The 115343-nt window shown below is 34.9% G+C and carries 91 protein-coding genes and 1 tRNA gene (1 of these 92 running past the window's edge); 51 read left to right on the top strand and 41 right to left on the bottom strand.

Translation table 11 applies throughout. The features are described from left to right. The 3 genes from I5M07_RS06550 to I5M07_RS06540 form a co-directional block, all read left to right on the top strand. A protein-coding gene (locus I5M07_RS06550) for an aldose epimerase family protein (protein ID WP_200105417.1) crosses the window boundary here: on the top strand, window positions 1–810 show its 3' portion. Its footprint begins 372 nt before the window's first position; only the last 810 of its 1182 coding nucleotides appear in the window; its start codon lies off the left edge, out of view; the stop codon is at window positions 808–810. Window positions 811–991: 181 nt separating this feature from the next. Beyond that, window positions 992–4285, top strand: a complete 3294-nt coding sequence (locus tag I5M07_RS06545; protein ID WP_200105416.1) for a T9SS type B sorting domain-containing protein — start codon at window positions 992–994, stop codon at window positions 4283–4285. 85 nt (window positions 4286–4370) lie between these two features. Next, window positions 4371–4832 carry an OsmC family protein gene (locus tag I5M07_RS06540; RefSeq protein WP_200105415.1) on the top strand — a complete coding sequence of 154 codons (462 nt, stop codon included), beginning with the start codon at window positions 4371–4373 and terminating at the stop codon, window positions 4830–4832. A gap of 82 nt (window positions 4833–4914) precedes the next feature. Here the strand turns inward: I5M07_RS06540 and pyk are convergent, their stop codons facing one another. The 5 genes from pyk to I5M07_RS06515 all read right to left on the bottom strand — a co-directional run bounded on the left by pyk (window position 4915) and on the right by I5M07_RS06515 (window position 9377). After that, window positions 4915–6345: a pyruvate kinase gene (pyk, locus tag I5M07_RS06535; RefSeq protein WP_200105414.1), complete on the bottom strand. Its 1431-nt coding sequence runs from the start codon at window positions 6343–6345 to the stop codon at window positions 4915–4917. A 4-nt stretch (window positions 6346–6349) separates the two neighbouring features. Further along, window positions 6350–6838, bottom strand: coding sequence for an IPExxxVDY family protein (locus tag I5M07_RS06530; RefSeq protein ID WP_200105413.1), 489 nt, complete (start codon window positions 6836–6838; stop codon window positions 6350–6352). A 105-nt stretch (window positions 6839–6943) separates the two neighbouring features. Further along, on the bottom strand, window positions 6944–7693 hold the full coding sequence (gene rnc, locus I5M07_RS06525) for a ribonuclease III (RefSeq protein WP_200105412.1): 750 nt from the start codon (window positions 7691–7693) through the stop codon (window positions 6944–6946). Window positions 7694–7706: 13 nt separating this feature from the next. Beyond that, window positions 7707–8960 (bottom strand): beta-ketoacyl-ACP synthase II, encoded by a 1254-nt coding sequence (gene fabF / locus I5M07_RS06520; RefSeq protein ID WP_200105411.1) that lies wholly within the window; start codon window positions 8958–8960, stop codon window positions 7707–7709. 180 nt (window positions 8961–9140) lie between these two features. Further along, window positions 9141–9377: an acyl carrier protein gene (locus I5M07_RS06515; RefSeq protein ID WP_007137004.1), complete on the bottom strand. Its 237-nt coding sequence runs from the start codon at window positions 9375–9377 to the stop codon at window positions 9141–9143. A 176-nt stretch (window positions 9378–9553) separates the two neighbouring features. Here I5M07_RS06515 and purN point away from each other — a divergent pair, with 176 nt between their 5' ends. The 4 genes from purN to I5M07_RS06495 all read left to right on the top strand — a co-directional run bounded on the left by purN (window position 9554) and on the right by I5M07_RS06495 (window position 13666). Continuing rightward, window positions 9554–10114 carry a phosphoribosylglycinamide formyltransferase gene (purN, locus tag I5M07_RS06510; protein WP_200105410.1) on the top strand — a complete coding sequence of 187 codons (561 nt, stop codon included), beginning with the start codon at window positions 9554–9556 and terminating at the stop codon, window positions 10112–10114. A 20-nt stretch (window positions 10115–10134) separates the two neighbouring features. Next, the gene (gene rnhA, locus I5M07_RS06505) at window positions 10135–10608 is read left to right on the top strand and encodes a ribonuclease HI (RefSeq protein WP_200105409.1); all 474 of its coding nucleotides are present in this window, start codon (window positions 10135–10137) and stop codon (window positions 10606–10608) included. A 158-nt stretch (window positions 10609–10766) separates the two neighbouring features. Then, on the top strand, window positions 10767–11690 hold the full coding sequence (locus I5M07_RS06500) for a PfkB family carbohydrate kinase (RefSeq protein ID WP_200105408.1): 924 nt from the start codon (window positions 10767–10769) through the stop codon (window positions 11688–11690). A gap of 77 nt (window positions 11691–11767) precedes the next feature. Then, window positions 11768–13666 (top strand): amidophosphoribosyltransferase, encoded by a 1899-nt coding sequence (locus tag I5M07_RS06495; protein ID WP_200105407.1) that lies wholly within the window; start codon window positions 11768–11770, stop codon window positions 13664–13666. A gap of 636 nt (window positions 13667–14302) precedes the next feature. On the opposite strand, the gene I5M07_RS06490 is transcribed toward I5M07_RS06495, so the two are convergent. The 5 genes from I5M07_RS06490 to I5M07_RS06470 all read right to left on the bottom strand — a co-directional run bounded on the left by I5M07_RS06490 (window position 14303) and on the right by I5M07_RS06470 (window position 20710). Continuing rightward, entirely contained in the window at window positions 14303–14584 is a 282-nt protein-coding gene (locus I5M07_RS06490; RefSeq protein WP_200105406.1) for a F0F1 ATP synthase subunit epsilon, read from the bottom strand. 51 nt (window positions 14585–14635) lie between these two features. Then, on the bottom strand, window positions 14636–16147 hold the full coding sequence (atpD, locus tag I5M07_RS06485; protein ID WP_200105405.1) for a F0F1 ATP synthase subunit beta: 1512 nt from the start codon (window positions 16145–16147) through the stop codon (window positions 14636–14638). 262 nt (window positions 16148–16409) lie between these two features. Next, a complete protein-coding gene (gene glmS, locus I5M07_RS06480; protein ID WP_200105404.1) occupies window positions 16410–18257 on the bottom strand; it encodes a glutamine--fructose-6-phosphate transaminase (isomerizing) in 1848 nt (615 codons plus the stop codon). Window positions 18258–18268: 11 nt separating this feature from the next. Further along, the gene (locus I5M07_RS06475; protein WP_200105403.1) at window positions 18269–19882 is read right to left on the bottom strand and encodes a DUF4270 domain-containing protein; all 1614 of its coding nucleotides are present in this window, start codon (window positions 19880–19882) and stop codon (window positions 18269–18271) included. Window positions 19883–19903: 21 nt separating this feature from the next. Beyond that, the gene (locus I5M07_RS06470) at window positions 19904–20710 is read right to left on the bottom strand and encodes a glycogen/starch synthase (RefSeq protein ID WP_200105402.1); all 807 of its coding nucleotides are present in this window, start codon (window positions 20708–20710) and stop codon (window positions 19904–19906) included. 109 nt (window positions 20711–20819) lie between these two features. Between I5M07_RS06470 and panC the strand changes: the two genes are divergently transcribed. The 4 genes from panC (at window position 20820) to radA (ending at window position 24717) form a co-directional block, all read left to right on the top strand. Next, complete coding sequence (gene panC, locus I5M07_RS06465) at window positions 20820–21668, top strand: pantoate--beta-alanine ligase (RefSeq protein WP_200105401.1); 849 nt, start codon at window positions 20820–20822, stop codon at window positions 21666–21668. A gap of 14 nt (window positions 21669–21682) precedes the next feature. Beyond that, complete coding sequence (panD, locus tag I5M07_RS06460; RefSeq protein ID WP_200105400.1) at window positions 21683–22033, top strand: aspartate 1-decarboxylase; 351 nt, start codon at window positions 21683–21685, stop codon at window positions 22031–22033. 177 nt (window positions 22034–22210) lie between these two features. Next, complete coding sequence (locus I5M07_RS06455) at window positions 22211–23356, top strand: alpha/beta hydrolase (protein WP_200105399.1); 1146 nt, start codon at window positions 22211–22213, stop codon at window positions 23354–23356. Next, window positions 23356–24717 (top strand): DNA repair protein RadA, encoded by a 1362-nt coding sequence (gene radA / locus I5M07_RS06450; protein ID WP_200105398.1) that lies wholly within the window; start codon window positions 23356–23358, stop codon window positions 24715–24717. The genes I5M07_RS06455 and radA overlap by 1 nt, the downstream gene beginning before the upstream one ends. Window positions 24718–24782: 65 nt before the next feature. Here radA and I5M07_RS06445 read toward each other — a convergent pair whose 3' ends face one another. Further along, window positions 24783–25781 (bottom strand): pectinesterase family protein, encoded by a 999-nt coding sequence (locus I5M07_RS06445; RefSeq protein ID WP_200105397.1) that lies wholly within the window; start codon window positions 25779–25781, stop codon window positions 24783–24785. 134 nt (window positions 25782–25915) lie between these two features. Here I5M07_RS06445 and I5M07_RS06440 point away from each other — a divergent pair, with 134 nt between their 5' ends. Next, window positions 25916–27880 carry a transglycosylase domain-containing protein gene (locus I5M07_RS06440; protein WP_200105396.1) on the top strand — a complete coding sequence of 655 codons (1965 nt, stop codon included), beginning with the start codon at window positions 25916–25918 and terminating at the stop codon, window positions 27878–27880. A gap of 63 nt (window positions 27881–27943) precedes the next feature. Here I5M07_RS06440 and I5M07_RS06435 read toward each other — a convergent pair whose 3' ends face one another. The 3 genes from I5M07_RS06435 to I5M07_RS06425 all read right to left on the bottom strand — a co-directional run bounded on the left by I5M07_RS06435 (window position 27944) and on the right by I5M07_RS06425 (window position 30968). Next, window positions 27944–28981 carry an NADP(H)-dependent aldo-keto reductase gene (locus I5M07_RS06435; protein WP_200105395.1) on the bottom strand — a complete coding sequence of 346 codons (1038 nt, stop codon included), beginning with the start codon at window positions 28979–28981 and terminating at the stop codon, window positions 27944–27946. 217 nt (window positions 28982–29198) lie between these two features. Continuing rightward, window positions 29199–30140 carry an OmpA/MotB family protein gene (locus I5M07_RS06430; RefSeq protein WP_200105394.1) on the bottom strand — a complete coding sequence of 314 codons (942 nt, stop codon included), beginning with the start codon at window positions 30138–30140 and terminating at the stop codon, window positions 29199–29201. Window positions 30141–30203: 63 nt separating this feature from the next. Then, window positions 30204–30968 carry an exodeoxyribonuclease III gene (locus tag I5M07_RS06425; RefSeq protein ID WP_200105393.1) on the bottom strand — a complete coding sequence of 255 codons (765 nt, stop codon included), beginning with the start codon at window positions 30966–30968 and terminating at the stop codon, window positions 30204–30206. A 116-nt stretch (window positions 30969–31084) separates the two neighbouring features. On the opposite strand from I5M07_RS06425, the gene I5M07_RS06420 reads away from it, so the two are divergent. Beyond that, window positions 31085–32890, top strand: coding sequence for a GNAT family N-acyltransferase (locus I5M07_RS06420; protein WP_200105392.1), 1806 nt, complete (start codon window positions 31085–31087; stop codon window positions 32888–32890). Window positions 32891–32957: 67 nt separating this feature from the next. On the opposite strand, the gene I5M07_RS06415 is transcribed toward I5M07_RS06420, so the two are convergent. Together I5M07_RS06415 and I5M07_RS06410 are read right to left on the bottom strand one after the other, a co-directional pair. Then, on the bottom strand, window positions 32958–33239 hold the full coding sequence (locus tag I5M07_RS06415; RefSeq protein WP_200105391.1) for a TM2 domain-containing protein: 282 nt from the start codon (window positions 33237–33239) through the stop codon (window positions 32958–32960). 185 nt (window positions 33240–33424) lie between these two features. Then, window positions 33425–34372 carry a 2-hydroxyacid dehydrogenase gene (locus I5M07_RS06410; protein ID WP_200105390.1) on the bottom strand — a complete coding sequence of 316 codons (948 nt, stop codon included), beginning with the start codon at window positions 34370–34372 and terminating at the stop codon, window positions 33425–33427. A 196-nt stretch (window positions 34373–34568) separates the two neighbouring features. Between I5M07_RS06410 and nhaA the strand changes: the two genes are divergently transcribed. After that, entirely contained in the window at window positions 34569–35741 is a 1173-nt protein-coding gene (nhaA, locus tag I5M07_RS06405; protein ID WP_200105389.1) for a Na+/H+ antiporter NhaA, read from the top strand. Between the two features lie 60 nt (window positions 35742–35801). On the opposite strand, the gene I5M07_RS06400 is transcribed toward nhaA, so the two are convergent. From I5M07_RS06400 to I5M07_RS06355, 10 genes are all read right to left on the bottom strand, one after another. After that, window positions 35802–36761: a family 43 glycosylhydrolase gene (locus tag I5M07_RS06400; RefSeq protein WP_200105388.1), complete on the bottom strand. Its 960-nt coding sequence runs from the start codon at window positions 36759–36761 to the stop codon at window positions 35802–35804. A 10-nt stretch (window positions 36762–36771) separates the two neighbouring features. Then, entirely contained in the window at window positions 36772–37551 is a 780-nt protein-coding gene (gene proC / locus I5M07_RS06395; protein ID WP_200105387.1) for a pyrroline-5-carboxylate reductase, read from the bottom strand. A 45-nt stretch (window positions 37552–37596) separates the two neighbouring features. Then, a complete protein-coding gene (mgtE, locus tag I5M07_RS06390; protein WP_200105386.1) occupies window positions 37597–38946 on the bottom strand; it encodes a magnesium transporter in 1350 nt (449 codons plus the stop codon). Continuing rightward, entirely contained in the window at window positions 38936–39715 is a 780-nt protein-coding gene (gene rsmA, locus I5M07_RS06385) for a 16S rRNA (adenine(1518)-N(6)/adenine(1519)-N(6))-dimethyltransferase RsmA (protein ID WP_200105385.1), read from the bottom strand. The genes mgtE and rsmA overlap by 11 nt, the downstream gene beginning before the upstream one ends. A gap of 55 nt (window positions 39716–39770) precedes the next feature. Then, window positions 39771–40082, bottom strand: a complete 312-nt coding sequence (locus tag I5M07_RS06380) for a DUF4286 family protein (RefSeq protein WP_200105384.1) — start codon at window positions 40080–40082, stop codon at window positions 39771–39773. 49 nt (window positions 40083–40131) lie between these two features. Next, entirely contained in the window at window positions 40132–41910 is a 1779-nt protein-coding gene (locus I5M07_RS06375; protein WP_200105383.1) for a tetratricopeptide repeat protein, read from the bottom strand. 74 nt (window positions 41911–41984) lie between these two features. After that, window positions 41985–43256, bottom strand: a complete 1272-nt coding sequence (gene serS / locus I5M07_RS06370; RefSeq protein ID WP_200105382.1) for a serine--tRNA ligase — start codon at window positions 43254–43256, stop codon at window positions 41985–41987. Between the two features lie 151 nt (window positions 43257–43407). Further along, a complete protein-coding gene (locus I5M07_RS06365) occupies window positions 43408–43947 on the bottom strand; it encodes a DMP19 family protein (protein WP_200105381.1) in 540 nt (179 codons plus the stop codon). A 122-nt stretch (window positions 43948–44069) separates the two neighbouring features. Beyond that, a complete protein-coding gene (locus I5M07_RS06360) occupies window positions 44070–45641 on the bottom strand; it encodes a patatin-like phospholipase family protein (RefSeq protein WP_200105380.1) in 1572 nt (523 codons plus the stop codon). A 138-nt stretch (window positions 45642–45779) separates the two neighbouring features. After that, window positions 45780–46007 (bottom strand): CDGSH iron-sulfur domain-containing protein, encoded by a 228-nt coding sequence (locus I5M07_RS06355; RefSeq protein ID WP_200105379.1) that lies wholly within the window; start codon window positions 46005–46007, stop codon window positions 45780–45782. 318 nt (window positions 46008–46325) lie between these two features. On the opposite strand from I5M07_RS06355, the gene I5M07_RS06350 reads away from it, so the two are divergent. Beyond that, complete coding sequence (locus tag I5M07_RS06350; protein ID WP_200105378.1) at window positions 46326–46826, top strand: hypothetical protein; 501 nt, start codon at window positions 46326–46328, stop codon at window positions 46824–46826. A 283-nt stretch (window positions 46827–47109) separates the two neighbouring features. Here the strand turns inward: I5M07_RS06350 and I5M07_RS06345 are convergent, their stop codons facing one another. The 3 genes from I5M07_RS06345 to I5M07_RS06335 all read right to left on the bottom strand — a co-directional run bounded on the left by I5M07_RS06345 (window position 47110) and on the right by I5M07_RS06335 (window position 48962). Continuing rightward, window positions 47110–47904: a hypothetical protein gene (locus tag I5M07_RS06345; protein WP_200105377.1), complete on the bottom strand. Its 795-nt coding sequence runs from the start codon at window positions 47902–47904 to the stop codon at window positions 47110–47112. A 215-nt stretch (window positions 47905–48119) separates the two neighbouring features. Continuing rightward, window positions 48120–48308, bottom strand: coding sequence for a CDGSH iron-sulfur domain-containing protein (locus I5M07_RS06340; protein WP_394369043.1), 189 nt, complete (start codon window positions 48306–48308; stop codon window positions 48120–48122). Between the two features lie 465 nt (window positions 48309–48773). Further along, a complete protein-coding gene (locus tag I5M07_RS06335) occupies window positions 48774–48962 on the bottom strand; it encodes a hypothetical protein (RefSeq protein WP_200105376.1) in 189 nt (62 codons plus the stop codon). A gap of 317 nt (window positions 48963–49279) precedes the next feature. Between I5M07_RS06335 and metG the strand changes: the two genes are divergently transcribed. From metG to I5M07_RS06300, 7 genes are all read left to right on the top strand, one after another. Next, entirely contained in the window at window positions 49280–51343 is a 2064-nt protein-coding gene (gene metG, locus I5M07_RS06330; RefSeq protein ID WP_200105375.1) for a methionine--tRNA ligase, read from the top strand. Window positions 51344–51449: 106 nt separating this feature from the next. Next, window positions 51450–52922, top strand: coding sequence for a hypothetical protein (locus tag I5M07_RS06325; RefSeq protein ID WP_200105374.1), 1473 nt, complete (start codon window positions 51450–51452; stop codon window positions 52920–52922). Between the two features lie 43 nt (window positions 52923–52965). Further along, entirely contained in the window at window positions 52966–53832 is an 867-nt protein-coding gene (locus tag I5M07_RS06320) for a DMT family transporter (protein WP_200105373.1), read from the top strand. Window positions 53833–53889: 57 nt separating this feature from the next. After that, window positions 53890–54594 (top strand): HAD family hydrolase, encoded by a 705-nt coding sequence (locus I5M07_RS06315; protein WP_200105372.1) that lies wholly within the window; start codon window positions 53890–53892, stop codon window positions 54592–54594. 87 nt (window positions 54595–54681) lie between these two features. Further along, the gene (locus tag I5M07_RS06310) at window positions 54682–56169 is read left to right on the top strand and encodes a hypothetical protein (RefSeq protein WP_200105371.1); all 1488 of its coding nucleotides are present in this window, start codon (window positions 54682–54684) and stop codon (window positions 56167–56169) included. A gap of 98 nt (window positions 56170–56267) precedes the next feature. Continuing rightward, entirely contained in the window at window positions 56268–56867 is a 600-nt protein-coding gene (locus tag I5M07_RS06305) for a hypothetical protein (protein ID WP_233621975.1), read from the top strand. A 183-nt stretch (window positions 56868–57050) separates the two neighbouring features. Further along, a complete protein-coding gene (locus I5M07_RS06300) occupies window positions 57051–57248 on the top strand; it encodes a hypothetical protein (RefSeq protein WP_200105370.1) in 198 nt (65 codons plus the stop codon). Between the two features lie 99 nt (window positions 57249–57347). Here I5M07_RS06300 and I5M07_RS06295 read toward each other — a convergent pair. Then, window positions 57348–57427: transfer RNA gene (locus tag I5M07_RS06295), tRNA-Leu, on the bottom strand. A gap of 217 nt (window positions 57428–57644) precedes the next feature. Between I5M07_RS06295 and I5M07_RS06290 the strand changes: the two genes are divergently transcribed. The 8 genes from I5M07_RS06290 (at window position 57645) to I5M07_RS06255 (ending at window position 65536) form a co-directional block, all read left to right on the top strand. After that, complete coding sequence (locus I5M07_RS06290) at window positions 57645–58586, top strand: ribose-phosphate pyrophosphokinase (protein WP_200105369.1); 942 nt, start codon at window positions 57645–57647, stop codon at window positions 58584–58586. Between the two features lie 115 nt (window positions 58587–58701). Beyond that, the gene (locus I5M07_RS06285; RefSeq protein WP_200105368.1) at window positions 58702–59316 is read left to right on the top strand and encodes a 50S ribosomal protein L25/general stress protein Ctc; all 615 of its coding nucleotides are present in this window, start codon (window positions 58702–58704) and stop codon (window positions 59314–59316) included. A 422-nt stretch (window positions 59317–59738) separates the two neighbouring features. Next, the gene (gene pth / locus I5M07_RS06280) at window positions 59739–60359 is read left to right on the top strand and encodes an aminoacyl-tRNA hydrolase (protein WP_200105367.1); all 621 of its coding nucleotides are present in this window, start codon (window positions 59739–59741) and stop codon (window positions 60357–60359) included. 136 nt (window positions 60360–60495) lie between these two features. Then, window positions 60496–61104, top strand: a complete 609-nt coding sequence (locus I5M07_RS06275) for a superoxide dismutase (RefSeq protein ID WP_200105366.1) — start codon at window positions 60496–60498, stop codon at window positions 61102–61104. 92 nt (window positions 61105–61196) lie between these two features. After that, window positions 61197–62339 (top strand): aminotransferase class I/II-fold pyridoxal phosphate-dependent enzyme, encoded by a 1143-nt coding sequence (locus I5M07_RS06270; RefSeq protein ID WP_200105365.1) that lies wholly within the window; start codon window positions 61197–61199, stop codon window positions 62337–62339. A 59-nt stretch (window positions 62340–62398) separates the two neighbouring features. Beyond that, window positions 62399–63016, top strand: coding sequence for a dethiobiotin synthase (gene bioD, locus I5M07_RS06265; protein WP_200105364.1), 618 nt, complete (start codon window positions 62399–62401; stop codon window positions 63014–63016). 46 nt (window positions 63017–63062) lie between these two features. After that, a complete protein-coding gene (gene bioA, locus I5M07_RS06260; RefSeq protein WP_200105363.1) occupies window positions 63063–64334 on the top strand; it encodes an adenosylmethionine--8-amino-7-oxononanoate transaminase in 1272 nt (423 codons plus the stop codon). A 44-nt stretch (window positions 64335–64378) separates the two neighbouring features. Then, window positions 64379–65536, top strand: coding sequence for a beta-ketoacyl synthase N-terminal-like domain-containing protein (locus I5M07_RS06255; RefSeq protein ID WP_200105362.1), 1158 nt, complete (start codon window positions 64379–64381; stop codon window positions 65534–65536). A gap of 21 nt (window positions 65537–65557) precedes the next feature. On the opposite strand, the gene I5M07_RS06250 is transcribed toward I5M07_RS06255, so the two are convergent. Continuing rightward, entirely contained in the window at window positions 65558–66037 is a 480-nt protein-coding gene (locus I5M07_RS06250; RefSeq protein ID WP_200105361.1) for a regulatory protein RecX, read from the bottom strand. Between the two features lie 187 nt (window positions 66038–66224). On the opposite strand from I5M07_RS06250, the gene I5M07_RS06245 reads away from it, so the two are divergent. Beyond that, entirely contained in the window at window positions 66225–70061 is a 3837-nt protein-coding gene (locus tag I5M07_RS06245; protein WP_200105360.1) for a calcium-binding protein, read from the top strand. A gap of 37 nt (window positions 70062–70098) precedes the next feature. Here the strand turns inward: I5M07_RS06245 and bioB are convergent, their stop codons facing one another. The 3 genes from bioB to I5M07_RS06230 all read right to left on the bottom strand — a co-directional run bounded on the left by bioB (window position 70099) and on the right by I5M07_RS06230 (window position 72739). Further along, on the bottom strand, window positions 70099–71184 hold the full coding sequence (gene bioB, locus I5M07_RS06240) for a biotin synthase BioB (RefSeq protein ID WP_200105359.1): 1086 nt from the start codon (window positions 71182–71184) through the stop codon (window positions 70099–70101). 83 nt (window positions 71185–71267) lie between these two features. Further along, entirely contained in the window at window positions 71268–71705 is a 438-nt protein-coding gene (locus tag I5M07_RS06235; RefSeq protein WP_200105358.1) for a hypothetical protein, read from the bottom strand. Window positions 71706–71803: 98 nt separating this feature from the next. Continuing rightward, on the bottom strand, window positions 71804–72739 hold the full coding sequence (locus tag I5M07_RS06230) for a bifunctional riboflavin kinase/FAD synthetase (protein ID WP_200105357.1): 936 nt from the start codon (window positions 72737–72739) through the stop codon (window positions 71804–71806). 194 nt (window positions 72740–72933) lie between these two features. Between I5M07_RS06230 and I5M07_RS06225 the strand changes: the two genes are divergently transcribed. Further along, complete coding sequence (locus I5M07_RS06225) at window positions 72934–75609, top strand: reprolysin-like metallopeptidase (RefSeq protein WP_200105356.1); 2676 nt, start codon at window positions 72934–72936, stop codon at window positions 75607–75609. On the opposite strand, the gene I5M07_RS06220 is transcribed toward I5M07_RS06225, so the two are convergent. Beyond that, window positions 75602–76288, bottom strand: coding sequence for a ComF family protein (locus I5M07_RS06220; RefSeq protein WP_200105355.1), 687 nt, complete (start codon window positions 76286–76288; stop codon window positions 75602–75604). The genes I5M07_RS06225 and I5M07_RS06220 overlap by 8 nt on opposite strands. 98 nt (window positions 76289–76386) lie before the next feature. On the opposite strand from I5M07_RS06220, the gene I5M07_RS06215 reads away from it, so the two are divergent. After that, on the top strand, window positions 76387–77928 hold the full coding sequence (locus I5M07_RS06215; RefSeq protein WP_200105354.1) for a glycine--tRNA ligase: 1542 nt from the start codon (window positions 76387–76389) through the stop codon (window positions 77926–77928). A gap of 65 nt (window positions 77929–77993) precedes the next feature. Here I5M07_RS06215 and I5M07_RS06210 read toward each other — a convergent pair whose 3' ends face one another. Further along, complete coding sequence (locus I5M07_RS06210) at window positions 77994–78518, bottom strand: DUF3575 domain-containing protein (protein WP_200105353.1); 525 nt, start codon at window positions 78516–78518, stop codon at window positions 77994–77996. 146 nt (window positions 78519–78664) lie between these two features. On the opposite strand from I5M07_RS06210, the gene I5M07_RS06205 reads away from it, so the two are divergent. The 4 genes from I5M07_RS06205 to I5M07_RS06190 all read left to right on the top strand — a co-directional run bounded on the left by I5M07_RS06205 (window position 78665) and on the right by I5M07_RS06190 (window position 82722). Further along, window positions 78665–79477, top strand: coding sequence for a LytR/AlgR family response regulator transcription factor (locus I5M07_RS06205; protein ID WP_200105352.1), 813 nt, complete (start codon window positions 78665–78667; stop codon window positions 79475–79477). 175 nt (window positions 79478–79652) lie between these two features. After that, window positions 79653–79898, top strand: a complete 246-nt coding sequence (locus tag I5M07_RS06200; RefSeq protein WP_200105351.1) for a hypothetical protein — start codon at window positions 79653–79655, stop codon at window positions 79896–79898. A gap of 92 nt (window positions 79899–79990) precedes the next feature. After that, window positions 79991–82021 (top strand): tetratricopeptide repeat-containing sensor histidine kinase, encoded by a 2031-nt coding sequence (locus I5M07_RS06195; RefSeq protein ID WP_200105350.1) that lies wholly within the window; start codon window positions 79991–79993, stop codon window positions 82019–82021. Between the two features lie 14 nt (window positions 82022–82035). Continuing rightward, window positions 82036–82722 carry a response regulator gene (locus I5M07_RS06190; protein ID WP_200105349.1) on the top strand — a complete coding sequence of 229 codons (687 nt, stop codon included), beginning with the start codon at window positions 82036–82038 and terminating at the stop codon, window positions 82720–82722. A 40-nt stretch (window positions 82723–82762) separates the two neighbouring features. Here I5M07_RS06190 and thiL read toward each other — a convergent pair whose 3' ends face one another. The 4 genes from thiL to I5M07_RS06170 form a co-directional block, all read right to left on the bottom strand. Beyond that, the gene (gene thiL / locus I5M07_RS06185; RefSeq protein ID WP_200105348.1) at window positions 82763–83812 is read right to left on the bottom strand and encodes a thiamine-phosphate kinase; all 1050 of its coding nucleotides are present in this window, start codon (window positions 83810–83812) and stop codon (window positions 82763–82765) included. A gap of 119 nt (window positions 83813–83931) precedes the next feature. After that, window positions 83932–84549 carry an outer membrane beta-barrel protein gene (locus I5M07_RS06180; RefSeq protein ID WP_200105347.1) on the bottom strand — a complete coding sequence of 206 codons (618 nt, stop codon included), beginning with the start codon at window positions 84547–84549 and terminating at the stop codon, window positions 83932–83934. A 226-nt stretch (window positions 84550–84775) separates the two neighbouring features. After that, window positions 84776–86572 (bottom strand): translation elongation factor 4, encoded by a 1797-nt coding sequence (lepA, locus tag I5M07_RS06175; RefSeq protein WP_200105346.1) that lies wholly within the window; start codon window positions 86570–86572, stop codon window positions 84776–84778. 177 nt (window positions 86573–86749) lie between these two features. Beyond that, window positions 86750–87463, bottom strand: coding sequence for an NUDIX hydrolase (locus I5M07_RS06170; protein ID WP_200105345.1), 714 nt, complete (start codon window positions 87461–87463; stop codon window positions 86750–86752). A 517-nt stretch (window positions 87464–87980) separates the two neighbouring features. Between I5M07_RS06170 and I5M07_RS06165 the strand changes: the two genes are divergently transcribed. The 14 genes from I5M07_RS06165 to I5M07_RS06100 all read left to right on the top strand — a co-directional run bounded on the left by I5M07_RS06165 (window position 87981) and on the right by I5M07_RS06100 (window position 114139). Next, the gene (locus tag I5M07_RS06165) at window positions 87981–91112 is read left to right on the top strand and encodes a SusC/RagA family TonB-linked outer membrane protein (protein ID WP_200105344.1); all 3132 of its coding nucleotides are present in this window, start codon (window positions 87981–87983) and stop codon (window positions 91110–91112) included. 11 nt (window positions 91113–91123) lie between these two features. Further along, on the top strand, window positions 91124–92698 hold the full coding sequence (locus tag I5M07_RS06160) for a RagB/SusD family nutrient uptake outer membrane protein (protein ID WP_200105343.1): 1575 nt from the start codon (window positions 91124–91126) through the stop codon (window positions 92696–92698). Window positions 92699–92718: 20 nt separating this feature from the next. Further along, window positions 92719–94128 (top strand): hypothetical protein, encoded by a 1410-nt coding sequence (locus I5M07_RS06155; RefSeq protein WP_200105342.1) that lies wholly within the window; start codon window positions 92719–92721, stop codon window positions 94126–94128. Window positions 94129–94214: 86 nt separating this feature from the next. Next, window positions 94215–96716 carry a beta-galactosidase GalB gene (gene galB / locus I5M07_RS06150; protein WP_200105341.1) on the top strand — a complete coding sequence of 834 codons (2502 nt, stop codon included), beginning with the start codon at window positions 94215–94217 and terminating at the stop codon, window positions 96714–96716. 35 nt (window positions 96717–96751) lie between these two features. Continuing rightward, window positions 96752–99151: a glycoside hydrolase family 31 protein gene (locus tag I5M07_RS06145; RefSeq protein WP_200105340.1), complete on the top strand. Its 2400-nt coding sequence runs from the start codon at window positions 96752–96754 to the stop codon at window positions 99149–99151. Window positions 99152–99224: 73 nt separating this feature from the next. After that, window positions 99225–101225 (top strand): glycoside hydrolase family 97 protein, encoded by a 2001-nt coding sequence (locus I5M07_RS06140; protein WP_200105339.1) that lies wholly within the window; start codon window positions 99225–99227, stop codon window positions 101223–101225. 71 nt (window positions 101226–101296) lie between these two features. Further along, on the top strand, window positions 101297–102874 hold the full coding sequence (locus I5M07_RS06135) for a GH39 family glycosyl hydrolase (protein WP_200105338.1): 1578 nt from the start codon (window positions 101297–101299) through the stop codon (window positions 102872–102874). Between the two features lie 40 nt (window positions 102875–102914). Continuing rightward, window positions 102915–105146 (top strand): glycoside hydrolase family 3 C-terminal domain-containing protein, encoded by a 2232-nt coding sequence (locus I5M07_RS06130; protein ID WP_200105337.1) that lies wholly within the window; start codon window positions 102915–102917, stop codon window positions 105144–105146. A 16-nt stretch (window positions 105147–105162) separates the two neighbouring features. Beyond that, a complete protein-coding gene (locus tag I5M07_RS06125) occupies window positions 105163–106671 on the top strand; it encodes a cellulase family glycosylhydrolase (RefSeq protein ID WP_233621974.1) in 1509 nt (502 codons plus the stop codon). A 103-nt stretch (window positions 106672–106774) separates the two neighbouring features. After that, a complete protein-coding gene (locus tag I5M07_RS06120) occupies window positions 106775–108721 on the top strand; it encodes a sialate O-acetylesterase (protein WP_200105336.1) in 1947 nt (648 codons plus the stop codon). A 133-nt stretch (window positions 108722–108854) separates the two neighbouring features. Further along, on the top strand, window positions 108855–109370 hold the full coding sequence (locus tag I5M07_RS06115; protein ID WP_200105335.1) for a transposase: 516 nt from the start codon (window positions 108855–108857) through the stop codon (window positions 109368–109370). Between the two features lie 89 nt (window positions 109371–109459). Then, complete coding sequence (locus tag I5M07_RS06110; protein WP_200105334.1) at window positions 109460–111853, top strand: glycoside hydrolase family 95 protein; 2394 nt, start codon at window positions 109460–109462, stop codon at window positions 111851–111853. Between the two features lie 11 nt (window positions 111854–111864). Further along, the gene (locus tag I5M07_RS06105; protein ID WP_200105333.1) at window positions 111865–112851 is read left to right on the top strand and encodes a Gfo/Idh/MocA family protein; all 987 of its coding nucleotides are present in this window, start codon (window positions 111865–111867) and stop codon (window positions 112849–112851) included. A gap of 244 nt (window positions 112852–113095) precedes the next feature. Beyond that, the gene (locus tag I5M07_RS06100) at window positions 113096–114139 is read left to right on the top strand and encodes a serine hydrolase domain-containing protein (protein WP_200105332.1); all 1044 of its coding nucleotides are present in this window, start codon (window positions 113096–113098) and stop codon (window positions 114137–114139) included. Between the two features lie 238 nt (window positions 114140–114377). Here I5M07_RS06100 and I5M07_RS06095 read toward each other — a convergent pair whose 3' ends face one another. Continuing rightward, complete coding sequence (locus I5M07_RS06095; RefSeq protein ID WP_200105331.1) at window positions 114378–114905, bottom strand: hypothetical protein; 528 nt, start codon at window positions 114903–114905, stop codon at window positions 114378–114380. Window positions 114906–115343: the final 438 nt, after the last annotated feature.

The raw sequence follows: 115343 nt of genomic DNA, 5'->3' as shown, positions 1-115343 counted from the left end.
AAAGGCAAATTTACTTTAGACGGAAAAGAATACAAATTAGCAACTAATGACGGACCAAATCATTTGCACGGAGGGCCTGAAGGTTTTCATAGAGTGGTGTGGACTGCAGAAGAAGCAAAAGGTGGCGAAACAGCTACTTTGAAACTGAAATATGTTGCCAAAGATATGGAAGAAGGTTACCCTGGAAACCTAACTGTTTTTGTGACCTACACTTTAAACAAAGACAATGCTTTGGATGTAACCTATGAAGCTACTACTGATAAGAAAACGGTATTAAACTTAACACAACATTCTTATTTTAATTTATCTGGAGATTTTACTAAAAATGTCTTGAATCAAGAAGTAATGATCAATTCAGATAAAATCGTTCCTGTAGATGCGACTTTAATTCCAACTGGAAAATTAGACGATGTTGCGAATACTCCTTTTGATTTTAGAACACCTAAAACAATTGGTAAAGAAATTGAAGCTACAAACGAGCAATTACAAAGAGGTAAAGGGTACGATCACTGTTGGGTTTTAAACAATCCAGAGCCTGGAAAAACGGTTGTAGCATCTGTTTACGATCCTTCTAACGGAAGGTTTTTAGAAATTACTACAGATGAACCTGGAATTCAGTTTTATTCTGGTAATTTCTTAGATGGAACTTTACCAATGAGAAATGGCGGAACCTATGCACACAGAACTGGACTTTGTTTAGAAACGGAGCATTATCCAGATTCTCCAAATCAAAAAAACTTTCCAACGACTGTTTTAAGTCCTGGTGAAAATTATAAAACAAAAACTACCTTTAAGTTTTCGGTAAAATAATAGAAAATTTTAATTATTGGTTTTCAATTGTTTTAAAACCCTTGATAGTTATTCTGTCAAGGGTTTTTGTTTTACATAACAATTACATTATTATATTTGGGTCTTATTAATAAATGTAATCTGCAATTTTTGAGAATGATGATTTACGTATTAATTAAGTTAGCCCCAAAAATATAATAGTATGATAAAAACTTTAAAAAGTGTTTTTAAAAAAATATTTTTATTTTTTATTCCTCTATGTTTTCAATACAGCAATGCTCAAATAACCCTTACTAATAATGTTGGAACTACGTTAGTTAAGAATGATGTGCTTTCTTGTAATCAAGATCAAAGTTGGGCAAGAATATTTAAATTATCTGATTTTGGGATTAAACCCAATGAACAATTTATCATCAATTCAGGACAGATTGGAATTAGTAAATCTAATATTAAGGCAAATTTATATGTTACTGTTTATAGTATTCCTAGTAATTTTTCTGGATTACTGGGTTCAATTAATGGGTTAAAAACATTAGGAAGGGCGGCATTTGGAGTAACTCCAATTGTCAATGGCGTTCCTGAAATTGTTCAAACCGAATTTGAAACACCTATAGTTGTTCCTGCTGGAGTTGATAGAATTTTAGTAAATGTCAGTAGGATTAAATTTTCTGACTATACCATTTTGGAAGAAATTCTTGTTGCAGGTACTGTAGAAGATAAAGGTGAATCTTTAAGTGGTTGTGGATATTCGCACAATTTAGTTTCTACAAAAAATTTGGTTCCCCCAGTTCCTAATGCGAACTTCTATATCAATGTAACTGGCGAAGTATCGAGTATAAAAAGCGAAGGAAAAGTAACCAAACTCTCTCATAATGTATGTGATGATGTAAAAGACGCGGATATTTATTCTTGTGGCTCTACTTACATATATTGGGCAAAAGATTTTACATTAAAAGATTTTGGAATATCTGATAATGAAGAATTCGTAATTAGATCTGGTCAAGTTGGAATTAGCGAAACAGGTTCTTCCCACTCAGAGATTAGTTTTAATATTTACAAAATTGATGACAATTTTCCGGCTTCTTTTTCCGAAAGTGATTTAATTGGTAGTAGTCAAATTCAAAGCCTCCCAACTAGTATTGGCTATGATTTTTCATCCAATATAATACAAGTTGATTTTGATACACCTATAACAATTCCACGAGGTGTTAAAAAAATTTTAGTTGAAGTTTTTAAAGGAATTGGATGGGGAGATGGTCTAGCTTTTATAGCAGGATCTGGTCAAGATAATGGTACTTCCTGGCAAAGAGGATGTACTTATCAACCTGGAACTTATTACAATTTTGATAATAAGTACGTATCAACAGCTGATTTTGGTTTTCCCAACGCCAATTTCTACATCAACGTAACAGGAAATGTAAAAAATGTTACCAATCATTTTGAAATGAATTTTTCAAATATCTGCTCAGAATTCTTAAAAGAATTTAGTATTGATGACTCATCTAAAGTTGCTTCTGTACAATGGAATTTTGGAGATCCAACTTCGGGAACAGCAAATACATCAACCGATTTGTCACCATTTCATGATTTTTCTGTAGATGGAAATTACACAGTTACCGCTATAGTTACAGGAAAAGATGGAACTGTTGAAACGTTAACGGAAACAATTGATGCCAAAGAACCACCAAAAGCTTATGGGATTAATAATATATATGCATGCGAAAATAGTTTTAACACAGGTTTCTCAACTTCTTTTGACACTTCAACAATTACGCAACAAGTATTAGGAGGGCAGACGGATAAGGATGTTACTTTTATTGATGGTAAAGGAAACAAATATGAATCACTCCCTAATCCATTCACAAATACGATCAAAGATCGAGAGACGATAACAGTAAGAGTAAGTCATAAAGATAACCTTTGTTGCTATTCCGAAACTACTTTTGATTTAATAGTAAATCCGTTGCCAAACTTATCGGCTATTTCCAATTTAATTGTTTGTGATGATAATACAGATGGTTTTGGTCAATTTGATTTAAAGTCATTAGAAACATTAGTTATTGGAGGATCAACAGATATAAATGTTGAATTCTATCATCAAAATGGTCAAAAAATAGTAACTCCATTAAATACAGTTACCAATTTAGTGATCAAGGAAGAAACGATAAAAGTAAAAGCTATCAATACAAGTACAAATTGTTATAATGAATCGAAATTTAAGCTGATAGTAAGTCCAGTTCCTGTTGCAAATTCTTTGCAAGAATTAATAGGTTGTGATGACAATAATGATGGAATTTCGGAATATTTTGACACTTCGAAGATTGAGACTATTGTTTTAGGAAATCAGCAAGGATTGAAGGTTTCATATTTTGATACTAACGGAAATGCATTGACGAGTCCATTGCCTAATCCTTATACTAATACAACAAAAAATGGAGAAGTAATAACAGTTAGAGTGACAAATATTTCAAGCAATTGTTATCAAGAAACACCATTGGTTTTAAAAACGACTTCACAACCTCAAATTAATAAACCAATAAATAAATATGCTTGCGATGAAGGAAATGGTTATGCTACTTTTGATATGTCTACTATCGAAGCAGAGATTATAGGAAACCAGTCGGGCTTAAAAATAACCTATTTTGATAGCAATGGAAATCAATTACCAAGTCCTTTACCAACATTATTTAAAAATACTCAGCCAAAATCACAAATAATAAAAGTAAAAGTAGAAAACCAAGTAAATAGTCTTTGCAATTCTGAAACAAGTTTTAATCTAATCGTAAATGATCTACTAAATGTAAATATTGAAAAAACTTATTTTTTATGCGATTTAGAACCTTTTTTGCATTTAACTACAGATGCTAATTTTGATAGTTATACTTGGAAATTTGAAAATGGAGAAGTTATTTCAAACACCCACGAAGTAGACTTAAATAATTCGGGTAATTATACTTTAACTGTCGGAAAAATTCTAAATGACATTTATTGTGAAAATAGTTTTGAATTTGAATTAATTCGTTCTGTACTTCCTTCTATCAAAGAGATAAAATATAAAGAATTATCAGACAACAACTTTATTGAAATTATAGCAGGAGGTGATGGTGACTTTGAATATTCTATAGACGGTGTAAATTATCAAAGAGATAATATTTTTTATAATGTTCAAGGTGGAACTTATTTGGCTTATGTAAGAGATAAATTAGGATGCGGGGAAAATTCGAAAGAAGTCACAGTTATTGATTATCCAAAATTCTTTACTCCAAATAGTGATGGGTTTAATGATGTCTGGAATATAAGCGGTATAAATAAGTTTCCAAATGCTAAAGTATCAGTGTTTGATAGATATGGGAAATTATTAATAGTGTTATCTTCAAAAGACAGTGGCTGGAATGGTTTTTATAACGGAAAGGAAGTGCCATCTGCGGATTATTGGTTTAAGGCTAATCTTGATGATAAAACTTTTATTTCTGGGCATTTTGCACTAAAAAGATAGAATTTTTATCTGTATTTTTTTTATTTAAGGAACTTTGCCAATGCGTGATTTTATATTTTTACCCTGTTTTTAAAAAGAAACAAAAATGAGTTTAAAAGTAGAATTTAAAGTACAAGCTAACTGGAAAAAAGACTTACTTACGGATCGAAAAAATTATAAAAACCACACGGTTTCTATAACAGGAAAACCTGATCTAAAAGTTTCGGCTGCAAAAGAGTTTAAAGGAAATCCTGAATTTTACAATCCTGAAGATCTGTTGTTGAGCAGTTTGATTTCATGCCAGATGATGTCTTATTTTTACGTTTGCCAAAAACACAAAATAGATTTGTTAAGTTATTCAAGTACTGCAGAGGGTGTGGTGGAAGTAAATGAAACAGGAAGCGGCAAATTTATAGAAGTCGTGTTATTTCCGAAAGCAGTTATTCAGAATGAAAAACAAATTGCTCAAGCTATCAGTTTGCATCACGAAGCACATCAACTGTGTTTTATTGCCAATTCATGTAATTTTAAAATTATAATTTGTCCTACTTGTGAAGTTGAGCAGTAAAGACTTTATTTGATTTTAGATAAATAAAAAGCCCATAAAATTATTTTATGGACTTTAAGTTTTAAAAAGTTAGAGACTGAAACTATTCAATTTCGGTAACTCTCATCGTATTCACCATTCCTTTTTCTTTAATTGGCATGGCAGCTAAGTTGATTAAATAATCTCCTTTAGAAACATGGCCTTTTTCTTTGGCAATGTCATTTACATCGATAACGGTATCATCTGTACTTACATCTTTGTCATAAAAATAAGAGCGAACACCCCATAAAAGGTTTAATTGTGTTACAATTCTTTTGTTAGATGTGAATACTAAAATATGCGAATTAGGTCTCCAAGCCGAAATTTGGAATGCAGTATAACCACTGTTTGTTAATGTACAAATTGCTTTTGCGCCAATTGTGTTGGCCATTAAAGCAGCTTGGTGACAAATCGTTTTGGTAATAAAACGTTTGGTTTTAATTTGTGGTGTGTTTTGTGGTACTTGGATAAGCGGAGAATCTTCAACTGCTTCCAAGATTTGTGTCATTTTTTGAATTACTTGTACCGGATAATTTCCAGTAGCCGTTTCACCAGATAACATTACGGCATCTGCACCATCCATTACAGAATTGGCTACGTCGTTTACTTCGGCACGGGTTGGTGTCAAACTTGTAATCATGGTTTCCATCATCTGAGTTGCCACAATTACCGGAATACGAGCAGTTTTGGCTCTACGAATCAAATCTTTTTGAACCAATGGTACTTCGTGAGCTGGTAATTCAACACCTAAATCACCACGAGCAACCATTAATCCATCGCAATAGGCCACGATTTTATCCATGTTTTCTAATGCTTCTGGCATTTCGATTTTGGCTACAATTGGAATTTTATAATCAGAATGTTTGTCGATTAATTCTTGAAGATCTTGTAAGTCACGAGGCGTTTTTACAAAGGATAAGGCAATCCAATCTACTTTTTGTTCAATTGCAAAAATGGCATCGGCTATATCTTTTTCAGTTAAAGCAGGTAACGAAATTTTGGTATTAGGTAAGTTAACTCCTTTTTTCGATTTCAATTCGCCACCTTGAATCACTTTGGCGGTTACTTCGGTTTTTTTGTCTGTTGTAAGGATTTCGAAAATTAATTTCCCGTCATCTAACAAAATGCGCTCCCCTGGATTTACATCATTTGGAAAGTTTTGGTATTTCATAAATACTCTTTCCTTGGTGCCTAAAATGTCTTCGGCAGTAGTAAAAGTAATCACGTCACCGTCGTTTACAATTACACCTTCTTCCATAACGCCCACGCGTAATTTAGGTCCTTGTAAATCTCCTAAAATAGCAGTAGTATATCCAAATTCGTCGTTTAATCCGCGAATAATGTTTATTTTTTCTTTAACTCCTTCGTAATCTGCATGCGAAAAATTAATTCTAAACACATTCACACCTGCGTCGATCATGTCTTTAATGATCTCACGTGTACTGGTTGCAGGCCCAAGTGTGGCTACAATTTTTGTTTTTTTGTTTGTAAGCATTCTATTAAAAAATTAAATTGTTTTTTGATTTTATTTTACTAGTATCAACTTCGTAAACCGTTGATATGGAATCAATGGTGTTTAAAAGTTGCAGTATTTTTAATATATCGAAAGCTTCCTCACTCTTTTCAACTTTTAAAAAATAATCAACTTTTTTGAATTCCGGTAGCAAATATACTTTTGTTACTACTTCCGTAATTGTTTCTGAAAATAAATCGTGTTGTTCGGGATTTTTCAACACTTTTATTTCGATTTTATTCTGAATTAAATTCCAATCCATGGTATTTTCTTCATCATAAAAATAAAATCTTGAAAATTGACTGTTTTCCTCCTGAAAACTAATTTCGATTTCATTTTTACTTTTACTTAAATTGATTGGCAATTTTTGATTGATAAAATAAGCGAGTCTATAATCTTCTAAAGAAGTGTGAATTGCAATTAAATTATAATCAATTTCATCAAATTCGCCAAGATCCAATTTATGTACGGCCATTGTCTTGTCAATTTAAGCTGTAAATATAGCATTTCTATCGGAGCTTAAATAATATCGAATGGTTTGTTTTTGTTAAATTATAAACGATAACGTTATAGACTTAACTTATTTGGCTTTGCTTTTATTCATTTTTTCTTGAAAAGCAAAATAGGCTCTTTGCGAGGCTTTTTCTTCGGCTTTCTTTTTAGAAGTGGCTCTGGCTCTGGCTACAACTTTCTCGTCAATACTTAATTTTACGCCAAATAATCGCTCGCCTCCAATGCCGTTGTCTTCAAAAATATCATAATGAAAAACGTGCTTTTCTTTTTGGCACCACTCAATTACCAAACTTTTATAACTGATGACTTTTCCTTCTAACCTCGGAATGTCCACGTACGGTTCGATCACTTTTTTATGGATAAATTTTTCGCAAAAACCATATCCTTTGTCTAAATAAATGGCTCCAATTAACGATTCGAATATATTACCGTGGATGTTCTCGCCAAAATGTTGAACGGGAACTTTACTTTCTATAAACTGAATGAGATTTAAATCTTTTCCTAATTCATTTAAGTGCTCCCGGCTTACAATTTTAGAACGCATTTTGGTTAAATAACCTTCGTCGCCAGTAGGAACTTCATTAAAAAGGTGGGCTGCAATTACCGAGCTCAGCATAGCATCGCCTAAAAATTCTAATCGTTCATAATTGATAGGATGTCCTTTTTCGTCGAGTTTGTTAGAGGAACGATGTGTAAATGCTTTCTTATAGTTTTCGATGTTGGTTGGCTGAAAACCAAGAATTTTCTGAATAGAATCAAAAAAAATCCCGCCTTCTTGAGAACGGGATTTTGAAAATATTTTTTTGAAAATACTCATGATCACAGTGATATTATTCGGCTACTTTTTTAAACAAAACGCAAGCGTTATGTCCTCCAAATCCGAAAGTATTACTCATTGCTACATTGATTTCTCTCTTTTGAGCTTTATTTAGCGTTAAGTTTAATGACGGATCAATTTTTTCGTCAACTACACTGTGGTTAATCGTTGGTGGAACAATCCCGTGTTGCATGGCTAATATAGAAGCAATCGCTTCGATAGCACCTGCTGCACCTAATAAATGTCCAGTCATTGATTTAGTAGAATTGATGTTGATAGTTTTAGCATGATCTCCAAAAACATGGCTAATTGCTTTCAATTCGGCAACATCACCAAGGGGAGTCGAAGTTCCATGGGTATTGATATGATCAATGTCTTCAGGCTTCATTCCGGCATCACGCAAGGTGTTTTCCATAACTGCAATTACTCCAATTCCTTCAGGATGCGGAGCGGTTAAGTGGTAAGCATCAGATGACATTCCGCCACCGCCTATTTCGCAATATATTTTAGCACCTCTAGCTTTTGCGTGTTCGTATTCTTCCAGGACTAAAGCTCCAGCTCCTTCGCCTAAAACAAAACCATCGCGCATTGCATCAAAGGGTCTTGATGCTGTTTCAGGACTTTCGTTTCGGGTTGATAAGGCATGTAAAGCATTAAAACCACCCATACCAGCAATGGTAATGGCAGCTTCAGAACCACCAGAAATGATAACATCACACATACCCAAACGGATATAATTGAAAGCATCAATTAAAGCATTTGCCGAAGAGGCACAAGCCGATACAGTAGTATAATTGGGTCCCATGTATCCATTTCGCATCGAAATATGAGCAGGAGCAATATCGGCAATCATTTTAGGAATAAAAAACGGATTGAATTTAGGAGTTCCATCGCATTTCGTGTAATAAATTACCTCGTCTTGAAACGTTTCTAAGCCTCCAATTCCAGCTCCCCAAATAACACCTACACGGTTTTTTTGTACATTATCATCAGTAATACCGGCATCTTTTATCGCCTCGTCACTAGCTGCAATTGCGTATTGAGCAAATTTATCCAATCTACGAGCCTCTTTACGATCCATATAATCTTCTACATTGAAGTTTTTAACTTCACATGCAAATTTTGTTTTATGTTTTTCGGTATCATAATAGGTGATAGGGGCAGCACCACTAACTCCATTGATCAAGCCTTCCCAATATTCTTGGATATTATTACCAATAGGAGTAAGAGCACCTAATCCTGTTACAACCACTCGTTTTAATGTCATAAATTATGTCTTTTGTATGCTTAAACTAATAAAACCCATGCTTTCTTAATGATTTGGAATTTAAGAGCAATGGGTTACTATAGAAATGTTTTTGATTGAAATTCAACCCAAAATGGAATCTTGAAAAAATAACAACACCCGACTTTAGAATTTTCTAATAAAAATCGGGTGTTTGGTGTATTATTTTTTAGCTTCTTCGATGTAAGAAATAGCTTGACCTACAGTAGCGATGTTTTCTGCTTGATCGTCTGGAATTTGAATATCAAATTCTTTTTCGAATTCCATAATAAGCTCAACAGTGTCTAATGAGTCAGCTCCTAAATCATTAGTGAAGCTTGCTTCTGTTACAACTTCGTTTTCGTCAACACCTAATTTGTCTACGATAATCGCTTTTACTCTTGATGCAATGTCTGACATAATCTTTAATTTTAGAATTTAATTTGTTGGCAAAAATAAAAAACTTTATTTTAAAACAACACTTTAGTTAATAAATGTAACACTAATTTATAAAATTAATTTTAACAAAGCTTTTATAAAGCTATTTATTTTCGATTTTTATTCCGTTTTTTGCATAAATTTAATTGAGATTATTCATGAAAAAAATTATCGTTTTTGCCTCAGGATCAGGTAGTAATGCCGAAAATATTATTCGGTTTTTTCAAGATTCACCTTTGGCTAAAGTGGTTTTAGTGCTTACTAATAATGCAAATGCAAAGGTTATAGATAGGGCTAAAAATCTTCAAATTCCAGTCGAAATATTCACTAAAACCGACCTAAATGAAGGCAAAGTACTACAAATTATCAACCAAATCTGTCCTGATTTGATTGTTTTAGCCGGCTTTTTGTGGCAATTTCCTAAAAATATAATCGATGTTTACCCGAACGCTATAATTAACATTCACCCTGCGCTTTTACCTAATTATGGTGGTAAAGGAATGTATGGCATGCACATTCACAGGGCTATAGTCGAAAATAAAGAAGCTGAAACTGGAATTACAATTCATTATGTAAATGAAAATTACGATGAAGGCGCTATCATTTTTCAAGAAAAAGTAAGTGTAAGTGATTTGGATACTGCCGAAACGGTTGCCGAAAAAATTCACGGACTGGAACAAATGCATTTTCCAAAAGTGATAGCGGATTTGCTTACCTAATTCTCATATCAAATTTAGTAATGAAAAACTACGAAGTACATATATATACGGATGGAGCTGCAAAAGGCAATCCCGGTAACGGAGGCTACGGAGTAGTGATGGAATTGGTTGGAACAACGCACCGAAAAGAATTTTATGAAGGGTTTCGACTAACAACTAATAATAGGATGGAATTGCTAGCCGTAATTGTAGGGTTAGAAAAGTTAAAAAAACCAAACAGGAACGTTTTAATAATTTCCGATTCGAAATATGTAGTGGATTCTGTAGAAAAAAAATGGGTTTTTGGTTGGGAAAAAAAAGGTTTCGCTGGAAAAAAAAATCCCGATTTGTGGAAGCGATTTTTGATTGTTTATCGCAAACATCAAGTCGATTTTAAGTGGATAAAAGGGCACAATAATCATCCTCAAAATGAACGCTGTGATCAATTAGCGGTTATGGCTTCGTTAAAAAGCCAGTTGTCGGTTGATTTTTATTATGAAAATGAAGTTTCTTAATAGGTAGTTTTGTTTGTTGATCTGTGTTGTAATTTGTTGTCTTTTAGGTGTTTTTGATGTATAACACCTTTTTTTATTTATGAAAACTTTCAGACTTTCAAACTTTGCAACTTTGGTAGTTATAAAGTATCTTTGCACTTTAATTCCAAATTCAAAAAATGAATAAATTATTGATCGTTGGAACGGTAGCGTTCGACGCAATTGAAACACCTTTCGGAAAAACGGACAAAATTTTAGGTGGTGCAGCAACTTATATCGGTTTATCAGCATCATTTTTCAATCTGCAATCGGCTATAGTTTCTGTAGTGGGTGATGATTTTCCTCAAGAACATTTAGATCTTTTAACTTCCAAAAACATTGATATTTCGGGAATCGAAATTGTAAAAGGCGGTAAAACGTTTTTTTGGAGTGGTTTGTATCACAATGATTTAAATTCTCGTGATACTTTGGTAACTGAGTTGAATGTTTTAGCCGAATTTCAACCAAAAGTACCTCAAAATTATAAAGATGCAGATGTGGTAATGTTAGGAAACTTGCATCCACTAGTACAAAGTAGTGTTTTGGATCAAATGGAGGTAAAACCCAAATTGGTCGTTTTGGATACTATGAATTTTTGGATGGATTGTGCTTTGCCTGAATTATTAGACGTAATTAAACGTGTAGACGTAATTACAATTAATGATGAAGAAGCGCGCCAACTTTCAGGTGAATATTCATTAGTAAAATCGGCTGCCAAAATTCAGGAAATGGGGCCTCAATATGTGGTGATTAAAAAAGGAGAGCACGGAGCGCTTTTATTCCACAATAGAGAGGTGTTTTTTGCGCCCGCTTTACCGCTTGAAGAAGTTTTTGATCCAACCGGAGCAGGAGATACTTTTGCTGGTGGTTTCTCTGGATTTATTACGCAAAGCGAAAATATTTCTTTTGAAAACATGAAAAATGCTATTATTTACGGCTCTAATTTAGCTTCCTTTTGTGTAGAGAAATTTGGAACCGAAAGAATGGAAACGCTCAGTAAAGCAGAAGTTGCCAGTCGATTACAACAATTCAAGTCTTTAACTCAGTTTGATATAGAAATATAATGCCCGATAGCCTCGATAAAACGGGGCTTTTTTTATTACATTAAAACACAACTTACAACAACACAAATACAAATACCATGAGCGACGCTATAAAACATGAATGTGGAATTGCATTAGTAAGACTTCTAAAACCGCTTGAATACTATAAAGAAAAGTACGGAACTGCTTTTTACGGAATCCAAAAAATGTATCTGATGATGGAAAAACAGCACAATCGTGGTCAAGACGGTGCTGGTTTTGCTAGTATCAAATTCGATGTTGAACCAGGTCAGCGATATATTAGTAGAGTGCGTTCAAATCATTCGCAACCAATTCAAGATGTATTTGCTCAAATTAATGCTCGGATAAATGAAGAGCTGGAAAATCATCCTGAATATGTAGACGATGTGGCAGCACAAAAAGCCAATATACCTTACATAGGAGAATTGTTTTTAGGGCACGTGCGCTACGGAACGTTCGGTAAAAACAGTATCGAAAGTGTACATCCTTTTTTACGTCAAAGCAATTGGATGCATCGTAATTTAATTTTAGCGGGTAACTTTAATATGACTAATGTGAAGGAACTTTTCCAGAATTTAGTTGAATTAGGTCAGCATCCAAAAGAAATGGCAGATACGGTTACCGTGATGGAAAAAATCGGCCATTTTTTAGATAAAGAAGTAATGCAATTGTATCAAGATTGTAAAGCCGAAGGATATACCAAAAAAGAAGCTTCGCCTGTTATTGCAGAACGTTTGGATATTGGTAAAATCTTAACTCGATCAGCTAAAAACTTAGACGGTGGTTATGCTATGGCGGGACTTTTAGGTCATGGAGATGCATTTGTTTTTAGAGATCCTGCTGGAATTCGCCCAGCTTATTTTTATCAAGATGACGAAGTAATTGTGGTTGCTTCGGAGCGTCCGGTAATTCAAACTGTTTTTAACGTGGCTTTCGAAAATGTTCAAGAAATCGAACCAGGAAATGCTTTAATCATCAAAAAGAACGGAACACTTTCGATGGAGCAAATCTTAACACCAACTGTTAAAAAAGCGTGTTCGTTTGAGCGTATTTATTTTTCAAGAGGTAGTGATGCCGAAATATATCAAGAGCGTAAAAATTTAGGTAAATTGATTCTGCCCGCAGTTTTGAAATCAATTGATAGCGATACCGATAATACTGTTTTTTCGTATATTCCAAATACTGCCGAAACGTCTTTTTACGGAATGGTCGAGGCTGCACAAGATTTCTTGAATCAACGTAAAAATGATTACATTATTGCCAATCGAAATACGCTTACAGCCGATTCACTAAGGGAATTGTTGGCGGTGAAAATCCGTACTGAAAAAGTGGCGATTAAAGATGCCAAATTGCGAACTTTCATTACAGAAGACAGCAGTCGTGATGATTTAGTCGCACACGTTTATGATGTTACCTATGGCGTTATTAAACCGACAGATAATTTGGTAATTATTGATGACAGTATTGTTCGTGGTACTACTTTAAAAATGAGTATCATTAAAATGATGGATCGTTTACAGCCTAAACGCATCGTTATTGTGTCCTCTGCGCCTCAAATTCGTTTTCCTGATTGCTACGGAATTGATATGGCTAAGCTGGAAGGTTTGGTAGCTTTTAGAGCGGCACTAGCCTTGCTCAAAGAACGAAACCAATACCATATTGTCGATGAAGTGTATACAAAATGTAAGGCGCAAGAAAATTTTGAAGATAAAGCGGTTGTAAATTATGTTACGGCCATATACGAACCTTTTACAGACCAAGAAATATCAGATAAAATTGCAGAGATGTTAAGCTCGCCAGAAATAAAAGCAGAAGTTAAGATTATCTTCCAAACGGTTGAGGATTTGCATAAAGCGTGTCCTAAAAATTTAGGAGATTGGTACTTTACAGGAGACTATCCAACGCCAGGAGGTAACCGCGTTGTGAATCGTGCTTTTATGAATTTTTACGAAGGTAAAGATGCCCGAGCATATTAATAAAAAGTTAAATAATGCATTTCATCGGATTTATTTGCCGTTAATCCTGAATTTTTGGCAAACGAAGGAGTCTAAAGTACTTTTGATATACCATAACATTAGTAGGTTAAGTTTATGGTAGATTTGGGGCAAAAAGGGTGGATTTATTCCACCTTTTTTATTTTCTTCACTTTGCCCAGTCTGTTATTGTCAAATCTCAATTTTTTCTTTTTCTATTTTATAATTCCTCAAAATTTGCAGATAAACGATTTTTTAGGTTTTTTATCTGATTTGTGAGAAAAATAGGATTACTTATTGTATATTTACTACACTATAATATTAGTAGGTTAAGTTTATAGTAGATTTGGGGCAAAAAGGGTAGAAGTAATTCTACCCTTTTTTGTTATTATAAAATATCCAAAATATTGTAAATCAGTATTTTAACGATTTTATTTGTTTTTAATCAGATTTTATTTTGTTTTAAAGACATGCTTTTTACATTAGAGTAACCATTAACAATAGTAGGTTAAGTTTATGGTAGATTTGGGGCAAAAAAGGTGGAGCAATCCACCTTTTTTATTTTGTAAATTAATTGAAATGAAAAAGCCGTTGCATTTTAAATGCAACGGCTTTACTATTTAATCTTTAAGATATGTTTTAGTCAACTAAAACAATAACCTTGTTGTCTTTTAATTCGATGGTTCCCGATTCAATAGCTAAGGTGTAGTTTTGATCGTTAACTTTTTTGAACTTGTATGCAACCTCTTTGGCAAAATTAAAACTAGTAGCTGTAATTTTTACTTCACCCTTTCCTAAAATAGAAACAATAGGCGCGTGGTTGTTTAATATTTGAAAACTACCGTCAACTCCTGGTAAAGTAACTGAGGTTACTTCGGCAGAGAACAAGGTGGCTTCTGGTGATACTATTTCTAAAATCATAATTCTAATAATTGATAATTGATAATTGTCAATTGATAATTATCAATTGAATTACGCTTCAGCTAACATTTTCTCTCCAGCTTCGATTGCATCTTGAATAGAACCTTTCAAGTTGAATGCTGCCTCTGGAAGGTGGTCTAGCTCACCATCGATAATCATATTAAATCCTTTGATAGTATCTTTAATGTCTACTAAAACTCCTGGGATACCTGTAAATTGTTCTGCTACGTGGAACGGTTGAGACAAGAAACGTTGTACACGACGCGCTCTTGATACCGATAATTTATCTTCTTCAGAAAGCTCTTCCATACCTAAAATCGCGATGATATCTTGCAATTGTTTGTATTTTTGAAGAATTTCTTTAACTCTTTGTGCACAATTATAGTGATCATCACCTAAAATTTGTGGAGTCAAAATTCTTGAAGTAGAATCCAATGGATCAACTGCAGGATAAATACCTAACTCAGCAATTTTACGAGACAATACTGTTGTAGCATCTAAGTGTGCAAAAGTTGTTGCTGGCGCAGGGTCAGTTAAGTCATCCGCAGGAACGTAAACCGCTTGTACCGATGTAATAGATCCTTTGTTTGTAGATGTAATACGCTCTTGCATAGCACCCATCTCTGTTGCCAAAGTTGGTTGGTAACCCACTGCAGATGGCATACGACCTAAAAGTGCCGATACTTCAGAACCTGCTTGTGTAAAACGGAAGATATTATCTACAAAGAACAATACATCTTTACCTTGGTCAGATCCAGCTCCATCACGGAAATACTCAGCAATAGATAATCCTGAAAGTGCTACACGAGCACGAGCTCCAGGTGGCTCATTCATTTGTCCGAAAACAAAAGTAGCTTTAGACTCTCTCATTCCTGGCATATCAACTTTAGACAAATCCCATCCTCCATTTTCCATAGAGTGCATGAAATCTTCTCCGTATTTAATAATTCCTGACTCTAACATCTCACGAAGCAAGTCATTTCCTTCACGTGTTCTTTCTCCTACTCCTGCGAATACTGAAAGACCACCGTGACCTTTTGCGATATTATTAATCAACTCTTGAATTAATACTGTTTTACCAACACCTGCACCACCGAACAATCCAATTTTACCTCCTTTTGCATAAGGCTCAATCAAATCGATTACTTTAATACCTGTAAATAAAACTTCAGTAGAAGTTGACAATTCATCAAATTTTGGAGCTTGTCTGTGGATTGGTAATCCATTTTCTCCTGTTTTTGGTAAATCTCCTAAACCATCAATTGCATCTCCCACTACATTAAATAGTCTTCCGTATACGTCTGGACCAATTGGCATTTGTATAGGTGTTCCCATTCCAACTACTTCGTATCCTCTACTTAATCCATCTGTAGAATCCATAGAGATGGTACGAACGGTGTTTTCTCCGATGTGTGATTGCACTTCAAGTACTAATTTTGTACCATCTTTTTTAGTGATTTCTAATGAATCATAAATTTTTGGAAGTTCAACATCTTTTCCGTTGAAAACAACATCTACTACTGGTCCAATGATTTGGGCAACTTTTCCTATTACTTTTGACATTACTTATGTGTTTATTAAATAGCTATTTAGGTTTAACGAAAATACCTCTTTTTTCAGAGCGCAAAGATAATTTTTTAAAATCTAAAATCAATATTTTTTATATAAAAAAAGGTGTTTTTTTGAGATTGTTTTTTATTGTTTTATTTTGGTAATTCTGATGTCTTTTATAATATTGCTTAATTCGAAGATTTGAATGTATATAGCAACGAATAAAAAGGCATAAAAAAAGAGGCCGTTTTAGAGACCTCTTTCATGATTTAGTTTATTCAACCGTTACGGATTTTGCTAAATTTCGTGGCTGGTCGACATTGCAACCTCTTAAAACAGCAATATGGTAGGATAAGAGTTGTAAAGGAATAGTTGTAATTAAAGGTGATAAGGCATCAGAAGTTTCTGGAATCTCAATTACATAATCAGATAATTCTCTAACCTGAGTGTCTCCTTTGGTTACTACTGCAATTATTTTTCCACTTCTCGATTTTATTTCCTGAATGTTACTTACAATTTTGTCGTAATGCCCTTGTTTAGGAGCAATTACAATTACAGGCATTTGCTCATCAATTAAAGCAATTGGACCGTGTTTCATTTCGGCAGCAGGATAACCTTCGGCATGAATATAAGAAATCTCTTTAAGTTTTAAAGCGCCTTCTAGTGCAACAGGAAAGTTATACCCTCTTCCTAAATACAAGCAATTAGTTGAATCTTTGAATTTTAAAGCAATTTCTTTCGTGATGTCGTTAGTAGATAAAACTTCTTTAACTTTTTCGGGAATAATTTCCAATTCCATCAAATACCTGTGGTAATCCGAGTTGGATAAAGTACCTTTTGCTTTAGCCAAACGAAGTGCCAGCATAGTCAATACCGTGATTTGGGTAGTGAAAGCTTTGGTAGAGGCAACTCCAATTTCGGGTCCGGCATGTGTATAAGCTCCAGCATGACTTTCTCTAGAAATTGAGGAACCTACCACGTTACAAACGCCAAATACAAAAGCACCGTTTTCTTTAGCTAATTTTATTGCGGCCATAGTATCGGCAGTTTCACCTGATTGTGAAATAGCGATGACCACATCTTTTTTGTTAATGATGGGATTACGGTATCTGAATTCGGAAGCATATTCAACTTCAACCGGAATACGTGCAAATTCTTCAATAACATATTCCGCTACTAAACCAGCATGCCATGAGGTTCCGCAAGCCACAATTAAAATGCGTTCTGCGTTTAAGAATTTCTCGATATTGTCTTCAATACCGGCCATTTGTACGATTCCTTTGTTGGCGTTTAAACGGCCTCTGTAGGTATCTTTAATTACATTAGGTTGTTCGTAAATTTCTTTCATCATAAAATGATCGTAACCACCTTTTTCAATTTGTTCTAAATTGAGTTGTAATTCTTGAACAGTAGGAGTAACTAAAGAATCATCTTTAATTTTTCTGATTTTGATAGGTTTGTGCAAGCGAATATTAGCCATTTCGCCATCTTCTAAATATACGGCATTCGAAGTGTATTCAATAAATGGCGTAGCATCTGAAGCAATAAAATATTCATTTTCTCCAATCCCGATAGCTAATGGACTTCCTAATCGAGCCGCGACTATTTCTTCTGGATTTTTTATATCAAATACAGCAATTGCATACGCACCAACTACTTGATTAAGTGCTATCTGAACCGCCTTGCCTAATTTTGTTTTTTCAGTTTTTTGAATTTCTTCAATCAAATTTACTAAAACTTCGGTATCGGTATCCGATTTAAAAGTATACCCTCTGTTTTTTAATTCTTCTTTTAGAGGTGCATAATTTTCGATGATTCCGTTGTGGATGATGGCTAAATTTCCGGAATTGGATAAATGTGGATGCGAATTAACATCATTAGGTACACCATGAGTGGCCCAACGTGTATGACCAATTCCGATGGTTCCTTTAGTGTCGAGTTCTGCTTTGGCTTTTTTTTCTAAATCAGAAACTTTTCCTTTTGTTTTGCAAAGGTTGATACCTTTTTCATTGTATAGCATTACTCCGGCGCTATCGTAGCCTCTGTACTCCAATCGTCTTAATCCTTTTGTTACGATAGGATAGGCTTCACGATGACCAATATATCCAACGATTCCGCACATAGTATTTTATTTTAATTATTTGGTTTTGTATAATAAATTTGAAGCTTCAATTTTTTGTCTTCAGGAACATTGTTAGTACTTCCGTATAAAACAGTTCCTCGCGCGCTCATAACAGAACTCTTTGGGACTTGGCTAATTAGAGAATTGGCTGTTTTAAGTGGATTAAAGCCTAAAATTGCTTGACTTTCCGAAACGACTAAACCTAATGTTACATTTTGACTATCGGTGTTTTTAATCAAATTTCGTATATATTCCGTAATACGAATTTTGTATGAGATTCCTTTTTTAGTAGTCGTGTCTGTGGTGATATATCCGCCGTATAAACTGGGTGTAAGGAAATCAACCAAGGCTTGGTCGTTGGTTAAATCGTAAAGATAAATGTTATTCGGCTCGTTGCTGTTTGCCATTTTATCCGTATCGATATAAAAAATCAAATTGGCTTCATTAATTAATAATTGATTTTTTTTGTAACGCAAACGCAAATCGTCCAATTCATCCGAAACTCCATTTGGTCCTGTGGTATTGCCGTTTTCGTCATAACCTAATACATCGCTTTTGTCAAAAAGATCAATTATCGACATGGCTCCTTGACCGCCTCGGATGTATAACCTTTCATCACCAACGGTAGTGTTAGCTGAAGTAGTAGCGGTTGTGTAATTGGTATTTGAGTTACTTTCTTCTAATAACGAAATGGTATTGCCTTTTAAATTAAGGACAATTGTTTTTTCTTCTGTTTCGGTATCGTCATCGGTAGTGCTTTCGGTTTTAGCTTTATATGTAATCGTAATTTGACCTTCTGCAAAATTCATCAAAGCTAAATTACTTGGGCTGGAACCTGATTTTTCTACTTTAAAATACAACCCTCTGAAATAATTGGTAAAAACGTCTGCTGAAGCCAAGTTAGAAGCGCTTGTATTTAGTATTTTAGATTGAAAATAATCTTTATTTAAATTAAGCTGCATTTCTGGTGCACGGTATGAAGTGGTTTCTTTTTCCGTTTCGGGATCGGTAGTTTTAATTACGATTTGAGATTTATCAAAAAAGAATTCATCATTTTCTGTTTTGTCTTCCGAATCGTTTAAACGAGTTCCTTTTTTTTGTGAATCAATAGTCGCATTTTGATCAGTATAATACAATTGTTGATTTTGAAAATCAGACGATGGGTCTAAATTTCGAAGGTAATAACCCGATTCGTAAACGCTTAATTTTAATTTTCCATCAGCAGCGCCCGAAATCGAATCTAATGCATATTGACTAGAACCGTCTTCATTAACAGTAGTAACATGGCTGAAATATGGAATTGTTAAAACCACACTTTCAATTTCTGGATTTTCGCCAATAACAGGAGCGTAACTGCTAAGTTGAACTTGAGTAACAAAATTAGCGGTTTGCGTGCCAAAAGCAGGGTCATCGTATATTCCTAATGAATTGGATGCTAAGTTATTGGATGCTACTGCTGGCACTTTTTCATTGTAAGCAAGCAGGTTAGAACTGTATATTTCAAAGTCAAAATCATTATCCCCGATAATATCAGATCCAACAACATTGTAGTCTTTATCACAAGAACAAAATAAAATAACACTTGCAGCAAAAGCAATTTTCTTAAAAAAAGAAGTGTTTAACATTGGTAAGTAAAAAGTTTTAGATTATAGAACCTCATTTTTATAAAAGTTGGTATATGCTTCTGCAAAACCTTCTTTGGCGGTGAAAGGTAAAAAAGGTTTTCCTGAAGATTCTATAAATTTTGTTAAACTTGAGGAAACGTTTGGCGAAGCAATAATCACACCATCCGAATGCAGGATACTGGTTTTCATAATGTTTTCGTAATTAGGTGTTTCTAAATCAGCAATCGCTTCGTGCGGAACATCATCAAATTTAACTTTGTTAATCATTTCAATATCTAACGTATTGTCAAAAGATTGTCCGTAAACCGATGTTACAATTTTAGTGTCCGAAAATAAGGCTTCGTTTTTGTAATAATGTTTCATGTAAACCGGTAACATGGCGGCCATCCAGCCGTGAACATGTATAATATCGGGAACCCAGTTTAGTTTTTTTACTGTTTCAACTACTCCTTTTGCAAAAAATATAGAACGTTCGTCGTTATCGGGGTACATTACGCCTTCTTCGTCGGCAAAAGTGGCTTTTCTTTTAAAATATTCGTCATTATCAATAAAATAAACCTGAATTCGTTCTTTGGGTATAGAGGCAACTTTTATGATTAAAGGCATATCTAAATCATTGACAACCAAATTCATACCCGAAAGACGGATAACTTCGTGTAATTGGTGTCTTCTTTCGTTAATATTTCCATATCTTGGCATGAAAATTCTTATCTGTCCTCCTTGATCATTAATCATTTTGGGTACATCGTAAGACATTAAAGAAACCTCGTTTTCAGCTAAATAAGGCACCACTTCAGATGATACATATAATATCCTCTTTTCTTTCATAATTGTAATTTACTTAATTCATTGGAAATAAAAACGATGCAAAATTACAAAATTTTATGCAGTTATTAACTAAAATATTAATTTTGCACCTAATTTTAAAAATACCACCATGCACGTTTTTAATGGTAAAGCCGATTTGATAGCGCATTTAAATTCTATTAAAACCGCACATTCTACGATTGGATTTGTTCCCACAATGGGGGCCTTACATGAAGGGCATTTGGCCCTGATGAAACGTTCTTTACAAGATACAGATTTTACTGTGGTGAGTATTTTTGTAAATCCTACACAGTTTAATAATCCTGATGATTTGGTTAAATATCCACGTACTTTAGAGGCTGATGTGGCTAAAATGAACCAATTGAATCCGGATATTATCGTGTATGCACCAACTGTAGACGATATTTACGAAGGCAATACCGTTTCGCAACATTTTGATTTTGATGGATTAGAATTTCAGATGGAAGGTAAATTTAGACCTGGGCATTTTGATGGAGTGGGCACCGTGGTTAAACGTCTTTTTGAAATTGTAAAGCCCGATTTGGCCTACTTTGGAGAAAAAGATTTTCAACAATTGCAAATCATCAAAAAATTAGTTTCGAAGTACAAATTGGGAATCAAAATTGTCGGTTGTCCGATTTTTAGAGAATCCAATCAATTGGCCATGAGTTCGCGTAACGAACGGTTAACTCCCGAAGAACGAAGTGAAGCTTCTTTGATTTATGACACATTAAACGAAGTAAAAAATCGCTTTCAAACCGAGTCTATTGCCGAAATTTCAGCATGGGTAAGTAGTGTTTTTGATGCTCATGAACGATTTGATTTGGAGTACTTTGTAATTGCCGATGCAAACACTTTGGAAACCCAAACCGAAAAAGAGTCTAACAAGAATTACCGTGCATTTATTGCTGTTTTTGTTAATAATGTGCGTTTAATTGACACCATTTCATTAAATTAATTTACTTTTGTGCCATGCAAATTCAAGTAGTAAAATCTAAAATACATCGTGTAAAAGTAACGGGTGCCGATTTAAATTATATTGGTAGTATTACGGTCGATGAAACCTTAATGGACGCTTCTAATATTATTGAAGGCGAAAAAGTTTCCATTGTAAATATTAATAACGGCGAACGTTTTGAAACTTACGTCATTAAAGGCGAACGCAACTCCGGCGAGATTACACTTAATGGACCCGCAGCTCGAAAAGTACAAAAAGACGATATCATTATCATTATTTCGTATGCCACTTTAGAGTTTGAAGAAGCTAAAACTTTCAAACCGTGGATTATTTTTCCTAATGAAACCAATAATTCTTTAACCTAAAAGAATATAAAATAACTTCTAAATGCGTTTTTTAAGCGCATTTTTTTTTGAAATAAATTCACGATTTTATTAAAATTTTCCTTTTCCAGGCAAAGCATTTGCCAATTGAAAAAGCAAATAAAAATGCTATATTGCTGCTTTATTTTAGAAATTTTTAATTTTAGTAATGTCCCCATCATGAAAAAAATTTACCTACTTATTTTATTAGTAAGCTTTTCGGCTTTTTCGCAAAAAAAAATAATCGAAATCAATTCGGTTAAACTCCATGAAAAAAGAACTCTATCTATTGTATTGCCGCCTTCTTACGAAACCAACCCGGATAAAAAATATCCTGTTTTGTACCTTTTAGATGGCGATTATTTACTAGAACCTTTTCAAGGGGCGCTTAATTATGGAATGTATTGGGATGATTTGCCCGAAGTAATATTGGTTGGAATTCATCAAGACCAAACCCGTTATGACGACTGTACGGTAGATGAAATACAAGGGATTCCATTTGAAAAAGGGGCTCAATTTTTTGAATTTATTGGAACGGAAGTGGTAAATCATGTAGATGAAAAGTTTCGAACTTCTTCCTTCCGGATTATTGCAGGGCATGATACCACAGCAGGGTTCCTGAATTTTTATTTATATAAAGAAAACCCACTTTTTAACGCATACATTTCGTTAAGTCCCGAATTAGCTCCAAAAATGGAAATGCGCATACCCGAGCAATTTTCAAAAATTAAATCGCCTATTTTTTATTACCAGTCTTCGGCCGATGGCGATATAAAAAATATTAAAGAACCAGTTGAAAAACTCGATCAAAACATTAAAATTACCGAGAATAAACTCATCAATTATAAATACAATTTTTTTAAAAATAGTACCCATTATTCGTTAGTCTTATATTCTATTCCGAATGCTTTGTATCAGATTTTCGAGGCTTATAAACCCATTAATTCGGCCGAATTTAACGATAAAATCATGACTTTAGAAACCGGTTTTGCCGATTATTTAAGTCAGAAATACGAGTATATGGACAAAACATTGGGAATCAAAATCCCGATGCGAATGAACGATTTTAAAGCGATTGAAACCGCTATTATGAAAAAGCAGGCCTATGATGAATTAGAGCCTTTAGCTGTGATTGCAAATACCGATTATCCGCAAGCTATGTTGGGCGAATATTTAATGGGAGTGATGTATGAAAAAAGAAGTGATTTTAAACGTGCTGGGAAACGCTATCAAGTAGCTTCTCAAATGGAACCCATCGATAATTTAAATAAAGATGTCATGTACGAGAAAATGGAAGAAATGAATACGCTAAGTGCTAAAAAATAATGTCAAAAGTTAAAACCTCCTTTTTTTGCCAAAAATGTGGCGCACAATATGCCAAATGGCAAGGACAATGCAATTCTTGTAAAGAATGGAATACTATTGCCGAAGAAATTATTCAAAAGCAAGAAAAAGTAGCCTGGAAAACAGAATCAAGTCCAGTGACCAAAGCACCCAAACCTTTGCGGATTAACGAAATTGATTCGACTCAGGAAATTCGGCTTGACACGACCGATGCCGAATTAAATCGCGTGTTGGGTGGTGGTCTTGTTCCAGGTTCATTAACGCTTTTAGGAGGTGAACCGGGTATCGGAAAAAGTACGTTGTTGCTGCAAATATCATTACACCTGCCCTATAAAACGCTGTATGTTTCTGGAGAAGAAAGTCAAAAACAAATAAAAATGCGTGCCGAACGCATTACCTCTAAAAGCGACAATTGCTTTATTTTGACCGAAACCAAAACGCAAAATATTTTCAAGCAAATTGAAGCTATAGAGCCCGAAATTGTCATTATCGATTCGATACAAACGCTTCATACCGATTATATCGAATCAACCGCTGGAAGCATTTCTCAAATTCGAGAAACTACCGCCGAATTGATAAAATTTGCAAAAGAAAGTAATATTCCGGTAATTTTAATCGGACATATAACTAAAGACGGTACTATCGCAGGACCGAAAATTTTGGAGCACATGGTTGATACGGTTTTGCAATTTGAAGGCGATCGGAATCATGTATATCGTATTTTAAGGTCTTTGAAAAATAGGTTTGGTTCTACTTCCGAATTGGGCATTTACGAAATGCTGGGCAGCGGTTTACGCGAAGTAAATAATCCTTCCGAAATTTTGATTTCACACAAAGACGAAGAACTTTCCGGTACTGCCATTGCCACTACTTTGGAAGGGATGCGCCCTTTAATGATCGAAATTCAGTCCTTAGTAAGTACCGCTGTTTATGGAACTCCCCAACGCAGTACAACGGGTTATAATGCCAAACGATTGAATATGATTTTGGCTGTGCTCGAAAAAAGAGCCGGATTTAGATTGGGTGCAAAAGATGTTTTTTTGAATGTTACTGGCGGAATTTCGGTTGATGATCCAGCCATTGATTTGGCTGTGGTTGCCGCAATTTTATCTTCAAATGAAGATATTGCGGTGCCAAAAGGATTTTGTTTTGCTGGCGAAGTTGGTTTATCGGGTGAAATCCGACCGGTGAATCGCGTGGATCAACGTATACAAGAAGCCGAAAAATTAGGTTTTTCTACCATTTTCGTTTCCAAATACAATAAAATCGCCTTAAAAAATACCGGAATCAAAATTGAATTGGTGACCAAAATTGAAGATGTTGCGGCTTATCTTTTTGGTTGATTTTTTTGGTTTTAAAAAAGAATAAAAAAAACAGTAACTTTTTTGGTTACTGTTTTTTTATGAGTTTACTTTTGTTTTTTCGGATTCCAATCGTTTAAAACGTTATCCAAATCGTATTTTTTTAAATCTTCTTTTTTAAGTTGATGCGACCACGAAACACGCTTTGAAATTTCTTTCGCACCCTCACCCGAGCTACCATATTCAGCATAATAAGCTGTTTTGTCTTTGTCGGGAAAGCGTTTGTCAATCCAAGGATTCCATCCTGCTGGAATAATATGTTTTCCCATTTTTGTGTTAATAAAAACGGTTTGTGCAAACGGTCTCCAAGGACGACCTAAGTATACTTTTTTTACCGAATCACTAGCGGCAATCAATTGGCAATCCACAAAAACAAAACCGTATTTTTCTCCTTCTACGGTAGATGCTGCTGTAATGTACGAATCTTGCAAACTCTCAATAGTGCATTTTTTGAAATAGGCGGTAGTGGCACCAAAAATAAAATCGGTCGTTCCGCTGATGTAGCAATTTTCTAAATAATTACGAACTCCATCACGATCTAAATAAACAGTATCTTGATTGCCTAACAAACGGCAATTTTTTACAATTAATTTATCGCATTTGGTATGTAAAGCTACTGCTTGCCCAACGCGTCCAGCTGTATTTTCGATGGTTAAATTTTCTAAAACGCAGTTATCGGCTCTAATTAATAAAGTATACGAAGTTGACGTGCTATAGGTCGTTTTACCTTCTTTTGAATCTTCAGGACGTAATGGTTTTCCCGAAAAATCATTGTACGAAATAATCGTTTTTTCTTTGTTTTCGCCTATTAATTGGATGTTTTTTTTAGAAGATGGAATTTCTAATTTTTCAAAATACATTCCGTTTTTTATCGAAATAATAGTGGTTCTTTCAGAGTCTTTTGGTACATTGTTTAAGGCTTCCTGAATGGTTTTGTATTCTCCAGAACCATCTTGTGCAACGGTTATTTTGAGGGGTTTTTCAGGGTCAAAGGCAAACGAAAAGGAGGTGGTTAGTAGCAATAAAAATACTAAAAATGGTTTCATAGTTAATTGGGTTAAATTTTGTGCAATGAGGTCAAATATATTATTTTAAATTTTACATTTGAAGAAATAACCCGAAATCTATAAAACAGATTGCTTTAAATTTGGGAATCGGTAATGTAATTGTATTGTTTTTCATGAAAATTCAAAAATCAACCCTAATTCTGTCGCTTAAAATTTTTGCGGTGCTTTTGCTAGTTGTTTTATGCGGCGCCTATTTTTTTAGAGCGACCCTTTTGCAACAAGCCCTTGCTAAAATCACGAGCAAAATGAATACCGATTACAACTGTTTTTTTTCGGTGAAAGAAAGTGCTTTTGAAGGAATTTCGAATGTAAAATTAAGTCAGGTCATTTTAGCACCAAAAAATTCCGATACGTTACTGAATATTCAGCATATTGAAACTGAAATTGCCTTGTTGCCTTTGTTGGTAGGCGATATTCAACTAGGAAAATTGCAGTTAAGTAATGGCTATATTCAATTGACTAAAAAGGGTAAAATTAGAAATTTTGATGCTTTTTTGAAGAAGGATTCTGATGATATTCACAAAGATGATAAACGGGATTATGCGGATTTTGCCTATCGACTTATTTCAAAAATGTTGAATTTGGTTCCTGTGGATATGAAAGTTGAAAATGTGACTTTCAAACTTAACGATAACGAAAAAAAAGCAACCTTAAAAATCAATCAATTGATTTTGGCTAACGAGCAACTCAATACCCAATTGGCTATTAAAACCAACACTTTTGAGCAGCGTTGGCGCATTAACGGTTTTGCCGATCCCCGAAATAAACAAGCCGACATCCGGTTTTTTAACTTAGACACCGGAGCCATTAAAGTGCCCTATTTAGACGAAAGGTATCAATTGATTGCTAGTTTCGATTCCATTCGATTGAATATTGATAACATTCAAAAATCAAGAGGCAAACTGCATATAGATGGTTTTTCTTCGATCGTAAATTTAAAAATCAATTACCCTAAAATTGCCAGCAAAGACGTATTGATTAAAAATGCCCTTTTTGATTACCGTTTTTTATTAGGTGAAGATTTCATCTCGGTTGATAGTACTTCTACCATGCAACTCAATCAAATCAAATTGCATCCGTATGCATCGTATCAAACGGCCAACGATACCATTTATACACTAAAAATTGCTATTCCTAAAATGCAGGCGCAACATTTCATCAACTCCTTGCCAAATGGATTGTTTACACATTTTGAAGGCATGAAAGCGACAGGTAATTTTGACTATAAATTGGATTTTAAATTCAACAAAAACAAACCCAATACGTTGGTTTTTGACAGTAAGTTGAATAAAGAAAACTTCAAAATTCTACAATATGGCGAGGCTAATTTGAATAAATTAAATGGTGAATTTACCTATCGTGCTATTATCAATAATGTTCCGCAACGGCCTATTTTGGTAGGAGTGGCCAATCCAAATTATACTCCTTTGACCGACATTTCGCCTTATTTACAAAAATGCGTTTTAACATCTGAAGACCCTTCTTTTTTTCATCATCGAGGTTTTATCAACGAAGCGTTTAAACAATCTATTTTAAAAAACATCCGAACCAAAAAATTTGCAAGAGGCGCTTCGACCATTAGCATGCAATTGGTGAAAAATGTGTTTTTGACCAGAGAAAAAACGCTTTCACGAAAATTAGAAGAAATTTTGTTGGTTTACCTACTCGAAAACAATCGAATTGTAAGCAAATCTCGAATGTTAGAAGTCTATTTTAATGTAATCGAATGGGGACCCAATGTGTACGGAATTGGCGAGGCAAGTCGTTTTTATTTTCAAAAAGCACCATCCGATTTAAATTTGAATGAATGTTTGTTTTTAGCGTCGGTTATTCCGAGTCCGAAAAAATTCATGTATAAATTCAATAATCAAGGGAATTTAAAAGAATTTGCCATCAAAAATGAAAAATTCATGCGTAATTTAATGTTGCGAAGAGGTGTTTTGGTGACCGAAGATACCGTTGCTCAAAAACCAATTCAGGTTTCCGGAAATGCTCGATCGTATTTGCATATTACAGTCCCCGATTCTTTAACGATTGCCAACGATTCGATTAAAGAGTTAGACGAATTCGATTTTTAAAAACAAAAAAAGCACCTTTTCAATTTTAAAAAAAGGTGCTTTTTTCTGAACTAAATCAAGTGCTTAAGGAGCTGGATTTGGACTAATTTTATGTACTGCTTCAATTTCTTCTAAAACCGTTTCTGAAAGCGTTAAGTTAATAGATTCGATGTTTTCTTTTAATTGCGATAAGGAAGTGGCTCCAATAATATTGCTAGTTACAAAAGGCTGTTGCGTTACAAAAGATAATGCCATTTGCGCCATATTCAAGTTGTGTTTTTGAGCAATTTCGGAGTACAGTTTAGTAGCTTGCGTACTTTGTTCGCTGTTGTAGCGCGAAAATTGTGGAAATTTATTGATGCGCGCATTGGGTAATTTTTCGCCAGTTAAAAACTTTCCAGACAACACGCCAAACGCCATTGGTGAATACGCCAAAAGGCCTACATTTTCTCTGTAACTTATTTCGGCATTACCAATTTCGTAGGTTCTATTTAATAACGAATAGGGATTTTGAACCGTTTTAATTCGAGGTAAATGATGTGTTTTGCTTTCTTCTAAAAAACGGCTAATCCCCCAGGGCGTTTCATTTGATAAGCCAATGTGCTTGATTTTTCCTTCTTTAACAAAACGATCCAAAGCGGTTAGCACTTCGTGAATGTTGTCTTGCCAAGCATCTTCTTCTAATTTAAATCCGAGTTTGCCAAAAAAATTGGTTTTGCGTTCCGGCCAATGCAGTTGGTACAAATCAAGGTAATCGGTTTGTAAACGCTGTAAACTTTTTTCTAATGCATATTGAATGCTGGCGGCCGAAAAATCGTTTTTTTCGCGCATGTAACCAAAATTAGGATTGGGGCCGGCAATTTTAGAGGCTAATACAATTTTATCTCTATTACCTGTTTTTTTGAGCCAAGTACCAATAATTTTTTCGGTGCTACCGTAAGTGGCTTCACGAGCCGGAACAGCGTACATTTCGGCTGTGTCAAAAAAATTCACGCCTTGTTCTAACGCATAATCCATTTGTTGGTGTCCTTCGGCTTCGGTATTTTGTTCGCCAAAAGTCATGGTGCCCAAACATATTTTACTGACTTTAATATCGGTGTTGGGTAAAGTGGTGTATTTCATTTTTTTCTTTAAGGTTCAAAAGTTGCAAAGAAACAAAGGTACAAAGTGATTTTTCAAATCGAAATGTCTCAAAGGTTAAAAAAAGTACAAGATTTTTTGGTTGATTCTGCATGGGCTACAAAATTGGGATGGAAACAAAAAAGGCTCAAAGATTTTTCTTTGAGCCTTTGCACCTTTGTTCCATTAAACCTTAAAATGCAGTTTGGAATTGCTTTTTTTAATCAATTTCGTTCAACATGTCGGCAATTTCATCCAAACGAGGCGTTAAGATAATTTCGATACGACGGTTTTTTGCTTTGCCTTCATTGGTAGCATTGCTCGCTAGAGGCGAATATTCGCTACGTCCCGCAGCAGTTAATTTTTGCTTGTTGATTTTAGGATTTTCTGTCAAAATGTTCACTATGGCAGTGGCTCTTTTGGTTGATAAATCCCAGTTGTTGGCAATTGGTCCCGAACCCGCGTATGGGTCGTTGTCTGTATGACCTTCAATTAAAACATTTAAATCAGGGTTATCGCCTAAAACTTTTCCTAATTCAACTACCGCTTTTCTACCTTCGGTTCCTACGGCCCAACTTCCCGAATTGAATAACAATTTGTTTTCCATCGAAACATATACTTTTCCGTTTTTTTGCTCAACGGTAAGTCCTTTGCCTTCAAAACCATTTAAGGCTTTCGATAACGTTTCTTTCAAGGTGCGCATGGCAGCTTCTTTTGCGGCAATCATGGCTTCTAGTTCTTTTAATCGGTTGGCTGTTTTGTCCAAACGTTCTTGTTCGGCTGCTAAGGCTTTGCTTTTGGCTTCGAGTTGTTCGAGCAACTCGCGGTTTTTATTCATGTTACTTTGCAAAGCAGCATTGCTATTTTTTTCGAGAGCATCATACGAATCTTGCAATACTTTTAATTTTTGTTGTGAAGCAGCGTAATCGGCTTTTTGTTTTTCGAGTTCGGCTTTGGTGTTGTTTAAATCTTTATTTAAGTTATCCTTATCTAACTCTAATTGGTTTTTTTCTTTTTGCAACGCTTCGTTGGCATCGGCCATTTCGCGGTTTTCTTTTTTCAGGTCTGCGTATTTAGACTCTAAATCGGTATATATTTTTTTAGAAACACACGAAGTGCTCAAAGCTAAAAGGAGTAATCCGAAAGCGGCTTTTTTAATCATAATTTTTAGATGTAAAAGGATTAACGTTTTTTTGTTTTTGAAATTGCTACAAGAATAATACCATTAATCGTCAATTTCGACTAAAATTGGGCAATGGTCCGAGTGCATGGCATCTGGAAGGATAACGGCTCTTTTGAGTTTGTGTTCTAAGTTTTCGCTAACCAAATTATAGTCAATGCGCCATCCCTTATTATTTCCTCTGGCTCCAGCTCGGTAGCTCCACCACGAATAATGGTGAGGTTCTTTGTTAAAATGCCTAAAACTGTCTATAAAACCCGATTTCATAAAACCATCGAGCCAAGCGCGTTCTTCGGGCAAAAATCCCGAAACCGTTTTGTTGCGAACCGGATCGTGAATATCAATGGCTTCGTGGCAAATATTATAATCGCCACAAATAATCAAATTCGGAATAGTGTTTTTCAGTACGTTGATATAAACCTGAAAATCATCCATATATTTAAACTTATGATCCAATCGGGCAATGTTGGTTCCCGATGGCAAATACAAACTCATTACCGCACACGAATCAAAATCGGCGCGAAGGTTGCGGCCTTCAAAATCCATGTGTTCAATTCCGGTTCCAAAAACAACATTATTGGGTTTTATTTTCGATAAAATGGCCACGCCACTATAGCCTTTTTTGGTAGCAGGATAATAATATTGGTACGGATAACCCGCTTCGGTTATAGCTTGAGTCGGAATTTGTTCTTCGGTGGCTTTAATTTCTTGTAAACAAATAACATCGGGATTGGCTTGTTGCATCCAATTTATAAATCCCTTAGAAATTGCGGCTCGAATACCGTTAACATTATACGAAATAATCTTCATTTGAATTTTTTTTTGAGTTTCAAATGTAATAAAAATGACTAAAGTTTGAATTATAAACCCAAGAAACTACCGTTTTTTGTTATCTTTGCTCACTGCTTTAAAAAATAAACAATTACATGGGTTTAGTTACCGCAAAAGAAGTTGCCAATGCAATAAATGTTAGTAAGTACGGCGTGTTAGGCACGTTTTCTGGCTGGGTACTTATGAAGGTGCTAAAAATTTCTACACTAAATAAAATATACGATCGCAACAAACATTTAGAAGATGTTACTTTTTTGAATGCGATTTTAGACGATTTACAAATAAAATTTGAAATCCCGGAGGAAGATTTAAAACGATTGCCAAAAGACGGCGCATACATTACCATTTCCAATCATCCGTTGGGTGGTGTTGATGGCATTTTATTGTTGAAATTAATGCTCGAAAGAGAACCTAATTTTAAAATTGTAGCTAACTTTTTGTTACATCGAATTGAACCTCTTAAAAAATACATCATGCCGGTAAATCCTTTTGAAAATCATAAGGATGCCAAATCGAGTGTGGTGGGACTCAAGGATACTTTACGTCATTTAAAAGAAGGTAAACCGTTAGGGATTTTTCCTGCCGGAGAAGTTTCTACCTATGTTGATGGGCAATTGGTGGTTGATAAACCTTGGGAAGAAGGCGCAATTAAATTAATTCGGAAAGCAAATGTTCCGGTGGTTCCTATTTATTTTCATGCCAAAAACAGCAAGTTGTTTTATTGGCTCTCTAAAATAGACGACACCTTGCGTACCGCCAAACTGCCTTCGGAGTTGTTGACGCAAAAAGACCGCATTATTAAAGTTCGTATCGGAAAACCCATTTCGGTTGCCGAACAAAATGAAATAGAATCATTTGATGAATATTCGGATTTTTTACGCCGAAAAACGTACATGTTGGCCAATCCGTTTGAAAAAGAACACAAACTGTTGCAAACACCTTCTTTAAAATTGCCTAAAAGTCCAAAGGAAATTGTTACGGCAACGGATCAAACCAAAATAGAAGCAGAGGTTAAAAAGTTACGCGACAATGACTGTCGGTTGTTACAAAGTAAAAATTACGAAGTCTTTTTTGCCGATGCGAAAGCCATTCCAAATATTTTGCACGAAATTGGTCGTTTGCGCGAAATTACCTTTAGAGAAGTAGGCGAAGGCACTAACGAATCGATAGACATCGATAAATTTGATCAATACTACCACCACATGTTTTTGTGGGATGAAGAAACCAAGAAAATTTCGGGCGCTTACCGAATGGGACTGGGATCTGAAATTTATCCAAAATACGGAATTGAAGGTTTTTATTTGAATGATTTGTTTCGATTTGAGCCTGAGTTAAACGATTTGATGTTGAATTCGATTGAAATGGGACGCGCCTTTATTATCAAAGAATACCAACAAAAGCCAATGCCGTTGTTTTTGCTTTGGAAAGGAATTATTCATACCACTTTACGTTATCCGGAGCATAAATATTTAATTGGTGGTGTGAGTATTAGCAATCAATTTTCGGATTTTTCGAAATCATTGATGATTGAGTTTATGAAATCGAATTATTACGACCCGTATATTGCGCAATACATTCATCCTAAAAAGGCCTATAAAGTCAAATTGAAAGATGCCGATAAAGATTTTATTTTTGATGAAGCCGAATCGGATTTGAATAAATTTGATAAAATAATCGACGAATTAGAACCGGGTAATTTACGTTTACCAGTTTTGATTAAAAAATACATCAAACAAAATGCACGTGTAATTGCTTTTAATGTTGATCCGTTATTTAACAATGCCATTGATGGTTTGATGTATATCAGAATTGCCGATATTCCGGATAGTACCATGAAGCCTGTTATTGAGGAATTTCAATTGGAATTAGAACGAAAATTAGCAGAAAAAGACGAAGAATAAATACAGTCTTCTGTAAAAATAAAAAATCCCACTAGTTAATAAAGTGGGATTTTCATTTTATAAAGTTTTAAAACCAAGGTTTTTTATTCACTTGATAGGTTTGGTAAAAATCTTCATCTGTTTTTGTTAGATAAATAATGCCTTCAATAAAAGCAATTATTCCAGCTAAACCACAGGTTATAACTCCAATCGCCAATTGAATTATGCCTTCTTTAGTATATCCTAAAACAAATTTATGCACACCTAGAGTGCCAAAAAGCAAGGCTAATATTCCGGCTACAATTTTTTTGTTTTCTTGTCTTGGCGCTTGGGGTTGGTTCCATTCTTCAAAAGGGGTTGCGTTTTCCATTTTTATAGTAATTAGGATTATTAAAATGCTTCAACATTTCCAATATAATTCATTTTATCTAAATTATCTTCAGAGTTGTTTTTGTTAAATTTTGAAAACAATAATAAAAAAAATAATCATACTTAAAACATCAAAGTATGATTATTTTTACATAATCGATTGCGAATCAATAGCGGTTTTGGTATTTAGTCCTTGTAAATGGCTATAATTTTATCCACAATTACTTGCGCTAAGCGTTCGTGACTTTCAAAAGTCCAACCGGCCACATGAGGCGATAAGAGCACATTATCGGCTTCTAATAAATATTGAAAAGCTTCGGGAGTATTTTTATCTTGAAACAAGGTTTCAAAGGATAGTTTTTCGTATTCCAAGACATCTAATCCAGCTCCTAAAATTTTTTTTGATTGTAAAGCAGTGACCAAATCAGCCGTTACAATGTTTTTGCCTCGTGAGGTATTGAATATCCAAAAGGGTTTTGAAAAGGCATTAATAAACGAGGAGTTGACCATTTTATCGGTTTCGGGTGTCCAAGGTAAATGCAAACTGAGTACCTCTGTTTTTTCTTGAAATTCGGCCAACGAAACCTGGCGAGCATTGTCATCGCCCACGTTTTCTTTAATGTCGTAGCAAAGAACTTCTACGGCAAACCCGCGTAATTTTTTAGCAAACCATTTTCCCATGTTGCCGTAACCAATTATACCGACCACCTTTCCGTCTAGTTCATGACCACGGTTGCTTTCTCGATTCCATTGTCCAGAACGAATTTCTTTATCTGCACGATTCAAGTTGTTAAAAAGAGATAAAATCATTCCCAAAGTATGCTCGGCTACAGCATTCCGGTTGCCTTCGGGAGCAGCAATAAGCTGAATCCCTTTCTTTTCGGCATAGTCACAATCAATGCTTTCTAATCCGGCACCCACTCGGGCTATAAATTGCAATTGCGGTGCAGCATCAATAAAAACCGAATCAATTTTAAATCGACTGCGAATAACGATGCCATGATAATCTTTAATTTTAGCTTCGATTTCTTCTTTTGAAGAAGTAAAATCGGCGTAATTTTCAAATCCAGCGGCTTCGAGTTCGTTCCAAAGTACTGGATGATTGCTGTCTATATGTAGGATTTTTTGTTTCATAATACAAAGTTATCAAAAAAAGGGTGCTATTTATTTTGAAAAGTATTTCGGATGTTGCTATAAAAATTGAAAATGCAATTCCATTTTGTTTTTTTCGAAAAGGGAGCGGTTTCATTTTTTATTGGTGATATTTTTTTAACTTTGAAAATTATGCAATTTTTCGCCTAATATCATACCAAAACAAGCCTATTTTATAATGAAATTAACTAAAACATTCAAAGTCTTTTTTGAAAACGAAAAATCGGGAGGTGTACTCTTGATATTTGTAACCTTACTATCTCTTTTTCTGGCCAACTCAAGTGTATCTGCCGATTATATTGGTTTTTGGAACACGCATATCGGCCATCATACAGTAACCGATTGGATTAATGATGGTTTGATGACCATTTTCTTTTTGTTAATCGGACTCGAATTAGAACGCGAAATTTACAAAGGAGAATTGTCGAGTATTAAAAATGCGGCTTTGCCTATTTTTGGTGCTTTAGGTGGTATGTTGGTTCCGGCGGGTTTGTATTTGTTGTTGAATTATGGAACGGCAACTCAAAGCGGAGCTGGAATCCCGATGGCGACCGATATTGCTTTTGCTATCGGAATATTGTCGCTGTTAGGAAATAGAGTGCCAAGCTCTTTAAAAGTATTTTTAACGGCTTTGGCTGTAATTGATGATTTGGGCGCTATTTTGGTCATTGCCATTTTTTATACCAAAAGTATTGCGTTTTTAAATTTGGCAATTGCTGGCGGCATTATGGGATTTTTGTTCATCTTAAACCGAATGAAAGTTCAAAATTTAATTCCGTATTTAATCGGAGGTGCTATTATGTGGTACTACATGTTAACCTCGGGTGTTCATGCTACTATTACCGGAGTTTTATTGGCATTTGTAATTCCGTTTTCGGGCGGGGGACCAAGAACGAGCTCGTATAAATTACAGCATTTTTTACACAAACCCGTTTCCTTTTTTATTTTGCCCTTATTTGCTTTGGCCAATACTTGTATTGCAATTGGCTCCGATTGGCACGAAGGTTTAACGCACTTAAATGCATTCGGAATCATCTTAGGATTGGTTGTAGGAAAACCGGTTGGAATTTTATTATTTGCTTTTTTAAGTGTAACAGTGGGCGTTTGTGCATTGCCAGTTGATCTTAAATGGAAGCATATTTTAGGAGCCGGAATGTTGGGCGGTATAGGTTTTACCATGTCTATTTTTGTAACCATTTTGGCTTTTTCAGATCCCGAAATTATTACCTATTCCAAAATAGCCATTTTAATTGCCTCCTTAACTTCTGGATTTTTCGGATTCGTTTATTTGAATTCTATTCTAAAATCGAAAACCAAAAAAACACGAGTGGTACATCAGCATCAAAATTAATTTTAGAGTTTAGTTAAAAAAAAAGGACTTTCATTGTGTTTGAAAGTCCTTTTTTGATTTTTATTTGAAGGTATTGCCCACGCCTTTATCGGTTCTGACTATTTTTTGAATAGTGCCATCTTCATTAAAATAAAGATTTTCGGCGCAAGTAACGCGTTGCTTCTTATTACAATCGGAGGTTTTGTCTTCAATCCATTTGTGGTAAAACAAAACCCATTTTCCTTTAAATTCTACGATAGAGTGATGGTTGTTGCTGTCGTTTTCTTCATCCATAATCACACCTTGGTATTTCCAAGGGCCTTTTGGAGATTGTGCTGTATAATACGTCAAAATCTGATTGTCTTCTGGCATCGTATAATAATAAATCCCCTTGCGTTTAAAAACCCAAGGACCTTCTCTTTTGGGTTTGTAACCGCCCATATCCATGGTGTACAAATCGCCTTTTACACTTAATAAATCAGCTGCCATTTCCGCAACCAAATAATCGCCTCCACCATTAAAGTAGATATAACCTTTGCCATCATCATCAATAAATAAGCAAGGGTCATTGGCGTAAGGTTTGGTCCAAAGCGGTTTTCCTATAGCGTCTTTAAAAGGACCAGTAGGCGAATCGCTAACCGCAATGCCTATTCCCATCCATTTGGTACTGTTTTTTGGATTAACACGGTCTTTGAAACCATTCCCGGCCGGAAAACAAAAATAATATTTGCCGTTTTTGTAAGCACAATCGGGAGCCCAAGCAAAATTATCGGCCCAAGTTAAATCGTCTACTGTCATACAAGCGCCGTGATCGGTCCAGTTTACCAAATCGCTCGAGGAAAAAACATGCCAGTCTTTCATAAAAAAATCGGGTTGGCATTCGATATCATGGGAAGTATAAAGGTACATTTTACCATCTTTCCAAACGTGAGCAGAGGGATCGGCTGTTTTGATGTTACTGCCAAAATTTAACGGATTTTGAGCCAAAGTTGCTAAAGTGGATATGAGTAAAATACCAAGTAAAAAGCGTTTGTAGATCATAATTTGGATTTTAATTTCCTTTAATTTGATTTAACGATGTTTTGATTCCTTTGATTAACGAAGAACTAAACCCGTTGTGTTCCATTTCGTTTAATCCTACGATGGTACAACCTTGAGGCGTTGTTACGCGGTCAATCAATTGTTCGGGATGTACTTTTTCTTCTAATAACATTTGTGCAGCTCCTTTTACGGTTTGTGCAGCAATAGCTAATGCGGTTTGCGAATCAAAACCGATTTCGATTCCGGCTTGCATAGAGGCACGAACATAACGTAAAGCATAAGCCGTTCCGCAGGCGCCTAAAACGGTTGCAGCATCCATTAATTTTTCGTCAATAACAGGGGCGGTTCCTAAATTCTGAAATAAATCAACCAACGGTAAAGCAGCTTCTTTGTATTTTTCTGGATACGAAATACAGGTGGCCGATTCGCCAAATTGTGCCGCAATATTTGGCATGATACGAACTACTGGCAAAGTATTGTTTGTTTTGGTTTGCAACATTTCTAACGACAACCCACTCACAGCCGAGGCAATTGTTTTGTTCTGAATGACGGGTAAAATTTCGGCTAAAACGGTGTCTACCTGATAGGGTTTGATGGTTAAAATAACCACATCGGCCTCTTGAATTTGATGTTTATTATCGGATGAAACCGTAATTCCTAATTCTTTTAAATGCAAAATACTGGCGGTATTTCGGCGTGTTACGGTTACTTGGTTGTTTTTTGAAAATTTGGCAATTCCAACGGCAATAGAAACACCTAAGTTTCCTCCGCCTATAATGTGTACTTTCATTGTTGTTTTTTATTATATGTTTTGGTTAGTTAATTTTTAAAGGGATTAAAAGCCGAGAATTAATTTGGCGACCCAAAAATACAGCATAATGCCAAAAACATCGTTGCTGGTAGTAATAAACGGACCTGTAGCAATAGCGGGGTCTATTTTGTTTTTGTGTAAAAATAAAGGCACTAATGTCCCCAACGTGGCGGCAAATAAAATAACCACAATCATCGAGATTGAAATGGCAAATCCCACTAAATATTGTTGGTACATAAGGGAATGATACACCAATAACAATAGCGAAATTATAGTTCCCGAAACCATAGAAACGGTTATTTCTTTACTAAAATAATTGCTGCTAAATTCTTTTAAAGTTCCGTTAGCCAAACCTTGTACCACTATTGCGGAGGCCTGTACGCCAATATTTCCGGCTGTGGCCGAAAGCAAAGGCACAAAAATGATAAGGGTAGTGTATTTTTCAAAAGCACGTTCGTTGTCTTTAAGTACAAACGAAGCAATAATTTCAATAACAAACCCAATTAAAAGCCAAGGTAAGCGCGCTCTAATTAATTCTACAATGCTATCGTTGGTTTCAATATCTTGTGTAATACCCGCCGCCATTTGGTAATCTTTATCGGCTTCCTCCTTGATTACATCTACGATATCGTCAATGGTAATACGGCCAACCAAGCGACCTAATTCGTCTACTACCGGTATAGCCTCCAAATCGTATTTTTGCATGATACGCGCTACTTCTACATCGTCGGTATCTACATTTACAAAGTTTAATTTCCGGATGTAAATGTCCGAAATTTGCGTTTTAGTTGAGGTTGTAAGTAAATCTTTTAACGAAAGTCTGCCTTTTAATCGGTTTTCATCATCTACCACATAGATAGAATGTACTCGCGAAACGTTTTCGGCCTGAATACGCATTTCTTTTACACAAGTTAGCACATTCCAGTTTTCATTGACTTTTACAAGCTCTTTCCCCATTAATCCTCCGGCCGAATTCTCGTCGTAACGCAACAAGTCAACAATGTCTTTGGCGTGTTCTACGTCCATCAACTCGTTGATAACTTCCGCTTTTATTTCTTGCGATAATTCGGCAATAATATCGGCAGCGTCATTGGTATCTAATTCATCCAGCTCTTCGGCGATTTCTTTAGGCGAAAGGCGACTTAAAATATTTTCACGTAAATCGTCTTCTAATTCTAATAAAATTTCGGCGGTTTGATCGCTATCTAAAACCTTAAAAATATAAGTGGCATCTTCAAAATCTAATTCATCCAGAATTTCGGCGATATCAGCATGGTGCATATCGTTCATTAAAACGGCCAATTCTTTGTCGTTTTTTTCGGCGATATGTTTTTCTAATTCGGCAATTAATTCTTTACTAACTTTAAATTCCATCGGCTTCTATTTTTTGAGTTAGTGCAATAAATTCTTCCACGCTCAATTGTTCTGGGCGTTTGTCAAAGATAGTATCTTCTCTCAAATTGTCGGATAGTTGCAATGTTTTCAAACTGTTACGTAATGTTTTTCGGCGTTGCTGAAAGGCTGTTTTTACTACTGTAAAAAATAATTTTTCGCTGCAAGGCAAACTAAAATCTTCTTTACGTTTCATAATCATGACACCCGATTTTACTTTTGGAGGTGGATTAAACACATTTTCATCAACCGTAAATAAATATTGCGTATCATAAAAAGCTTGGGCTAAAACCGATAAAATGCCGTAGGTTTTGGAACCTTTTTTCTCGCAAATTCTCTCGGCAACTTCTTTTTGAAACATCCCCGAAAATTCCGGAATTTGGTTTCGCAATTCCAAAGCTCTAAAAACAATTTGACTCGAAATATTATAAGGGAAATTTCCAATTATGGCAAATTGTTCGCCTTTAAAAATTTCGTTTACATCGTATCTTAAAAAATCTTTCGAAATAATTTTATCATGCAATTTGGGATAATTGGCTTCTAAATAGGTTACTGATTCGGTGTCTATTTCAATGACATAGGTCGTAATGGGTTTTTCGAGCAAATATTTGGTGAGCACGCCCATTCCAGGTCCAATTTCTAAGACCGAATTGTAGCCTTGAAGGCTTAATGAGTCGGCAATGTCTTTGGCAATGCTTTCATCTTTTAAGAAATGTTGTCCTAGGTGTTTTTTAGCTTTAACTTTTTCCATTTTGCTGCATTTTTATGAGCCTAGTTTGTAGTCTCAACGATTTCATTTTTAGATATTAATGCTCTGAAACTACTTCCAATTCGGTACGAAAGGAAAGCATTTTGTCGGCAAATAATTGTAAGGCTTCTTGATCCAATTGCGCTTGGTGTTTTTGATAAAATTCTTCTAAAGAAGCTTTACTGTCGGTTACATATTGGGTCGAGTAGGTAATACCGCCCATTTCTTCTTCAACTAAAACTTTTACCATACGCGCCGAGCTGAATATTTTGGTATTCAAAACGGCAGGAATGTGCGTTTTTTGCATCCAGTTTAACCATTGGTCATGCACGCTTTCGTGTATATTGGTTGTTACGTTGTATATAATCATGAGTATATTTTTTATAACGTTTGGATTAAAACGTTAACTTCTTTCTGTTTTATAAATTGCTGTCGCCGCGAAGGGCGCGGTATTTTTTTCGTGCTTCAACAAAGTAAATGCTGTCTTGATGGTTGAAAATGATTTTTTCGTACAAGGGCTTTGCTTTATCGGGATTGTGTAATTTTTCGTTATAAATTTCGGCCGAAAAAAATAAGGCTTCGTCGCTGTAAATGCTTTCTTTGTGTTGGTCAATAATAGTTTGATACTGAGCCAAAGCCAAATCATATTGCTGTAATTTTTCGTAGGTTTGACCCAAACGAAGCAGCGTAACACTTTCAATTTCGTTGCCTTTAAATGCTTTTAAAACCAATTGAAACTGCGCTACAGCTTCGTCTTGGCGGTTTTGATAAACCAAATAATCGCCTTTTGCAAAAGCCTTTAAGGCCACTTGTGTTGAGTCGGCAATGGTGTTGTCGTTTATCAATAAAAAATATTCTAGCGCATCGTTGGCAATAAGTTGTGTGCTGGCCGATTTTAAAGTCTTAAATTGTTTTAAAGCCCAAACAAAATCGGTTTTAAAATAGCTTGTTTTAGCGGCTTTTAAACTGGCTTCGTGCGCCAAAACATCATTTTTTAAATCAAGTTCTATTTGCGAATAATACAATAAAGCTTGATTGAATTTTTCTTCAAAGAGCAAAATATCAGCCAATTCCATTTTAGCATCGGCAATTTGATAATTGTTCAGCGGTAATTCGAGGGCGTTTTGCACCATTTTTCTCGCTTCTTCCGGTTTCTTTAAATTAAAAGCCGTAAAATGCGCTTGAATAAGCTGCAAAGATAAGGTATTCGGGTTAATTTCGAATTGTTGCAATAAGGCTTCCAATTCGGTTTTGAGTTGTGGATAATCCTTCTCCGTAGCTTGCTCAATTTTAATGGTCATCAAATCGGCATTGGCCGGAATGAGAATATCTGGATTGGTTGTGTTTTCGGTTACAAAAGTCAAAATTTCTTGTGCGGCCGTTTCATCGTCTTCGTCTAAAGCAAATTGAGCTAAATTGAGAATACTCGCCAACGATTCTGGATTGCGTTTGTAAATGGCTTTTTCTTGTACAAATGCTTTTCCAAATTCTTTTTGTTGCACATAAAACCAACTCAAATAGTGGTTCCAAAAAATATCTTGGTTTTTTTGCGTGCGAAGAATTAAGGCTTTACGCAAGGCATCGCTAAAACCACTTTCCAATGCTTCGCTCATATAGCGTGACAATTGCATTTGAATCAAATTGCTGTTTTCTTGGTTTTGAAAAGATTCGTCGAGCAACGTATCAATCATCAAATCGGTTTTGCCTAATTGCCCGTAGAGCAATCCAATTTGAAAATTAAAATTGTATTGTGGTTGTGCTTTTGTAGCGGTTTGATAGGCTTTTAAAGCATATTCGAGCAGTACTTTTTTTTCGAAAGAATTGGCAATGCCGTAAACTTCATTTGGGTTTTGTGCAATTTTTTCGATAGCCTGATTGTAATATTGATTGGCTTTGGAATCGTTTTTTTGCAATTGGTAATTGTAACCCAATTCGACTAAATAAGCACCTTGTTTGTATTTGTTAAAACGGGACTCAATTGTTTTTTCAGCCAAATCGTATTGTTGTAATTGCTGGTAACAATCAATAGTGCGAAGAAAATATTGGGTGTTAGAAGGCGAGGCTTTTAACAGTTCTTCGTAGCTAATTTTAGCTTTTTCAAAGTCGCCTCTTTCGTAGTAATATTGGGCGAGTTGTTCGTTTTGAGCGAGTGCCAAAGTAGACCACAACAAAACGATATAGATCAAAAGATTTTTCATATTCGGTTTTTAAATGTTGTAGTCTCAGTTTGCAGTCTCGGCATTGGAAACCGAGACTATAAACCGAACACTGATTAATCTATAATGTCAAACCCACAATAAGGACGTAATACTTCTGGAATTACAATACCTTCGGGTGTTTGGTAATTTTCTAAAATTCCGGCTAAAACGCGTGGCAATGCCAAAGAGCTTCCGTTTAAAGTGTGTGCCAATTGGTTTTTGCCTTCTTTGTCTTTGAAACGCAATTTTAAACGATTGGCTTGAAAAGTTTCAAAATTAGAAACCGAACTAATTTCTAACCAACGGTCTTGTGCCGTTGAAAATACTTCAAAATCATAAGTCAAAGCCGAGGTAAATCCCATATCGCCGCCACACAAACGTAAAATTCGGTACGGTAATTTCAATTCTTGTAAAATATGTTGCACGTGTTCTACCATTCCGTCTAATGCTTTGTATGAATTATCAGGGTGTTCAATGCGTACAATTTCAACTTTATCAAATTGGTGCAAACGATTTAGACCACGAACGTGAGCACCATAAGAACCCGCTTCGCGACGGAAACAAGGCGTGTATGCTGTGTGTAAAACTGGCAAATCGTTTTCGTTTAAAATGACATCTCGGTACAAATTGGTTACCGGAACTTCTGCTGTCGGAATCAAATACAAATCATCTACGGTAACGTGGTACATTTGCCCTTCTTTGTCGGGTAATTGACCAGTTCCGTATCCCGATGCTTCGTTTACCAAATGCGGCACTTGCACTTCGTTGTAACCTGCGGCGGTGTTTTTATCTAAAAAATAATTAATTAAAGCACGTTGCAATCGAGCTCCTTTACCTTTGTAAACTGGAAAACCGGCACCAGTAATTTTGGTTCCCAATTCAAAATCAATAATGTCATATTTTTTTACCAATTCCCAGTGCGGTAAAGCACCTTCGTGTAAGGTTGGAATTTCACCTTGTTGGTAAACGTTCAGGTTGTCTTCGGCCGTTTTTCCTTCTGGAACAATATCCGCAGGAAGGTTGGGCAATGTATACATTTTTTGAGTTAGTGCAAAAGCCAATGCTTCGGCTTTGTCTGATAAATCTTTGCTTTTTTCTTTTAAGGCAACCGTTTTTTCTTTTAAAATAGCTGCTTTGGCTTTTTCGCCCGCTTTCATCAATTCGCCAATGTCTTTGGATAATTTATTAGATTCGGACAAAACAGTATCTAATTCTACTTGAGTAGCACGGCGTTTTTCATCCAATAAAACTACTTCTTCAACAACACTTTTGGCATCAAAATTTCTTTTTGCCAAGGCCTTGATTACTTTTTCCTGGTTTTCTCTAATAAATGTAATTTGTAACATAGTTGAATTTTTTAACTATTAAATTTCGTATAAGCGAAGCAAATTTAAGGAAATGTTCGAGACTTAAAGGTAAAGTTTCATGCTATTGCACCCTTTTTTACTACTTTAGGTCCTAATTTACTTTTGAAGCAATTAATTTAAAAGAAGAAAATTACATGCGTTTGATTTCGTGTCCGACTATTTCTTCTAAAGTGGTAAAAATAGTTTCTATCGGAAGGGCTTGTAAATCAGGGTGTGATTTTAAAAAGGCAGCATTGAGTTCCGTTAGATTTTCTTCTATTTTAGCAAAAGAATTTTCGTTGATTGCATCTCGAATGGCATTTACGCCTTCTAATTTTCCTTTAAAAAACTTATCACGTTTTACAGTACTCATCAAACTTACTTTTTTGACTTGCTGCTGAAAAAACACCAAATGATCGTTGGCACCAATTAGCTGTAAGCCCTCTTCAAGCAACAAATTCAATTCGGCATCCCAACCCGAATGATAAACAAATTGAGCAAATTCGCCTTGTGTGCATTGTGCCACGTAATAATCTAGGTAATAACTTAACAAAGCATCGTCGTGAATAAGTTCGTCGTCAAGTCCTTCTTCTCGCATCAAATTGATAATCGAGATATTAGAATGGATGATGTCTTGTGGATTAGGACTATTAAAGGCATTTTCAGATACAATAATGGGTAAGTTTTCCATGGTATTTACTTTTAAAAGAAATGCAAATTTCGGATAAATATTTGAGGGATAGAAATGTGTTTTATTTTTGAAAATTCAATGAAATAAGATTTTTAAAAGGTAAATTATTTGTAATCAGTAATTTAATGTTCTTCGAGGAATTCGAGTAATTTTTTTGATTTTATAAAAGTGGCAAATCTACCTGCCAAAAGGAGCATTTGTTCTTCTTCGTCAGTGATTTTTAGTTTGGTTTGAATTTGTGAAGCGTATTCGTATAAGAGTAAAATTTGGGTTGAAGAAAGAGCTGGAAATTTATTATTTTCTAAACTAGCAAGCATAACTTGATTGTTGCGGTTTGTTCTAAAACTTTTTAAGCCAAAATCGTTGATTAATCTTAATTTAAAACTTTCATAAAGCTTTTGCCAATTACTCTCTGTGTTAGGGGTGTTTCTTAATTGCGTTACAAATTGATTGTACTCTTCGTTTTTATTTAAACTATTCAAATAATCCCGAATGGTTCCAAAGCCTATAGTGGTGTAATTTGAAGTCGGAATTCCCGATTTTTCGAGTTCTAATTCTACATCCTTATCAAATGTGATGTATTTGGTTAATACGGTGTAAAGCGTTGCGGTTTCTAGTAAATTAAATAAATTGATTTTTTGGTCGGCTATAAAAGCGCTTTTTTTTCCTTCTCCCAAACAATCTATAAATATGGCTCTTTTATTATGGTTGTTAACCTGCAAATCGCATGAAAGAAGTTCAATTAAAGTTTTGTAACCCATGTTTTCAGCAGCGCCTCCATCAATAAGACAAAGTATTTTTTCTTGATCTTTAATTCCAAATTTTACTTTTGGCAGCACTCCTGGGAATGCCGAACTAGCTGTAATGGCATAGGTGAGGGGAAAAAGATAACCATCGTTATAACCTTCTTCTGTTAACGGAATTGCGGCAACATTGGGAGCTAAAGAAGCGTTGATCCACATTGATTTTAAAATATGAGGCATAAAAGGAAATCTTTCGCCATTGTTGTACGCTGCCGCATTCGCTACTAAGATTGGTAAAGTTTGGTTTTTTGGACTGTTTTTTGGAATAAAAAAATCCGATAAAAGCATTTGCGAATTGAATTTTGAGCTGTTTTCGGGATTGGTAATGTCGTATTGCAGAACCTCTAAATCCAAACGTTGGGTCATTGAAATTTTTTCTCCCTTTTCATTTTTTTTATTGTTTAACAGAGAAAAAGCATTAGCGGTTTTGTTTACCTCAGATTTGTAAATATTGGATTGAGAGAAGTAAAAATCATAAAAAGAAGATTCATCTGGTAAAAGTTTGTTTTTAAGAAGCGTTAAATAATAACCTGCCGAAAAACAACCCCCAGATACGGTTGAAAAATAATCAATTTCGGTTAGTACATTGTGTTTGGTTTTTTGAGATTTTAGGTTTTCTAATTCTAAAAGAACGCCTAAACTAAAAAATTCTGCTCGTGATCCGCCGCCAGAAATGCCAATTCCTAAAGCAATTTTTGGGTTTTGTATGTTTGTATTTCTGGTTTGAACAGATTTGTATTCCGTTAACGCAACAGGAGGAATTGCTTGATAATGAATCTCGGAGAAAAGCTCAATTTTATCGCCTGAAAAAATATTGATTTTACTTTGAGCTCTAAGAGTACTGCATAGTAAGTTTAGAAAAATTAGCGTAAAAATTCCTTTTTTTATCATGTCTTCAAAGCATTATAACGTATAATTCTAATTTAAATATAAAAGTAGTTATTTTGGGAATGAAACGGTTAAATGTTTGAATATTAACTAAAATAAGCCGCATTTATCATGCAGCTTATTGTACTTTTTAATCTTTAATTATTTGGTTTTCATCGGAGGTAAATCGAAAGCTTTGGCTTCGTGTTTGAAGTTGGCTCGATGTGTTCCATCGCAAAAAGGTTTGTTGGCCGATTGTCCACAACGGCAAAGTCCTAAAGCCGTGCGTCCTTCTAAACCATAAATTTTTCCGTCTTGATCCATAATTTCAAAATCGCCATCAATGCGTATCGATCCGTTGTCGTTAATGATAAGTTTGGTTTTGCTCATGTCGCTACTTTTTATTTTTTTAAAAGCAAAGTTTGCAAAAATTATTCTGAAGATACTATATCGTACTTTAGTTTAAATTGGTTCTATTTTATTAGTCAATACCGATAAAATCTTCTTTTATCTAATTAATATTGAATTCCAGTCTTAATGATTTCTAATTCATAATGTGGTTATTAGGACGACGTAAACATAAGAAGACGAAATTTATTCGGTATAAAAAACACTTATTTTTTTTAAAGTGTTTTCTTATAGAAGTTTGTTTTTTTAGTAAATTAGTTTAGTTTTTGAAAGAAGTTCAATTTAAAATCAGCAAGTTATATGAGAAAATTATTAATTGCGAGTTTCTTGCTATTGTCCGCTATAACATGGGGTCAAGAAATAGAAGAAGAGGAAGTGGATGCCAGCAACCCGCTTTCTAAAGGTTGGAATATATATCAAATTTTCCGTATAAAACCGAACTTGTTGGATATGCAAAACATTGTAAATTTTACTACCGATAAATGGTTTTATAGAGGTGCAATTGATTATAATAAAGCACATCCTGGCGACTTGAATTATGGATCTACTTCTTTTTTAGTTGCCAAACTTTTTAAATTATCTCCAAACAATCAATCTTGGAAATCTCAATTAGGAGTGGGGGTTGTTATCTCCGATTCTAAATTAAATGGATTTAGCGGTGGTGTAAATTTAGTAGGGATTCAATCTAATAAAAAATGGAAATTCGTTGAGCTATTTACGTATCAAGTAAACAATACTATTGAAGCGCAATATGGAATTTATTATAAATTCACAAAAGATGGCCTTTGGGAAGTTCGATAGCATCCCCGAATGTTGTTTAATTTAGATACTGGAAAAAATGAAATACCGGCAGGAGTAGGTTTGGGACGAACCATAAGAGCTAAGAATTTTATTGTTTACCTTTATTGTGAGCCTGAATATGATTTTTATGCAGAAGATTATTTAATTTATACTGGGGTTAAAGTTATTTTGTAAATTTTTAATATAAGATTTTAATATAGAAAATGGATTTTAGATTTTATATTATAAAAGAGCCGTTAAAAAAATATTTAACGGCTTTGTCTTTCTATAGTATTAGGGGATTTTAACGTTTAAAAATGGGTGATCTTTTGGCTAAATAACCCAATGTAATTTTATAGGCATCTTCGGTTTGCCAAAAAGAGTTATGATCTTGCGTATAAATATTTTCTCCTTGGTCGGTATATACGTTCATGGTTATGGTGGTAGAATAGTTTTGCGTAGCATAATTGTAAGTACTGGAGTTAGCTGTTGTTTTGTTTTTAGAATTTTCTTTTACATCTACTGATCCGTAAGAAGAGTTGGTGACCGATGTTTTTACTATAGATACCAAACCGTTTACAATATAGGCTACTCCTAAAATATTGGCTATTTCATCAATAGTATGCGCTTGTAAATTGCTTTCGTTTATGCCGGCTTTTGCCAATAAAGCATTGGTTGTCATCGGGTCTTGAAATTGAATTTGAACCGCATTTTGCTTGAAATATTTATAAGTTTCGAGCTGAATTTTTTGTGTCATTAAAGTATTAGAAGTTTCTTGATCTTTAATATATCCAAAAGGCAAAATTGCCGCCTTGTTTTGATGGTTTTCAGTATTTAAAGCCGTAGTGCTAGGTGCGGTATTAAAATTCTGAACACGACCCGATGCAAAAGTAATTTTGATAATATCCGAAAATTTAACAGGATATTCAACGGTTTCGTTTTTGTAAACAAAAATCAAATCGTCTTGATTCATTTTCATTACTTTTCCTTGCATTTCTTCTCCATTTTTCTTCAAGATCACATCGTTTTGAGCAAATGCAATGGCCGAAAAAAGCAACATTAGAAATAAAAAAAGTGTTTTGGAGGTTTTAGCTAACATAACGATTGTTTTTACTGAGTTGATAACAATCAAAATTAACTCAAAAATTTCAGACTTACAGTGTTGGTTTGCTGTTTTTTATGAAAAAAAAGTAAGAATTGTATGTTTTTTTATTGGTTACAGAAATCCTTTTTGATAGGTTTAAAAAGAGTTTCCTGTTTTTTGCAGCTAAAAAGGAACAAATAAGAACTCAAAACCTAACATTCAAGCTTTGGCTACGTGTTTGAAGTTAGCTCGATGTGTTCCATCTCCAAAAGGTTTTTGACCGAATGTCCACAACGGCAAAGTCCTAAAGCCGTGCGTCCTTCTAAACCATAAATTTTTCCTTCATGATCCATAATTTCAAAATCGCCATCAATGCGTATCGATCCTCTGTCGTTAATGATAAGTTTGGTTTTGCTCATGTCGCTACTTTTTATTTTAAAAGCAAAATTTGTAAAATAATTTGGTGTGGTTTGCATGCTAAAAACAGTTTAAAACAAATCTTTTTAAGATAATTTGAAACCTATTTCTCTTTTTTCGAGATAATAAAATGAAATTCCACTCAAGAAATACAGTCCAACATCAATCCAATCGGCAGTATATCTCGAATTGACTTTTGGCAAATAATATTCAAAGAAAAGGGAATAGTAGCAAGCTAGAATTAAAATAATATAAAGGGGAAGCCGAAAGATTTTGTCATTTTTAATCAAACGAATTAAAAAGGTAATAAAGCCTAACACTAACGGTAAACACAGAAAATCAGTAATATAATTGCTGATTAATAAAGGTAATGAGAAATGAGATTTTTGCAAACCATAAATAGTTAAAGCTATTAACAACGCCATAAAATACAGTATTTTTCTCCACATAATTTTGATCCATTATTCTTATCCGGCAGCTGCAGCAATTATTGCCGCAATAAGACCACCCAAAATGACGGCAAAGAAATACCATATTGCATAAGAAACTTTAAAAAAACCTCTAATTAATATATTTGAATGTTCTTCGCCACGCTTTAAAAATGCGCCCAATTTACTTGGTTTTTCTGCGCTTTGTTTTTCAATTCGTGTCTTCATTGTTTTTTCACGAGCTAGCTTTCGCTTCAAAACTACATTCAAAATTGTCCCACAATTACTACAGTAATCATTGTTGATGTTTTCTGTTGCACAATTTGGGCATTTTATGTACGTCTTGCTCATGTCTTATTTTTAATTGTTAATTTAAGAAAAAGGGATGGATATTTTCTTTTTAGAATTTAATTAATTCAATAAAAATCGCTTTTTTTTTGCCTTTTATTTCATTTTACATTCGGCTTATAGTACTAATTGTCATTCAAAAAAACCATAAAACTGTCAATTGTATTGCTTATTTTTGCAGCCAATAAATTTGAATTATGTTACAAAATCCAGAACGATATACCATTACAGCGGCATTGCCTTATACTAACGGCCCTATTCACATTGGCCATTTGGCGGGAGTTTATGTGCCTGCTGATATTTATTCGCGCTATTTGCGTTTGCAAGGAAGAGATGTTTTGTTTGTGTGCGGAAGTGATGAACACGGCGTTGCTATTTCGATGAAAGCTAAAAAAGAAGGGATTACGCCTCAGGAAGTTATCGATAAATACGACGGCATTATTCGCAAATCGTTTTCGAATTTTGGAATTGCATTCGATAATTATTCGCGTACTTCCTTGCCAATTCATCATAAAACGGCATCAGAATTCTTTAAAAAGCTATATGATAATGGCGATTTTATCGAAGAAGTTACCGAGCAATTGTACGATGCTAAAGCCAATCAATTTTTGGCCGATCGTTTTGTAACAGGAACTTGTCCTAAATGTGGCAACGAAGAAGCATACGGTGATCAATGCGAAAAATGTGGATCGACTTTAAACGCGACCGATTTGATTAACCCTAAGTCGACCATTACCGGAGAAACTCCTGTTTTAAAAGCAACCAAACATTGGTTTTTGCCTTTGGATCGATACGATGCTTTTTTGAGAGAATGGATTTTGGAAGGTCATAAAAACGATTGGAAACCAAATGTGTATGGACAAGTAAAATCCTGGATTGATGGTGGTTTAGAACCTCGTGCCGTAACTCGCGATTTAGATTGGGGAATTGATGTTCCGGTAGAAGGAGCCGAAGGCAAAAAACTATACGTTTGGTTTGATGCGCCAATTGGATACATTTCCTCAACCAAAGAATGGGCAGAACGCGAAGGAAAAGATTGGGAACCGTATTGGAAAAATGAAAAAACCAAGTTGGTTCACTTTATCGGAAAAGACAATATTGTATTTCACTGCGTGATTTTCCCCGCAATGTTGAAGGCAGAAGGCAGTTACATTTTACCAGATAACGTGCCGGCAAATGAGTTCTTAAATTTAGAAGGAAATAAATTATCGACTTCTAAAAACTGGGCGGTTTGGTTGCACGAATATTTAGAAGAATTCCCTAACCAACAAGATGTTTTGCGCTATGCTTTGACATCGAATGCGCCCGAAACAAAAGACAACGATTTTACTTGGAAAGATTTTCAAGCCAGAAATAACAATGAATTGGTGGCTATTTTCGGAAATTTCATTAATCGAGTGGTGGTGTTAACCAATAAATATTATAACGGAATGGTGCCCGCTCCCAACGAGTTTTCGGAAGTAGACGAACAAACTTTGGCCGAATTACAAGCTTATCCAGAAGTGATTTCGAGTTCAATTGAGAGATACCGTTTTAGAGAAGCATTAGGCGAAATGATGAACGCAGCCCGTTTAGGAAACAAATATTTAGCCGATGAAGAGCCTTGGAAAGTAATAAAAGACAATCCTGAGCGTGTGCAATCCCAAATGTATGTAGCCTTGCAGATTGCTGCAGCATTGAGTTCGCTTTGTGAGCCTTTCTTGCCTTTTACTGCGTCTAAATTAAAACGCATTTTAAATGTTGATACGCTAAATATTGATTGGAAAGTCATTACGGAATCGGCTGATTTATTGCCAGCAGGTCATCAAATCGGGCAAGCCGAATTATTATTTAGTAAAATTGAAGACGAAGAAATTCAGAAACAAATCGATAAATTAGAAGCCACTAAAACGGCTAATTTGGCCGAAAACAAAAAAGCCGAACCTCAAAAAGAGCTCATTCAGTTTGACGATTTTGCTAAAATGGATTTGCGAGTAGGAACTATCCTCGAAGCCGAAAAAATGCCAAAAGCCAACAAATTGTTGGTTTTAAAAGTAGATACCGGAATCGACGTTCGTACCATTGTTTCAGGAATTGCCGAAAGCTTTAAACCCGAAGATATAATTGGTAAAAAAGTTACCGTTTTGGTAAACTTAGCACCAAGAGCACTTCGAGGAGTAGAAAGTCAAGGTATGATTTTAATGACCAACAATGCCGAAGGTAAATTGGTTTTTGTAAATCCAGATGCTGATGGTGTTAGTAATGGCGAAACAATAAATTAAAAATTATAAAAATTAACTCAAAAGTCAGAATTTACAGTATTGTAGATTCTGACTTTTTGTTTATTATTGATTCATCAATTATTAACCCCTTAATACTTAACCTAAAATGATAAAAACATTATGCTCCTTGCTCGTTTTCTCAACGAGTATTTCAGCATTGGCACAAGAAATTGTTAACGAAACTCCAGTGAAATTGGATAAAAATCGTTCGGTATTTCAAATTGTAAACAATAGTAAAAAAGAAACAACCCTTTTTGTCAGTGATGATAAAAAAGTAAATGCAATTTTGTTAAATAATCAAATTCAAATTACCGATAGTTTGTCAACAGCGAGGCCCGATTCCAAAAAATTTCCTTCGATGGTTGGTTACAATTGTAGTACTGATAATGCTCAAATTTTTTGGTCGTCTAAAGATTATTCCGAAATCAAAACACAATTATTTGATTTTGCAAACAAAAAAATTGATGTTAAATCATTGACACTTTCTTTTAAAGACGAAACTATTCTTGAAAAAATTAGTACAGCAGATGCCTTTTTTATTGTAACCATTCAAAAAAACTCAAGCATTTTAAAAATTCATAATATTGATAATTTAGGGAATTACAGTTCTAATATTGTGGATGCAAGTAGTTTTAGATTTTTTGATAGTAATTATAAGCAAGCTACTTTGTACAATGTTTTTAAACAAAGTTTTCTTCCATCAGAAGCACCTTTTTCGCTAGAATTTATAAATGCTGAAACACCAACTTCATTAGATATTAGCTCAAAAAAAAGAAAATGTTATATTGATAACGGTCAGCTTTTTATAACGCTGGACACCAATAAAAATCTTACTCAGCTTTTAACGATTAATCTTAATACGTACACGTTAACAGAAAAAACTATAAAAAAACCATTTATAGTTGTTGATAATAATGCAACTAATTTATCAACGGATTCTAACTCTTTTTTATTTAATCAAAAATTATATCAGATGAAAAGCAGTGCAACTGAATTTGTTTTTGAAATTAAAGATTTAGATGGAAATTCTTTGAAAGAATACAGAGTGAACGAAAATGATGTTATAGATTTTAAAAATTCAGAAATTTCTCAAGAAGGGAGTGGGATAAGTGGAAATTCTAAAAAAACGTTAGAAAAAACTTCTCAATTTATACGAAAATTAAATAATTTGAATCCTGGAATTTCCTGCTATTTACAAGGAGAAAATACCTTAGTTACTTTAGGAAGTATTTCTGAGGTTAAAGGGATGAGTACTGCACAAGCAATTGGAGGTCAATTTGGTTTGATAGGTGCCTTAGCAGCTTCAATGATAGATTACTATAACCCAACCATGGCTAGTTTTAATGCGTATGCCAACCGAAAAGTAGTGAAGGTAGATTGTTTGTTTGATCAGCAAAATAATCATGTAAAGAGTGATTTAAAACCCTTGGCTTTTGATAAAATCAGAACTTTTTTTGAGGACAATGATGATGTGAAAAAAGTATCAATGGAAACCCTTTTTAAGATGAATGATTTTTATTATTTAGGTTATTATCTGGACAAAGAAAAAAAATATGTTATCAGGAAATTTGCTGATTAAAATATGCTTTTCTAAACGTATTTTTGTGTTTTAAAATAAACAAATGAAAAACACCAAACCGAGATTAGCGCTTGCAGCAGGTATTATTTGTATATCCATTTTTCCTATTTTGGTACGCTTGCAGTTATCGCCGGCGCTAATTTCGGCTTTTTACAGAATGTTTTTTTCGGCAGCAGTTTTGGTTCCCTTTGTATTAATCACCGGGAAATTTAAAAAACCTGCTGTAAAAAACATTTTTTTATCTCTTCTGTGTGGACTTATTTTTGCCTCAGATGTTGCAGTTTGGAATATTGCTATTCAAGAATCCTCGGCAACACAAGCTACTTTATTAACCAATTTATCACCAGTTTGGGTGGGAATTGGTTCATTTTTGTTTTTACCCCAAAAACCCAAACGCAATTTTTGGATTGGAACTGTAGTAGCTTTAATTGGAATGGTGCTGTTTGTGGGAGTTGATTTTTTTGCTGAACTTCGTTTTAATCGGGCTTTCTTTTTTGCCATTTTATCAGGGGTTCTCTATGCTTTTTATATGTTAATCAGTAAAACAATTCTGAGAAACACCGCTGTTTTGTCTTTCATGACTTTGAGTTTAATCGCTTCGTCTTTGTTTTTAGGGGTTGTTTGTTTTATTTTAAATGAGCCTTTTACCGGATTTTCACAAATAGGCTGGATTAGTTTGGCAGTACAAGCTTTAGTTTGTCAACTTTCGGCATGGTTGCTCATTAGTTTTGCTACACAAAACATGCGGGCCACTCGTGTTTCGCTTAGTTTATTAGGGCAGGCAGTTTTAACCACAATCATAGCCTGGGTTTTCTTAAATGAACAAATTACAATTGAAATGATTGTAGGAGGACTGGTTTTGTTATTAGGAATCCGAATTACTTTTATAGAAAAACCTATTTCGCTCTAGGTTTGGTTGAATTAGTTAAGAATTCTGTATCTTTAAAATTGAACTAAAACATTATCTATGCTACCGCAACTCTCTCAATTAAAAGTAATCGCTTTTGATGCCGATGATACCTTATTTGTAAATGAACCGTATTTTCAGGAAACAGAACATAAATTCTGTGCTTTAATGGAAGATTATTTGTCGCACCAAAGTATTTCGCAAGAATTGTTTAAAATTGAAATTGGAAATTTACCGCTATATGGCTACGGAATTAAAGGCTACATTTTATCTATGATTGAAGCCGCTATGAAAATTTCCAATAATACCATCCCAATTGAAGTGGTTGAAAAAATTGTAGAATACGGCAAGGATTTACTCGAAAAACCCATAGAATTATTAGATGGTGTCGAAGATACATTAGAAAAACTCTACGGAAAATACAAATTGGTCGTGGCTACAAAAGGCGATTTATTGGACCAACGAAGAAAATTACACAATTCGGGTTTGGGAAAATATTTCCACCACATCGAAGTAATGTCGGATAAACAAGTAAAGGATTATAGCGATTTGTTGAAACGTTTGGAAATTGAACCACACGAATTTTTAATGATTGGAAACTCGTTAAAATCGGATGTATTGCCGGTTCTAGAGGTGGGAGGCTCGGCTATTCATATTCCGTTTCACACCACTTGGGAACACGAAAAAATTCATCATAAAGTGGTGCATCCTCATTTTACGACTATCGAACAAATTTCGGAAGTGCTGGGTTTTTTCGCTTTCTAGCCAAATCGACATTCCGAAAAGCAATTCGAAAAGAATCTTTAAAAAAAAGTATTTTTTTTGGAATAATTTTTGGTGCAATGTAAGAATATGGCCAAAACAATACATTTGTTTCTTCTGTTTTGCACTTCGATCGTATGCGGTCAAACGACGTTGAGTACGTATGCTATCGATTTAAAAACTTCTAAAAATGAGGTGCAAATCATTAATGCGGTTAATTCACGAACTCAAGAACTATTTGTTTTTATTGCTGAGCCCACAAAAGTGACCCTTTTAAAATACAATAAAGCCTTGTTTTTAAAAGACCAATTTACCTCTTCAAGATTGCGGTATTCGTCAGAAAATTCATTATTGGGTTATAGTTTTAACGAAGACGGAAATCCGACTTTATTTTGGAAATTAAATAATACCAATATTATCTTGATTTCTAATTATTCTTTTGAAAATAAAACCTGCCAAAATAAAATTTTCAAAGTGCCTTTAAACGAGCAAAATTGGCTGGTTACGTTTCAAAATAACGATTTGTTTCATCTGCTAACGAAACACAAAAGTGAATCTAATTTTATTTTATATGTTTTTAAAAACGGAATTTGTGAAGCCAAAAAAATTGATTTTTCGTCTTATGCGTTTCAAGAAAACAATTCGATACCCGTTTCTCTAAATTACATTTTGAAAAAATACCCCATTCAAAAAATGGATACCGAATCGCCAAATTCCTTGTTTGACACTTCCTTGAAAAGCAAGTTGTATGCGTTGAAAGACCATTTGATATTGACTTTTGATCATCATTTGCAGTACACTCTTTTTTTTGACATCAACTTAATTTCGAATACGGTTGCCGACAAAAAAATAAAACATTCTGATTTGTTGGACACGAAAAGATTGTCGAATTCCTTTTTTTCGGGGGATAAGTTATTTCAGTATTGTGCTAATTCCGATGCGTTTTCTTTTAGCATCACCGATTCGCGTTCGGATCAACTTCTAAAACAAATTAAAATAGCTAAAACCGACTCCGTGTTTTTTAAAAATTCACCTTTCTTTTATCAAAAAAACGATGGTAAACCAAGAAAAATAAAGAATACGAAAAAATTCCTGCAAGAACTACTTGTGCAGGATATTGGACTTTCGGTTTATCAAAATAGAGACGAAAACTATGTTACTTTTGGAGGTACTTCGGTTACGGAAAGTTTTATTAGTACGATGGCAACTCCCGATTTAATGCAGGATAATACATTTGATTTTTATAACAATGGTTATTTTGTGACCAATTCAGAAATGGTTTATTTTGAAAGTTTGTTAGACGATAAATTAGAATTCGTTACCCAAGAACGATTGTATCCGTTGGCTTTTGAAAACCTGATGCTGTTTTTAAATGAACACAAAGAAATTGAACTCGAAAATATCTTTAGATATGAAGATTATTACGTTTTGGGGTATTATGATGGCTTTTCTAAACAATTTGTAATGCGCAAATTTACCGATGGCTTTTATTTTGAAGAAAAAAATCCAGTCATTACAAGATCCTATTTTTCTCAGCCTGTTCGATTTAAAAGCATTAAACCCAATCGAAATCCGTAATGTTTTTTGACGACAGTTTTCGGGTATTTATAAGGCGTTTTCCTTGTCAAATTTGTAACTTTAGCTTCTTTATCATTAAAGATTAAAATAATATTGAAATGAAACTGCAACCCATGATGCCGATTAGAGTTTATCCAAATGAAGAGTTTAGGGAAATAACGCTTGAAGACAAATTAAAATTTCGATACGCAATTTCCAACAAAGGAAGGTTAATTAGTTTTGTAAACGACATAAAAATTGGTAGAGAATTAAAAGGTGCCAAAACCGACGGCTACAAAGTATTTAAGTATAAAATCTTTAAAAACGGAAAAATAACGAACAAACATTTGTTTTTCTCTAAACTTATTGCTGAATATTTTATACCAAAAACCTCAGAAGACCAAACGTATGTGTTGCATTTAGATAGAAAACGCGATAATGACGATTATAGAAATCTTAAATGGGCAACTCGGGAAGAAATGCTAGCGTTTTGGAATAAAAGCCCAAAGGTTATGAATGCAAGAAAAAAATTAGTAGAACACAATTTGAATTCCGATGGAAGGAAATTAACAGTGACCAAAGTGATGCTCATCAAAAAGCTTTTAGCCAAACCGGAGCAAAAAACCAGATTAAAAATGATTGCAAAACAATTTGGGGTAAGTGAAATGCAAATAAGAAGAATAAAAAGTGGCGAAAATTGGAGCCAAATAAAAATTTAAAACCTAGTACCGCTATCGATTTTAAAGAATTTGGTTTTCAAAATGAGAATATGCCACAATCTTTTTATTTTAGATATGATGCTAAATAATATACTGAAATAAAAAGTTAAATTTTATTTAGAATGTATAAAAATAATATTTTTTAATATCTTTGTCACGCAATCATTTCTAAACGAGAGAGCTTTGGGTAAGAAAGAAAAAGATAAAGAGAAGAAAGACAAGAAAAAAGAAAAAAAGAAAGCCAAAAAAGCGGCACTTCTTGTCGATTTGAAAAAAGCAGACAAATGCAAAGCAACTTGCTGTGAGAAATTCAAAAAAAGCGAGAAAAAACGTTGTTCGCGTTGCCCAATGTTTGATTTGATTTCAAAAAAAGTAGCCTAAGAATATACATTATAAACACAGCCTTCCTTGAAAAAGTGAAGGCTTTTTTTATGGAACGACTGAAAATAAAAAAACCTCTTCGGTTAAGAAGAGGTTTTGTACCCGGAGCCGGAGTCGAACCGGCACGGTTTCCCACAGGTGTTTGAGACCAGCGCGTCTACCAATTCCGCCATCCGGGCTTAGCAGACCGAGATAACAACAGTTATCCCAACGCAATAAAGAAAATTTAGGTGTTAGACCAAATATCTTTTCTTTAACACGGTGCAAATGTAAAAAATAATTTTAAACCACACACAAAAAATTAAGTATTTTTTCCTTTCAGACTCCAATAAATTTTATAAATTTGCACCTCGTTAAAACAACACACACTAAGTTACTACTAAACAACTAATTATAATGTCGCAACAAGAGCCAGAAGCAAAGGTATTTTCCTGTTCCAATAGCGTTTATCTTGCAGAGAAAATCGCAAAGCAATACGGAATTCCATTAGGAAAGGTTACTATGTCAACCTATAGTGATGGCGAATTTCAGCCTTCATACGAAGAATCAATAAGAGGTTTGCGTGTGTTTATCGTATGTTCAACATTTCCAACTTCCGATAATTTAATGGAGTTGTTGTTAATGATTGATGCGGCTAAACGTGCTTCGGCAAGACATATTACGGCGGTTATGCCTTATTTTGGTTGGGCTAGGCAAGATCGTAAAGACAAACCAAGGGTGCCAATTGGAGCGAAATTAGTAGCAAAACTATTGGAAGCCGCAGGCGCAACCCGAATCATGACTATGGATTTACACGCCGATCAGATTCAAGGGTTCTTTGAAAAACCAGTTGATCATCTTTTTGGTTCTACTATTTTCTTGCCTTACATTAAAAGCTTGAATTTAGATAATCTGACCATAGCATCGCCTGATATGGGAGGTTCAAAAAGAGCTTATGCCTATTCGAAATTTTTAGAATCGGACGTGGTAATTTGTTACAAACAACGAAAACAAGCCAATGTAATTGATACAATGGAATTGATTGGTGAGGTAAAAGGGCGTAACGTTATTTTGGTTGACGATATGATTGATACCGGTGGTACGTTGGCAAAAGCAGCCGATTTAATGATGGAAAAAGGAGCTTTAAGTGTGCGAGCAATTTGTACGCATCCTATTTTATCAGGAGGAGCTTATGAAAAAATAGAAAATTCAAAATTACTTGAATTGATTGTTACCGATTCTATTCCGTTAAAAAGAGAATCAAATAAAATTAGAGTTTTAAGTTGTGATTCGCTTTTTGCAGAAGTAATGCACATGGTTCACCACAACAACTCAATAAGCGGAAAATTTATAATGTAATAGCAAAACGCTTTAGGTTATAATTCTTAAAGTATTTTACTATTGCAAAAAAGCGTAACGCCTCGTGCCTAAAGCTTAAAACAATTTATATTATTAATAACTATATATTTTTACAATGAAATCGATTACAATTAAAGGATCAGAAAGAGAAAGCGTGGGCAAAGTTGCTACTAAAGCCTTACGTAATGCTGGAGCGGTTCCTTGCGTATTATACGGAGGAGATCAACCAGTTCATTTCTCTGCAGAAGTTGCTGCATTTAAAAACTTGGTTTACACTCCAAACGCTCACACAGTTGTGATCGAACTAGGAAACGGAAAATCATTCAACGCAATTTTACAAGATATCCAAGTACACCCAGTTACGGATAAAATTTTACACATTGACTTCTTCCAATTGTTTGACAACAAAGAAATTACTATGGAAGTTCCTGTGAAAATTGTTGGTACATCTAAAGGTGTTCTTGCTGGTGGTGTGTTGCGTTTGAACACTCGTAAATTAAAAGTAAAAGCAATTCCAGCTAACCTTCCTGATTTTGTTGAGGCTGATATTACACCTCTAGAAATGGGTAACAAATTATATGTTACTAAAGTTGGTAAGCCAGAATACAAAATTATGCACCCAGACAACACTGTTGTTTGTCAAGTGAGAATTTCTCGTGCGGCTATGAAAGCGGCTCAAGAAGCTGCAAAAGCTGCAAAAGGAGCTCCTGCAAAAGGAAAGAAAAAATAATTTTTTTCAAAATCCATTCAAAAGCATCAATCGAAAGGTTGGTGCTTTTTTTTGCAAAGATTCAAAGATTCAAAGTTGCAAAGATTCATAGTGACCAAGCGCATTAAAATCAATTTAAATCTGAGTTAGCAGTATGCCTTTCGTATCGAACTTTGGGCTCTTCAAACTTCGCTCCGAAAGAAAAAACGAGAAAAAAAATCCATTTAATTCTGTTTAAATTTGTGACATTGCTTGCCACTCCTAGCGCACTTCGCGTAAAACATTGCGACCATTGCGGTTAAAACTCCACATCAACCCCGTAACCCCTCCTTACACAAAGATTTCAGCACTCAATCCCAATTATCTAATTTTCTATTTATTACATTCTCTAATTATCGCCATAACCAATTGCCACATTTCCTAATTAAGTTTATTTTTGCAACATGATAAAATGGATTGCAAAACTGTTTTCATCAAAAGAAGAGAACACAGAGAATATGAAAAAATATTTAATCGTTGGTTTAGGAAATATTGGCGCCGAATATGTTAATACGCGTCATAATATAGGATTTAAAGTGCTTGATTTTTTGGCTCGAAAAGAAGGCCTTGATTTTCAAACAGTAAAATTGGGAGCCTTGGCCGAATACAAATTTAAAGGAAAAACTTTTTTATTGTTGAAACCCAATACCTATATGAATTTAAGTGGAAAGGCAGTAAAATATTGGATGGATAAAGAAAATATTCCGCTAGAAAATATTTTAGTCATAACCGACGATTTAAATTTGGCTTTTGGTACGATTCGAATTAAACCGAAAGGCAGTGATGGCGGACACAACGGTTTGAAGAATATCAATTTGGTTTTGAATACCCAAAATTATACCCGATTTCGATTTGGAATAAGTGATCAATTTAAAAAAGGACAACAAGTTGATTATGTTTTAGGAGAGTGGAATGAAGAAGAAAATGCAAAATTACCCGAACGACTTGAAACTTCTTCCGAAATTATAAAATCCTTTGGGACAGCAGGTCTCGAAAACACGATGACTTCCTTTAACGGGAAATAAACCGGCAATTTGTAACATTATTTAGAATAAGTTAGTAAGATTTAATCTTATTATAACAAAATACTATTTTAAATTCCGAACATAAATACTTAAATTTGGGAGTTAATTAATTTATAAATCAAATAAAAACTATATCATGGCTTTTGAATTACCACAATTACCTTATGCATATGATGCATTAGAACCACATATTGATGCAAGAACAATGGAAATCCACCATAGTAAACATCATAATGCGTATACAACCAACTTAAATGCTGCTATTGCAGGAACAGATTTAGAAGGTAAAACAATCGAGAACATTTTAATCAACTTAGACAAATCAAATGCTGCTGTTCGTAACAACGGTGGCGGATTTTACAATCACAATTTGTTTTGGACAGTTATGGCACCAAACGGTGGTGGTTTGCCAACAGGTGAATTAGCTGCTGCTATTGATGCTTCTTTTGGAAGTTTTGAAGAGTTTAAAGCTAAATTCGCTAAAGCGGGTGCAACACAATTTGGTTCAGGATGGGCTTGGTTATGTGTTAAGGAAGGCGGAAAATTAGACGTTTGTGGAACACCAAACCAAGATAATCCATTAATGCCAGAAGTAGGTTGTGGTGGAACTCCAATCTTAGGAATGGATGTTTGGGAACACGCTTACTACTTAAATTACCAAAACAGAAGACCCGATTATATCGAGGCTTTCTTTAACGTAATTAATTGGACAGAAGTGGCAAGAAGATTTGCTTCTGAAAAATAAGAATACGATTTTATTCCTAAAAACCCGATACAATTAAAAAGGTATCGGGTTTTTTGTTTTGGCTATTTTACTTTTAATGTACCTTTGCCTTTATGAAAATTCCCGAAAATCTGAATCAAAAATTGTTACAACGTCAAGAATCCCAAGCCTTGCGGTCGTTGCCAAAAGTAAATTCTGGAATTGATTTTGCTTCAAACGATTATCTTGGTTTTTCTCAAAACGAAACTATTTTTGATAATACACACGAGTTTTTAAAACAATCGAATTGCAAACAAAACGGAGCAACAGGTTCAAGATTGCTTTCGGGAAATCATTTTTTATACGAGTTAACCGAGCAAAAAATAGCTGAATTTCATCAAGTAGAATCGGCTTTGTTATTTAATTCGGGTTACGACGCCAACGTGGGTTTTTTTAGCGCAGTGCCACAACGAAATGAAATCATTTTGTTTGACGAATTGGTACATGCCTCAATCCGTGATGGCATTTCGCTTTCTAAAGCCAGATCCTATAAATTTTCGCACAATGATTTGGAAGATTTGGAACGCTTGTTTTTAAAGTTTTCCGTTCAAAAAACCGCAATATTTGTAGCTACCGAAAGTGTTTTTTCTATGGATGGCGATTCGCCGAATTTAGAAGAATTGGTTTTGTTGTGCGAAAAGTACCAAGCTTATTTAATAGTAGATGAAGCGCATGCTTTGGGGGTTTTTGGCAATAAGGGTGATGGTTTGGTGCAAATGTTAGGGTTGCAAAATCGCGTGTTTGCACAAATTATGACCTTTGGAAAAGGCTTGGGTTGTCACGGAGCTGCCGTGCTTGGAAGTTCGGAATTGAGTACTTTTTTAGTCAATTTTGCTCGAAGTTTTATTTATACCACGGGATTGTCACCACATGCTGTTGCAACCATTTTGATGGCTTACCAGCAATTGGAATCCGAAAAAGAGGCACTTCAACAATTGCGCGAAAACATTCTTTATTTTAATCAGCAAAAAAAAATATTGGGTTTGCAGCCTTTGGTTGTCCGCAGTAAATCGGCCATTCAATCCGCTATTATTCCTGGGAATTCGAAAGTGAAAGCAGTAGCGAAACAATTGCAAAATGCCGGTTTTGATGTAAAAGCAATTTTATCACCAACTGTTCCCGAAGGTCAAGAAAGACTCCGATTTTGTTTACACGCTTACAATTCAAAAGCGGAAATCGAGACCGTTTTAATGCTTTTGCAAAGTTGTATTTACTAATTTAGTTTTCTATCGATAAGAAAAAATAGTATTGAAGAATTTTTAAATAATCTAAAAAAATGAAACTTTTTATAACTGGAATTTCTACAGATGTGGGAAAAACGATTACTTCGGCCATTTTGGTGGAAGCACTCGAAGCAGATTATTGGAAACCTATTCAGTCGGGCGATTTGGATTTTGACGATACACAAAAAGTAAAATCCAGAATATCGAATACCAAGTCGATATTTCATCCAAATAGTTATGCCTTACAAACGCCAGCTAGTCCGCATTTAGCAGCCGAAATAGATGGAGTTGCAATCGATATAAATCAAATTCAACCTCCCAAAACCGAAAATCATTTGGTAATTGAAGGAGCAGGTGGTTTGTTTGTGCCGCTTAATAATTCGGAATTTATTATTGATTTAATTCAGCCCGATTATAAAGTGATTGTGGTTTCGCGGCATTATTTAGGAAGTATCAATCATACTATTTTGACAGTAAAAGCACTTCAAAGCAGAGGTTTGGATGTGGCCGGAATTGTTTTTAGTGGCGACGAAAATAAATCGACCGAATCGTTTATTTTAAATTCTACCCAAATCAAATGCATTGGTCGGATTGACGAAGAGCCTTATTTTGATCAAAATGTAATAAAAGAATATGCTGATTTATTTAGAGATTCATTATTGAATTTATAAGAAAATAGAATATAAACCTAAGTAACAGGATTTTTATCTTTGCCAAATGACTTCAACAGAAAAAGACCGCCAATACCTTTGGCATCCGTACACACAGCATAAAACGGCACAACCGCCCATTACCATTATTCGTGGAGAAGGCGCTATGTTATGGGATGAAAATAACAAACCTTATATAGATGCCATTGCTTCTTGGTGGGTTAATCCGTTTGGGCATTCCAATCGTTTTATTGCCGATGCCATTTACAAGCAATTAACCACTTTAGAACATGTTTTATTTGGCGGATTCACACATGAGCCTGCTATTGAAGTGGCGGAAAAGTTGATAGAAATTTTGCCCAATAACCAACAAAAAATCTTTTTTTCGGACAATGGTTCTACGGCTGTTGAAGTGGCTATAAAAGTGGCTCTGCAATATTTTTTTAATAAGGGCGAAAAACGAACGACCATTATTGCCTTTGAAGATGCTTTTCACGGAGACACTTTTGCGGCTATGGCAGCAAGCGGAATTTCCTTTTATACACAAGCTTTTCAAGGCATGTTTATCGACGTGGTGCGTATTCCGGTTCCTATAAAAGGAAAAGAGCTAGAAAGTTTTAATGCATTGAAAAATGTTATTGAGAATAATATTTGTGCGGGTTTTATTTTTGAACCTTTAGTGCAAGGAGCGGCCGGAATGGTAATGTATGCTCCTGATGCATTGTCGACTTTAATCGAGATTTGCCACAAAAATGGAGTGTTGACTATTGCTGATGAAGTGATGACTGGATTTGGTAAAACCGGAAAAAACTTTGCCATGGATTATGTAAAGGCCCAACCAGATATGATGTGTTTATCCAAAGCATTAACGGGAGGAACCATTCCGATGGCTATCACGACATTTACGCAAACTTTATTTGATGCTTTTTATAGCGATGATATTAACAAAGCCTTGTTTCATGGGCATACTTTTACTGCTAATCCTACAGGTTGCGCAGCCGCATTGGCGAGTATAGAATTGTTGCAAAAACCCGAAATGCAAGCGAATATCGAACGTGTAAATCAAATGCATTTACAATTTCAGCAAAAGGTAAAACAACATCCAAAAGTAAAAACGACTCGAGTATTGGGTGTTATTTTTGCTTTAGAAATTCAGTCCAATTCTGCCGAAAGTTACTACGGATCAATGCGTACCAAATTGTATGATTTTTTTATTGAAAAAGGCGTGATTTTGCGTCCGGTTGGTAATATTGTGTACATTTTGCCCCCTTATATCATCACTAACGAACAATTACAAGAAGTTTATACTATTATAGAAGAAGCCATCGAAATGGTTTAGCTTTTCATTTTACTTGATTAACTTTGCCAAAAAATAACCAAAACGTGTCTAAAATTGCTATTACTTCCTTTGCTTCTATTTCTCCATTAGGAAATTCGGCTTCTCAAATTTGGGAAAATTATAAAAAAGAAGAGCCTTGTTTTTCGGAACAATTTTTAGATGGAAGTCCAACTATTGTGGGATCTTTAGATGAAAATTCCGTTAATTTAATTGAAGAAATCAGACAGAGTGATTCGAATTATAAAGAGGTAGACCCGTCGGTTTTGTATGCGTTGTATGTGTCTCGGTTGGCGGTAAAAAAAGCAGGATGGCATTCAGGCCATGATTTCGGAATTAATATTGGATCTTCAAGAGGGGCAACTTTTTTATTCGAAAAATATTTTAAAAGTTATTTAGAAAGCGGAAAAGCGCAAACATTAGCCTCGCCAACCACCACTTTAGGTAATATTTCTTCGTGGATAGCACACGATTTACAAACCAATGGGCCGGAAATTTCACATTCTATTACCTGTTCAACTGCTTTACATGCTTTATTAAATGGTGTGGCGTGGTTGCGATCCAGGATGGCAAATCGATTTTTGGTTGGGGGAAGTGAAGCACCTCTTACCGATTTTACTATTGCCCAAATGCGTGCTTTGAAAATTTATTCACGAGCCAGTTTGCAGGAGAAGTTTCCAAATCAGGCACTCGATTTAAATAAAAACGTAAATACGATGATATTGGGAGAAGGTGCTGCAGTTTGTTGTTTAGAATCGGGAACTCCCGAAAATGCTATTGCTTATATTGAGGAGGTGGGCTATGCAACAGAAATTTTAGAGCACAACATTTCCATTTCTGCAGAGGCAACTTGTTTTCAAAAATCAATGAAAATGGCACTTAAAAATACACCAATCGAAGCAGTGGATGTTGTGGTGATGCATGCTCCTGGAACTATTAAAGGCGATTTAACCGAGTACAAGGCCATTCAAAAAATATTTGGTTCTTCTTTACCTTTATTGACTTCTAACAAATGGAAAATAGGCCATACTTTTGGTGCTTCGGGCTTGTTGAGTTTAGAATTCGCTTTACTCATGTTGCAGAATAACGAGTTTATAGGTGTTCCTTTTTTAGAACAAATACAAACCAAACCAATACAAACTATTTTAGTAAATGCCGTTGGTTTTGGAGGAAATGCCGTCAGTGTTTTATTGACAAAAGCATAACTTTAAACTGAATTTTGAAAATTATTTTTCGTCTTGACTTTCCAAAAAGCGTGCTTTTTCATAAATAAGGTCGCTTTCGTATCCTTTTCGCAGTAAAGCATCGCAAAACTTTTTTCGTTTTTTTATTTTGTTTTTTTCTTGAATGCTCTCCCAAGTTTTTAGCGAAACAGCTTCAAAAGTCGCTTCATAATCGTCGGCTGTAATTTCTTTTAAAGCTTGTGTAATGTTGTAGCTGGAAATATGGCGCAACTTCAATTCGTTTACAATTCGCACTTTACCCCATTGTTTTATGCGGTGTTTTCCTCTGGCAAAGCTACAAGCAAAGCGCGTTTCATTCAAAAAATTGTCGGCAATGAGTTTTACCATAACATCATCAATTTCTTCAGTTGTAAGTTTAAAGGTTCTTAATTTTTGAATTACCTCGTCGTGACAACGATCTTGATACGCACAAAAATGCTCAATTTTTTGTTGTACTTCTTTAATGCTGTAAGGTATATTCATTTTAAAAGGTTTGAAAATTTAAAAGTAAGCATTGTTTTTAAAAGTATAAAGCGATATTTTTTTGTAAGAAAAATCACTAAATCACGGTATTGTGATAATTGTAGTCCTCATTTATTTTTGAGTCGATTTTTAACTGGCTTATTGTCAGTTTTTTAGTCTTTTTTGAAATTAAATTAAACATCTGCTATTGAAAAACAATTACTTTTTATTCGTTTTACTTTTTTCGTTGAGTATAATCTATGCGCAACAAGGTAAGTTAGATATTCGTTTTAACACCAAAGACGACGGACTTTTAGGAGATGGTTTTGATGGAACCGTAAACGCCATATCGTTATATTCCGATAACAAATTGTTGGTGGGAGGAAATTTCAACAATTTTAATGGTACACCAGCCGCTAAAATTTGTCGTTTGGATAGCGAAGGTCAAATTGATGCCTCTTTTTTATCGGGTTCTGGTTTTAATGAAAATGTTTATTGTATGTTGCCTTTATCGAATGGACATACCCTAATTGGAGGCAATTTCACGACTTACAATGGGAAAACGGTTTCGAAATTGGTTAAAATTGATGCCAACGGAAATTTAGATGAATCGTTTTCAACTAAATTAGGTGACATTGTTAAAGGAATTATCTATTCTCTAGCTGAAGATAACGAGGGAAAAATTATTATTGTAGGAAGTTTCGATAAAATTAACACAACCTCGATTAACAGAGTTGCCCGATTACTGCCCGATGGAACTTTGGATACCTCTTTTTTGATAGGGAAGGGCGCATCTCTTCTAACTAAAGCAATAGCAATTCAGCCAGATAATAAAATTTTATTAGGCGGCAATTTTGATACTTTTTCAGGGGAAAGCAAGAGTAAATTGGTTCGATTACATTCTGATGGAACCATTGATAACAGTTTTACTATAGGAACAGGTTTTAATGAGGAAGTTGAAGATTTAGTGATACAGCCCGATGGGAAAATCTTGGTAGGCGGTAATTTTACGACATATAACAATATTGCTGCAAATAAGATAATCCGATTAAATATCGATGGAACTATTGATAACAGTTTTGCATCAGGATCGGGTTTTGATAAAGGAATTGTTTATAAAATAGCTTTGGATGGAAATGGTAATATTCTGGTTGGCGGTAGTTTTAACGGCAATTATGATGGCATCAAAGTAAATAGATTGCTGATGCTTCAAGACAATGGTAAAATAAAATCAGAATTTGACATTGCCGATGGGCCTAGCGCTGCTCTTAGTGATATTGCACATGATCAAAATGGGTTTTGGTATTTAGGAGGTAATTTTACAACTTATGACGGTTTAAACCAAGGCAGGGTCACCAAAATAAACGAATTTGGCGCACTTGAAGATGGTTATTTAACGCCGAATGTAGGTTTTAATTTGCCCGTTTACAGAGTTCTTCCTTTACCTGATAAAAAGGTTTTGGTAGGAGGGAGTTTTAAGAAATTTAATGGCACTTCGACTACTTCTTTGGTTTGTTTAGAGGAAGATGGTACAATGGATTCAAATTTCAATGCAAAAACTTCAGGTGTAGATAATGTGGTTCGCGCTATGTTGCAATTGCCGGATGAAAAAATACTAGTGGGAGGGGCTTTTAAAACGTATAACGGAGTCAATGTCGGAAGAATAGTAGCCATTAACGCAGATGGAACTCTTGATAATTCGATACATTTTGGGACAGGTTTTAATAATCACGTTTATTGCATCGCCCGACAAAGTGACGGTAAATTTATAATTGGCGGTAATTTTACTTCTTTTAATAATGAAGCAGCTAATCACATAATTCGGTTAAATAGCGATGGAAGCAGGGATACTTCATTTAATTGTTTAGGCACAGATAAAATTATTGAAGAAATCCTGATACAACCTGATGGTAAAATAATTGTTGTGGGCAGATTTGGAACCTTTAACGACGCTACGAGTTCTAGAATGGTGCGCTTAAACGAAAACGGTTCAACCGATACTTCCTTTAATGTGGGGACTGGTTTTGGTAATAATATTTATGCTGCTGCTTTACAACCCGATGGCAAAATAATTGTGGGCGGTTCTTTTACAACATATATGGGTTTTAACCAAAAAAAAATAGCCCGTTTGAATTCCGATGGTTCGCTGGATGCATCCTTTAGTATTGGTGCTGGTTTTAGTAAAGGTGATTTACGTTCAATAATACTTCAAAAAGATGGGAAAATAGTAGTAGGAGGTACTTTTACCGGAACTTACAGTAGTAAAGAAGTTTCTCGGTTACTACGTCTAAAAAGCGATGGAAAGATAGATGAATCGTTTTCGGCAAATTTGAATGGAACTTTGTACACAATGGCCTTTACAGCAGATAATAAACTTATGATTGGCGGTAATTTTAATTCGGTTTCCGGAAAAGCCAAACATCGAATTGCACGATTGCGATTGTGTATAAACAGTTCTGAATATAATGGAAATTGGTCCAACCAAACAGCTACGGATGGCATGGAATTAACTTTTAATCAAGATTTTCAAATATCGCAAAATCTCAACGCTTGCTCTTGTAAAATTGCTGAAGGAAAAAAAATTACCATAGCCGAAGAAAAAACACTGTCGCTGGATTTTGATTTATCAGGTTTGGGAACTTTAATTTTGCAAAACAAAGCTAGTTTGTACCAAGACGATAATGAAGTGGTTAATTCGGGTAAAATTATAGCCGAAAAAAAATCGACACCGATGAAAAATTTCGATTATACGTATTGGTCTTCTCCAGTTGCTAATCAAAATTTTAAAGCGCTTTCACCAAATACATATCCTACCAATTATTACTATTGGAATAACGGTTGGATTTTTTGGACAGGAATTATGAAGCCTGGTAAAGGATATATTTGTACCGTTCCAAGACCCGGAAATTATACAAATGGCGAAAAAGCTTTTGAAGCCAATTCGCTAACCTATGAACAACCGGTAAAGTTTGAAGGAATTCCGAATAACGGAATTATTCTCGGAGAAACTACAGTTGCCAATCGATTTCATTTGGTTGGGAATCCGTATCCTTCGGCTATCAGTGCCAATGAATTTCTCGATAAAAATCCGTTTTTATTTGGTACAATTTATTTATGGACTCACGATACGCCATTACAACTCAAGCAAAATGTTAAGGTTTATAATGCTGCCGATTATGCTCTCTACAACAGAACAGGCTCGACTATTACAGGGCCAAAGGGAGTTGTGCCAACGGGTAAAATTGCTTCGGGACAAGGCTTTTTTGTTTCGGCAAAAGCACCCGGAACCGTATTTTTTTCGAATGAAATGCGAGTTAAAAATCAGAATAACTTGTTTTTTAAAAGAACGGAAATTACTTCAAAAACAACAAATAATACGGTAAAGTTATGGCTTGATTTAACCAATAGTCAAGGTGCTTTTAAACAACTTTTGATAGGTTACGTTCCTGGGGCTACCAACGAATTTGACGATGATTATGACGGGATAAGTTTTAACGGTAACACCTTTATCAATTTTTTCTCTATTGCCAACGAAAAAAAATATACCATTCAAGGGAGGCAGCATCCTTTTACTCTTTCCGACGAAATTGAACTGGGTTATACTTCGGAAATTGAAGGAGCTTTTAGTATAACTATTCATGATTTAGAAGGATTTTCGAACCAAGATGCGGTTTTTTTAGAAGATAAACTATTGCATCGGGAACACAATCTTCAAAAGGGGAGTTATAATTTTGAAACCAGTAAAGGAACTTTTACAGATCGATTTGTATTGCGATTTCAGTCTAATTTGAATTTAAATGAGATTGAAAAAAAGGAAAGTATTGTAGTATATAGCAAAGAAAAATCAATCTGGTTTTCTTCTGAAAAGGAAGCAATTAAGGAGGTTTTTATTTATGATTTGAGTGGTAAACTATTGTTTTGTAAAAAAGAAATTTATACAAACGAATACAATTGGAATTTTAAAACCAAACTTCCTGCAGTTGTGCTAAGTAAAATGAAATTAGAAACCAATAAAGTAGTTACACAAAAAGTGATACTGAATTAAAAAAATAATCCGATTGAAAACAACCGGATTAGTAAACTTATTTTGATTTTACAGAAGCTTCTAAATTTCGTTCAATAGTATGCCCTGGTCTTGACCATTTTGGTTTTTCGCCCAATGGAACAAATTGTGATTGCTCGGCTTCAACTGTTTTTGGTTGCGAAACTTTTGTAAATGGTTTTTGTGGAATTAAACCTAACATTTCAAACATTTTCATGTCTTCATTTACATCAGGATTTGGCGTGGTTAACAACTTGTCTCCTGCGAAAATAGAATTGGCGCCTGCAAAAAAGCACATGGCTTGACCTTCTCTACTCATTTGCGTTCTTCCAGCCGATAAGCGAACTTGTGTTTCGGGCATTACAATTCGAGTGGTAGCGACCATACGAATCATTTCCCAAATTTCAACTGGTTTCTCATCTTCCATTGGAGTTCCTTCTACCGCTACCAAAGCATTAATTGGCACCGATTCAGGTTGAGGATTCAAAGTAGATAATGCAACTAACATTCCGGCACGGTCTTCAATGCTTTCTCCCATTCCGATAATTCCGCCACTGCAAACGGTTACATTGGTTTTGCGAACGTTGTCAATTGTTTGCAAACGGTCTTCAAAACCACGCGTCGAAATCACTTCTTTATAGTATTCTTCTGAAGTATCTAAATTATGATTGTAAGCGTATAATCCGGCCTCGGCCAAGCGTTGTGCTTGGTTTTCGGTTAACATTCCAAGTGTGCAACAAACTTCCATATCGAGTTTGTTAATGGTGCGAACCATTTCTAAAACTTGGTCAAATTCAGGCCCATCTTTTACATTTCTCCAAGCAGCTCCCATACAAACTCGTGATGAACCGCTAGATTTTGCACGAAGTGCTTGTGCTTTCACTTGGCTCACGGTCATCAAATCATTTCCTTCTACACCAGTATGATAACGGGCAGCTTGTGGACAATAACCGCAATCTTCCGGGCATCCTCCAGTTTTAATAGATAACAAAGTTGAAACTTGAACCACATTCGGGTCGTGATTAACACGGTGGATGGTGGCAGCTTCGTAAAGCAAATCCATTAAGGGTTTGTTGTAAATGGCTATAATTTCTTCTTTTGTCCAATTATGTTTAGTGCTAGTCATGGATGCTTATTTTTGATGCCCCAAAAGTAGTTAATTACTTCTAATGTACCAATGGACTAAATCTTAAATGTCAGTTCAAATTTTTAATCAGCTACGTATTTGTTATTCGTATAGAGCATCAGCATCATGGTCACAATTACCGAAGAGGCAATTCCTTCAAATAATAAACAAATACAATAGGTAGGTACCGATGGGTTGCCTCCAAACAAAAATGTTTCCGAAAGCGAAGCCACATAAGCATCGCCTCCTTTGGCATAACTATATATAAGTAAGCCCAAAACACTTAACGAAACACCGACTACCGAGGTGGCCATGGCCGAGACAGCGTTTGAAATAAAACTTGTTTCGCCTTCTTTTAAATTCATCTGTATGGTTTTGTTTACGCCATAAAAAATGAATAAAACGTTCAATAAACGAAGGTAAAATAAATGTGAAAGACCTAAAACGGCCATTAGCAAAAAATACACGGCTATACCCAGAAATATTAAAATTCCGTTGTATAATTCTTTTGGTAATTTCATAATGCTTTTTTTAATGGTTATAGTTAAATAAAGAAATAATGATAACTATAAATTTACAAAAAAAATAATTATAAACTACTGAAAAATAACCGATTAAGTTATTTGTTTGAAATTATGAAATTTCGTGTTGCCTCTAAATCTTTTTGAAGTTGTGCTTTTAAATGGTCAACCGAATCAAATTTTTCTTCGGCTCGTAGGTAGTGTAAAATTTCAATTTTTAACTCTTTATGGTATAAATCTCCGTTGAAATCAAGAAAATGAACTTCTATTTTTTGAGTGTTTTCATTGTCTATGGTAGGGTTCGTACCTATGTTCATCATCCCATAAACCGTTTTTTCATTCAGAATAGATTTTACAATATAAGCTCCATTTTTAGGAATAAGTTTGTAATCTTCTTTAATTTCGATGTTGGCTGTCGGAAAACCAATCGTGCGTCCCAATTGTTTTCCTTTGGCAACTGTTCCGGTGATAAAATAGGAATAGCCCAAATAATCGTTGGCTAATTCCATATCGCCTTCAAACAAAGCGTTCCTAATTTTGGTAGAACTAACGGAAACATCTTGAATTTCTTGTGCCGAAATTTGCGCTACTTCAAACCCGTATTCGGCTCCAAAAACAATCAAATTGTCAATGTTAGCCGTACGATTGCGTCCAAAACGATGGTCGTAACCAATTATTATTTTATGAATTTGAAATTGATCGACTAAAATGGTTTTTACAAAGTCTTCGGCGGTAAGTCTTGAAAAAGTTTCATCAAACGGATGAATTATTAAATTTTCAATGCCCGACGCTTCCAAAAGAGCTGTTTTTTCATCGATTGTATTAAGCAATCTGATTTCGGATTTTTCTTGTAAAACCATTCGCGGATGCGGAAAGAAAGTCAAAACCAAACTTTCATATTTTCCGTTTTCGGTACTCTGAGTAAGCTTTTCTAAAATCTTTCGATGTCCAACATGTACACCATCAAAAGTGCCTAATGTTAGAATGGTTTTTTTGGCCGATTGAAAATCGTTGATAGAATGAAAGAGCTTCAAAGCATTAATTTTAAGATGTTGCAAATTTAAGATATCTGATCCAAATCAGGTCATTTCGGCTGCTTAATTTTTATCAAAATGCCGTATAATTTGGTTATAAAATTAGGGTTGGTCGATTTAATTAGAACGTTGGTTCATTTTAAAGTAGCACCTTTGCTTAAAATGATTTAATTTTGATATTAAAATTTATTCGGATGTATCAAAAATTACTTTTGTTTTTTGCCGTTTTCTGTGCGTGTCAAATTGCTGCTCAAGAAGATTTAATTTGGAAAAAAGTAAATCAAATTGCGCTTACCAATAAGTCGATTAATTCGCAAGTTTCAGACGAATTATGGTATGAATTCAATGCTAATGCATTAGAAACAAAATTAAAAGCACTAACCGAAACTAGCGCTACAGCAAAGAAAACAATTGTACTTTCTTTTCCGAACACCGAAGGCGAATTCGAGTCTTTTTTGGTAACTAAAACATCCAATTTCGATGAAGCCTTACAAGCTAAATATCCGCAAATTCAATCTTTTTACGGAATAGGAACGACCGATAAAAACAGTCAAATTTATTTTAGTGTTTCACCGATTGGTATTCAAACCATGACTTTAAAAAATTCGGGTAACGCTACTTTTATTGAAGCAATTGCCCAAGGCGAAAAAATATACCGCGTTTTTGGTAGTAACACACAAAACAATGGATTGGTTTGTACTACAGATCAAGGAAAAACGAACAACTTATCCAATCAAACAGCCAAGGTAAGTTCGAGTGCCAAACAGTTTAAAACCGTTCGTTTGGCTTTGTCTTGTACCGGAGAATATGCGGCTTATTTTGGCGGAACGAAAGCAGGAGCTTTGGCAGGAATGAATGCAACTTTAACCCGAGTTAACGGAATTTATAATAGGGATTTGGCAGTTCAACTGATCCTGATTGCTAATAATGATGCGTTATTGTATACCGATGCATCAAACGATCCCTACTCTAACGCCAATCAAGGAGTTAATGGGGCGTGGCATTTGGAATTACAACAAACTTTAACCCAAACTATTGGTAACGATAATTATGATATGGGGCATTTGTTTGGTGCTTCGGGAGGAGGAGGAGATGCCGGTTGTATAGGATGTATTTGTATAAATCCGACTTCAAGTTCGGATGGAAATGCAAAAGGAAGTGCCTTTACTTCGCCAGCCGATGACAAACCGGAAGGAGATACATTTGATATTGATTTCGTTGCACATGAAATGGGGCATCAATTGGGTGCCAATCACACCTATTCGTATGATATTGAAGGTTTGGGTGTTAGCGTTGAGCCAGGAAGTGGTTCGACAATTATGGGTTATGCCGGAATTACCGGCGATTATGATGTGCAAGACAATGCCGATGATTATTTTGCCTTCAAAAGTATCGAACAAATTCAAAACAATCTGGCAACCAAAACTTGTTTGGGCAATGTGAATATTACTTCTAATCTGCCTGCAGTAAACGCAGGTGAAGATTATGTGATTCCGAAAGGAACTGCTTTTGTGTTAAAAGGGATTTCAAACGGCTCCGAAAATCCAGCGGTAACGTATGTTTGGGAGCAAAATGATTCGGCGGTAACCACTTCAAAAGCGCAAAGTACGGCCATTTCGACTAAAGTAGATGGGCCTTTGTTTCGTTCGGTGCTTCCTTCTGCAACGCCAATTCGATACATGCCAAACGCAGCGAATGTGTTAGCAGGAAAATTAACTTCTACGTGGGAATCGGTTGCGACTGTAGCCAGAACGCTTCATTTTACCTTAACTGCTCGCGATAATGGTTCGCAAGGAAATGCACAAACCAATACCGATGAAATGGTGGTTACCGTAAATGCCAATATGGGTCCCTTTGAGGTTACCTCTCAAAATGGTGATAACGAAAATTGGATTAACGGAAGTCAACAAACCATAACATGGAATGTAAATAATACGAATACTTTAGCAGGTTCATCTAATGTCAATATTAAAATTTCTACCGATGGAGGGCAAAATTTCGATACGCTTTTGGTTTCAAATACCCCTAATGATGGCTCACAAACCATTACGGTACCAGCCGGTATTAAAGGTGTAGATTGCCGACTTTTAATCGAACCCACCCAAAATATTTTTTATGCTGTAAATAGCAAATCGTTTGCTATTGGCTATGATGTGACTACGCAAACGCAGACTTATGCTTTTGCAGCTCCTAAAGAAATTCCCGATGGCGTTGCAAATTATACCGTACTTACTTTTGATGTTCCAAAGTCAGATAAAGAAGAATTAATTGTAGATGTAGCAGTAAACATGAATTTAACACATACTTTTTTATCGGATGTAGATTCGTATATCGAAAATCCGCAAAAAAGTCGCCTTGCCTTGTTTGAAAGAAGTTGTGAAAACGTGAACAACACCTTAGATGTAAGCTATAATGATTCGGGAACTTCTTTAAATTGTAATTTAAAAACAAAGCAAACCGTTAAACCTTCGGCTACATTTGCAGCATTTAAAAATCAAGAGCCACAAGGAACTTGGTCATTTGGGATTCGCGATCAATTTGTAACAGATGTAGGTGTTCTAAACTCGGCTTCGTTAGTGTTGACTACCAAAGTTTTCACTTTGGCCAACCCCGAATTTTCTAAAGATAAATTTCTTATTTATTCCAATCCCAATAATGGAAGTTTTATGATCGAATTCTCAAGCGATTCCATTCATGAAATTCAAGTTTTGGTTTATAACGAGTCGGGTTCAAAAGTATACGAACAAAAATTTGAGCCCACCCTCAATTTTGTTCAAAACATTCAATTAGTTGGGGCTTCTTCGGGTATTTATTTTGTTACCGTTTTTGATGGAAATCGTAAGAAAACTAAAAAAATGATTGTCAATTAGTCGTGGCCATTGCCATACAAACTACGCTAATTTTGGCTCCGGGAATTTTAAGTAACGAGCGCGCACACGCTTCGAGTGTAGCACCTGTGGTTAAAACATCATCTACAAGGATAAAATGTTTGTTTTGGTTTTCAACGCGTAGGTAAACATCAAAAGCATCCTTTATGCCTTTTTGTCGATCCAAACGGTTTTTTTTCGATTGGGTTTTGGCATAGGTTTTTCGATATAAAATTTGGTCGTTGTATTCCAATTGCAAACTTTCAGCCAATGCTTTTCCAAAACGTGCAACTTGGTTGTAACCTCTTTCTTTTAATTTTTTTGGATGAAGCGGCACCGGAATCACCGTATCGAAAGGAATATCGGGTGTTACTTTTTTTAAATCTTCGGCATACCAAAAACCTAAAACTTGGCCAATTTCCTCTTGTTTTTTATATTTCAGTTGGTGAATGAGTTCTTGTACAATGCCTTTTTTATGGAAGGACAGAAAAGCAGAAGCATGTTGTATGTCGATTGTTCCATAAAACGTTTTAAATGCTTCATTTTCTTTTCGTAAATGATGTTGGGTTAAAGGCATTTCGTGTCGGCAATGCGTACAAATGACCACTTCGTTTTCGTTTAAAAATCCATGACAACCACAACAAATTGGAGGAAAAAAAAGGTTGAGTAACTGTTTTAACATAATTTGAAAGAATTTGACTATAAAAATAACACAAACAATCAATCAAACTTTATGTATTTACTTTTTTTTAAATACACTTTTTATATTTTTGCATCACTATGGCAAAACAAGAAGATATATTTAAGAATGTAGTTTCGCACGCAAAAGAGTACGGGTTTATTTTTCCGTCGAGCGAAGTATACGATGGTTTAAGTGCAGTTTACGATTATGCACAAAACGGAGTGGAATTGAAAAAGAACATCCGCGAGTATTGGTGGAAAGCAATGGTTCAGATGAATGAAAATATTGTGGGCTTAGACGCCGCAATTTTGATGCATCCTACCACTTGGAAAGCCTCGGGACACGTAGATGCTTTTAACGACCCTTTGATTGATAATAAAGATTCGAAAAGAAGATATAGAGCCGACGTTTTGATTGAAGATTATGCTGAAAAACTCAATCAAAAAGCGCAAAAAGAAATAGATAAAGCCAAAGCACGTTTTGGTGAAGCATTTAACGAACAAGAGTTTGTGACAACCAATGCACGTGTGATGGAATACAAGTCGAAGCAAAGAGCGATTTTAGAACGTATGGCGCGTTCGCTCGAAAATGAAGATTTGGCGGATGTTAAACTACTAATTGAAGAACTGGAAATTGCTTGTCCAGAGTCTGGTTCGAAAAATTGGACAGAGGTTCGTCAGTTTAACTTGATGTTTGGAACCAAATTAGGTGCTTCTGCCGATTCAGCAATGGATTTATACTTGCGTCCCGAAACCGCTCAAGGTATTTTTGTAAACTTTTTGAATGTGCAAAAATCAGGTCGTATGAAAGTACCTTTTGGAATTGCGCAAACCGGTAAAGCCTTTAGAAATGAAATTGTTGCCAGACAATTTATTTTCCGTATGCGTGAATTTGAACAAATGGAAATGCAATTTTTTGTGCGTCCAGGCGAAGAAATCAAATGGTACGAGCATTGGAAAGAAACACGTTTAAAATGGCATTTGTCTTTAGGTTTGGGTGAAAACAAATACCGTTTTCATGATCACGAAAAATTAGCGCATTACGCAAATGCTGCAGCAGATATTGAATTCGATTTTCCTTTTGGATTTAAAGAACTGGAAGGAATTCACTCTAGAACCGATTTTGATTTAAAGGCACACGAACAATATTCTGGTCGAAAATTACAATATTTTGACCCAGAACTAAACGAAAATTATGTGCCGTATGTAGTAGAAACTTCCGTTGGTTTAGATAGAATGTTCTTGGCCGTTTTTGCTACTTCGTTACAGGATGAGGTTTTAGAAGACGGTTCTTCTAGAACGGTTTTAAAACTTCCAGCCGTTTTAGCTCCTACCAAAGCAGCAATTTTACCTTTGGTAAAAAAAGATGGTTTGCCCGAAATTGCACATAAAATTATAGCCGACTTAAAATGGGATTTTAATGTGTCTTATGATGAAAAAGATGCTGTTGGCCGACGTTACAGACGTCAAGATGCGCTAGGAACTCCGTTTTGTATTACGGTTGATCATCAAACAATGGAAGACCAAACGGTTACCATTCGTCATAGAGACACCATGAAACAAGATCGCGTGAACATAACCGAATTAAAGAATATTATCGAAAGCGAAGTTGCTATGAAAAACTGGTTGATGAAAATGTAATTTTCGAAAAAATTAAAATAGAAAAGCCAAACTCTAAAATTGTAAGAGTTTGGCTTTTTACGTTATTAAAAACGATATCCCACAGATATCCCACCTCTGCCCACCAATTGATAATCGGTATCTTTACTATTAAATAAATTGCGACCTAAACCGCCATTAATTTCAAATAAAAACCCTTTTTTGGTAATCCATTTAGAGCCAATTCCAAATCCCAAAGCAAAATCGGTATTGGTAACATGTTCTATATTGGAATTCTCATTATAAAAATAATCTTGATAGGTGTTTAAGGAGCCAAAACCTTCAAAGAAAAATCCGGCAGCTACTTTTTTTCCAAAATAATAACGATAATATGGGGTTAAATTGAATTTTGTATATTGATCATAATCGGTTTCTAGTGGTATGTAAATGGATGCACCAAAAGCAGATTCTTCACTGAGAATTCGTTCATAACTAGCCTCAAATACACCGCCTAACAAAAAAGCTGCATTTAGTTTAAGCTCATTTTTTTTGGCAATTGTTACTTCGCTTGTTTGGCAAAAGACTGGGCTGACAAAAAGTAGGAATAAAGTAATAAAAGTAATTTTTTTCATAGTAGGTTTTTTGGGTAAAAATAGAAAAGAAATGAGATAAAAAAACAAATAGTTTAAAGTCTGATTATTTTTTTTGAATTAAATAGTTCGTTTTTTGTATTTCCTTGTAATTTTATGGATTTCATCTCTAAATTGGAAGAATTACGATGAACGGAATTACGTATGTTATAGTAGACGATTGTACAGAAACTGTTGCGCAAATAAAGGAAATAGGCGATGATTTTCAGGAATTGCTATTTGTTGCCGCAGCCGAAAATGCTCAAAAGGGATTGGACTTAATTTTGGAACACCGACCAAAACTAATTCTGTTAGGAATTGATTCTAAAAATAAAGAAAACGGACTGTCGTTAGCGTTTATCAACATTTTGTACAAATACCTAACGGTTATGCCCAAAATAATTGTAATGTCTCGCTCAAAAAGTCATGCATTTGAGGCCATACATTATCATGTTTCGGGTTATTTGTTAAAACCGATTCAGAAAAATAATTTTATAAAAGCCATACTTCCTATCACCAGAGACAATTGGCATGATGCGGTTGCCCAAAAATCGAACCGACTTTTGGTTGAAAGTGATACCGATTTTATATCAAGCACCAACTCGATTAATAAAGCGTTGGTTTTATGTGTCAAATCATACGGAGATTATCGTTATTTACGCGCCGAAGAAGTGCTGTATTTTCAGGCCGATAATAATTCAACTGATATTTATTTGCTTTCTGGCGAAATGATAACCGCTTTTAAAACGTTAAAACATTTTGAAAATTTATTACAAGATCCGTTTTATCGCATTCACAATAGCTTTTTAATTAACAGCAATTTTATATCCCGAATTCACACGGGCAGTAAGTTGTGTACTTTGCGAAATACCACACGGAAAATTCCTTTTTCAAAGTCATACCGCGTTAATATTGAAACGATTATTGCACGTTTTTCGGGCGAAAATTATATAGAATTTTAAAATTTAACATTTTACATAGTATTAATATACGCACGCTATTGTAAAAGGTTATTGTACCATAAAGCGGTTTTTTCGTATCAAAAAATAGTGATTTAGGTTTTAGTTTTACACCAATATTTACAAACAGTAGGTCAAAAATTAGTAAAAAAATATTAAAACATAAAACCCACAAATCATGAAAAAATCATTCTTAACAATCGGTCTTTTAGCTTCAGTAATGGTATTAACTTCTTCAATTGCTCCAGAAGTAACTTCTAAAAATTTAGCAGTAAATACAACTTCTTCAATCGATATTAATGGTAATCAATCTGTGGGACAAGATCGCAAGGTAGATATTAATGGTAATCAATCTGTAGGTCAGGATCGTAAAGTTGATATTAACGGTAATCAATCTGTCGGACAAGATCGTAAAGTAGATTAATTAAATTTATAAAATATAATACTTTGGCTATCAATTTTTTGATAGCCTTTTTTTATGTCTTAACTTTGTTTAAGAATCTAATTGAATTTTGATTGAAACATCCCAATTTTTATCTATTCTTAATTTTCATTTTGCTTGCTGCTTGTACTAAAAAAAAGTCTTTAGAAGATGATTTTAGTATTTCGGATGATAGTCTTAGTATTTATTTAGAATTAGCAAATAAATATAATTTGTCCCTAAGCGAGAAAGAAATTTATAATCAAAAAGCATTAGAGGTAATTCTTGATCAACCTAATGATTCGCTACATCGTGTTAATTTGTTTAAAGTTGCCAATCGCTATTATAATATGGGCAGTTGGAACAAATATAAGAAAACGGTGCATTTAGTATTGGATGAGGCTATTGTGAAAAAGGATTCAGCCGCAATTTCTAAGGCTTATGATTATTTGGGAGATTATTATCGAAAACAATCTATAGCTGATAGTGCTTTTATCTATTATTTTAAATCAGAAAAAATATATTCGTTAAGAAACGATATTAAAAGATTATCACAAGTTAAATTGAATAAGGCTTCATTACAATTTAGTGAAGGGGATTATTACGGGGCAGAAAAGAATGTTTTTAGTGCTCTAAGAACCAATAAGAATAAGGATAGTGGTATTTTGTACGAAGCTTATAATTTATTAGGTGTGCTTTATAATGAAATGGGTGAGTATGACAAATCGTTAGAATTTCATCAAAAAGCCATTAAAGCTATTGATCCCAAAGTAATTCCAATTGAATTTCAATCAAAGGCAACTTCTTTAAATAATATTGGTGCGGTTTATTTAAATAAAAAAGATTATGAAAATGCCGAAGCTGCTTTTAACAACGGACTTTCGCAAATAAATTTAAAAAGCCAAAAACCAAGCTTGTATGCTATGTTGTTGGATAATTATGCTTTTGCCCAATTTAAACTTCAAAAAAATCAAAATCTGCCTGAGTTATATTATGACGCGTTAAAAATCAGAGATAGTTTAAATTTAACGGCAGGGATTATTGTGAGTAAATTGCATTTATCCGAATATTACGTGGCTCAAAACGAAAATACTAAAGGGATTGTGTTGTTAAAAGAAGCCTTGAAAACAGCACGTTCTTCTAAAAATGAACGAAATGTTTTGGTGGCTTTAAAACAGCTTTCGGTTTTAGAACCTAAAAAAGCAGTTTCTTATTCTAAAGAATACATTCGGATAAACGACAGTTTGCAAAAAGCCGAACGCGTAATTGGTGATAAATTTACCCGAATTGAATACGAAACCGATCAGGTTATTAATGAAAATGAGGCGCTGAATTTACAAAACAGAACCTTGTTTTACATTTTTACCGTTTTGTGTTTAATAGGATTGTTTTTTTATGTGTATAAAACCCAACAAATCCGAAATAGAGAATTGGTTTTCAAACAGCAGCAACAATTAGCAAATGAATCGATTTACAACTTAATGATTCAGCAACAAAACCAAATTGAAGCTATTCGTATAAAAGAAAAAAAGCGAGTAGCACAAGAACTTCACGACGGAGTTTTGAGTCGAATGTTTGGTTTGCGTATGAGTTTGGATAGCTTGAATAGCATGAATGATGAACAAGCGGCCAAACAACGAGATATTTATTTGCAAGAACTTAAGGTCATTGAACAAGATATTCGTGAAATTTCGCATGATTTGAACAAAGAGAAGTCGGAATTAATTAATAACTTCGTAGCCATACTGGATAAATTATTTGAAGATCAAAAACGGAATTTTCAAAGCCACCTGGTTGTTAAAATTGATCGCAAAATTAAGTGGGAATTGGTAGATAATGCCAAAAAAATTAATGTGTACCGAATTATTCAGGAAGCATTGCAAAACTGTAATAAGTACGCCAAAGCCACCGAAATTAAAGTTGTAATCAAAGCTTTTGAAGATCATTTGTATGTTATAATTTCGGATAATGGCGTGGGTTTCAAAGTAAATCAAGCTAAAAAAGGAATTGGACTGCAAAACATTGCCTATCGAACTAAAGAGTGTTTAGGAACCCTATCAATAGATTCAGATGTTAATGGAACTGTTTTAGAAATTGTTTTTCCGCTGTATACTCAAAATGAATAAAAATACCACCAAAAATGTCTCAAAAAACAGTTTTAGAAACCCAAAATAAAAGGATTCTTATAGTGGATGACCACCCTTTTATTATCGAAGGATATAAAAATGCTATAACGCGCTACAAGCCTGAGGAATTTGAGTTCGAAATTGTACAGGCTAAAGATTGTGAGTCGGCCTATAAGATTATCACTAACTCTCGTGCGCCGTTTGATATTGCTTTTTTAGATATTAGCATGCCGGCTTTTGAAGAAATGAATTTATACTCGGGTGCCGATGTAGCAAAATTGATATTGCAAAAAATGCCCAATTGTAAAGTAGTTTTGCTGACAATGTTTACCGAATTATTGAAAATTAAAACTTTTATCAGGGAAATAAATCCGTTAGGCTTAATCATTAAAAACGATTTGACTTTTGATGAATTGCTTTTGGCTTTTAATAAAGTAATTAACAATGAATTGTACTATAGTGAGTCGGTTTTGAAAATTTTAGAACGCTCTCAAAATATTACTATCGAGTTGGATCAGTTTGATAGGGAGATTTTATTTCATTTATCTAAAGGAACGCCTTTGGGTGATTTTGCGGAATATATTCCGATTTCAACCGCCGCTATTAACAGACGTCTACAGGATTTAAAACAAATTTTTGATATAAAATCAGGTCTCGATGCCGATTTAGTGCAAGCAGCCAAATCAAAAGGATTTATATAAACAAAAGCGACATGTAAATAATGCCGCTTTAGTTCTTTTTCTATTCTTCCTGCAAAGCATTCCAGCCTCGCGCTTTTAAAGCAATTTTGGTATCCGCTCTGGTAATAAGATGAATTCCTTCTGACTCTTCGCACATGTGTCCAATGACCGAAAAATGTGGGTTTCCTTTTATTTTATCAAAATCGTTAATATCGATAGTAAATAAAAGTTCGTAATCTTCTCCACCATTAATAGCAACCGTGGTACTATCAATATTAAATTCTTCGCAAGTAGAAATAAATTGGGGGTCTAACGGAAGTTTGTCTTCGTATAAATTACACCCTACTTTTGATTGTTTGCAGATATGAATGATTTCTGACGACAATCCATCCGAAATATCTATCATCGATGTGGGTTTTATTTCTAAAGCGTGTAATAAGGTGCGAACATCTTTTCGGGCTTCGGGTTTTAATTGTCTTTCGATTAAATAAGTATAAAGGTCTAAATCGGGTTGCGAATTCGGGTTTACCTGAAAAACTTGTTTTTCTCTTTCTAAGACCTGCAAACCCATATATGCCGCACCTAAATCGCCGGTAACTACTAATAAGTCGGTTTTTTTAGCACCGTCTCGGTATGTAATTTCTTCAGCATCTGCTTCACCTATTGCGGTGATACTTATAATTAGTCCTTTTTGCGATGAGGTCGTATCGCCGCCAACCACATCAACATTATATTCTTTTGCAGCCAAGGCAATTCCAACATACAATTCCTCTAACGCTTCCAATGGGAAACGATTAGAAACAGCTATAGACACCGTAATTTGAGTAGGTTTGGCATTCATGGCACAAATATCCGAGACATTAACGACAACGGCTTTGTATCCTAAATGTTTCAAGGGCATATACGCCAAATCAAAATGGACGCCTTCAATTAATAAATCGGTCGAAACAACGGTTTTTTTGTCTTTAAAATCCAAAACAGCCGCGTCATCACCAATGCTTTTGAATGTCGAAGGTTGTTTGATGTCGAAATCTTTAGTCAAATGGGTTATTAAACCGAATTCGCCCAATTGTGCTATGCTGGTTCGTTGTGGATTTTTGTCTTCTATCATAATCGTTTTATTTTCGATGCAAAGGTACAAAGAAATGTAACTTTAACTTTTTGGTTTGCCGAAATAAAAAAAGACAGCCGGTTAAGGACTGTCTCAGTATAATTAAAAAACTGTAATTATTAGAATTTGTATAAAAGACCGAATTGAGGTTGGTCAAAAATATTTTCAAATAAGTTGATGTTCATTTCAAAAGTGTTAGCCGATGGCCCGTTTTCTGGAGAAACATTGTTATAAGAAAGTACGTTTGCTAACACAAAAGTTGCTGCTAAATTTTTGGTAATAAAGTAGTTTAATCCTACGTTAATATCAGCTGTAATGCTGTTGTTGTTGTCTTTAATTCCAGCAACTTCGTATTGATTTCTTCCGTAACCTAAACCTGCTTCAGCATAAGCTTTGAAACGTTTTTGGTCTAATTCTAAGAAATAATATCTAGCAAAAGCGCCAATTCCGAATACATTGGTTTTTGAATCATCTGATTCGTCTTTCAAACTTGAAAAACTTATTTGTCCTCCAACTGCTAATTTGTCACTTAATAAGTATCCAAATTTAGGATTGATAGCGTAAAAATCGGTTTCACCACCAGTACTAATTTTGATAGAACCTTCAAGAAACATATCGCCTTGTTGAAAAGTTACTCCTTTTGCACTGTGCATTTCAGAATCGATTTCTGCTTGTTGCGCATTGGCAAAACAAAAAGTAAATAAAGATAAAACTGTTGTAATAATACTCTTTTTCATAAAATTTGTGTTTAAAATTATTTGGTTGTTTTTGTGTTCGAACGTTGATTTTTCTTAATAAAAACACACTGCAAACTTATATAAAAAAAACCTTACATTCAACATAAATTTACTTAATTTTAAGTTATTTCTTGTTTATTTTTTTGTAATAAAAAACCCTGACGAATTTTAATTCATCAGGGTTGGTCTTATATTAGGACTCTTTTTTCTGTTTTTAGATAAAAAATTAGTCGTTCAATTTCAAAACGGCCATAAAGGCTTCTTGTGGAATTTCGACATTTCCTACTTGTCTCATTCGTTTTTTACCTTTTTTCTGTTTTTCCAATAATTTACGTTTACGCGAAATATCACCACCGTAACATTTGGCGGTAACGTCTTTTCGTAGCGCTTTAATAGTTTCTCGGGCAATAATTTTTGCTCCAATTGCTGCCTGAATAGGAATGTCAAATTGCTGTCTCGGAATTAATTCGCGAAGTTTTTCGGTCATTTTTTTACCGATAGTATACGCATTGTCTTCGTGAATTAAAGCGGATAAAGCATCCACATTTTGAGCGTTTAACAATACATCTAATTTAACCAATTTAGAAGTTCGCATTCCGATTGGCGAATAATCAAAAGAAGCATAACCTTTAGAAACGGTTTTAAGTCGGTCGTAAAAATCGAATACAATTTCGGCCAATGGCATGTCAAAATTCAATTCCACTCGTTCGGTGGTTAAATAAGTTTGGTTGGTGATTAAACCACGTTTTTCGATACACAAACTCATTACGTTCCCCACAAAATCAGATTTGGTGATGATGGTTGCTTTGATATAAGGTTCTTCAACACGATCCAGTTTTGAAGGTTCCGGTAAGTCGGACGGATTGTTAACAATGATGGCTTTTTCGGGTTCTTTTTTGGTGTAGGCCAAATACGAAACGTTGGGAACCGTTGTGATTACCGTCATATCAAATTCGCGTTCCAAGCGTTCCTGAATGATTTCCATGTGAAGCATTCCTAAAAATCCGCAACGGAAACCAAAACCTAAAGCAGCCGAACTTTCAGCCGTAAAAACCAATGAAGCATCGTTTAATTGTAGTTTTTCCATCGAAGCGCGTAGGTCTTCAAAGTCTTCGGTGTCAACGGGATAAATTCCGGCAAATACCATTGGTTTTACATCTTCAAACCCTGTAATCATATTGGTAGTAGGCACTTTTGCATCGGTAATGGTATCTCCTACTTTTACTTCTTTAGCTTCTTTAATACCCGAAATCAAATAACCTACATCTCCTGTAGAAATGACATTTTTAGGTACTTGATTTAATTTAAGTGTTCCTACTTCATCGGCAAAATATTCGTTGCCGGTTGCCATAAATTTTATTTTTTGACCTTTTTTAATTTCGCCATTTACGACTCTAAAAATAACTTCAATTCCGCGAAACGGATTGTAATGCGAATCGAAAATCAAAGCTTGTAGAGGTTCTTCTGGATTTCCTTTTGGAGGGGGGATTTTTTCGATAATTGCAGCCAAAATATTTTCGACACCGAAACCTGTTTTTCCCGATGCGTGAATAATATCTTCTAGTTTACAACCCAATAAATCAATAATATCATCGCTAACTTCTTCAGGATTAGCACTTGGTAAATCTACTTTATTCAAAACCGGAATAATTTCCAAGTCATTTTCTAGAGCCAAATATAAATTAGAAATGGTTTGCGCTTGGATGCTTTGTGCGGCATCTACAATTAAAAGTGCGCCTTCGCAAGCCGCAATAGATCTCGAAACTTCGTATGAAAAATCAACGTGTCCGGGAGTATCAATTAAATTTAAGATATAATCTTCACCTTGGTATTTATATTCCATTTGGATGGCGTGGCTTTTTATAGTAATTCCACGTTCACGTTCCAAATCCATATTGTCAAGTAACTGCGCTTTTTCTTCGCGGGCAGTTACGGTTTGTGTAGCGCCTAATAATCGATCAGCCAAAGTACTTTTACCATGGTCAATGTGTGCAATAATGCAAAAATTACGAATCTTTTTCATATTCAATTTAAGGTCAAATCTCTAAACGAGTATACTTTGTTTAAGTAAAGCGAATAGCACAGCAACAGTGATTTAAACGCTTTTCAATTGGCAAAGATAACGCAAGTTTTTGGATTATTTAAGTGCGATGCCGTATTGTTGAAACCGAGAAGAACAGAAATGCTAAATCAAGACTTTTTAAAATTCGAAATTGAATCCTTTTTCGGTTAGTTTTTTGTAAATCTTGGCATCAAATTTATAAAGTTGCGCGGCTCTATGCGAAACATCTTGTTGTTTTTCGTTTAAGGCAACCAGCAATTTCATGTTTAAAATTTTACGTCTAAAATTGGGTTTGTTCATTTCGATACCTAAAATTTCCTCGTATAAGTGCATGAGTTGCAGTAAGGTAAATTTTTCGGGCAAAAGATTGAAACCAATAGGCGCTTGCCGCACACGTTGTTGTAAGTGTTTGAGACTGTAATTAATGATTTCGTTGTGGTCAAAAATCAATTGCGGAATGTCTTTTATTTTGAACCATTTGGCGTCGGTTAAAACCAAGCTGGCACGTAAGTCATCCTCTTCATGTTTGATAAGGGCGTAGTAACCAATGGTTAAAACTCTGCGGTTTGGAACACGCTTCGGGTCGCCAAAAACTTTCAATTGTTCTAAAAAAACATTTTCCAAGCCGGTAAGTTCTTCCAAGAGTCGGCTTGCCGCATTATCAATGCTTTCGTCTTTGTTTATCCAGCCACCAGGAAGTCCCCATTCTCCTTTGCTGTCGCCTTGAGCATGTTGTACCAATAGCACTTCGAGGGTGCCTTTGTTAAAACCAAAGATGACGCAATCAATAGAAATGGCATCAATGGCCGAATTATCGGATTGGGCAATTCGTTGGGCATCAATTTTTTCCAATGTAAAATGTTTTTTTGGCAAAATAAATAGAATTATGCGTATTAGACTTCAACTCAAGGTTTTATTTGTTTAAAAAAGTTAGAAAATGTTAAAATTGATGTAAAATCTTATAAAATCATTTTGTTCTTTGAGAAAAAATAACTTTTTCGGTCTTAATCTTTTTAAATATTAAAGTATTGCCAAAAAAATGATTTTAAAAAAATGTAATGTTTAAAATAATTTCTAATTTTTTGCTAAATTAAAAAATAAAATGTAAACTTGTAGTCATAATTACTATATCCTTAAAGTTTTTTTGACTTTAAGTTGTTCGAATTAATTTTTTCTTAAAATAAAACATATAAATTACTGTAATTCAGTTTTTTAAATTTATAGCTAAAACGGAATTCATAAATAATATACGAGTGTTTGTTCGAAATGAATGTAACAGTTCAATCAGTAAAACAAACAGAACTTTTATCCTTTTAATAACCAGAAAAGTTTTAGCATTAACAATAATTAACCAAATAATTAAAATTTTATGAAAAGTAAAACGTGTTTAACAACTGCGAAATGGCAATTTATTGTGGTTGTTTTGTTAAGTACGATGTGGCTGCAATTCGGGTTTGCTCAGGAGAAGAGGCAGGAACTCAGCGGTACAGTTACTTCGGCAACAGATGGTATGGCTGTTCCGGGCGCTTCTATTTTAGTGGAAGGTTCGAATGCGAGTACCGTTACCGATTTTGATGGAAAATTTACCATACAAGCCAAACAAGGCGATGTGGTAAAAGTGAGTTTTATGGGCTTTAAAACACAGGCTATAACAGTCGGAACTCAAAAAAACATTTCGGTTTCATTACAAGAAGAGGCGGCTCAATTGCAGGAAATTGTCGTGATTGGGTATGGGACACAAAAGAAAAATACAGTTACCAATGCTGTGGTTCAAGTTAGTGGTGAAAATTTGACTAAAACCAATACTGTCAACGCGCTTCAAGGTTTACAAGGACAAGCAGCGGGTATACAAATTACATCTACCTCTGGGCAACCAGGTGAAAATTTAAATGTAGTTATTAGAGGAGTTGGTTCAACTGCAGGAAGTACGCCGCTTTATGTGGTTGATGGAATTCTTACGGGAGATATTTCTTATTTGAATAACTCGGATATTGAATCTATTTCAGTTTTAAAAGATGCGGCTTCAGCAGCCATTTATGGTTCTCAGGCTTCTAATGGAGTTGTTTTGGTGACTACTAAAAAAGGTAAACGAGGATCACCGGGACAAATAACTTTTGATCAGTATTACGGTATACAATCTGTAGCTCGAAAAGTGGATTTATTGGATGCTAAAGAATACGGTATTATTTTAAATGAAGCGGCTTTAAACTCAGGTAAGAATCCTTATTTTACAAACAATGAAATTGCTGCAATGGGTTCGGGTACAAACTGGATGGATCAAATGTTAGAAGATAATGCGGCTACCAAAAATTTCTCATTTGGCGCATCTGGAGCTTCGGAAGCTTCGGTTTATTCAACTTCATTATCTTATTTAGGTCAAGAAGGAATTGTAGGAGGGAAAGATTTATCGAATTATGAGCGTTATAATTTCAGAATTAATTCTGAGCACAAACTTTATAAAGATGTATTGACTATTGGTGAAAATTTAAGTTTTGCGTATATCGATAGAAACGGTATTGGGGTTGGTAACCAATACAACAACTCATTGAGAAGTGCTTTTCAGGTAACACCATTATTACCTATGTATGATGCTGATGGAAACTATTATGACAGTTCTAATGATACGGTTCCTTGGTTATCGGGAATGTCAAATCCTTATGCTTTAATGGTTTACAATAACCAAAATGAAAGTAATAATCAAAAATTATTAGGGAATGTTTATTTGCAAATTCAGCCATTGACCAATCTAACTTTTAGAACCACTTTAGGTTTAGATTACAATGTAAGCGAAGGACATTCGTATTCTCCTGTTTACCGTTTGTCTATTTATGCGAACAATGCTTTTGACAGAGTTAATCAGAATATGTTTAAAAGTAAAAGCATCAACTGGGATAATTTGCTGACTTATAAATTTAATGTAGGTGAAAATCATCGTTTTGAAACCATGGTTGGTTCTACATTCATTAAATATGATTCAACGTCAATTGAAGCTGCAAATGCTGATTCTGTTTTTAACGATTTAGAGCATGCTTGGCTTGATAATACTACCAATAAAGATGGTGCAAGAATGTCTGTTAGTGGAGATAGGTTTGAAAACAGATTGATGTCTTATTTTGGAAGGTTAAATTACAATTACAAAGAAAAGTATTTATTAAATGCCACTTTTAGAGCAGACGGATCTTCAAAATTTGCCGAAGGAAATCAATGGGGATATTTTCCTTCAGTTTCTGCGGGTTGGGTACTATCTAACGAAGATTTTTTAAAAGATTCAAAAGGAATCAGCTTTCTTAAATTAAGAGGAAGTTGGGGGCAAGTAGGAAATCAAAGTATTCGTTCATTTCAATTTTTATCTTTAATAAAGTCAAATACTACCAATTATAGTTTTGGAAATGAAGAAGGAGTCCTTACTCCAGGAGCTTACCCGCAAAATATTGCCAATCCTGATTTGAAATGGGAAACTTCAGAGCAAATAGACCTTGGGTTAGATGCCAGATTTTTTAACAATGCACTTAGTGTGAATTTTGATTGGTATAAAAAAACCAATAAAGATTGGTTGATTTTAGCTCCAATTTTAGCCACAGCAGGAGCAGATGCGCCATTTATTAATGGGGGAGATGTGGTGAACCAAGGGGTTGAGTTAGCTTTGAGTTACCAAAATAAAGTTGGTGATTTTAACTATACTATTAGCGCTAATGGTGCTTACAATAAAAATACAGTAGGTGAAATTCCGAATGCTGATGGCATTATTCATGGGTTGAGTAATGAGCTTTATGATAATGCAGGAGAGTTTTACAGAGCACAAAATGGGTATCCGTTAGGGTATTTTTGGGGATATAAAACCGGAGGCGTTTTTCAAAATCAAGAACAAATTAACAATTATACGTCTCCTTCTGGAGTGGTTTTACAACCAAATGCGGCTCCCGGTGATTTGATTTATGTGAATACCAACGGCGATGATAAAATTGATGCTCAGGATAAAACAAAAATCGGAGATCCAAATCCAGACTTTACTTACGGATTTTCGTTCACAGCTAGTTATAAAGCTTTTGATTTTTTCATCAATACAAATGGTGTTGCAGGAAATCAAATCGTACAATCGTATAGAAATCAGTCGGGAGCATATGGCAATTATACTTCGGCCATATTAAGTCGTTGGCACGGAGAAGGTTCATCTAACACAATGCCAAGAGTTACCGAAGACAATAGAAACTTCACACAATTTTCAGATTTATATATTCAAGACGGAGACTTTTTAAGAATTAATACGGTAACCCTAGGGTATGATTTTGCCAAAATGAAGCAGTCAAAACCATTCTTTGCTAGTCAGTTTCGACTTTATTTCTCGATTTTGAATTTGTATACGTTTACAAAATATGACGGGATGGATCCAGAAATTGGATTTGGTTCTTCTAACAATGATCAAAGATTTTCATCAGGAGTTGATGTAGGTTATTACCCAAGACCAAGAACTTTTATGTTGGGTCTAAACGTTAAACTTTAATACATAAAAAAATGAAAAAGACATATTTATATATTTTCTGTTTGAGTTTATTGACTTTGGGCTCATGTAGTTTAGAAACAGAACCTTTGACACAACTTACAGATACAAATTTTTATAAAAACACAGACGATGCTTATGCTGCCCTAGTAGGATGCTATGATGGGATGCAGGTCGCAACAGGAGCTTCCGGAATGGGAGTTCCGGTAATTACCGAAATAATGTCTGATGATTGTTTTGGAGGAACAGGTAATTCTGATGGGTACAATTATGCAGCTATTGATGAGTTTGATATTACACGTTCTCCTGCGGATGTAGATATGCTGAATACCAACTGGATTGCGTATTATAAAGCACTGTACCGTTGTAATGTTTTTTTGTCAAAAATGGATCAAATAGAATGGGGTGGTAATACAACTTTAAGAAATACTTACGAGTCTGAAACCCGATTCATCAGAGCTTATCTTTATTTCGAAATGGTTCGTTTATGGGGAAATATTCCTTTAGTAACAGTTCCAACTACTGAAAATGTACCTCAAGCAACTCCAGAAGAAGTGTACAAAGTTATTGCTGAAGATTTGGTTTTTGCAGCCAATAATTTGCCTACCGCAGCCTACAATTCTGTCGAGAGCGGAAGAATTACCAAATGGGCGGCAAAATCTTTATTAGGAAGAGTCTATTTGTATTACACCGGATATTACGGAAAATCGGATTTAGCAGGAGTGGTTACCAAAGCTCAAGCCTTAACCCATTTAGAAGATGTTATTGCTTCAAGTGGACATGGATTGTTAGATGATTTCGCAACACTTTGGCCAGCAGCATCAGTAGATGATTACGCAGGAGAGGATAATAAAGAAATCGTATTCTCAATAAAATATACTTATACCAGTGATTATAATGGGAATACAGATGGAAACCATTGGTTGTTAATGTTTGGTATGAGAGAATATTCGTCATATCCGTACGGCCGCGGGTGGGGTGTTACTGTAAATTCTAAATTATACGATGCTTATTCAGATAATGATACCAGACGTCTATCAACAATAATAGGGATTAACGAAGAAAACATCGCTTTTGATAAAATAAATAATCAAAGAGAATACACTGGTTATTATAATAAAAAATACGCACCAATGGTTGATGAAAATGGAGTTGATATGCCTTTAAACATGGGAAGTCAGTTTTGGGATATAAGTCAGTACCAAGATTATGTAGTAATAAGATATGCAGATGTTTTACTAATGGCAGCCGAATTGGGTAGCGGAAGTGCGCAGGCTTATTTTGATCAAGTAAGACAAAGAGCTTATAAGTCAGCATTTACTTCATTGCCTGTGAATATGGACAATATCATGAATGAAAGACATTTAGAGTTTGCGTTAGAAGGTATCAGATATTATGATTTATTGCGTCAAGGAATTACAAAAGCGTCCTCTACAATAGCAGAAACAACAACCTTATTAAACGGGGGAACTCCAGCAACAAAAACTATAACGGCTGCTAATGTCCAAAAAACTAATGGATTGATTCAGATTCCAAATACGCAAATCACATTGTCAAATGGAGTTATAAAACAAAATGCGGGTTGGTAACTTAACTAAAAAACAAAGCAATGAAAAAGATAAAATTAATACTTACAACATGTTGGGTACTCGCACTGCTGGTGTCTTCATGTGCTCCAGACACTTACTCTTTGGATGGTGTGACAGATAAATCGGATATACATTATGAAATCACTCAGGATTTAGCTGCAGATCCGGGAGGTAATACCGTGATTTTGAAAAATACGACACCCGGAGTGATTTTAAATTGGGATTATGGAACCGGAAAATCAGATAAGGCAGAAGTAAAAGTACAATATGCTTTTAAAGGAAATTACACTATCAAAATCACAGCGGTAACGGGTGGCGGACTTGTAGAATTAGATCCCGTGACCATTACGGTTGCACAAGATAATTTAAGTTATGTAGATGATCCACTTTGGACAGCGCTATCCGGAGGAGTTGGCAAATCTAAAATATGGTATCTAGATTTAAATGCAGAAGGAGTTTCAAAATTCTTTGCCGGACCACAATTCTTTTATGGAATGGATAATGGTTGGCTTGAAGGAGGAGATAATGGTTGTTATGGTACGGATTGTTGGAATTGGAGTCCCGAGTGGAAAGGCAATGAATGGCTTATGCCACAAGGCGATTATGGAAGCATGACTTTTAGTCTATCTGGAGGTGCTTTGATAACCACCGATCATAAGATGTTAGGAAAAAAAGAATCAGGTACTTATTTTTTAGATACAACAAATAAAACAATAACACTTACTGGAGCGACAATTTTGCACGATGCTGGTAAAGATGGTTGTGCAAGTAATTGGTCAACAAATCTTAAAATATTATCATTAACCGAAAATACGATGCAAATTGGAGTAGTAAGAGATAAATGCGAAACTCCAGCCCTTCTTGTTTATAATTTCATTTCTAAAGATTACAGTGATAATTGGGTACCATCAGATACACCAGATCCAAATCCAGAAATTGATTTAGATGGAGGAAGTGTTGGTGATTTATTATCAACTACCACGACTAGCACAAAAACATGGCATTTAAGTAAAGACACTCCTTTTAACTGGACCGATTTAGAAGGTGCATTTTTAAATAATTGGAATTCGGTTGCAGATTACGAAGCAGCTGGATGGACAGGGTATGTTGCCGCAGATCAGGCTACTGTTGTTAATAATAAAATTAGCTTTTCCGAAAATGGAACTGTAACCACTGTAGACAGCACCGGAAAAACAGCTTCAGGAACTTTTACTACAAGTACAGATGGAACTAATGTAATCACATTTACAGGTATTACGCCAACATTTCCAATTGGTAGTTCTTGGGCAACAGTTTCAACTACAGAGAATAATCAATGGAAAATTATAAAAACGGCTAAAACAGGAAATGTAGTTACAGATATTTGGTTTGGAAAACGCGATCCGGCTAAGAGTGAATACATGGTTTTTCATTTTGTTTTGAGCAACTAATAAAAGGACTTTTATTTTAATTTAAGACTTATATTTAACCGCCGGCGAAACAATTTTGCCGGTTGGTTTAATTATAAATTAATAGTATGAAACTCAAATTCTTTAAAATTGTATCTCTTCAGCAGTCATGGTTACTAGGCACTTGTATTTTTGCTTTAACTTTATTTTCATGTAAAAACAAAAAGCAAGATCAATTTGATAACCGTAAGATTTCATTTAATGAAGAATGGAGTTTTCATTTAAACGATAGTATAAATGATAAAGATACTATAGGAAAAACCACGGTTTGGAAAAATTTAGACTTACCTCATGATTGGAGCATCGAAGGAAAATTTGATGAAAAAAGTCCGGCGGGTTACGGAGGAGGAGCTTTAAACGGCGGTTTGGGGTGGTATAAAAAAACATTCAAAATAAAAGAAAGCGATCGAAACAAAATCGTTTCTGTCATTTTTGATGGAGTGTACTGTAATAGCGAGGTTTGGATAAACGGTCATTATATAGGAAAACGACCTAATGGATATATCGGATTTCAGTACGATTTGTCTCCTTACTTAAATTTTGGTGAAACAAACAACGAAATTTTGGTAAAAGTTGACAATTCAAAACAACCCAATTCGCGTTGGTATTCGGGTTCTGGAATTTACCGAAATGTGTGGCTTCAAATTACGGATAAGGTTCATGTTGCAGAGAACGGAACACATATTACGACATCACAAGTTAGTAGTGAAAAAGCGAAAGTTCATATAGAAACGACGATTAGAAATCAAAATAAAGAGGCTAAAAAAATAACAGTTTCTACTACAATTTACAAAGAAGATGAAAAAATAGAAACGGCTCAACAAGAGGTTGTTGTTACCGAAACGAATAGTCTTTTTATAGAACAAGATTTTGAAATTCAAAATCCGGCTTTATGGTCGGTAGAAAAGCCAGAACTCTATACAGCAGTTACAGAGGTTTTTGTAAATGAGAAAGTTATTGATTCCTATAAAACGAATTTCGGAATCCGTGATTTTAGATTTGATTTAGAAAAAGGATTTATCCTAAACAATAAACAGATTAAAATCAAAGGAGTTTGCTTGCATCACGACTTAGGACCTTTGGGTTCGGCAGTTAATACACGAGCCATAGAGCGTCAGTTACAAATTATGAAAGAAATGGGTGTGAACGGAATTCGAACAGCTCATAATCCGCCTGCTCCAGAACTGTTAGATTTATGCGATAAAATGGGTTTCATCGTCATGGATGAGGCTTTTGATATGTGGCGAACACCCAAAACGAAATATGATTACGCCTCGGTTTGGGACGAATGGTTTGAGCGCGATTTATTTGATCAAATTAAAAGAGACCGAAACCATCCTAGTGTTTTTATTTGGAGTGTTGGGAACGAAATTCCCGAACAATGGAATGAAACAGGTGTTTTAATTGCTAAAAATTTAATTGATTTAGTCAAACAGCAAGACCCTACAAGGCCGGTAACGGTAGCAATGAACCCACCAGTAAATATGAATATTGATGAAGTGACATTGCAATTTGATAAGGCAAAAACCTATTTCAATGCCATTGCTGCTTCGGGAGCTTTAGATTTGATAGGGTACAATTATGCACATCAAACGTATGCTTTTCATCAAAAAAACTTTCCGACTACACCTTTTATTGCAACCGAAACAACATCTGCCTTGGCTACTCGTGGTTATTATGATTCCGTTTCAGATACGATAAAAAAATGGCCGGTACGTTGGGATTTGAAATTTACAGGAGGAAATCCTGGGAACACTGTGTCAGCTTACGATCAGGTACAAGCACCTTGGGGTTCAACACACGAGGCAACCTGGAAAATCATCAAAAAACACGATTTCCTTTCGGGTATGTTCGTTTGGACCGGTTTTGATTACATAGGAGAACCAACGCCTTACGAATGGCCATCAATCAGTTCGTATTTCGGAATTGTAGATTTGGCCGGTTTTCCAAAAGATGTCTATTACATGTACCAAAGTGAGTGGACAAACAAAGATGTTTTACACATTTTTCCGCATTGGAACTGGAAAGTGGGACAAACGGTTGATGTTTGGGCATATTACAATCATGCCGATGAAGTGGAATTATTTCTGAATGGAAAGTCTGTTGGAAAAAGAAGTAAAAAAGGAGACGATTTACATGTAATGTGGCGAATTCCGTTTCAGCCGGGAACCTTAAAAGCGGTTTCTCGAAAAGACGGGAAAGTGGTTTTAGAAAAAGAAATTCAAACCGCCGGAAACCCAAGTAAATTGAATGTATCAGCTGATAGAAATGAAATTATCGCAGATGGAAAAGATTTGTCTTTTATAACAGTTGATGTTTTAGACGCCAAAGGAATTTTAGTTCCCACAGCCAAAAATGAAATTCATTTTTCGGTTAAAGGAAAAGGTAAAATCGTAGGCGTAGGAAGTGGAAATCCGGTAAGTCATGAATCTTTCAAAGGAAACAAACATACGGCAATGGCTGGAAAATGTTTAGTTATTGTACAGTCTGAAAAAGAATCAGGGCGAATTGAAGTTACAGCAAAAGCAAATGGATTACAACCTAAAACCATTGTAATTACAACTAAATAATTAAAAAACTCAAAAAACTATAATTTACTAAACCAATGAAAAAACCAACTCATAACAGGCTTTTAGTATCGTTGGGATTAGCGCTGTTTTTTTCTTGTATGGGGACGGCGCAAATTCAAAACGTTGAGGTGTTAAATGCTCCAATAGATGTCAGTAAAGATTTCGAAAATTATTTGAATACTTTTTATTTTGCTGATGAACTTACTGAATTTGATACGCAAACCGGAAAAGGAAAATTAAAATACCGACGCTATAATTATCAAACCAGACAAGCCTTTAATAATATGTTGGTTAAACCTGATACTATTTCGGCTAACGAGTTTCCGTTAACAGAGTACGAAGTTTCACCCGTTTTACCTTTTGAAATTCAATTTATTTCAGATCGCACCATCCGGATTAAAACTACTTCTGGGCCTCAATTTCACCCGCAGACAACATCATTGATGTTGGTTGATGGTGTGGCTCCAAATCATCCAGAATTATGGAAATCGTCTAAAATTAACGGTGGTTATCAATTTATCAGCAAAAAAGGAAAAGTTGAAATTTTGACCAAACCGTGGCACGTAAAAATTTATGATGAAAAAGGGAAATTATTGACTAGTACCTTACATAATACTGATTTTAAAAACACTTATACACCAGCTTTGCCTTTTTCATTTGTTCGAAGAAACAGTGATTATTCTCGAAGTATGGGAGCCGCTTTTAGTTTGGAACCTGATGAAAAAATATTTGGTTGCGGTGAGTCTTTTACTCAATTCAATAAACGTGGACAAAAAGTAGTTTTATGGACAGATGATGCCAATGGTATCCAAAACGAAACCATGTACAAACCCATTCCGTTTTATATGAGTAGCCGCGGTTATGGCGTTTTCATGCACCATTCAACACCAATTACAGTTGATTTTGGAAAATATTTTGGCAGCGCCAACGAAATATATATTGGTGATGACGAAGCCGATTTGTTCTTTTTTATTGGGGAACCAAAAGATATTTTGGATGAATACACAAACTTAACCGGAAAAGCCGCCATGCCTCCGCTTTGGTCATTTGGTTTCTGGATGAGTCGTATTACCTATTTCTCCGAAAAAGAAGGTCGTGAAGTAGCAAAAAATCTAAGAAAATATAAAATTCCTACTGATGTAATTCACTTTGATACGGGTTGGTTTGATGTAGATTGGCGTAATAATTATGAGTTTGCAAAATCCCGATTTGATGATCCTACAAAAATGATGGCTGATTTAAAAGATGATGGATTTCAGGTTTGCTTGTGGCAACTGCCCTATTTTACGCCAAAAAATACGTTGTTTAACGAAATTGTGAACAATGGTTTGGCAGTAAAAGATCGAAAAGGAAATTTACCGTATGAGGATGCCGTTTTAGACTTTTCAAATCCCGAAACAGTAACGTGGTATCAAGGGAAATTGAAGAAATTATTTGACCAAGGTGTTGCTGTTTTTAAAGTAGATTTTGGTGAAGCGGCACCCGCAGATGGAATTTATCACTCCGGAAGAACTGGTTTTTATGAGCATAATTTGTATCCTTTACGTTACAATAAAGCAGTAGCTGAAATCACTCAAAAAGAAAAAGGCTATACCTTAATTTGGGCAAGAAGCACCTGGGCAGGTAGTCAGCGTTACCCTTTACATTGGGGCGGAGATGCCGCAACTTCTAATGGAGCCATGTCGGCAGAATTGCGCGGAGGTTTGTCATTAGGATTGTCTGGATTTAGTTTTTGGAGCCATGATGTAGGTGGTTTTGTAACCAAATCTCCTGAAGATTTGTATAGAAGATGGACACCTTTCGGCATGTTAACTTCCCATGTGAGGAGTCACGGAGAGCCGCCAACTGAGCCTTGGTTATACAGTAAAGAATTTTTAGAAAGTTTTAGAAAAGCCGATAATATGCGCTATGAACTCATGCCGTATATCTATGCGCAAGCTAAAGAAAGTGCGCAAAAAGGATTACCCATGTTACGTGCTTTGTTTGTAGAATATCCACAGGATGCCGGTTCATGGTTAGTAGACAATGAATATTTGTTCGGATCCAGTATGTTGGTGGCTCCTCTTTTTGAAAATGTAACCGAAAGAGATGTGTATTTGCCAGAAGGAATCTGGATTGATTACCAAACTAAAAAAGTGTATCAAGGCGGTTGGCACAAAATTCAGGTAGGAGATATCCCAATTGTAGTTTTAGTTAAAAACGGAACGGTAATTCCACACATTGCTTTGGCACAATCTACTAAAGATATGGATTGGTCTAAATTGACCTTAAAAGTTTTTGCTGATTACAAAACAACACAAGCTACAGGAATTGTATACCTGCCAAATGGAGCTGCCGTTGAAAATCTAACGGTCACCAAGACAGGAAATAGTTTTGAAGTGCAACCAAATGGGTTAAATGGAAAGACAACTTTTAAAGTAGAAAATGTAAAATAAAGAAGTTGAGTAGTTGAGTAAATTGGGGAAATCCTTGTTGGTACCCCAGTTTATTTCTCAAAAAATAAAAGACATGAAAAATACAATTATCATATCAACTTTATTGCTGACAATAGGGGTTGGTTTTGCACAAAAAAAAGGAAAGTCATACGAATTAGTTTCGCCAAATGGGCAAAATAAAATTCAGTTTGAAATGGTTAACAATGCACCAAAATATGCCGTTTCCCATGGTAAAACGGAAGTGATTACACCATCGGATATGGGGTTTTTATTAAAAGGAAATGAAGATTTAAGTGCCAATTTTGAGCTTAAAAACACTAAAAACACCACTTTTGATGAAACTTGGACTCAGGTTTGGGGTGAAAAGAAGAAAATCAGAAACCACTATAATCAATTAATCGTTGATTTACAGCAAAAAACAGGAAACAAAAGAAAACTGCAAATTCAATTCCGTGCTTACGATGATGGAGTTGCATTTCGATATGTGTATCCAAAACAGGCATCCAAAGACAGTATTTTTATCATGGATGAAAAAACGACTTTCAACCTAAAAGAGGATGGAAAAGCGTGGTGGATTCCTGCTTATAAACCAGAACGTTATGAATATTTATACACGGCGTCACCAGTTAGTAAATTAGATACCGTTCATACGCCATTAACCATTGAAAGTAAAAGTGGTTTGAAACTCAGTTTTCACGAAGCAAATCTTGTTGATTTTGCGAGTATGACTTTAGAGCAAACTGAAGGGACACAATTAAAATCGAATTTAGTGCCTTGGGCTGATGGAATAAAAGTTCGTGTAAAAGATTCGTTTACGTCTTCTTGGAGAACACTTCAAATAGGAGAAAATTCAGCAGATTTAATTGATTCGTATTTAGTTTTAAATTTAAATGAGCCTAACAAATTAGGCAATCCGTCTTACGTAAAACCGTATAAATACTTCGGGATTTGGTGGGCAATGCACATCGGGAAATATACTTTTTGGGAAGGCGAAAAACAAGGAGCTACTACAGCTCATGCCAAAGAATATATTGATTTTACTGCCAAAGAAGGTTTACATCACTTATTAATCGAAGGTTGGAACAAAGGTTGGACACCAGCTTGGTACGAAAACAGAATGCATATGTTTAGTTTTACACAATCTGCCGATAATTTCGATTTGGAGAAAGTTGTAGAATATGGAAAATCAAAAGGAGTAGAATTGATTGGCTACCACGAAACGGGTTCAAACCTAATCAACTACATGAAACAAATCGATGAGGGTTTTGCTTTGTACAAAAAGTTAGGAATTCATACAGTGAAAATTGGTCACGTGGGGTCAAAGTTGAATATGAAAGAATGGCATCACGGACAATTTGGTGTAAATTATTTTAGATATGTTTTGGAAAAAGCAGCGCAGTATGATTTAGCTGTATTCTATCACGAACCAATAAAAGATACAGGAGAAAGAAGAACATATCCGAATATGTTGGCAAGAGAAGCAGCTCGTGGACAAGAATATAATGCATGGAGCGATGGAAATCCGCCAAGTCATGTTGTGATTTTGCCTTTTACAAGAATGCTTTCGGGACCAATGGAATATACTCCGGGAGTTCTGGATGTCGAAATCAAACAAGGATACCCAGGAAGAAGAGTGCATGGAACTACAGCACAACAATTGGCAATGTATGTATGTTTTTATTCGCCAATTCAAATGTTGGCCGATTTACCTGAAAACTACGCAGTACCTTCTATGCAATTCTTAAAAGATGTTCCAACAGATTGGGCTGATACCAAAGTTTTGAATGCAGAAATTGGTGAATACCTGACAACTGTTCGTAAAGATGAAAAAAGTGAAGATTGGTATTTGGGAAGTATGACTAATGAAAAAGGAAGAGAATTGACCGTTTCATTGTCTTTCTTAGATCCAAAAGCGACTTACGAAGCTCAGATTTATGCTGATGCCGAAGGAACAGACGAAACCCACAATCCAGAAAAAGTAGCCATCACCAAACAAACAGTAAAAGCATCCGATAAATTGAAAATAAAATTAGGTGGTGCTGGAGGAACAGCTATCCGATTTAAAAAATTATAACGATAAACCTTTGTACAGACGGGTTTCAAACCCGTCTCCTATTTTTAATAATTGATTTTTACCATTTTCAGATGAAAAAAAATGTATTGCTATTGATTCTTTTATTGGGACTGAACAATATCTCATTGTTTGGACAAAATAATAATGTTGCAAACAGAATTATAAAAGTCGATTACAACAAAGAGCAAGGAAAGATGAATACCATGTTCAAAGAATGCATTGGTGCCGGAAGAGCAAACGAGGGTCTTCGTGCCGATTGGCAACAGCAACTCGCAATGGTAAAAAAAGAATGCGATTTCAAATACATTCGTATGCATGGATTATTGACGGATGATATGGCAGTGTATCGTGAAGATTCGAAAGGAAATCCGCAATACAATTACCAATACATTGATGTTTTATACGACTATATTTTGAGTATCGGAATGAAACCATTTGTTGAATTGGGTTTTATGCCGAATGCTTTGGCCAGTGGAAAAGAAACGATTTTTTGGTGGAAAGGAAACGTTACACCTCCTAAAGATTATAAAAAATGGGAAGATTTAATTAAAAATTTAACACAGCATTTTACGGAACGTTACGGAGCAGAAGAAGTAAAAACCTGGTATTTTGAAGTATGGAACGAGCCGAATTTATCTCCTGGTTTTTGGTCAAGTACTCAGGAGGAATATTTCAAATTATATGATTATACCGCAAGAGCCATCAAGAGTGTAAACAAGGATTATAAAGTAGGAGGTCCTGCTACAGCAGGTGCGGCTTGGATTCCTGAAACAATTGATTTTTGTACCAAAAACAATGTGCCGATTGATTTCATTTCAACACATGCTTATGGTGTACGTCAAGGATTTTTGGATGAATTTGGGGGAACCGGAACCGTTTTAAGTAAAGATGAATTCAGTGTAAGCGGAGAAGTAATTAATTCCCGCAAGCAAATTTCCAATTCGGCCAAGCCAAACTTAGAATTGCATTATACAGAATGGAGTACTTCTTATACACCTGCAGATCCAATCCATGACAGTTACCATTCGGCAGCTTATATTTTGCAAAAAATAAAGCAAGTTGGTAATGCTGCAAACTCAATGTCTTACTGGGTTTTTACAGATATTTTTGAAGAACCGGGACCAAGATTTACTCCTTTTCACGGAGGATTTGGATTATTGAATACTCAAGGAATCAAAAAGCCAGCCTATTTCTCGTATTCTTTTATGAATAAATTAGGAGAAACTGAATTACAAAATATTGATAAAGCTTCTTGGGCAACCAAAAATGAAAAAGGAGATGTTCAACTTTTGTTTTGGGATTTCACTTACACACTTCCTGAAAAGATAAATAATCAAGAGTATTATATCAAAGATTTGCCATCTAAATCGAAAGGAGAAGTAACCATTAAGGTTGATGGTTTGAAGAAAGGTAATTATACTTTAGAAATCTATAAAGTAGGATATAAAATTAATGACTCTTATGCTGATTATCTAGCAATGGGAAGACCAAGTCAATTGAGTATTGAACAGGTAAAATCTATTAAACAAAAAAATAACGGCGCTCCTGTATCTACAGAAAAAATTACTATTGATGCTTCGGGATTTTTTAGTAAAAGTTATAAGATTAATGAAAACGATGTTGTCATGCTCAATTTTGTAAAGCAATAATTAAAAAAAGATTTATAAACAATTATAAGAATTCCAAGTGATGAAAAAAATGCTAAAATACATTGCACTGACTGTTTCAATTCTCTCATTGGTTGATGGTAATGCACAGTCTATCAAGTCTAAAAAGGGACAAACAACTTATGTAGGAAAAGAAATTTCAACAAAGTACGATGCGAAAATTGATAAATTGATATCTCAAATGACACTTGAGGAGAAAATTGGAATGTTGCATGGAAATAGTATGTTCGCTAATGCAGGGGTGCCACGTTTGGGAATTCCAGAATTAAAAATGGCAGATGGCCCATTAGGAGTTCGTGAAGAAATTTCTCGTGACAATTGGGCACCGGCAGGACTTACTAATGATTTTGCAACCTATTATCCGGCAGCTGGAGCTTTGGCTGCAACTTGGAATCAGGAAATGGCGTATACTTTTGGAAATAGCGTGGGTCAAGAAATGCGTGCGAGAGATAAAGATATGTTGTTGTCGCCAGCCATCAATATCGTGCGAACACCACTTGGAGGTCGTACCTATGAATACATGACCGAAGACCCGTTTTTAAACAAAAAAATGACGGTTCCGATGGTGGTCGGATTGCAAGATAATGATGTGATGGCTTGTGTCAAACATTTTGCAGCCAATAATCAGGAAACCAATCGTGATTTTGTTGATGTACAGATAGACGAACGTACGCTTCGCGAAATTTATTTACCAGCTTTTGAAGCTGCTGTCAAAGAAGGTAAGGCCTATAGCATTATGGGTGCTTATAATAAATTTAGAGGCGATTATTTATGTGAAAATAATTATATGCTCAATACAATTTTGCGCGATGAATGGGGGTTTAAAGGTGTCGTGGTTTCAGACTGGGCTGCGGTACATTCTACCGTAAAATCATTAAAAAATGGATTGGATATTGAAATGGGAACTCCAAAACCTTTCAACGAATTTTTCTTAGCTGATAAATTAATTGCAGCCGTAAAAGCAGGTGAAATTGACGAAAAAGAACTCGATTTACATGTAAAACGAATTTTACGTACTTTATTTCAAGTAAAAGCAATGGGCGGAAAAAGCCGTGCCAAAGGAAGCATTGCCACCGAAGCACATTATCAAGATTCATATAAAATTGCTGCTGAAGCAATTGTGCTGTTGAAAAATGAAAACAATGCATTGCCATTACAAGTAGATGGAATAAAATCGATCGCCGTAATTGGAAATAACGCCACAAAGAAAAATGCTTTGGGCGGATTTGGAGCCGGAGTAAAAACCAAAAGAGAAGTAACTCCTTTAGAAGGGCTTAAAAACAGATTGCCATCTTCTATTAAAATCAATTATGCCGAAGGATATTTGGAGCGTTATGACGAAAAAAACAAAGGAAATTTAGGAAATATAACTTCTACAGGTCCAGTAACTATTGATCAATTAGATTCAGCAAAATTGCAAGAAGCTTTAGATGCAGCTAAAAACTCAGATGTTGCTATTGTTTTTGCGGGCTCGAATCGTGATTATGAAACCGAAGCTTCTGATAGAAGAGATTTACATTTGCCATTTGGTCAAGAAGAATTAATTCAGAAGGTATTGGCTGTAAATCCGAATACAATTGTGGTAATGATTGCAGGTGCGCCTTTTCAAATAGAAGATTTAAGCAAAAAAACAAACGCATTGGTTTGGAGTTGGTTCAATGGTTCTGAGGGAGGAAATGCTTTGGCTGATGTATTGTTAGGAAAAGTAAATCCGTCAGGGAAATTACCATGGACAATGCCTAAAAAAATAGAAGATTCACCAGCACATGCTACGAATAGTTTTCCAGGTGATAAATCAGTCGTGTATAAAGAAGGCATTTTGGTAGGCTACCGTTGGTTTGACACTAAAAATATTGAACCCTTATATCCGTTTGGGTATGGTTTGTCGTATACCACTTTTGCAATCGGGAAGGCGCAAGCAGCTAAAAAAGAGTACAACTTGGATGAAGTAATTGCTATTTCGGCGGAAGTAAAAAATACCGGCAAACGTGATGGTAAAGAAGTAGTTCAGGTATATGTATCGAAAGAAAATTCAAAAATAGAAAGAGCGGCAAAAGAATTAAAAGGATTTTCTAAAATACTAGTGAAAGCTGGGAAATCAGAAAAAGTAACTATCAAAATTCCAGTAAAAGAATTTGCGTATTACGATGTGAATTCAAAAAAATGGGTAGTGGAACCTGGAAAATACACGTTTAAAATTGGAAATTCTTCAAGAAATAGTAATCAAGAATGCAGTGTTGAGGTGAAAAATTAAACTAAAAATAGAAGTTATGAGCGAGCGTTTCATGAATAAATGGTTTTTTTCGGCAATCGGAATTTTGATGGTCGTTTTGGTAAGTTGCAGTAACAATTCGCCCGATGAGGTGGAAGAAGTAAAAAAAATAACCCTAAGTTCAAAAAGTTTTGAAATTACTTCAAAGGCTAAAATTGAGGAAGTAACTTTAGAAACGAATGTATCGTTTTGGACAATTTCTAACTCAGCTTCCGATTGGATTTTAGTTAATAAAATTACTGGTGGAGCAGGAACTACAAAACTTATTATTTCAGTTTCTAAAAATACAAGTACCGAAACAAGAAAAGCTACTTTAACTGTTTCGAGTTCTGAAATTACATCTCAAAAAATAGAAATAACCCAAACCGGAATCACAGTAACCACACCACAAGAATTGTATCCGAGTTACAATACCAATCCGCTTCCAGCCGATGCAACAGGAATGAGCAGTTCAGCTGTTGAATTAGCTTCTAAAATGAAGTTAGGATGGAATATTGGTAATACATTGGAAGCTATTGGTGGCGAAACCGCGTGGGGTAATCCAAAAGTGACTAAAGCTTTGATCGATGCTGTAAAAGCAAACGGATTTAATGCCATCCGAATTCCATGTTCTTGGAATCAGAATGCAAATACTACAACTGCTAAAATCAATGACGTTTGGTTGAACAGAGTAAAAGAAGTTGTTCAATATTGTACAGACAATGACATGTATGTAATTGTAAATATCCATTGGGATGGCGGATGGTTAGAAGAAAACTGTACTGAAGCCAAAAAAGAAGCAAACAATGCTAAACAAAAAGCATTTTGGGAACAAATTGCAACACATTTACGTGGTTTTGATGAACATGTTCTTTTTGCTAGCGCAAATGAGCCTCACGTAGATGATGCTACTGAAATGGCAGTTTTAACTTCCTATCATCAAACTTTTATTAATGCAGTACGTTCTACCGGGGGTAAAAATGCTTATCGTACTCTAATTGTACAAGGACCAGCAACAGATATTGGCAAAACTAATAATTTGATGAATGTTTTACCAACGGATACAACAACAAATAGAATGATGGTCGAAATTCATTATTATGCTCCTTGGCAGTTTGCTGGATTAACTAAAGACGAATCCTGGGGGAAAATGTTTTATTATTGGGGAGCCGATAATCACTCTATAACAGATGCAAGCAGAAACCCTGCTTGGGGCGAAGAATCTCAAGTTGACTCGGATTTTAAATTAATGAAAACAAAATTTGTTGATAAAGGAATCCCTGTAATAATGGGCGAATTCGGAGCCATCCGTCGAACCGATTTAACAGGAGATGCTCTAGCATTGCATTTGAAATCAAGAGCTTATTATTTACAATATGTGGTAAAACAAGCCAAATTAAACAGTTTAATTCCATTTTATTGGGATGAAGGAAGTATAAAAAATAATGGATTTGGTATTTTTGATAGAAGTAGTAATACCGTTTTTGATACCCAGATTTTAAATGCTTTAAAAGAAGGTATAAAATAAATTCAAAGTTATTAATAGGTTGAGATTCTAAGGTTCAAAGTTTTGTTAAGACTGGGAATTTTAGAATCTCAGTAGCTTAAAGACTTTTTTAAAAATATAAAATATGAAAAAAAGTTTAGTATTTCTTTTTTTGGTAGCAAGCTTAATAGCTAATGCTAATGTTAGAATGCCGTTGTTATTTACCGACGGGATGGTTTTTCAACGCAATAAACCAATTTCGATTTGGGGTTGGGCAGATGCTAATGAAAAAATAGAAGTCCGTTTTAACAAACAAGTTAAAACCATTGTTGCTAATAAAGATGGAAAATGGATTTTAAATTTGGATGCTGAAAATGCTGGTGGTCCTTTTGAATTAACCATTATAGGAAAAAATAAAATTGTCATTAAAGATGTTTTGGTGGGCGAAGTTTGGATTTGCAGCGGACAATCGAATATGGAGTTTACCGTAAAACAAGCCAAGGATTTTGAAATCGAAAAGAAGGATGCCAACTATCCTCAAATCCGTCAGTTTTTGGTTGAAAAAGATATGAGTTCAACTCCGAAAGAGGACTTCAAATCGGCTAAATGGAGTAGTAGTAACGAGCAAACGGTTGGAGATTTTACGGCTGCCGGATTTTATTTTGCTAGAAAAATATACAAAGAGTTAAACATTCCAATAGGGTTATTGCACACTTCTTGGGGAGGAACTTGCGTAGAAACTTGGACAAGTAAAGAAGCCCTCGAAAATAGTTCCGAATTTAAAGAAATGATTGCCCAGGTTCCTTCGGTAAACATGGACGAAGTTTTGGAAAATTATAGAAAATCAGCTTTAGGAAATATCAAAAAAATCCAAGGTTTTGATGTTTCGTTGGATAACGAAAGTCAGTTTAAAGATCCTGAATTTCAAGACGCAAATTGGCCAGAAATCAAAGTACCTTCACTTTGGGAAAACCAACAAATTGGCAATATCGACGGAATTGTTTGGATGCGAAAAACAATTGTTTTAACTGCAGAGCAAGCCAAAAAAGAAGCCGTTTTGTATTTAGCTAAAGTGGACGATGAGGACCTGACTTACGTAAATGGTGTTCAAGTAGGAACAAACAATCTTTGGGATAAACTAAGAGTGTATAAAATTCCATCTGGTGTTTTGAAAGAAGGAACAAACGTAATCGCTGTTAGAATCACAGATTATTCAGGAGGAGGCGGAATTTACGGCGATCCATCCGATTTGAAAATCGATTTTAAAGATTCAAATTTACCACTTGACGGACTTTGGAAATTTAATGTTGTGAAAGTAAGAATCGAAATTTCGCCAAATAGTTATCCTTCATTATTGTACAATGCGATGGTAAATCCGTTGGTTCCGTATGCTATTCAAGGCGTTTTGTGGTATCAGGGCGAGGCAAATGTGTCAAGGGCTGCTCAATATAAAAAAGCATTTCCGTTACTAATTCAGGATTGGAGAATTAAATTCAAACAAGGCGATTTCCCTTTTTATTTTGTGCAATTATCCACTTTTAATGAATTTAATGGCAATAGCAATTCGGGAAGTAAATGGGCAGAATTGAGAGAAGCACAATCTGAAACATTAAAACTTCCAAATACCGGAATGGTCGTTACAACAGATATTGGAAACGCAAAGGATATTCACCCAACCAACAAACAAGATGTTGGATTGCGTTTGGCAGCCATTGCCCTGAATAATGATTACGGTAAAAAACAAGTTTGCAGTGGACCAATGTACAAATCGCAAGAAATCAAAGAAAATCAAATCATTCTGACTTTTACAAACATTGGCAGTGGATTATCAAGACCAAATAATTCCGAATTAAAAGGATTCGAAATCGCCGGTGCTGACAAAATTTTTCATTTTGCGAAAGCACATATTCAAGGGAATCAAATAATTGTTTCAAGCGATAAAGTTCAAAATCCGTTGGCAGTTCGTTACGGTTGGGCTGATGATGATACAGAAATCAATCTTTTTAATAAAGAAAAATTTCCAGCATCGCCATTCCGAACCGATAATTGGGAATTGATTACGGCAAGCGAGAAATATAAAATAAATCCATAACACGTAGAGACGGGTTTCAAACCCGTCTGTACTACGGAAGTGGATTCCGATACAGGTTTCAAACCAATCTGTACTGAATTTCGCGATGATTCAATAATATGTAGTAATTTGGATTATAGAATTACAAAACAATATGCAAAAATTTCAAGGAAAATACCGTATTGAATCTGCAAGAGCAAAATGGTGGGATTATAACAAAAGCGGAAGCTATTTTATTACCATTTGCACCAAAAATCGGGAGCATTTATTTGGATATATAAAAGATGGCGAAATGATTTTGAATGAATATGGTCAAATCGTATTGGAATGTTGGCTGGATTTACCGAATCATTATGAAAATATTATTTTGGGCGAATTTCAGATAATGCCTAATCATATTCATTGTATTGTAGGGGTGGATAATTCCAAAAATAATCATGATGCGAATGATAATTCAGAAAAAAAATCCCACGGTGTATTTGAATTTATTCGAGCATTAAAATCATTTTCGTCTCGCAAAATAAATGAAAAAAGGAATTCAAAAGGAGTATCCAATTGGCAAGAAAGATTTCACGATCATATAATCAGAAATGATTCAGAATATCATCGGATTGCCAATTATATTATAAACAATCCAAAAAAATGGGATGAGGATTGTTTTTATAAATGATTCCCTGGTAGAGACGGGTTTGAAACCCGTCTGTACTGAATCCCGAATAAATCTGCATGTTTCTAGAATTTATATTTAAATCATTTTTTATGAAAAAAATATATTTAGTTTGTGTCATTTCCATTTTTTGTGGAAAAATTATGGCTCAGTCCAGCCATGTTTTATGGTACAAACAACCCGCCGAATTTTTTGAGGAAAGCCTTGTTTTAGGAAACGGTAAAATGGGCGCAACTATTTTTGGAGGAGTCACTACAGATAAAATCTATCTGAATGATATCACACTTTGGTCGGGAGAACCAGTAAATGCAAATATGAGCCCAGAAGCATACAAAAATATTCCTGACATCCGCGAAGCATTAAAAAATGAAGATTACAAATTGGCAGAGGAATTAAATAAAAAATTGCAAGGAAAAAATTCAGAACGCTATTTGCCGTTAGGAACCATGGAAATTAATTTTCCTAATAGCGGAAAAGCAACCAATTATCGCAGAGAATTGGATCTTTCCAATGCTATTTCAAAAGTGAGTTATGAAATTGATGGAGTAACATTTACCCGAGAGTATTTTGTTTCAGCTCCCAATCAGATTATGATTATAAAATTGACAAGTAATAAGAAAGGCACTTTAAATTTTGATATAAAGCAAGACAGTCAATTACAATCAAAAGTTGAGGTTAAAGATAATGTTTTGTTATTGAATGGAAGGGCTCCAATCAATGAAAACGCAGGTTATAGAGTGGTGTCAGAATATTTAGAAATAAAAGAGAGAGGAACACGATTTACAACTTTGACGAAAATCAAGAATACCGATGGAACGATCACAATTTCAAATTCCACTGTAGGAATAAAAAATGCAACCGAAGCCTTAATTTATGTTTCTGTAGCAACGAGTTTTAATGGTTTCGACAAAAATCCTGCTTCAGAAGGTGTAGATGAAAAAGCACTTGCAGAAAAGAATTTAAACAAAGCTTATTCAAAATCATTTAATAAATTAAAAGAAATTCACATTGCTGATTATCAAAAATTCTTCAATCGTGTCACTTTGGATTTAGGTAAAACAACAGCTCCAGATTTGCCAACAGATGAACGTTTGTTGCGATACGCTGACGGAAAAGAAGATAAAAATCTCGAAATTTTATATTTCAATTTTGGTCGCTATTTGTTAATTAGTTCTTCCAGAACTTTGGGCGTTCCTGCCAATTTACAAGGACTTTGGAATCCTCATTTCTTTCCACCTTGGAGTAGTAATTATACGATGAATATCAACCTGGAAGAAAATTACTGGCTTGCCGAAAATACCAATCTTTCCGAATTGCATCAACCTCTTTTGAGTTTTATAAAAAATCTTTCGGTTACTGGGAAAGTTACCGCTAAGACTTTTTATGGTGTTAACGAAGGTTGGGCAGCGGCTCACAATTCGGATATTTGGGCAATGAGTAATCCTGTGGGGCAATTTGGAAAAGAAGATCCTATGTGGGCTTGTTGGCCAATGGCGGGTGCGTGGCTGAGTACGCACATTTGGGAACATTATATTTTTACTCAGGATGAAAAATATTTAAAAGAAGAGGGATATCCTTTGATGAAAGGCGCTGCCGAATTCTGTTTGGGCTGGCTTGTACCTGATAAAAAAGGGAATTTAATTACCTCGCCATCCACTTCGCCTGAAAATCAATATAAATCAACCGATGGCTTTGTAGGAGCGACTTTATACGGAGGAACAGCTGATTTGGCGATGATTCGTGAATGTTTTGATAAAACCATAAAAGCTTCAAAAGTGCTAAATATTGATACTGATTTTAAAAAAAAATTAGAAGAAGCGCTTTCAAAATTGCATCCGTATCAAATTGGTAAAAAAGGCAATCTACAAGAATGGTATTTTGATTGGGAGGACAATGATCCTAAACACAGGCATCAGTCCCAATTATTCGGATTATTTCCTGGAGATCATATTTCGCCACTAAAAACACCAGATTTGGCCGAAGCATCAAAAAAAACACTTGAAATTAAAGGTGATGAAACCACAGGATGGTCAAAAGGATGGAGAATCAATCTTTGGGCAAGACTTTGGGACGGAAATCGGGCTTATAAAATGTATCGTGAATTACTTCGTTATGTAGATCCCGACGGAAAGAAAACCGAAAATCCGAGAAGAGGAGGAGGAACCTATCCGAATTTATTTGATGCACATCCGCCGTTTCAGATTGATGGAAATTTTGGTGGAACTGCTGCTGTTGCCGAAATGCTGGTTCAGTCTGATGAAAACGAAATCCGATTACTTCCCGCTTTACCCGATGCCTGGGAAATGGGATCGGTAAAAGGAATTTGTGCTCGTGGAGGATTTGAAATTGAAATGGAATGGAGTAATAAAGTTTTGCAAAAAGTTTCAGTTCTTTCTAAAAACGGAGGGAAAACAAAACTTATCTTTAATAAAAAAATTAAAGAAATAACTTTGAAGAAAGGGGAACAAAAAGTAGTTCTTTGGTAAAAACTAACAAAATGACAGAATTAAAAAATAAAAATATACGTTGGGGAATTATTGGTTGTGGCGATGTAACCGAAAAAAAAAGTGGTCCTGCGTATCAAAAAACGGCTGGATTTGAAATTGTGGCTGTTATGCGAAGAGATGCTGCTAAGGCCGAAGATTATGCCAAAAGGCACGGAATTAAAAAGTTTTATTCGGATGCCGATGCGCTGATTAACGATCCCGAAGTAGATGCTGTATACATTGCCACACCGCCCGATTCGCATAAAATGTACGCTTTGCAAGTAGCCGAAGCAGGAAAACCTTGTTGTATCGAAAAACCTTTGGCACCCAATTATGCCGATTGTAAAACGATTGTAGCGGCTTTTGAGGATAAAAAAATCCCGCTTTTTACGGCTTATTACCGACGTTCATTACCTCGTTTTTTACAAATTAAAAGTTGGTTAAACGAAAATAAAATTGGCGAAATTCGACATGTAAGCTGGTTTTTGAGCAAACCCGCCTCGGCTGTTGATTTGGCTAAGGATTACAATTGGCGTACCGATGTTCAAATTGCACCTGGGGGTTATTTTGATGATTTAGCCAGTCACGGATTAGATTTGTTTGCGTATTTATTTGGTGAATTTTCAACCGTTAAAGGCATAAGTTTAAACCAACAAAATCTATACTCAGCCCAAGATGCCATGACAGCCTGTTGGTTGCACAAATCGGGAGTAACTGGTTCGGGTAGTTGGAATTTTGGAACGCATTTGCGTGAAGATACCGTTTCGATTTATGGAAGCCTCGGCAAAATAACCTTTTCTGTTTTTGAAAACGATCCAATTGTGCTTGAAACAGCAAAAGAAACCATTAGTCTGGATATCGAACATCCGGAAAACGTACAATTGTACCACGTTCAAAACATGCGCGACGACTTGTTTGGTTCGGGACAACATCCTTCAAAAGATGCTTCGGGAGCCCACGCTAGTTGGGTAATGGACAAAATACTAGGTGTGATTTAATTTTTTTATAAAGTTTTTAAGTTAGGGTTTTTGGAGCTTTCAAAAACGTTAACCGAGCTACTTCTTAGTTAGCAACTGTACAAAAACAATATAGAGATATGAATTGTGATAAACCCTTTTTTTGCAAAAGCGTTTAGTTATATTTGTTCAGAATCAAAAGGAAGTTTTCCAAAGGCTAATGTTCTCTAGCATGCATTATACAACCGAACTTATATTACGAAATAAATCAAACAAGAAAATTTTAATGAAAGAAGCATTCAAACTAATAACCTTATTTTCAACATTATTTTTTTTATTTTGTAATAGTTATGCACAGGGGAAAGACGACTTTTCGTCTAAAATAGATAGTATAATTAAAATGAAAAGCCCAAGGGTTTTCAACGGAGTGATTCTAATTACTCAAAAGGGCAAAACGAAATATAAGAAGGCTTACGGGTATTCAGACTTTGATAAAAAGACACCTTTAACAACTGAGGACAATTTTGTAATTATGTCCAATAGTAAGCAGATTACTGCTGTTTTAATTTTAAAAGAAGTAGAAAAAGGTACAATTGATTTGCATAGTCCAGTTAGAAAATATTTGCCTGATTTACCACGAAGTTGGGCAGACACTGTAACAGTTCATCATTTGTTGAATTTTTCAGCTGGAATAATAGATGTTGACAAACCTTTAATTTTTAAACCAGGTTCTGATTTCAAGTACGGTAACACTGCGTATGTTATGCTTGGAAAGATAATTGAAAAAAGTACTGGCAGAAGATATATAGATGTGGCGAATGAATTGTTCCAAGAATTGAAAATGAAAAATACATTTTGTTTCGAACAAGACAAAGTACAAAATAGAGTTCAGGGCTATACTAACAGTAATAATAAGTTTGAATTGGTAGTCAAACCAATTGAAAATGAAAACTTGGTTCCTGCTGCTGGAATTATCTCAAATATCACGGATTTAAATACTTGGGATATAAAACTCCATAAAGGAAAAATTCTTAAACCAGAAACCTATAAATTAATGACAAGTTATAGTATTACTGCACAGCATAATGCTTTTGGTAAAGAAAAAATAGGCTACGGTTACGGAATTAGAATAAGCGACAAAACACCACTAAAATATATTGGGCATACAGGTGGTGGTTGGGGTTTTGTTTCGTATAAAGTATATTTACCAGAATCAGATGTTGATATTGTAATTTTAGAAAATCAATCAAATGAAAATTTAGATTTGTTTTATTATTTTGAAGTTAAAATTGGTGAAATAATAATGAAGAGCAGTTTGATGAATAAATAAATTATTTAAAAATTAGCATTTCAATAAAAGCATAGTGAAAAGATTAAATTCCATTTATGATTAACTAAATTTTAATTTTGCTAGTGGTCTTTAAAATCCCTTTTGAAATAAAATGATTGGTACTTTGCCAAAATATAACAACTTAAAAAAAGGCTTCGGTTTTTTAAAATCGAAGCCTTTTTTGATATATTGGTTAAAATGGATTAAGGAAAAGCAGACTTTAAATTGAAACAATCCACTACTTAATCACGGCGCTTAATTCTTTAAATTCGCCCGAAGCGCCAAAATCCTCAGTGTTGTAGCGTGCTCCTGTAATTTGGCTTTTTTGACAATCAAAATCAATTTTGGCGGCTCCTATGAATTTGTCTTTGTTTCTGAAAATCAACACATCTTTGTAATACGAATTGCAAGTAGCCGAAATTTCTTTTTTAGCATCCCTTTTAGAGAACAATTCGTTTATCTTTTTAAAATGAGTGGAATCTATTTCCGTTTTTGAAAATCCTAAAATATCCATGTTTTTAACAAATACCGTATCTATAGAACTCACCGGAATTTTACCGTTTATAATTTGAAACAAAGCCAATTCTTTGTCGGTTTTTTCTGGATTAATCACAATCGAATCAAACTGCTCTGGTGTTAAATCCGTATGGTAATGTTCTACTTGATCAAAAACGAAGTAGGGCAAATCACCGCTTTCAACTTCTTTTTGTTTTTGGTTACAAGAAAAAAACAACACGCTACTGAGTATAAAAACTATTTTTTTCATGGTTTATGAAATTGTTTAAGGTTTAAATAATTCCTTAAAGTTAAGCGTTTTTCTAAGAAAAATAAAGGCAAGATAATAATTGGAATTCATTCTTCATTATAAAAGACTTTTAAAATGAAAATATAAATAAATTATTTAATTTACTAAAACAGAACGTAAATACAAATTGTCTACTTTCATTACTTTTGTTTGATTATATGTATTCTTGCAGATAAATTGTAGAAAGTACAATTCACAAAAAACCACATTGAGTATTTTGCCTTAGTCGCTTTTAAGCTAAAAAAACATTTTTCAATGCGTTAATCCTTTAACTTTGAACCTATGAAAGTATTGGTTGAAATAACTGACAACAAAGCTGCATTTGCATTAGAAGTATTACGTAGTTTGGTTTTTGTAAAAAAAATCCTATTTCGAGGAAGAAAGCTTTGCTCTTAGAAG

Origin of the sequence: Flavobacterium agrisoli (genome assembly GCF_016522065.1) — a bacterium.
In the GTDB taxonomy this organism is placed as follows: Bacteria; Bacteroidota; Bacteroidia; order Flavobacteriales; family Flavobacteriaceae; genus Flavobacterium; species Flavobacterium agrisoli.
Note: the sequence above shows the minus strand (reverse complement) of the source record. Positions and strands in the feature narration are given on the sequence as shown.

Bases quoted from the DNA above. Each gene is read 5' to 3' on its own strand.
- I5M07_RS06275 (WP_200105366.1), top strand. From the start codon at position 60,496: ATGGCTTTTGAATTACCACAATTACCTTATGCATATGATGCATTAGAA.
- atpD (WP_200105405.1), bottom strand. From the start codon at position 16,147: ATGTCAAAAGTAATAGGAAAAGTTGCCCAAATCATTGGACCAGTAGTA.
- I5M07_RS06125 (WP_233621974.1), top strand. From the start codon at position 105,163: ATGAGCGAGCGTTTCATGAATAAATGGTTTTTTTCGGCAATCGGAATT.
- radA (WP_200105398.1), top strand. From the start codon at position 23,356: ATGTCAAAAGTTAAAACCTCCTTTTTTTGCCAAAAATGTGGCGCACAA.
- purN (WP_200105410.1), top strand. From the start codon at position 9,554: ATGAAAAAAATTATCGTTTTTGCCTCAGGATCAGGTAGTAATGCCGAA.
- I5M07_RS06165 (WP_200105344.1), top strand. From the start codon at position 87,981: ATGAAAAGTAAAACGTGTTTAACAACTGCGAAATGGCAATTTATTGTG.
- I5M07_RS06160 (WP_200105343.1), top strand. From the start codon at position 91,124: ATGAAAAAGACATATTTATATATTTTCTGTTTGAGTTTATTGACTTTG.
- panC (WP_200105401.1), top strand. From the start codon at position 20,820: ATGCACGTTTTTAATGGTAAAGCCGATTTGATAGCGCATTTAAATTCT.
- I5M07_RS06120 (WP_200105336.1), top strand. From the start codon at position 106,775: ATGAAAAAAAGTTTAGTATTTCTTTTTTTGGTAGCAAGCTTAATAGCT.
- I5M07_RS06340 (WP_394369043.1), bottom strand. From the start codon at position 48,308: ATGAGCAAAACCAAACTTATCATTAACGACAGAGGATCGATACGCATT.
- I5M07_RS06540 (WP_200105415.1), top strand. From the start codon at position 4,371: ATGAGTTTAAAAGTAGAATTTAAAGTACAAGCTAACTGGAAAAAAGAC.
- metG (WP_200105375.1), top strand. From the start codon at position 49,280: ATGTTACAAAATCCAGAACGATATACCATTACAGCGGCATTGCCTTAT.
- I5M07_RS06315 (WP_200105372.1), top strand. From the start codon at position 53,890: ATGCTACCGCAACTCTCTCAATTAAAAGTAATCGCTTTTGATGCCGAT.
- I5M07_RS06210 (WP_200105353.1), bottom strand. From the start codon at position 78,518: ATGAAAAAAATTACTTTTATTACTTTATTCCTACTTTTTGTCAGCCCA.
- I5M07_RS06425 (WP_200105393.1), bottom strand. From the start codon at position 30,968: ATGAAGATTATTTCGTATAATGTTAACGGTATTCGAGCCGCAATTTCT.
- I5M07_RS06355 (WP_200105379.1), bottom strand. From the start codon at position 46,007: ATGAGCAAAACCAAACTTATCATTAACGACAACGGATCGATACGCATT.
- I5M07_RS06420 (WP_200105392.1), top strand. From the start codon at position 31,085: ATGGGTTTAGTTACCGCAAAAGAAGTTGCCAATGCAATAAATGTTAGT.
- I5M07_RS06380 (WP_200105384.1), bottom strand. From the start codon at position 40,082: ATGATTATATACAACGTAACAACCAATATACACGAAAGCGTGCATGAC.
- I5M07_RS06130 (WP_200105337.1), top strand. From the start codon at position 102,915: ATGAAAAAAATGCTAAAATACATTGCACTGACTGTTTCAATTCTCTCA.
- I5M07_RS06415 (WP_200105391.1), bottom strand. From the start codon at position 33,239: ATGGAAAACGCAACCCCTTTTGAAGAATGGAACCAACCCCAAGCGCCA.
- I5M07_RS06140 (WP_200105339.1), top strand. From the start codon at position 99,225: ATGAAAAATACAATTATCATATCAACTTTATTGCTGACAATAGGGGTT.
- mgtE (WP_200105386.1), bottom strand. From the start codon at position 38,946: ATGGAATTTAAAGTTAGTAAAGAATTAATTGCCGAATTAGAAAAACAT.
- I5M07_RS06455 (WP_200105399.1), top strand. From the start codon at position 22,211: ATGAAAAAAATTTACCTACTTATTTTATTAGTAAGCTTTTCGGCTTTT.
- fabF (WP_200105411.1), bottom strand. From the start codon at position 8,960: ATGACATTAAAACGAGTGGTTGTAACAGGATTAGGTGCTCTTACTCCT.
- I5M07_RS06430 (WP_200105394.1), bottom strand. From the start codon at position 30,140: ATGATTAAAAAAGCCGCTTTCGGATTACTCCTTTTAGCTTTGAGCACT.
- I5M07_RS06320 (WP_200105373.1), top strand. From the start codon at position 52,966: ATGAAAAACACCAAACCGAGATTAGCGCTTGCAGCAGGTATTATTTGT.
- I5M07_RS06290 (WP_200105369.1), top strand. From the start codon at position 57,645: ATGTCGCAACAAGAGCCAGAAGCAAAGGTATTTTCCTGTTCCAATAGC.
- I5M07_RS06110 (WP_200105334.1), top strand. From the start codon at position 109,460: ATGAAAAAAATATATTTAGTTTGTGTCATTTCCATTTTTTGTGGAAAA.
- I5M07_RS06270 (WP_200105365.1), top strand. From the start codon at position 61,197: ATGAAAATTCCCGAAAATCTGAATCAAAAATTGTTACAACGTCAAGAA.
- I5M07_RS06100 (WP_200105332.1), top strand. From the start codon at position 113,096: ATGAAAGAAGCATTCAAACTAATAACCTTATTTTCAACATTATTTTTT.
- galB (WP_200105341.1), top strand. From the start codon at position 94,215: ATGAAACTCAAATTCTTTAAAATTGTATCTCTTCAGCAGTCATGGTTA.
- rnhA (WP_200105409.1), top strand. From the start codon at position 10,135: ATGAAAAACTACGAAGTACATATATATACGGATGGAGCTGCAAAAGGC.
- rnc (WP_200105412.1), bottom strand. From the start codon at position 7,693: ATGAGTATTTTCAAAAAAATATTTTCAAAATCCCGTTCTCAAGAAGGC.
- I5M07_RS06495 (WP_200105407.1), top strand. From the start codon at position 11,768: ATGAGCGACGCTATAAAACATGAATGTGGAATTGCATTAGTAAGACTT.
- I5M07_RS06225 (WP_200105356.1), top strand. From the start codon at position 72,934: ATGTATCAAAAATTACTTTTGTTTTTTGCCGTTTTCTGTGCGTGTCAA.
- pyk (WP_200105414.1), bottom strand. From the start codon at position 6,345: ATGCTTACAAACAAAAAAACAAAAATTGTAGCCACACTTGGGCCTGCA.
- rsmA (WP_200105385.1), bottom strand. From the start codon at position 39,715: ATGGAAAAAGTTAAAGCTAAAAAACACCTAGGACAACATTTCTTAAAA.
- proC (WP_200105387.1), bottom strand. From the start codon at position 37,551: ATGAAAGTACACATTATAGGCGGAGGAAACTTAGGTGTTTCTATTGCC.
- I5M07_RS06235 (WP_200105358.1), bottom strand. From the start codon at position 71,705: ATGAAATTACCAAAAGAATTATACAACGGAATTTTAATATTTCTGGGT.
- I5M07_RS06545 (WP_200105416.1), top strand. From the start codon at position 992: ATGATAAAAACTTTAAAAAGTGTTTTTAAAAAAATATTTTTATTTTTT.
- thiL (WP_200105348.1), bottom strand. From the start codon at position 83,812: ATGATAGAAGACAAAAATCCACAACGAACCAGCATAGCACAATTGGGC.
- I5M07_RS06375 (WP_200105383.1), bottom strand. From the start codon at position 41,910: ATGAAAAATCTTTTGATCTATATCGTTTTGTTGTGGTCTACTTTGGCA.
- I5M07_RS06335 (WP_200105376.1), bottom strand. From the start codon at position 48,962: ATGAAGACACGAATTGAAAAACAAAGCGCAGAAAAACCAAGTAAATTG.
- I5M07_RS06475 (WP_200105403.1), bottom strand. From the start codon at position 19,882: ATGTTAAACACTTCTTTTTTTAAGAAAATTGCTTTTGCTGCAAGTGTT.
- I5M07_RS06360 (WP_200105380.1), bottom strand. From the start codon at position 45,641: ATGATAAAAAAAGGAATTTTTACGCTAATTTTTCTAAACTTACTATGC.
- I5M07_RS06345 (WP_200105377.1), bottom strand. From the start codon at position 47,904: ATGTTAGCTAAAACCTCCAAAACACTTTTTTTATTTCTAATGTTGCTT.
- I5M07_RS06470 (WP_200105402.1), bottom strand. From the start codon at position 20,710: ATGAAAGAAAAGAGGATATTATATGTATCATCTGAAGTGGTGCCTTAT.
- I5M07_RS06250 (WP_200105361.1), bottom strand. From the start codon at position 66,037: ATGAATATACCTTACAGCATTAAAGAAGTACAACAAAAAATTGAGCAT.
- I5M07_RS06155 (WP_200105342.1), top strand. From the start codon at position 92,719: ATGAAAAAGATAAAATTAATACTTACAACATGTTGGGTACTCGCACTG.
- bioA (WP_200105363.1), top strand. From the start codon at position 63,063: ATGACTTCAACAGAAAAAGACCGCCAATACCTTTGGCATCCGTACACA.
- I5M07_RS06285 (WP_200105368.1), top strand. From the start codon at position 58,702: ATGAAATCGATTACAATTAAAGGATCAGAAAGAGAAAGCGTGGGCAAA.
- I5M07_RS06105 (WP_200105333.1), top strand. From the start codon at position 111,865: ATGACAGAATTAAAAAATAAAAATATACGTTGGGGAATTATTGGTTGT.
- I5M07_RS06310 (WP_200105371.1), top strand. From the start codon at position 54,682: ATGGCCAAAACAATACATTTGTTTCTTCTGTTTTGCACTTCGATCGTA.
- I5M07_RS06435 (WP_200105395.1), bottom strand. From the start codon at position 28,981: ATGAAATACACCACTTTACCCAACACCGATATTAAAGTCAGTAAAATA.
- I5M07_RS06145 (WP_200105340.1), top strand. From the start codon at position 96,752: ATGAAAAAACCAACTCATAACAGGCTTTTAGTATCGTTGGGATTAGCG.
- I5M07_RS06095 (WP_200105331.1), bottom strand. From the start codon at position 114,905: ATGAAAAAAATAGTTTTTATACTCAGTAGCGTGTTGTTTTTTTCTTGT.
- lepA (WP_200105346.1), bottom strand. From the start codon at position 86,572: ATGAAAAAGATTCGTAATTTTTGCATTATTGCACACATTGACCATGGT.
- glmS (WP_200105404.1), bottom strand. From the start codon at position 18,257: ATGTGCGGAATCGTTGGATATATTGGTCATCGTGAAGCCTATCCTATC.
- I5M07_RS06305 (WP_233621975.1), top strand. From the start codon at position 56,268: ATGAAACTGCAACCCATGATGCCGATTAGAGTTTATCCAAATGAAGAG.
- I5M07_RS06115 (WP_200105335.1), top strand. From the start codon at position 108,855: ATGCAAAAATTTCAAGGAAAATACCGTATTGAATCTGCAAGAGCAAAA.
- I5M07_RS06135 (WP_200105338.1), top strand. From the start codon at position 101,297: ATGAAAAAAAATGTATTGCTATTGATTCTTTTATTGGGACTGAACAAT.
- pth (WP_200105367.1), top strand. From the start codon at position 59,739: ATGATAAAATGGATTGCAAAACTGTTTTCATCAAAAGAAGAGAACACA.
- bioD (WP_200105364.1), top strand. From the start codon at position 62,399: ATGAAACTTTTTATAACTGGAATTTCTACAGATGTGGGAAAAACGATT.
- nhaA (WP_200105389.1), top strand. From the start codon at position 34,569: ATGAAATTAACTAAAACATTCAAAGTCTTTTTTGAAAACGAAAAATCG.
- I5M07_RS06205 (WP_200105352.1), top strand. From the start codon at position 78,665: ATGAACGGAATTACGTATGTTATAGTAGACGATTGTACAGAAACTGTT.
- bioB (WP_200105359.1), bottom strand. From the start codon at position 71,184: ATGACTAGCACTAAACATAATTGGACAAAAGAAGAAATTATAGCCATT.
- I5M07_RS06490 (WP_200105406.1), bottom strand. From the start codon at position 14,584: ATGATTTTAGAAATAGTATCACCAGAAGCCACCTTGTTCTCTGCCGAA.
- I5M07_RS06215 (WP_200105354.1), top strand. From the start codon at position 76,387: ATGGCAAAACAAGAAGATATATTTAAGAATGTAGTTTCGCACGCAAAA.
- I5M07_RS06445 (WP_200105397.1), bottom strand. From the start codon at position 25,781: ATGAAACCATTTTTAGTATTTTTATTGCTACTAACCACCTCCTTTTCG.
- I5M07_RS06500 (WP_200105408.1), top strand. From the start codon at position 10,767: ATGAATAAATTATTGATCGTTGGAACGGTAGCGTTCGACGCAATTGAA.
- I5M07_RS06365 (WP_200105381.1), bottom strand. From the start codon at position 43,947: ATGGAAAACTTACCCATTATTGTATCTGAAAATGCCTTTAATAGTCCT.
- I5M07_RS06410 (WP_200105390.1), bottom strand. From the start codon at position 34,372: ATGAAACAAAAAATCCTACATATAGACAGCAATCATCCAGTACTTTGG.
- I5M07_RS06220 (WP_200105355.1), bottom strand. From the start codon at position 76,288: ATGTTAAAACAGTTACTCAACCTTTTTTTTCCTCCAATTTGTTGTGGT.
- I5M07_RS06400 (WP_200105388.1), bottom strand. From the start codon at position 36,761: ATGATCTACAAACGCTTTTTACTTGGTATTTTACTCATATCCACTTTA.
- I5M07_RS06200 (WP_200105351.1), top strand. From the start codon at position 79,653: ATGAAAAAATCATTCTTAACAATCGGTCTTTTAGCTTCAGTAATGGTA.
- I5M07_RS06530 (WP_200105413.1), bottom strand. From the start codon at position 6,838: ATGGCCGTACATAAATTGGATCTTGGCGAATTTGATGAAATTGATTAT.
- I5M07_RS06350 (WP_200105378.1), top strand. From the start codon at position 46,326: ATGAGAAAATTATTAATTGCGAGTTTCTTGCTATTGTCCGCTATAACA.
- serS (WP_200105382.1), bottom strand. From the start codon at position 43,256: ATGTTACAAATTACATTTATTAGAGAAAACCAGGAAAAAGTAATCAAG.
- I5M07_RS06440 (WP_200105396.1), top strand. From the start codon at position 25,916: ATGAAAATTCAAAAATCAACCCTAATTCTGTCGCTTAAAATTTTTGCG.
- I5M07_RS06190 (WP_200105349.1), top strand. From the start codon at position 82,036: ATGTCTCAAAAAACAGTTTTAGAAACCCAAAATAAAAGGATTCTTATA.
- panD (WP_200105400.1), top strand. From the start codon at position 21,683: ATGCAAATTCAAGTAGTAAAATCTAAAATACATCGTGTAAAAGTAACG.
- I5M07_RS06515 (WP_007137004.1), bottom strand. From the start codon at position 9,377: ATGTCAGACATTGCATCAAGAGTAAAAGCGATTATCGTAGACAAATTA.
- I5M07_RS06325 (WP_200105374.1), top strand. From the start codon at position 51,450: ATGATAAAAACATTATGCTCCTTGCTCGTTTTCTCAACGAGTATTTCA.
- I5M07_RS06180 (WP_200105347.1), bottom strand. From the start codon at position 84,549: ATGAAAAAGAGTATTATTACAACAGTTTTATCTTTATTTACTTTTTGT.